We start from the raw sequence: 115,343 nt of genomic DNA on the forward strand, positions 1-115,343 counted from the left end.
TTTTTTCTTTTGAATAGCGACTGGCATACCTTAGAGCATCAATAAGACCTGATTCATAATAAGATTCGGTAAGGCGCTCAGCTAGGACTTCGGATTGTTTTCTTAGAATATTTTCAGATGCTTTGAAAATGCTATCTAGTTGTTGTGCCGTAAAATTCATGTTGTTTTTTCCTATCTATTATTTTAGCTATATTATATCAAATCACAAGATGATTTGTTGTCCGAAACGACAAAAAACTAGTCGCTTAATCTGCCTTTATGACAGATTTTTTTATTTTGCAAAATTAAAAAATTAAAGGAGATTTACTCATGAGTAAATGGAAAAAATTGTTAAATGCCTTAACTTCTGAAAAGAAAGTTACAAATTGGAAAATGCGCAAGGTCAAAAAGGTGTTTGTGTATGGGGCAGCCGTGCTTGGAATGGTGGCTGGTGTAGGCGGTTTAGTCTATGTGAGCACAGCATTAGCGGCAAGTTTACCAACGGATACAACAGTACATTGGGATAATGACAAACCGCTCTATTATGAAATAGACCAAAATGGAGTAGAGCATCCCAAACCACTGTTAACAGTTGGGGGAGATGGTGTTACACCTGCGTGGTGTCTTGGTTTGGGGGTACCACTTCCTAATAATACAACACAGGCTCAGCTTGATTCCACTAATGCTATTTTGAACGCACTAAGTGATGAACAGATAGCAGTGATTAACAATGTTGATTATTTGGCGCAAAAAGATGGTTCACTTTTAGCGTATGCACAAGCTCAACACGCTACTTATTTGTTACTTGATGAAGCAGGGGTTTCAGAAAATCAAACAAAGGACTTGATTGTAAAAGATAATACGCTTTTACAAGATGCGGATGCTATCAAAAACGGTGCGAATACTTTAATCAACGAAGCGAAGAAAATGCGTGAATTACCTAGCTTTAATGGTACTACGATTCAATTGATTCAAGGAGTTGAAAAGACGGTAACCGATACTAAAGGAGTGTTGCCTAATTTTCCTAACTTTAAGAGTAATGCGGATGGACTAACGCAGAGTGTTTTAGGTAATGATGTTAAACTAAAAGCTGATATTACAAGCAAGCATGGGCTAATTTCAAATGCTTTGCAATTTTGGAATACAGGACTTCCTACGCAAGCTTTACCTTATTTTGTGTATTCTACGGATGGAGATAGTACAGGAAAACTTAGTCAATCAGTACTTGCAACAAAAGACCCTTCACAAGCACTTGCAAATCTTAGCGTGAACATCATCGGACTAGGCGAAACCACCCTGTTAAAACATGATGCAGACACAAACAGCACAGAAACCCAAGGCGAAGCACAATTAGTAGGCTCTGTGTGGGGGCTTTATAAGGCGGGCACAGATACGCTCGTGAACTATTCAGAAGGTCAAGATGGCTATCCTGTGACCGTCACATCAGGCGACAAGACAGACGACAAAACCATTCAGCTTAAAATGACTGACCTTACAAAAGGGGTAGGGGTTAAAAATCTTGACAATAGCAAAGATTACGAATGGGGCGAATTGGTTGCACCAGAGGGTTATGAACTATCCACAAAACGTTATCCTGTTACTTTCGATTCAAGCAGCTCATTTGATTCAGGCACAAGTAATTACATTGACAATGTCACCGCAACTGACCGTCCATTAGTTTTTAATTTCATGTTCACAAAAGCCCAAGATGTGAATGGTTCATATACAGGATTAAATGGTGCGGAATTTACAGCTACACCACAAGGCACAACTAAAGGTAACCCAATCAAGGTAAGCTCTGGCACAGGAACAGACACAAATGGTTATACAGTGAATGGATTAACGGTCTTTGATGGTAAAGCCAATAGTGCGGCTGGAAATCCTAATGAAGACGGTTTAGCAGGTGGCGATTATTTGGTTGAGGAAACCAAAGTACCAGATGGAACACAAGCCATCAATCCATTTACGATAACAACGGATAGTGTGAAAGATAAAGATGGTAATGTTACTGGCTATACGATTGTGTTTAAAGATACAGTTACCCATCAAGTCATTACTACTCTTGATGTTTCTGCGGATAAAGTGGTTGGCAATAATTTAATGTTTAAGGTCAATCTCGGAACTTTAGTAGATAAACCAGTAACCCCAGTAGTGCCAACGATTAAGACCAAAGCGCATACAGCTGATGGCGACCAAACCATTGAAAAGGCTGAAATTTCAAAAGAAACTCCTGTCTATGATAAAGTCATGATGACAAATGCTGAAAAAGGCGACCAAATGGTGGCTTCACTTCACCGTATCGTTACGGATAAAGATGGAAAGACAACCGATTCTAAAGTGATTCGGACATTGAATTTTACAATTGATGATGAAACAGTTATCTCACAAGAAAAACAAATTCAGTCAACCATTGATGCAACAAAAGACGGAGATGTTTCTGAAGGTTCAACGGTAACTTATGTTTGGACAGAAGAACTATTTGATGAAGGTACAAATCCTGACACGGACAAGCCCGAAGCAGTTCATGATGACCTCAAAGACCAAGACCAAACCTTGACGGTTGAAAAAGTCAAAGCGCCAACTCCAAAACCAGTTACACCACAGCCAGTAACAAAAGTCGCAAGCGTTCTGCCAACAACAGGAAGCTCCACAGGAGATATGCTTGCTTATGGTGGTATGGTTATTCTTTTGTCAACACTTGGCGGTACAATTTACTACATGAAAAATAAAAAGTCATCTAAAGAAGAATAGGTAAAAGCAGGCTTAAACCTGCTTTTTACTGTTGATTAAATTTGAAAGAAGGAATTAAAAATGAAAGTATTGATTGGTTTTACAATATATAACGCACAAGGATCACTTAAAAAAGTTTCAAACCTTATGGTTCAGTTCCCAGAAGAAGCAGAAAGCGAAGTTTTAGATAATTTCGAACATGAGGAGCTGAAAGGTTATTCTGATTCAGAAATTGAATTTGAAATTATTGATGCGGAAGAATGGGAAGCTAAAAATATTGAATATTATAATCAGTCGGAAAATTATTAAATGATATGAAAAATAAATTAAGTAAACTTTTAAAACACCGTCAAATCAAGGACGTTGTTCAAGATAAGCGAACCATCAATGAGTTAAATCAAGCTTTTATCTTGGACTTTACTTCTTCTTTTAAAGAAGAACTCGAAAAGCAAGGACTTACGGATATTGGGGTCAATGATTTGATTCACTCTATAAGGGCATATCGTTTGTCTAATCATTATCAGGGAGTGGGTGGTGTGCATTTCTGGAATTTTGTGGTTGATGTTGTTTTTGTTGATGGTTCATCATTATTGATTGAGAGCTATCAAAATAACTATGTGACTGTTTTAGAATATTTCCCTGAATTTGCAGAAATCAGCGCTCGAATGGAGCGTTAGAAAAGAGGATAAAATGTTTAAAAAGCACAGCGATTGGGTCGTTTATTCTACAACTAAGGATGATTCAGAAATCCAAATCCCAACCCAAACGGTAATGGCAACACAAGACCCTGTTCTTAAAGCTAGGAATGAAAGTAAATGAAAAGTATAACAAAAGAAGAAATTAAAAATCTTGTTAAAGATTATTTCATTACAATTTATGGTTCAAAACCTGTTCCATTCTTAAAAATGACAGAAGAAGAACAAGCGGTGATTTATGCCATGCGAGATTTAACCTCAAACGAGAATTATCGTTCTCAGAGTGTTGAGGTATTCAGAAATTTCTTCACGCTTTCCCTATTTAAGGTAGAATAAGTTTTTGTTAAGAGAATTATTATATAATATTAATCAAGAAAAAAGAGGGATTTGAGGGAATGTTAAAATTTGGGGAGCGACTAAAAAAGTTAAGGATTGAGAAAGGGCTAAGTCAGACTGCATTAGGAAGAGCGGTTGATAAAGGACATAGCACGGTTTCAATTTGGGAAATGGGGAGTTCTAAACCTAAGATGGAAGTAATCATTAGGCTTGCTAAGATTTTAGGCACTACAACAGACTATCTCTTAGGAGTTGAGGAAGAGCAAAGAGACATTCTTATTTTATACACGAGAAAGTCTTGTAGTTCGTCGTTGATGGCAAAAAGATGGTTAGAAAACAGAGGGATTCTATTTAAAGAGGTTGACCTCGTAAAACAACCACTGACTAAAACAGGGTTTATCCAAATGTTACAATCTTCTGATAGAGGAACAACACAGCTCATTGCGCAGAGAAGCCGAGCGTATCAAAAGTTAAAAAGAAGTATTAACTTTGATGAACTGACAATAAGTGAGCTTTCGGCACTTGTTCAAGAGTATCCCACTTTACTTAAAAGTCCTATCTTATACGATAGAAAACGGTTAGAGGTTGGCTTTAATGAGGTTGAGATTAGAGCCTTTGTACCACGACCACAACGTCAGGCAAAGCTTAAAGCGATTCAAATATCAATACCATAAACATCTAAGTTTAAATCTTAGGTGTTTTTTGTATAAGAAGAGTAAAGCAGGTCAAAAAACGCCTGCTTTTAGTTTTGGTTAGGAGTAGAAATGGTAGAAAAAACAATACTTGGAATAGGAGCTACAAACTGGTTTAGTGTATGCTTTCTAATTGACATTGCAATGGTTTTGATGTTGGGCTCACTCATTTCTCGTTCTGAGAATACGGAGAATAGGAAAGAAAAATATATTCTTTTTGTTATCGGTGCTTTGATTTTAATTGTTACCTTGGTGGGCTTTTTTTCTCCAACGACATTGACAAAAAAAGTAACAGTGACTGAAAACAAGTATCAGGTGGTAAACACCGAAGGAAGCTTATTAAGTAATCAGGATTTTAATGTTCTACTAAAAAATACAGATGGAACATTGATTAGAAAGTCAGTTGATTTTAGGACAGTGAAAATAAAAGAAGGGGAAAATTTTAGCTATTTTGAAAAAATTGAGCAAATCACTTATAAACCTTCCACCATTCTAGGTGCTTTTTTTAAAGAAATTCCAAGAGATGAAAATAATCGAACAGTGAGCTTGACAATTCCACAAGACATCTTAAAAAAACAGTAAAGGGGTTAAAATGTATGTTGTAAAAATGCGTGGGGGCTATCTTTGCGCTAATAAGGACGTGACAAGGCGTTTAAGATATGCCACAAAATTTAAGACGGAAGCGGATGCCGAAGAACTCGCTCAAAAATGGTTAAGAAACGATATTTCGTATGAAATTGTTCCTTTGGAAATGGAGCTAGAGCAAGCATGAAATTTAAAGAAAAATTGCAAAAAGTATGTCTAAGAACTCGTTCGGAAAAGTATAGCAAAAAACTAGACTTTATTTTAAATTTTACTCTTTATTCATTAGCGGTTGTATCAATTTTTATTGTAATTGTAACTGTTGGATTCGTTACAATATCATTTTTAATAGATACCAAAGCGCACTGATTATAAAAGGAAATATAATTAAACGAAATTTCTCTTTGTTTACTTTCGCTTGAAATTCTAAATCCTCATAGTATAACTCACCGATAGTGAAAATTCTAAAACAAGTTCCTATAACATAAGAGGAATAAAAAACCTGTGAAATCATGACAAAAATTGAGTATATTTTAAACAAAGGAGTTAGTGTCTTTAAGAGAGAAGCATCACTGTTTGTTGTAACGAGTGATATTATTGACAGTTTTTCTAGAGAGATACTGTTAAAAATGTAAAATAAATAACTGGTCGCAAGAAGCGACAATAAATAAATGGCAATATTTCTTTTACGATAAAGTACACTTTTATTTAAAATCATTTTGATAATAACAATAATTGAAAAAATAATTTGTGCAAATGCTGTACTGTTAAAAACTCTCTGCAAACTACTCATTAATATGAAGTATAAGTTATGAGTAAGAGAGGTAAATTTGGAGTTATTATTAAACCAGTCATTCAGAGTTACGTTGAACACAGGATTGACAACTTTCCATTGAGTAAACACGTAATAAAGAAATAAAGCTAGTATGATTATAGTAATATATCTCCATATTCTATGATTTCTTATCTCATAATTTTTTTGCTCCACTGGACTCAAACCATAAGAGGTTTTGAGGTTATAGTCGTGATATCCAGGAAATGACATTTGAATGTTTTGATTATAGGTTCCAATATTGGTGGTTTCTACAGAAACATTTGTATTGGACGTAGAAAGGTTATGGTGTTTGGGCGAAGTTTTAGATAATTTAAACTTAACAAACTTATAAATATCAATAGCAGGTGGGATGGCGGCAATTACTGTAGCTGTATTTACCAAAAAAGAGATTAAATCCATAAAATCCTCCAAAAGTAAGGGTTTTGTTGCAATGTTATGATTTTATTATATTCTATAAATCTCATTTAAACAACTGATAAAATAGAAATATTAAAAAAAAATATAAAAATTGAAATACTATCAAATAAAAATATCGAAAGGAAGTTATGAAAAAAGAAAAACAAGGTTTCCGAACGTGGAAACGTGGGAAAACATGGGTAAGTGCGTTAGGGGTAACTCTAATTATTGGAAATACGATACTTCCGGTTGTAGTTAATGCAGACACACCCCAAGTACAAAACATACAAAGTGCAACGGTGAATGATGATGGCAGTCAGATTATTTTTGTGAATGGAACGGAATTACAATTGAAAAAGGGGGATTCATTCACAGCTTCGGCACAACTTGCTCAACTGAAAAATAATGACGGCTCAATCAATGATGGCACAACGCTTAAAGCCACGATTGACAGTAAAACTGTGGCATTAGATGACCCTCAAACGCTTACCGTTGGGGGCATACAGTGCTTTACTCGTTCATAGATAAAGACGGCTCAACCGTTCAAAGAACGTTAACGGTTAATGTGAGCAGTCAATCAGCGCTTAACTTAAAGTCAGATGAAATCACATTGAAAGTCGGTAAAACGTTTGACGGTCAAGCCCAAGTCGCAAGCCTGATTAATTCAGACGGCTCAAGTAATGATGGGGCAACATTAAAAATTGACACCCGTCAGCTTGACCCGACCAAGCAAGGAACGTATGAGGTGACCTACTCTTTTACAGATGATGTCGGTCAAATCATAACAAAAACATTGACGGTCAATGTGGTAAGTGGCGCAGTGATTCATTTAACGACTTCTCATGTGAATTTAACGTGTGGCGATTCTTTTGACCCTAAAAGCTATATTGAAAGCGCCTTTGATTCAGACGGTAAAACACCTTTTGATGTGAATAACATTCAAATTGATTCAACAGTGAATACGACTAAAGCAGGAAATTATAAGGTCACGTATTCATTCACGGACAATCTCGGAAATCTCATCACCAATACGTTACGTGTCTATGTTCAGAATAAAGCAAGTCTAACCCTTACCACAAATGAAATCACCCTAACCTGTGGGGATTCATTCAGTGCTCAATCTTATTTTTCGCAAGCGTTAAATTCAGATGGTAAAACACCCGTAGAGTTTAGCCAAATTGCGATTGATTCAATGGTAAATACCACTAAAGCAGGGGATGTCCAAGTGGTTTATAGCTTTGTGGACAGTTCAGGTCAAACTCAAAGTCAGACGCTCCTTGTTCATATCCTAGATAAGGCAAGTCTAACGTTGCTTGCGGACACCGTGAAAATTCACGCAGGAAATGAGTTTAACCCTTTGGACTTTGTCGTGAGCGCATTAGATTCGGACGGCAAAACCCCTGTTTCGCTCTCGCAATTGACGGTCAATTCTAATGTGAATATGCAACAAGCAGGCACTTATCAAGCCGTGTATAGCTTTGTGAACAGTTCGGGTAACGTTGTCAGTCAAACATTGACGATTGCTGTTTATGGGGAAGTGTTGCCAACACCAGTGATTCCACCCGTGCTACCTACAACACCACCTAAAGATAGTCCAATTGCACCAGTGATTCCAACACAACCAATTCCACCAAAAGCGAAACCTAATGCACCTGTGTCAGTCGGAACGGTCGTTACTCTCCCTTCGTTTGTTGATTCAAATGCGGACGGAACATCAACGGCTGATTTTGAAACGCCATCAAGTTTCTTGCAGAGTTCAAAAAAGGACAAGGACGTCAAAAAGTCAACCAAAGATAAAACGAGTAGTCAACCAACAGATAAAACAAAAACGCTCAAACAAGCCATGATTGAAGCAGATTCACAAAATAAAAAGAACCACAAGAAAAATAATGTGATTCAAACAGTGATTAAAATACTTGGGGCATTAATAACGATTGGGGCATTGTTGATATTCTTGATTTTAAAGCGTAAAAATAAAGCGAGTGAGCAAGAATGAGTGAGTGTATCATGATTCGATTGATTCTGTCAGTGATTCGTCAGTTGTTGAACTTGCTAGCACATTGGATGGGTAAAATCATTATCTTTGTATTAATACTGGTAGTGATTTTTCTTATTTTAAAACATCATGGGGCGAGGGTTTAAAACTAGTCCATTTTTTCATTGAGCAAATGAAACGTTGAGTGAAAGGAGAACATCATCAAACTAACATCATCAAAGGCAGAAAAGCCTGAAAAGAAAAAAATATCAAAAGCAAAATATAAAAAAGAACCACAAGAAAAATGGTCGCCTCAAAAAGCCCTTCATCTTTATCATGTGCTTTTCGGTGGCTTGCTTTTGCTTAATGTCGCCTTGATTGCCCTTGTTGGGTCGGGTTTTCAGCCCACACACACGATTATTAATCGGACGGAAACCACACAAAATACAACGTCAGGAAGTTTAGATTATCGGGCAAAGGCTTATCTTGATTCTTTTGTTCAAACTTATTTTAATGTGCCAAAAGAGGATAATGCGCTTTCTGATTATAACAAGAATATTCAAGCGTATTCAGATGGACAATTGCCTACCTTAGCCCAAGGACAACAACTTAACCCTACCCAACTAAAAAGTGCGACATTGCTAGAGTTGACGAGTAGTAACGCCAGTTATGCGGTGACTTATGTAACCGCAGGAAAAACGCATAATACTATTTTTAATGTGCCTTATCAAAAATCAGGCTTAACCTATGTCGTTAATTCCCAACCTTATTTTACAGCGATTCAGAAATTGCAAGGGGCATTTAAAGATAAGGTACAACTGGGGCAACTGACACCTTGTCACAAGCTCAAAATGAAGCCTTAGACAACTATGTTAAAAGCTTATTCACTGCTTATACCAGTAGTTCAAATACTTTACCCTTGATTTCAAAGGGGTTGAAATTAAACTTAGACCAAACGTTTAAGTCGGTGGACTACACGTACTACACCCAAAATAAAGACGGGTCATTTACTGCAACCACCCAAGCAACATTTGAAAATGCGATGGGAACACACGCAGAGAATTGGACATTTAAGATTGCAGCACAAGGCAATTCCTATTTTGCAAGTGATTTTAAACATACGATTGATAAAAACTATATTCAACAAGGAAGGAAAAAATAATGAATAAATTCATGTTAACATTAAGCCAAAAAGAAAGCATTGAAAATCTTATCTTGCAAGCAAACGTAAAACAGTTGGCGGTCGCAGATGGAGGGCTAAAACCTGTTTTTGATTGGGCTTGGAATGGCTTTATCCAATATATTATTTTAGGGATTATTATTGTAGTCATTGTAAAAGCATTGCATAATCAGAAAATGTTTACAGTCATATTAGCTGTGATAGGTGCAAGCTTTGGTTGGTATTTTGTGACAAACTTTCAAACGGTCTTTAACTTTATTAATCAAGGTTGGAGTAAATTATTTGGAGGGTAAATCATGGCAGAAAATCAAAGAAAAGAGTTAAATCTGTCTTATACTCGCCTCTATCAACAACCGCACCTTGTTCAACATCTTTTTGGTAATCGTTATTTAGAGCGAGCATTGAGAATATCGGTAATTTTTTACGGTGGAGGTGTAGGTATTGTTACTTTTCTTTTTTTGTGGAAGATTTTTCAAGCAAGTTTAGGTTTTGCTCTTGCAAGCGGAGTATTTAGCGCCTATTATGGCGGTATTTTTTTATCAGAGTTAAAACCTGATGGAAAACATTTACCCATTTTTTTAAAAGACTGGTTCGTTTATCGTTTTGAACATTGGAAAAAGGGTTATTTTTATAAGGGTGAATTTTTTGAGGAAAATTTAGCAGAGCTGACCGTTGTAGATTTTGAAAAGAAAGTGAGGGAATGGAATGAAGAACAAGAGCGCAAAGTTGCGTAGCAGAATTGTAGATATTCACGATTCATTGGTACTAAAGGAAGATGGCGCGGTTCATCTTCTTTTGAATGTTCCGTCAACGGTGATTTCATCAAAAGATGAAAAAGGACGGCTCAAATATAAAAGTAGGCAGGTTCAGGCTTTTGGTGAACTTGAAAAGTATGTTAATTTTGAAGTTTTTGAGCTTTCTTTTTCTTTGGATTTAGCCAATGAATTTCGCAAGCTTTCTAAAAATTATTATCCACCGTGTGCGCCCTTAGCCATTTATATTGGGGAACAAATCACAGAAAACTTAAATTTAGAGCTGGGGCGTCCTTATGAATACCGCTCTTTTATCACTGTTCCTTTGAAAACAAGAAAGATTCCGCTGAACTGGAAAAAGGCGAAAAAGTATGCCAAAGAGGAACTTTCTAAACAAGTGGTGAGCTTATTTAATAAAGAGGTGGGTTTTGCTCCCGATTGGTATGAAGAATTTAGTCAAGAAGCTAAGGCGGTACGTTCGAGTTTAATGTCAATCGGCGCAGACTTTATGACCTCCGAACAAACCGCTTTTGTTTTTGCGTCACGTTATTTGAAAGGCTTGAAAGTAGATTCAGTAGAGATTCAAGCACATCTTGATAGTTCCTATGAAGCGATTGACGAGGCAAAGCTTTACTTTTTGGCAGAGGGGGTTGTCGGTCATTATTCAAACCGTCAGTTTGGTTATTCTAAGAGTTTACCCATTATCGCTGACCCTACGGTAATGAACGGTCAAGATATCGAAGCTTTTTTTCACTCCTTTAACTTTGAAATAAGCACTTTTTGCAGGGCAACTTTTGCTAGTTCACATGGGGTAAATGCGCCACTCAAAAGAGGAAATCGGGCAAAAAAACGAGCCAAAAATATAGGTCAGGAAGCGGAACAAGCAGACAGTCGTCAAAGAACTGACGTAATCATGGCGCAAGAATTAGCAGAATATCAAGAGCAAGATATAGAAAAAGGGAAGAAGTTCTTAGACTTTGTTTATTCTATTGAAATCTACGGTGTTTCTCCTGAAGAAATTTGGGAAAAAGAAACCATTTTGATGGCTGCAACGAAAGATACCGAATTAGAAATCTCTAGCGGAAAAGCAGACCAAGAAAAAGAATTTTCAGTGAGCCGTATAACTGAAGGACACAACCGAAAGCTTGATGTCTTTGTGCAATCTCAACCCTTAGAAAGTTTTTGTGAGCATTTGTGGTTTGCAAGTAATAGTGTCGGCTCAAAACGAGGGTTTTACATTGCACGTGTGGTTGACAGAGTAGATTCTTATAATGGAGATACCCAACGAGCGATTGAGGATTCAAACAAGCTTGTCTTTTTTAATATGTATGAAGCGAACAAGAAAATCAAAGGAAAGAAAACCGACAACGGACATATTTTAATTATAGGCGAAACAGGGTCAGGTAAATCTTACCTGACAAAACTTCTTTTCCTTTGCCATTCTTTACTAAGAAGTCAAACGCTCTACATTGACCCTAAAGCTGAAATGCGCAAACAATACATGGAAGTCTTGGAAGAATACGAAAGTCAAGGACTGTATCCTGAATTGTGTGATTACATCAGGCAAATTAACTTTGTCACGTTGAAATCAGAAAACACAGAAAATCATGGGGCGCTTGACCCCTTTGTCTTTGCGCCAAGTACGACTTGTAAAGACCTTGCGGAAACAATGGTCGCAGAGCTGTTGGGTGATGATTATGACAATAGTGTGAAGTTTAAAAATGCTTTTCTTAGGACGGTTGATGAACTATTGTTAAGGAGAGAAACAGGAGAGCAAATCGGATTTTTACACGTTTTTGATGAATTGGAAAAATCAGGGATTGAGGAAGTCGTAGAACGTGCGGAGTTGACCCTTGCAAAAGTCAATAATTCGGTCTTGCAATTGGCTTTTTCACGTGGAGAAAATCGAGGCTTAGACTTAGAGCAACACATGACGGTACTTGAAGTGTGGGGGTTAGACTTACCAAAAAATGGCGGTCAAGCCAAAACTCAAAGTCAAATTAAATCCTTAGTTCTGATGTACGCTCTGGGCTATTTCTGCCGTGCCTTTGGGGAACGTTCCAAAGCGGAAACGAGTGTCTTTGTGGATGAAGCGTGGTTTATGATGAATAGTGAGGTTGGCGACAATATTCTTACTGAAGCAAGACGGACAGGACGGTCGTATAATAATTTCCTTGTCCTTGTGACGCAATCTTTGAAAGATAGTACAGGAGCAAAGCAAGCAGGTGACGCAGAGAACGAAAAAGATGATACAGGCTTTGGTACAGTCTTTGCTTTTAATACAGTGACTAAAACTGACCGTTTATTGAACTATTTGAAAGTGCCAGTCAATGAGGACACGTTAGAGTGGGTGGATAATATGACACAGGGAGAATGTCTGATGAAAGACCCTTACGGACACATTGAGCGAATTGTTATTGATGGAATGTTGCCAGAAATCACTCGACTTTTTGACACGGTAGAAACGGATATGGATTTTGAATATGACGAGGTGGCTTAATGGAAAAATTAAAATGGGGAGTGCTTGCTGTTATTGGGGCAATGCTCTTTTTTTGTGTCAGTCCAACACGAGCTGATACAGCAGGGGATGGACTAATCAAACCACCTTTTCTTACAGGAGAGTCGAGCGATTCATCAACTCACACTCAAAATCCAACGGTTAATAAAAATCCAAGCTCAAAACCAAGTAATAACACGACTTCCTCGAACAATTGGGCAAATAATATTGATAATTTTGACCCTAATGACCCTAACTCTCCGAGCGGTCAAGCGACAAAAGCAAATAGAGATAATTTGTCGCTCTACACTTCTTATATCATAGATGGTAAAAACCCTTTGACGGCAGGCGGTCAAAATATGATTCATACCGTTTTTGTACAAGGGGCTTTTGGAATTGCCAAAGCAGAGTATCAATTGGTGAATACGGTTAAAAATTCTTTAGGAAAGAATAATATTTTAACCGAGCAAGCGAACAATCAATTCAAAACTTCAAAATCGGTCTATGACAAGCTAATGGGCACTGGATTTGGTTATATTGCTGTCTTTGGGATTCTGTTAACGCTGATTCGTGCCCTTGCGAAAGGACGAGTGCCACAGGCTTTCTTATCACTCTTTTTTATTCTCTCCATTAATGCCATCTTTTTCGGCGCAGGGAGTGATTTTGTGACAAAAACAAATACCGCAGTCGGTCAAACCAAAGACGCCATTGTTCAAACCATTGCAGGAGAGAGTAGCACGGATTTAAAAAACATCATGGTAACTCAACCTTTTCTTTATCTTAATTTTGACGAGGTAACCTTAGATGAAAATGGCGTGAGTAATATCACACAAGCTCAAATCGACCAACTTTTAGCGACAAAAGGTGATTCGGATGCAGTCAGCGCAGTGAATAAAACATTAAAATCAGACCACCTCAAATATGCCTCAATTGGCTCAAAAATTGCGACAGCGACATCAGCGGTCATCGCTAATACGGTCTATCTGCTTGTTTTTGGCTTCTTGTCGGTTGTCAGCTTTGTTTTTCAACTCTTAGCTTTATTATTGATTGATTTTGCTTGGGTAGTGGCGATTCTTTCTTTCTATCCCGCTTTTAGTAACGCCATGCTCACCTTTATCAAGAAAATTTTTCAATTTATCCTGATTGGATTATTTTCAACGGCGGGTGGAGCAATCATTATTTTGTTTAATACCATTGTGACGAATATTTTGGTGTCAAGTAACATCAAAACGTATGCCATGCAAAATTGGTTGAAAGTGATTATTATCATTGGTATTTATGTATTCAGAAATCAGTTGGGGGATTGATTCAAAAAGGAGAGCTTCAAGTTGGACGCTTGATTGGTAAGATTCAAAATAGCGCCAGTCGGGCAGGTTCACAAGCCTTTGGGGGTGTAAAATCAGGCTTAGTTGCTGGTGCAACCGTAGGAGCAGTTAATGCAGAATTGCTTAAAAACGGGATGGCAAGGCGTGCGTTTGGTAATGGTGCAGGGGTAAGAAGAAATCTCTCTGCCATGCGTAAAGAGCGACAGATGAAAAAGATAGCGAACAAGTTGAAGCAGGACAAGCTTACGCCTGAACAACGTGAGAAACAATGGAATAAAGGTCAGAAACTTGTCAATAAAAAAGATAAAAAAATGGAACAACTTGACCGCTTAAATCGCCAAGAAAAGTCAATGAATCGGCGAGGTCAACCGCTCACACCTGAACGGCTTGAAAAGAAAAAACTGAAACAGAAACAAGAAGCTTTAGAGAAAAACACTAAAGGTTATGACGCGTTAAGTGATGTGTTAGAGGAAACAAAAGAAAAACAAGCCACTGCAGAGCGCAGACAACTTTACCGAGAAAATCGTGAGGAGCGGCAGAAAGCCATTCAAGAAAAGACGCAAGCAACCCGTCAATTGGCAAAAGAACAGCCTAAACCAGAGCTTGCCCCAAAATATGGGCGGACAAAATCAACGGTGAAGTCTGAAAGAAAGCGTCAGCGTAAAGTCTTAACAGGCGCAAAAGTTGAGCCTCAAAGTGAGGTCATTCGCCGTCAGATGGAAGAACAAAGCGGAATCACGAGATATTAAGAAAGGAAATTTTAATGAAGAAAAAAATAAGTGTGGCGATTATTCTTGCCTTTTTGTTACTTCCGCTTTCAGTAGTGATGATGGGCGGAGCTGGCGGTACAGATGTATCGGCAGGCATGACTGAAATAAATAATGCTCAAATGGACGAGGCGCATAAAATTTGGGTTCAAGGACACAAGGAAGGCGGAACAGATGAAGGTGTAGCGTCTTTAATGGGTGTTTGGCAACAAGAATCAGGATTGAAAGCAGATGCCATTCAATCAGGGGCAACATTCAATGAAGATAAAGCAATGAACGCAAGCCTTGGAGGTTATGCGTTTGGACTGGCACAATGGGATGGTGGACGAAGGGTCAATCTTTTGAATTTTGCTAAAAGCGAAAATGCGGATTGGAAAGACGTTGGACTTCAACTTGATTTTGCGTTTAATCATGATGGCTCTGATTCAACGTTGCTTAAACAATTGATTAAGGGAACAGAGGTTACTCAAACGGTAACGGCATTAACTCAAAAATATGAGCGAGCAGGGGTTGAGGCAATGGCACAACGGATTTCCAATGCGAACTACTGGCTCAATACGATGAGAAATGAGGGATGAGTTCAAATGGTTCAAGTTCTGCCCCAGTGCCGACATTGCCGAGTGGTTGGACGATTGATAAAGCCATGAACATAGGAAACTATGGAACGCAAGCATATGCTTATAAACAGTGTACGTGGTGGGTCTATAATCGGGCGAAAGAATTTGGAATTACCTATGATTCATATATGGGCAATGGCGCAGATTGGCAACACAAAGCAGGCTATCAAGTTACAATGACCCCAACACTTCATAGTGCGGTGAGTTTTAGCGCAGGTCAAATGGTGGGCGGACAATGGCAGGCAGACCCTCAATATGGACACGTGGCTTTTGTAGAAAATATTCACTCGGACGGTTCAATTCTCATTTCACAGTCAGGAACTGGATTTAGTACAGTGTTTACTTATCAAGTGTTAACGAAGGCACAAGCCAGTCAATTGCATTACGTGATAGGAAAATAAGAAATAGGAGAGAGAAAAAATGTGTGAGATTTTTTATGAAATAGATGGAATTAATGGTTATTTGGTGAAAGCTAGTTTCAAATATATTGAAAGTCAGAGGATATATAAACTCTTAGAATTAACTGGTATATCCAAAGATGAAGAATTTTATGATTTTATAAAAGAATTTGATAATAAAAAGGTCGTCGAAAATGTAAAACAAGTCGCCTTTAATTTGGTTAATTGTATGACTGGGGGAGGTGATGTAAATATTTATCTCATTGTTGATTTCTTTAATCAGATTCATTTTAAAAAAGTTGAAAAAGTCAACTCAAAAAAAGTAGACCCTTCAAGCAGATTTAAGATTGTTGAACTAACACAAATAAATTATGCAGAGCTTATGCTTGATGTTGTGAATCAAACAGACCAAGAAAATTGGGATTACTTTAGTGAAGATGATGGACAGCTTGCAAATGAATTTCTTGATTATGGTAAATTTTCTAGGGTTATCACAAAAAATGAATATGGGAAAGAAATTGCGGTCGGATATGTTCAGGTAAGATTACTAAAAGAGCAAGCACCTCAACTCCTTTATAAAGATTTCTACCATTTGGCAGGACTTGGCGGAATTAATTTATGGGAAAAAAGCAAAAATTCAAGTCGAGATTTACCAATATATATTGATGTGATTGCCATAAAAAAGCAATATCAAAATCAATTAGACTTACTAAAATTAGTACCACAAGCACTAAGTGAAATTGTAGAAGATATTGATTTAACTATTCCAGATATTGCCTTTGGTAAGGTATTTGCGGTTGGTGTAACTAAGCAAGGTCGTAAAATGTGTAACTTATTGAAGATGGATAAGTGCTCCGAGGTTGAAAGGGTAGAGAGTGGAATTACTCACATTCGAACACTTTATTGCTCAGAAAGAAGTACATTTAAAAATAATTTAAAATCAATAACAAAAAAATAGTCGATTAATGTTCGGCATTAACCTAGTTTTTACGTTGAAAATTCCAGGATTTTTAAAGTTAATTCCGAACAATAGAAAACAGAAAGAGATAAAATGTTAGAGCTATCAGATTTTAAAGCGCAAGAAAAAGCTTCTGAGCGAAGAATGCAAGAAAAATATTTACGCTTTGACTATCGTTTACGAGAAATTGAACAGGAATTAATGTTACGCCCCTTTGCAAAACTTTCAGAGGTAATGGTTTGGGCTGAAAATCTAAAAAAATATATTGGAAAAATTCATCTCATGCAACAAGAAAGTATTCAATTTTCTAAAGAGGATTGGGGAAAACTCGTACAAAGTATGATGGGATATATCAGAGAGGATAATGATTCAATTTCTATTTTTTCTGAATATGTCCTTTTTCTTGTCTATCTTGAAAAGCGATACAAACAAAGATTATATGTCTTTGGGAACTATTTAGATAATAGTGTGCGCTATATTAAAGGATATGCGGAAGATATGGAAAGTCAAGGTTTTTCATTAACAGGAATTCTTGCGGAAGTTCAATCATTGAATGAGATGAACTGGCTGAGTATCTTAAATTATTAATTAGAAAAGGAAAAGTGAAAAATGGAAACACTAAAAATTTATGTTGTAAATTTGCAAAGTTATAACAACGGAAGAACAAGAGGGCGTTGGTATGAGTTACCAGTGAATTTTAGACAAATTCAACGTGATTTATTGCTTGATGAAGAACATGGCGAGGAATATGCGATCCATGATTTTGAGAACTTTTACGGTTATAGAGTAGGTGAATATTCATCAATCAAAGAACTCAATGAATATGCCGAAAAATTAGAAGAAATTTCTGATATAGACCATTTAAAAGATTTTCTTGAAATTTATGATATTGATGATGTTATTGATAATAAAGATGATTTAGACTTTGTGGAGGCTAGAGATGATGAAGATTTGGCGCAAGAATTAATTGAGCGAACGGGCGGTTTAGAAACATTAAGTGTAGAAACGCTACAAAGATATTTTAACTTTGGTGCTTATGGTCGAGAATTAGCACTTACTGATTATTCACAAACAAGTCATGGATATATTAGAAATATTTAGAAATTTAGTAGTAAGAGCAAGAAAAAATCTTGCTCTTTTTAAGTTAATGAGTGGGGAAAGTTGTGAGGGAAAATTAAATGAGAATTAAAGATGATTATGAACGTAAGCAAGTTAAAGGTGGTTTTGACCGACTTGATAAGCAGTTGTTTGAAGCAAAAAGTGCGAGTTCTGGTGCAGTGTTTAGGATGAACTTTGGAGATAATGGAAGTAAGGAAGTCCAAGAAGTTCACCAGATTTTTAAGAAAGTTGACAAACTTTTGCAACAAGCTTATTCAGAATTAAAAAAGGTAGAAGAATATTTTTAAAAAAGTAGGAGAAGGGCAAGAAAAAATCTTGCTCTTTTTTAGTTTGGTTTGAATAAAAAAAGGGGAAGTATGGAAGGGATTATTATTGAGAGAAAACTGGTAAATGCTGATGATATAGCTAAATTTTATTCAATTAAGAAAAAAACAGCTCAAAATAGAATAGCAGAAATGAAGAAAGACCCTAGATTTATTTCAAGTGATTTTTTTAGAATGAGCGGTAGAGTATGGTTTCCCGCTTTTGATGAGTTTATTAGGCAAAGGGATGAGGTAAAATACAAGTGAAATATGATATAATTTAGGTTGTATTTTAAATTTGTCCTTTGCTGATAATGAAAGGATAAAGATGAAAGTTGAAGAAATAAAAGAAGGTAGTTTATGGTGGGAATTACGAGGAGATAAGTTTCTTTGGAGAATGCGATTTTATAATCCTAATATTAGAGGAGAGGATAAGGTATCTGTTACTCTTAATTCAAAAACGCGTCAAGCTAAAAATAAAGCTCGGATTTTGCTATTAAAAAAGGCAAAATTAAAAATTGATTCAGAGACAAATATGATGAATCCCTATTTAGAAATTACTTCATTTGATTTTGAGAAAGTTTCGAGTGTTTGGTTAGAAGATTGTAAAACAAGGTTGAAACCCTCTACAATTATCCAGCGTAAAAAAATAATTAGAATATTTGCACATAAATTTGGTAAACAAAAAATGTCAGATTTTACAGTTTTTCAAGTACAGAGCTTTTTCAATCAGCTTAAATTGAAGAAATCTACGATAAGTGAGTATTTTCAGATTCTTAAGTTAGTCTTTGATTTTGCAAAAAGAGTGGAAATAGTTGAAAATAATGTGCTTGATAAAGTTAAGATAACATATCCTAAAAAAACATTAGAAGATTTAAAAAGGTCTGAGAGAAAGTTATTTACTTGGGAAGACTTGTCATTGGTGTTTGAAAAAATGAAAGAAAGTTCTAATCCTCAAACTCTTAGAGTTAAATTAATCTTAGAATTTTTGTTTTTAACAGGACTGAGATACTGTGAATTAGCAGCTTTGAAAATTAATAATTATGATGCAGAGGAAAAAGTTATTTCAATAGAGAGTAATTTGGATTATAGCGAAGGGATACTTAAGCGAAATCATGTTTCTCCTAAGACGTTGAGTTCATATAGAAAAGTTCCATTGACAAAACGAGCAATTGAGATTATAGAGCAAATAATGTTAGAAAATGCTCAAAATAAATTTGATAATTATATTGATTATGGATATATTTTTACAAGTAGAACAGGTAATCCTTGGAGTATTTCAGGTATTAATCGTTCTTTTCGTACTTTTGGGAAAAAAACTGATTTAGATAAGCAGTTTTCTTGCCATTGTATGCGGCATTCTCATATCTCTTTATTAGCAGAATTAGAGGTTAATGAGAAAGCTGTTATGCAACGAGTGGGGCATAGTACATCTAAGATTACTCAAGAAATTTATACTCATGTAACTCCGAAAATGGATAGTAAATTATTAGAGAAATTGAATAATTTTAGTGGGCAATTTAGTGGGCAAAATTGAGTGAAAAATAGGGTATTATAGGGAAAATCACAAAGTAAATTAAAGTGATAGAAAAAGAAGAACCTTGATAATAAAGGGTTTAGATATATTTTTGAAAGAGAGATAAACAAATGGCACAATTTTATTTTCGATATGGCACAATGAATTCGGGTAAGAGTATTGAAATTCTGAAAGTTGCGCATAACTATGAAGAGCAGGGGAAACCTGTCCTTTTGATGACTTCAAGTTTGGATACAAGAGCAGGAGTTGGGCAAGTTGCGAGTCGGATTGGGATGAGCGCTTCTGCTGTGGCGATTGATGATGAAATGAATGTGTATGACTATGTTGCGCAGTTGGTTGAGAAACCGTATTGTGTATTGATTGATGAGTCACAGTTTTTGTCTAAGAAAAATGTCTATGATTTTGCGCGTGTTGTTGATGAGTTGAATGTTCCTGTGATGGCCTTTGGTTTAAAAAATGATTTTCGTAATGAACTTTTTGAGGGGTCAAAATATTTGTTATTATTGGCGGATAAAATTGAAGAGATTAAGACGATTTGCTGGTATTGTAGTAAAAAAGCTACGATGGTGATTCGAACAATAGATGGCAAGCCTGTTTATGAGGGAGAGCAGTTGCAGATTGGGGGAATGAAACCTATATCCCAGTTTGCAGGAAGCATTATTTTAAACCTGAGATTTAAAAATAGATTTTGGTAATAAGTGAACTGCGGTATAGATGAAAATTTAAGTATAAATGCTTTGGTTTTCATGAATTAAAATAGTTGAAGGAAAATGGAAAAATGTTTGATCAATTAGAATCAATGATTGGAAGATATGAGGAGTTGGGAGAGTTATTGTCTGACCCTGAGGTAGTCAGTGATACGAAGCGTTTTATGGCGTTGTCACGAGAAGAGGCAGATTTGCGTGATAAGGTCGCGGCTTATAATGAATATAAGAAGACTCTTGAAACGATTTCTGATAGTGAGGAAATGTTGGGTGAGAGCGGTCTTGATGATGAGATGAAAGAGATGCTCAAAGAAGAACTTTCGGATGCTAAAGCCCAAAAAGAAGTGCTTGAAGAACGCATCAAGATTTTACTTTTGCCTAAAGATCCTAATGATGGTAAGAATATTATCTTGGAAATTCGTGGAGCTGCTGGTGGAGATGAAGCCGCGCTTTTTGCGGGTGATTTGCTCAATATGTACCAGAAATATTCAGAAGCACAGGGCTGGAATTTTGAGATTATGGAGGCAAATGTGACGGGAATTGGTGGGTATAAAGAGGTATCTGCCTTAATTTCTGGCAACAGTGTGTATTCCAAGTTGAAATATGAATCTGGTGCGCATCGTGTGCAGCGTGTGCCTGTGACTGAAACGCAAGGGCGTGTGCATACTTCGACAGCGACGGTGCTTGTTATGCCTGAGGTAGAGGAATTTGAGCTGACCATTGACCCTAAAGATTTGCGAGTGGATATTTATCATGCATCGGGCGCTGGTGGACAAAATGTCAATAAGGTAGCGACTGCGGTACGTATGGTTCACTTGCCAACGGGGATAAAAGTTGAGATGCAGGAAGAACGGACACAGCAAAAAAATCGAGATAAGGCGATTAAACTGCTTAACACTAAGGTTTTTGACTACTATCAACAGATTGAGTTGGATAAACAAAATACAGAGCGCAAAGCGACTGTCGGAACGGGTGACCGTTCAGAGCGGATACGGACTTATAATTTCCCTCAAAACCGTGTGACAGATCATCGGATTGGGTTGACTTTACAAAAGCTGGATACGATTTTGTCTGGGAAGATGGATGAGATTATTGATGCTCTGATTGTTTATGACCAAACGAAGAAGTTGGAAGAGTTGAATAAATAAAAGAGCATATCCAACTGCAACATTGGAAGACTTTGAAAGGTTTATTTGACTGGAGGAGTTTATGGATATTTCTCAAGGATACTTGGTGAAATTTAAATGGAAAACCTATGTAATTGTTGGCTTAATTTCTTTAATAATTGGGATTTGGGCGATTTTGATAAATTATTTTACTTTTCATGTGATTCTCCCTAGTCCATACTCAGATATTACGGGTTTGGAAGGAGGAGTGATGGTGGTGATGTTTCTCTCTTTTTTGATTGCTTTTATAGATTGGATACTTTTTATAAGTCTTCTTATTTATCTTCCTTTTCTATATTTTGACCATCAAATTGTTAAAAGTGGTACGGTTTGGAAAAATTTTCATAAAACGGTGTTGACATGGAAGAAATCAGTGGTTTTAGAGTTTTAGTTATTGATAAAAAAGTGAATACTGGACGTGGAATGAATTATACCGCAGGTATGGACACTTTAAGAATTGTTGATAAAGATAAAAAAATTTTAGCGGATATTCTTTTTAAGAATTTACGGAAAGAAAGTGAAAGTTTTATTCCTTTGATGACTGAAGAGTGGAAAAAACATCATCCAAATGAGGAAATGATAGAACTCAAAAATTATTGGGAGAGATGAAATGTGGATTATTCATTGGATTGGTGGGTTGCAGGTTGAGCTGGTTGTGAACGGTTCGGATTCTCTCGCGATTGAGCGGATTTATCGTGAGCGTCATCAGCTTTCTAAGGAAGAATGGTTAAACTTCATGCAGACACCATTAACTGACGAAATTGCATCAGAATTGACAGAGATAAAGGAGCGTGTCAAGCTTCAAGGAAGACCTTATTGTCCAGAAAAAGATGAAGACTATTGGAAGTCTAGAGGCTTTTGATTAATGGCACGGAAAGGAAAACTTAAAAATGTTGTGGATTGAGGCAGTCCGTATGCTGTCAGCAAATTTGGAAGAACCTTTTGCTTTGGAATTTGTTTATAGAAACTTATATGAGCTGACAAAATTGGACTGGCTCAACTTACAGCGGCAAGAAATCACTGACAGCGAGCGGTCAGTGCTGACAGAATTGGCAAAGCGTCTAAAAAATAATGAGCCACCTCAGTATATTGTAGGTTGGGCAGAATTTTGTGATTTGCGTTTTAAAGTTGATGGGCGAGTCCTCATTCCTAGACCAGAAACAGAAGAATTGGTGCAGCTCATTTTGTCAGAAAATGCTGAGGATGAATGTTTGTCAGTAGTAGATATTGGAACAGGTTCGGGGGCAATTGCAGTGGCGCTCGCAAGCAAAAGAAAAAATTGGCTTATTGAGGCATCTGATTTATCTAGTGATGCGTTGAGTGTGGCGGTAGAAAATGCTGACAGAAATGTTGTCAGTGTCCATTTTACGAAATCTGATGTTCTGTCAGCATTTATGGAGGGGAAAAAATTTGATATTATCGTGTCAAATCCGCCGTATATTGCATTTTATGATACAGATGAGGTGGATGATTCTGTCATTAAATATGAACCAGACTCCGCGCTTTTTGCAGAGAATATGGGTCTAGCCATTTATGAAAAAATTGCTAAAGAAGCTCCATCAGTGCTGACAGAAAATGGTAGAATTTATCTAGAAATCGGATATAAACAAGGGCAAGCTGTAAGTCAGATTTTTCAAGAACAATTTGCTGACAAAACGGTGACCGTTCATCAGGATATTTTTGGTAAAGATAGAATGATTAGCGTGAAATGACAGAATGTAAGTAAGACATTGCTGCATACTTTCATGGGATAAATTGAAGCTATGACTTACCAAAGTGCAAAGCGAAACTGATATGAAGTCAGTGGAAAGGGAAATGATGGAACTAAAACTTATCGCAGAACATAAACAAGATTTCTTACCGTTGCTCGCACTTGCTGACAGTCCAAAGTTCATCAAAAATTATCTTGAACGAGGAGAACTGTATGTCTTTGAAGACAAGGCAGTTGCTTTGGTGACTAAGGAGGAGGATGGGAGCTATGAAATTCAAAATTTTGCAGTTGCTGTATCCTTTCAAGGAAGAGGTTTTGGTAAAATTTTCATGCTAGAGCTCTGTCGCAAATATTCTGGGCAGACTTTACTTGTACGCACAGATGAATATACTGCGAAGTTCTATGAAAAATGTGGTTTTACAGCCTTCAAACGTGTAAAAAATTACTTTCCTGAAAAATATGGAGAGCGCATTTTTGACAAAAGTCGAGAATTGATTGATAATATTTACTTGAAAGTGGAATTAACATGACAATAGAAAAAGAATTTCGTGAAGAAGGATTGGCGTTACAACGAGAGTTTGCGATTCTTGAGCGAATGATTAATGAAAACGAGATTGAAATGGCTACCGAGGAATTATCCTTTTCAAAAATGATGCTGACAAGTTATATTGAAAAAATTAAAACTGCTGACGGAGAAAAAATTGGTGTCATAGGTAAAATTTTTCGCCATCCTTACCATGTTCCAGAAGAATTTATGAAAATCGTTATCGCAATGGTTGCGAAAGAAAAACAACTCTCCAAACAGTTGAACAAAAAACAAGAAAAACAGCATAATCAAGCGAATCGAGAAGCAGCGAGAAATCGGAGAGCGGGTAAAAATGCAAACTGAAAAAGCAATAAATGCACTAAAAAGTGGAGAACTTGTAATTCTTCCGACAGAAACTGTCTATGGATTATTTGCTGATGCGACACAGGAGCAAGCGGTCAAAAAACTTTATGCAGTAAAAGGACGTCCGACAGAAAAAGCGCTCAATATGAATGTTTCAAGCTTTGATACTATTTTGAAGTACAGCAAAAATCAGCCGACTTATCTTGAAAAATTGGTTGCAGAATTCTTGCCAGGACCATTAACAATTATTTTAGAAGCTTCGGAAAATGTTCCAGAATGGATTCATATTGGGAAAACTACAGTTGGATTTCGGATGCCAGCTATTTCGATGACTCAGAACATTATAAATGAAGTTGGGGTTTTAGTTGGGCCATCCGCAAATTTGACTGGAGAACTTAGTCCGCGCTTTTTCTCAGATTTAAGTCAAGAGATTTTGAAAAATGCAACAGTGGCGATAAAGGATGACAGTGTTTATGGCTTAGATACAACCATTATTGATTTGACAGGAGAGAATCCTAAAATTTTACGTCAAGGTGCAATCACACGTGAGGAACTTTTATTCGCTATTCCCGAACTTTCTAAAATTATTTAGTGAATTCCGGTTATAAGATTTGGAAATGAATGTTAGACCCGATATAATAGTATTATCAATCAGGGTTTAGCTATCTAAATTTATGATTTATTGACCTGGGTTCAAGGCGTTTGAAGTCGGAAAAAAGATGCTCTGCTGTACACTCATTTTATCTCTATTAAAGTCAGAAGGTGGGATGACAGCTTTCAGAACAGTATTTCGGCGTGAAGTAGCACTTTTCTAATTTACATGACTTTAGAAGTACCCCAGTACACATTTAAAGGAGAAACTATGATTTACGATAAGGAAGATTATAAAGCCTATGACCCAGAACTTTGGGATGCAATACACGCAGAAGAAGTACGTCAGCAACAAAATATTGAACTGATTGCTTCGGAAAATATTGTTTCTAAAGGAGTTCTCGCTGCACAAGGTTCAGTTTTGACAAACAAATATGCAGAAGGTTATCCAGGTAAACGATATTATGGTGGAACAGAAGCGGTTGATGTTGTAGAAAATCTGGCGATTGAGCGTGCTAAGGCACTTTTTGATTGTAAGTTTGCTAATGTTCAACCACACTCAGGTTCTCAGGCAAATGCTGCAGCTTATATGGCGTTGATACAACCAGGGGATACTGTTATGGGAATGGACTTGAACGCTGGTGGACACTTGACACATGGCGCTTCAGTAAATTTCTCTGGTAAAACCTATCATTTTGTTTCTTACGGAGTTAACCCTGAAACAGAACTTTTGGACTATGATGATATTCTTAAAATTGCACAGGAAGTTCAACCAAAGCTTATTGTTGCTGGTGCTTCAGCTTATTCTCGTGTGATTGATTTTTCAAAATTCCGCGAAATTGCGGATAAAGTTGGTGCAAAATTGATGGTGGATATGGCTCATATCGCAGGATTAGTTGCGACTGGTGCGCATCCTAGTCCTGTCCCCTATGCAGATATTGTGACAACAACAACACATAAAACTTTGCGTGGCCCTCGTGGTGGGATGATTTTGACAAATAACGAGGATTTGGCTAAGAAAATTAATTCAGCGATTTTCCCTGGTACACAAGGTGGTCCTTTGGAGCACGTCATTGCAGCTAAAGCAGTAGCATTTAAAGAAGCGCTGGATTCTGAATTTACAACTTATATTGAACAAGTGATAAAAAATACTCAGGTGATGGCTGAAGAATTTGCAACTGTTCCTGGCTTGCGATTAATTGCTGGAGGTTCAGATAATCATTTATTAAACTTGAAAGTTTTAGACCTTGGTATCAATGGTAAAGAAGCGCAAGAACTTCTTGATTCTGTGCATATTACCTTGAATAAGGAAGCGATACCAGCAGAAACATTATCACCCTTTAAAACCTCTGGTGTACGGATTGGCGCTCCTGCGATTACTTCGCGAGGATTCAAGGAAAATGAAGCTAGACAAGTTGCAAAATTGGTTGCGAAAGCTTTAGTCAATCACGATAATGAGGCGATTTTAGACGAAGTACGCGCAGAAGTACTTGACTTGACAAATCAATTCCCTTTGTATTAAAATGAAGCTAAAGTTCTCGCAATAAATGAGTTGCAATGTTGAATTTAGTCGAACGAAATTTGTGATTTTATGCAGAGAAAATAGTAAAAAAGCAAAGTGATGTAGAATGACTTTGCTTCATCTTTTTTTGATTTTAGCTCAAAATCTAAGATGATTTTAAGCTAAAATTGTTATACTAACGAATATAAATTTTAATTGGAAATGACTGCTAGAAAATATTGATATGGGCTAGTAATGTAAAATGACTTTGGTGCTATTGACCAGAGTTAAATGTGAGAGGTTAGCGGTGTTCTAAAGGAACAGTTAACTTAAAGCAGTCAGAAAGACTAGGTAAGTGATAATGTTTAAAAAATTCGTGGGTTTAATGATGCTGGTACTTGTAGTACTCGCCGGTTTTTATGTTTATAGAGCACATGAAAATGTCAAGCATGTGATGAGTTATGAGAGTGCAGTGAGTAAAAGTCTTGCTGCTCAAGGGTTGAGCGGTGATACGAAGTTGGCACTTGCCATTATTTATACTGAAACTAAGGGAAAATCGGCAGATGTGATGCAGTCCAGTGAGAGTCTTGGAGCGAAAGCTAATGATATTTCAAATGAGAATGAAAGTATCCAACAAGGCGTTTCAAATCTTTCCAAGGTTCTAGAATATGCTTCTGAAAAAAAGGTAGATGTTTGGACGGGAGTTCAGGCTTACAACTATGGTAAAGCTTATGTTGATTATATTGCGAATCATGGGGGAAAAAACACAATTGCACTATCTAAAGCTTATTCTCGTGATGTGGTTGCCCCAAGTTTAGGAAATACTACTGGTGAAACTTATTATCATATTACGCCAGATTCTTTGTGGTACAATCAAGGTAAACTTTATACAAATGGTGGAAATATTTTTTATGCTAAAGAAGTCGAGTGGAATATGTTTTTGATTAATTTATTAGACTGGTAAACAATGGTAGTTTGAGTTATCGTTGTTTAAAATTAAAAAAACAAGAAAATAAGTTTTCTTGGTTTTTTGATTTGAGTTGAAGAAATAAACTAATATTTGATATTAAAATCTGTAAAATCTTCAAAGTGAGTTGGGGTAGCATCAACGTAGCTTACTTTTGCAAACATCGGAAGTTTACGTTTACCTGATTTTTCTCCTCGGATAATCGAGATGAACTGGTCAAGATTTTCCCGTTGATTTGACTGTGCATAGATACCTACGGTACCGTCATCATTATTCCACACTCGCCCTAAAATATCTAACTCGCGTGCTATCATGATGACAAAATACCGAAAACCAACACCTTGGACGCGTCCAGAAACAACCACTTTTATTTTGAACATTTGGAAACCTCCTGTAAACGTTATCGTATTAAAATCTTGACTTCATTATATCATACTTGAAGCAATCTCTAAAAGTTCAAATTCTTTCTCTGCTGGCTATCCGAAAAATTCGGAAGTTCAAATCGTGATTCGTACAAAGCTTATTGCGCCGCTGCCAAATTTTCTAGAATTTCAAAAACTCATCTCAAATCTGAAAATAGCGGTACTTCCAGCTTATCTTGAAGTGATAATGAGAGAGGTGAAAAAATGATCAGCACTTTTTATAAAAATTTGTTAAAATGAATGAATGGAAATCATCACGTCAAAAGATAATAAAAAAGTAAAAGAAGCACGTAAGTTGCTGACAAAAAAATATCGAAAAAATTCATACTTAATTGAAGGTTTTCATCTGCTTGAAGAAGCTGTAAAAGCTGGAAGTGAGATTTTACAGGTGTTTGTAGAAGAAGAAAAATTTGATAAACTTCCATCGGCACTGCGATTCGACTTGCGACTTCAGTCGCTTAGCGAGAATGGACAGCGAAACGAAGTGGAGATGACAGAAAAGCTATCAGTAAATATGGTGTCAAGAGAAGTTTTGAAATCACTTGCGGATAGTGACAGTCCACAAGGTATTATTGCCGAAGTTAAAAAATATGAAGCAGAGATTGACTTTTCAGGATCAAAATATTTAGTATTAGAGAATGTTCAGGATCCTGGAAATGTTGGAACGATGATACGAACAGCAGATGCTGCGGGGTTTTCGGGTGTTATCCTTTTAGGAAATACTGCAGACATTTACAGTTCAAAAGTGATGCGCTCGATGCAAGGTTCAAACTTTCATTTGCCTGTGATACAGATGGAGTCTGGCTTACTATTTGGACAGTTAAAAAAAGCAGGTTTGTCAGTACTGACAACGACTTTGTCAGCAAATTCTGTGTCTTATCAGTCTGTCAAAGCTCATCGGTTTGCCTTAGTCATGGGAAATGAAGGGGCAGGTGTGTCAGAGGAGGCAGTGAATCAAGCGGATATTCTTGTGCATATTGATATGCCAGGTCAGGCTGAATCGCTTAATGTCGCTGTTGCCGCAGGAATTTTGATGTTTAGCTTGTAAAAATCATGGAGAAAAAGTGAAACTTTACGCTATGAAAATTGACTGACCAATCAGCTACAATCATCATGGTACGATTTATCCTGTAAATTACGGTTACATGCCTGAACTTATCTCTGGTAACAGTGAGGAGCAAAATGTTTGTATTCTGTCAGCACTGACAGAAAATCAAAAATCAATGACAGAATTTGACTTGCAAGTTGATTGCTGTCATTCATCGAAAAAACGATGCCTGCGATAAATGGGTCATGACGAGTGAATATGAAACATTTACAAAAGAAGAAATTTTCGCTCAAACTTACTTTATGGAGCAATATTTCGACAGCGAAATCGAATTATTGTGAGACAAAAAAATTCTGTCAGTATACTGACAGAATTTTTAAATCAATTTACAAGTCAAAATGTGAACTTAAAGTTTCAGCAAATGCTTCAAGATTGGTTTCATCATCATCCTCAGGTGATAAGTCAACACGGACAAGTTCAGCACCTTTTGTTGCACCAGTTTTTTCAAATTGTGCTTCAAACATGTCAACGCAGATACAAAAATCATCATAAAATGTATCGCCAGAACCAAAGCAGCCATAGATTTTTCCAGATAAATCAACATCTGCTAATTCTTCATAAAAGTCCACGATTTCATCAGGGAGTTCGCCGTCTCCATAAGTATAAGTTCCAACAATACAAAGGTCGGCATCAGCCATATCTTCTGCATCTACAGAAGTACATTCATCAAGCTCAACTTCCCATCCTAACTCTTCGAGTTTATCTGCTACAATATCAGCACAGGCTTCTGTATTTCCTGTCATACTTGCATAAACAATTTTTGCTAAAGGCATTTTATATCTTCTCCTTATAAGTGTGAAATGAATCAAAGCATTTAATGCTGTTCCATCAAATACATCCGAATCTAATTATTTTTTTAATAATCTTCACCACTATTATACCAAGATGTGAGCAACACCGTCAAGAAGCGTAGAGAGATAGGGAAATGTGGTTGCCTTTTGCTCTTGGAGCTTCAGCTCCTAAGCAAACGGACAGCGTAGCGACAAGGTCGCGTAGATCTGCTCAAAGAGCAGGTTCCAGTTGCCACTTCGACTCATCGCTTTGCCTTTTGCTCTTGCTGCTTTAGCAGCTAAGCAAACGGACAGCGGAGCAACGAAGTTGCGTAGATCGTTCGCAGAACGGCGTGCGAAGTACGTAGCGATGTAGCGAGAATGGACAGCGGAGCTATCTTCTCTCATAGCTTCTGGTGTTGTGAACTCAATTATAGCAAAATTTATATAAAATCAATATTGTAAACTATCCTTTAGCTTTTGATTTAGCACTTGATAAGAAGAGAGCAGGGATTGCAATAGCCACAAGGACGATACAACTTACCAAAAATCCCATTTGGTAACCGTTCAGGGTAACGGCTGTTTCAACAGATTTTTTAGCCGTAGCGATGACGCTTGGTGTTAAAGTCGTATGCATAGCGGCCAATTGATGAAGTTTTGTCGTCATATGTCCAGCAATCTCTGAAGTCACGACAGCTGTTACGACAGCTGAAATCACTGCTGAGCCAAAGCTAGAACCCACATTTTGAATAATCCGTTGACCGACAGAAGCACCAGCGATATCTTTTTTATCCAGTCCGATGAAAATATCCGTCATCATTGGCATTTGTAAACCGCCAATCCCAATCCCACGGACAAAGAGAACCACACCAAGCCAAATCAAACTTGTGTTTTCATGAACAAAGATAAAGGGTGCAGTACCGAGTAACGAAATCAAGAGACTGACTAAAACAACAGGACGTGCACCAATTCGGTCGATTAATTTGCCAATCGTAGGACGCGCAATGAACATCCCAACTCCTTGTGGAATGAGCATAAGTGCAGCATCAATTGCTGTAAAGCCTTTTGTATTTTGAAAGAACAGTGGAAGTAGAAGCATAGGGCCATTTGAAGCAATCCCAGCAAGGAAAATGCCGACATTGGCAGCCGTAAAGTTGCGGACTTTGAAGAAACGTAGAGGTAGCACTGTTTCATCATGCCGCAGATAATTGTAAATCGCATAGATAACAAGACAAGCCACACCAATGCTGCAAGAAATCAACATTTGATCGTTAAAGAAATTTTTTGCATTCTCAGAGCCTTTCATAATTCCATAAATCAGACCAATTGAGCCACCAGCAAGAAGAATTGTACCAAACCAATCCAGTTTACTTTCAGGATTCATCGGTTTAAAGTCTTGCAAGAAGAAAATGTTGAGCAACACAGCAATGATACAAACAGGAACATTAACATAGAAAAGCCAGTGCCAATTTGCATCTTGCACGATGAAGCCGCCAAGAACTGGACCGATGATAGGACCAAGAATGATTGGCGTCGAAATAATAGCAACTAACTCACCAAATCGTCCTTTTGGTGCGACACCCATGAGCAAAGTTGTCATGAGCAGTGTGATGAAACCGGCCGAGAGACCTTGCACCGCACGGAAAGCAATGAAGCTCTCAATGTTCCAAGCTTGTCCAGAAAGAAAACTGAAGGCGCCAAAAGCGATGACTGACCATTGTAATACTTTTTTACCATTAAAATGATTGACCATGTAGCCACAGACTGGTACAGCAACGGCAAGCGCGAGGACATAACCTGTAATCGCCCACTGAATCATGTTAAGCGAAGTATTAAGGTCAGTTTGTAGCTTATTGATAGCGATATTAACCATTGTTGAATCAAGCATGGGAGCAAGTGCACCAATCACAAGAACCCATGCAGTACGCGTGACTTCTTTTGGCAATTTATCTTTTTTATCTGCCATTTTTAAAATCTCCATTTATTTTTAGATACAAGATGTATCTTTTGTTTACAAGTGATATTATAAACCTCTAAAATAACTTTGTCAAGATTTAAGTACAAAACGTATCTAATTTTTATTTTGAAAAAAAGATATTTATAAGATATAATATTAAATAAGGTACAAAATGTATGAATAGGAGTAGGATGATGGTTCAAAGAAGAAGAGGTGATGAGCTTAAAAATGCAATTTTTGAAGCAACAGTAGAGATACTTGAAAATAAAGGATTTGAGGAAGTAACTTTTCAAAATGTTGCGCGTAAAGCACATACAACGAGAAGTGTACTTTATCGTTATTTTGAAGACACTTTTCAGTTGATTTATCAAGCGGCGCGTTATCATGTTGAACGAGATGAACGTTATGAAGGTTCAGTTATTGAGCAGGTTTTTAACACGGGTGCTTTGCGTTCGGATCTGCTTGCCATGCTGAGTTTTATGCGAGATAATTCTACCCGCTTTCCTAAAAATTTTTTGCCTTATATCTTCTTTGAACAGGCTCAGGGTAAAAATTTTTTTGAAGGTACAGTCGGAGATATTACAGAAAATAACCTCATCATTATTGAGCGCATATTAGCGCGGGCACAAGAGCGTGGAGAAGCGCGTGAAGATATTAAGCAGGAAGCCAAACTGATTTCCTTTAAGTTATCGCGTTATAATATCATGCTGACGGGAAAAGCGATGAATGATGCACAAATCACGGAACTTGTTGATGATGTTCTCATCCCTCTCTATATGAAAAACTAACGATTAAGTCGCATTTTATGGTAAAATAGAGTGTATTTAGCATTCGAATGATTTTGAAAAGGTTCATGATTGTTAGAGGAAGTTCTTGTAGATAAAGCTGATAAATACTATCTTCACAAGAATTCAAAACCCTAAGTAAATGAAAATTTATCCTCTAATGAAGTATGGATTACTTCAAAACATGAAGTCAAGACTTATTCAGTGGGAGTTTCGTAAAAAATGTTTATCGCGTAGCCCGAAGGGCGGAGATAGCACGCACTTACTTCGATAAAACTTAAACCACTGAGTTCGGTGCACTAAAAGCTGGACAATGAGATAAATTGAAAAAGCATCCAATTTCTTATCTCTGCCTTTTGTGGCTCTGCTGTTGGTGTTAAAGCGCCAAGTTGAGTAGCAAATCATTAAGTTTTTGTAAAAGCACCACTCACATCTTAAATAAAAAGGAAAGTAAAATTGATTACATTAAAATCACAACGTGAAATCGAGCAAATGGCACGCAGTAGCAAAATTTTGGCGGATATCCATATTGGCCTCCGTGAAATCATCAAACCTGGTATTGATATGTGGGAAATAGAAGCCTACGTCCGCAAAGTTTGTAAAGAAAAAAATGTCTTACCCTTACAAATTGGTGTAGATGAAGGAAATTATAATCCCTTTCCTTATGCCACTTGTTGCTGTTTAAATGACGAAGTTGCCCATGCTTTCCCACGCCATATCATCCTCAAAGAAGGAGATTTAATCAAAGTAGATATGGTACTTGGGCTGGTTGAAGATGGTTCCGTTGATGTATCGAAGCTTGATTTTGACGATGCGGAGTCTATGGTTAAATATCAAGAAGAATTCCGCGGTGGGGTAGCAGATTCTTGCTGGGCCTATGCTGTCGGTAATGTTTCTGATGAAGTGAAAAATCTCATGGATGTCACGAGAGAATGTTTGTATTTAGGGATTGAGCAAGCTAAGGTTGGTAACCGTATTGGTGATATTGGTGCAGTGATACAAGAATATGCAGAAAGCCGTGGCTATGGTGTTGTGCGTGATTTAGTTGGTCATGGTGTTGGTCCTACAATGCATGAAGAACCAATGGTGCCACACTATGGCAGAGCTGGACGTGGACTTCGACTGCGTGAAGGTATGGTTTTGACGATTGAACCAATGATTAATACGGGCGGTTGGGAGATTGACCACGACGGAGAACGAGGTTATGTTACCTTCGATGGTAGCTTATCTTGCCAGTATGAACATCAGTTTGTCATTACAAAAGATGGACCAGTGATTCTGACTAGTCAGGGAGAAGAAAGAACATATTGATTTTATTGAGTTGTTTATAAGAAAGTTTATCTAAAAAAGAGAAATAACATCTGCGCAAGCACAGAACTACATTTCCCTATTTTTTACGGCTTTGACTTGAGGGTCACGAACATCTTGAATGAAAGGAAAAAATGAAAAAAATTCTACAAAAAATCGGTGAGTTAACCGGTACTTTTATGACTTTTTTTAAGAGCTCAGAGATGAGTTTGTCCTCCATTGCGGCGGCATATTATCTCCTGCTTGCGATTTTTCCTCTTGTTTTAATTATTGGTAATATCCTACCTTTTTTGCAAATTGACACTGCAGGTTTGCTCCATTTTTTAGGAGATAACCTTCCAGAGCAACTCTATGATGGTGTGGAACCAGTGATTCATAGTTTATTAAGTCAGCGAAATACAGGTTTGCTGTCTGTTTCCGTCATTGCTGGTTTATGGACGTTTTCAAGAGCCTTATCTGCTTTACAGATGTCAATGAATAAAGCTTATGAAGTATTTAATCACAGAGATTTCATTATTAGTCGGATTATTGGGTTAGTAGCAGGGCTTGCGATTTTACTTTTCTTATATTTTGCGATTGCTTTATCTACTTTTGGACAGTTGATTTTGGAACATGTTTATAAACTTGTTCCTTTTGATCGGAACTTATATAATACTTTGCATAATATGACTTTGCCAGCTGTCGCAGTAGCAACGTTCTTATCTCTGATGATGCTTTATTTTATCTTGCCAAATGTTAAAATAAAGAAATTGAGATATACAATGCCAGGAACGATTTTTTCAACTTTTGTTTTAGTTTTCTTGACAAACTGGGTTGCTAAATATGTGAGTTTCGCACTCAATCAGTTGGATGACTTAAAATTAATTGGTTCTCTGGTTGTTTTCGCATTGATGATTTGGTTCATTTTTATCGCGCGAGTTTTGATTATTGGAGCAATATTGAATGCAGTTTATCAAAAAACAAAACTCGGTGAGATTGAAACACGCCGAGGAGAAATTGTTGAATTTATCAAAGAAATTAGGAAATAGACTTACTCAACTTGAAGTGATTACTTCATCAGTGGGAGATTCTTTCTCTCCCACTGATGTTAGTAGAACGAAAGCAAAGCTTAGTGGTGCTTATCCCCCGCCTGAAAGAGGTGGGGGATTTAGCAGACACTTGCTTGGCTAAAATTGGGTAAGTTTTTTGTTATGAATTTTAGAATCCATTCATGGTTTAGTTCGTATGAAAACAATATAATTTCATTCGTAAATAAAATTCTTGCATATTGATGTTTTTATGGTATACTTATCTTATAAAAACAAATGAGATACTCAAGAAGGGAGAATATCATGAAAACACCGACTGCTAAGGCAGAACTACTGCAAACAATCCAAAATGACTTTGATAATCTTATTCATTTGATTGACAGTTTACCAGAAGAAAGCAAAAATGCTGCTTTCCGTTTTAATTATGCTATGACACCGAATTGGCGTCGTGATACAAATGTACGGAGTGTGCTTATGCATTTGTATGAGCGAGCAAATCGTCTTGTAAATTGGCTAGAAAATTCTAATCGGAGTGCGACTCGTCCATTTCGTGCGGATTTCTTCGGTGATATGAGTCCAGAACTTTGGATTAAACAGCAAAATACAGACTTTGAGGTTGCCTATCAGTTAGCAAAAGAAACGCATAAAAAAGCGATGTCCTTGCTTGAAACTCTGTCGGAGGATGAACTTTTCAAAGGTGTTTATTTCACATGGAAAAGCTCGCTTTCTATTGCGGATTATGCTATGTCTGGATTAGCGAACCATTACAAATGGCTTAGGGCACAAATTGAAAATCAAGTAATTGTCAATGAGGTGATTTCCAAATAAAAACATAACGATAAAAAACTCCAGCTTACTCAGCTGGAGTTTTTGTTTTTCTGAAGACAATGAATTTTGAATAGAGATAGTTGATAATGATAATAAAGACTTGAAGGAAAAGATTTAAGTCAGCGACAAGTTGGTTTTTATTGATGCCAAAAGCATCCATGAGAATTTCAGGATGCTGGTCAATGAACCACCAATTGACGGCGATAGACAAGATTAGAAGAGCTAACCGACCAGAAACAAAGCTGATGAAATCTTTGAGTAAGTGCGATGATTTGTGTTGAAAAACAAAGAATTTATTTGTAAAGAAAGCGAAGATAATACTGGCAGATTGAGCAACGGTTTCTGAGCCCCAGCCAGAATGCCAAGCTTGCCAAGTTAACCATTTGACTAAGGCATAGACTGCCGTGGCCAAAACACCAAAAATGAGATATTTTATTGCTTCGGTTTTAAGAAGTGAGATAATCTTTTTCATGAAGATATTATACAAGATGAGAGCAATGCCGTCAAGAATTGTAGAGAAATAGAAAAATGTGGTTCGCTTGTAGAGCAGGTTTCGTTTTGTCTCTTATCTATTTTCCTTGAGTTCTAAGTAGTTGAACTCACTTATATCAAAGGTGAGTAGAGTTGAAACGAAATCTACAAAGCATCAAAAATAATGTTGTTTGATGCTTAAAAATGAAGTTCAAAAGTTTTGTCAGCGTTAATGATTTTTGTCAGCATTTACGAGATGGGTTTTATAAAATTTTTCTGCTATAATAGAGGCATGCCTAAACAACGATTCTATTCTTTTATGATAGGGACAGTGGTTGAAGCTTGGATTTTTAGTTGGACATTTATGACTAGGTCTTGGTTTTTTGCTACGTTCTTTGGTGTGCTGCTCATTCGACGGTTGATGATTGCTTATAAGCTAGATAAAGTTATCCGTGAAATGATGAAATAGCAGTATGACAAGTTCTTTTATGGTGGGACTTGCATTTTATAAAATTTTTGCTGATGAAAATAACAAAAGTACTGACAGACAGACTTGTCAGTTTTGTACGATTGAGTAAGTATCAAAACGGTGAATATAAATTCTGTCAGTACTGACAGAGGTGTTATTGACTGATTTGCCAATATAAAATAACATGAAGTCAAGACTTATTCAGTGGGAGTTTCATAAAACATTTGTCCATTTTCTCTAGTCGCTGAAGCGACTGATAAAAGGGCAACTCACCACTGAATTTAAGGTACAACCTCACATCTTCGATATGAGGTCACCTTGTCCAAGAAGCCTAGGCGCTAAAAGCGCCAACGCCCTAGGGCAGTCGGACGAAATTCAAAGTTGCCACTTCGCCTTATCGCTTTAGCGATTTAGAGCGAATGGACAGCGTAGCGAAGCGGAGATAGTGCTGCTTCATCCCCTGCCTAAAAGGCAGGGGGGGGGCGATTGCGACTAGCCACTTTATAGGATGGCCGTTTGCGCTAAAGCAGCAACGGATATGCTAGTTGTTACATCTAGTGGCGTAGCGAGCATCGACAGCGTAGCCGTAAGGCGGAGATAGCATGCACTTACTTCGATAAATTTTAACTTTTGAGGGAGAACGATAATGACAGTTTCGGTTCAGGATTTGCTTGATAAAATCCATTTTCATGTGATTTATTCAACGGAAACAGCACTGAAAAAAGAGATTACGACTTCGGAAATCATGAGACCTGGTCTTGAGATGGCGGGTTATTTTGACTATTTTACTCCAGAACGTATCCAACTTTTTGGGATGAAAGAATGGTCATATATGATGACTATTGTTGGAGATAATCGTTATGATTTGTTGAAAAAAGTGATGACGGATGTGACTCCTGTGGTCATTATTGCACGTAATCTTGAGATTCCTGATGAGATGGTCGCTGCGGCAAAAAAAGCAGATATTGTACTCTTGCAATCTCGTGAGGCGACAAGTCGTTTGAACTCTATTTTGACTTCATTTTTAGATGAAAAGTTGGCGGAACGTATCACTGTCCATGGTGTACTGATGGATATTTTTGGGGTGGGTGTGCTTATTCAAGGAGCCAGCGGAATTGGTAAGTCTGAAACGGGTCTTGAATTGGTTAAAAGAGGGCATCGACTTGTTGCAGATGACCGCGTAGACGTGTTCCAACGTGATGCTTTCACTTTAGCTGGTGAACCAGCTGAAATCTTGCGAAACATGATTGAGATTCGTGGGGTTGGTATCATTGATGTCATGAGTCTTTTTGGTGCTGGGGCTGTAAAAGATGCGACAGACATTGATATGGCGATTTATCTTGAAAATTATGATACGAGTAAAGAGTTTGATCGTCTTGGTAATGCACCGACAATTGTAACTTTTTCGGAAGTCGAGCTTCCACAAACGAGAATACCAGTAAAAACTGGGCGAAATGTTTCTGTCATTATCGAAGCAGCGGTCATGAATTTCAGAGCCAGACAAATGGGATTTGATGCTACAAAAACCTTTGAAGACCGTTTGACAAATCTGATTACACAAAATAAAGAAGACTGACAGTTTTTCAAATTTACTGACAGCTATAAAATTTACTGACAGATTTTTGTCAGTTCAATAATGAAATAAAAATAAGAAAAAATGAATAAATTATTTCCCTTTTTAGCGCTTGACAAAGTTGCGCTTCAACTTGGTCCTATTGCGATTCACTGGTACGCCATTTTTATTGTGACAGGCGCTGCAATTGCAGTTTGGATGGCTTGTAAAGAAGCACCACGTCGTAAAAATCTTACAGGTCAATCCTTGACTACAGATGATATCATTGATTTTGTTCTCTTTGCTTTTCCACTAGGAATCGTTGGTGCCAGACTCTATTATGTCATTTTTGAGTGGAGCTATTATAGTCAACATCCAAGCCAGATTATTGCGATGTGGGATGGAGGAGGAGCGATATATGGCGGCCTAATCGCGGGTGCCATTGTCCTTTTTGTCTTTTGTTATTATCGAATGATTCATCCGCTTGATTTGCTAGATATCACAGTACCAGGTGTTTTCCTTGCCCAAGCAATGGGAAGGTGGGGAAACTTTGTCAATCAGGAAGCTTACGGCAAAATCGTTTCTAATCTAGATTGGCTACCTTCGTTTGTCCGTAATCAGATGTTTATTGACGGGCATTATCGGATGCCGACTTTCCTTTTTGAAAGTATTGGAACATTGAGTGGTTTTGTCCTCGTTCTTGTTTTCCGTCACCGTTTAAAATGGCTTAAACGTGGAGATATATTCAGCTTTTACTTGGTATGGTACGGTATTGTTCGTTTTACTGTTGAAGGGATGCGGACAGACAGTTTAATGCTAGGACCTGCTCGTGTTTCACAGTGGTTGTCAGCAGTGCTTGTCTTAGTAGGGATTGGACTATTTATTAATCGTCGACTGAAAAAAGTTGAAAAGTAGATTTATGAGTTATTTCTTATGAAATGACTGACAAATTGGAAAATTAAAAGCTGTCAGTATGCTGACAGCTTTTTTACAACTTATTTGTTGTAAAAAGTAATATCATATGCAGAAACAGTGGCCACGATTTTTATTTTTGAAAGTGTAGTTACAACAAATGAATGCATAGTGTATAAATTACTGTCAGGTTTTAAATTAGAATGAGTATATTTATTGACAAAATCTGAGCTGATTATGTTAGTAAATAAATAAATAATTTGTTATAATAAAGTAAAAAATAATCGCTTTCATGAGAATGAAATGTGATTTGATATTGTTTAATTTCTAAGTCATCATTATTTGGGGAGTTTGTATTCAGCATCTGATTGTATGTATGTTGATAAACAAGACGTGCTATCTGCGCTGTTTTGTTGACAAATTCATCATAGGATGGATATTTAGAAGTTAAAACTTACGCATGATTATGAAGCGTTCGCTTTTCTCATTCATGTGCAAGATGAAATATTCGCCGTTCAACCACTCAATTAGAGAAGAACAGGTGTGAGCAAGAGTCCAAAAGCTCTTGGATAAAGGAGGAATTGTGGGAAATATTGCATTATTAATCATTGCGATTGCTTTTGCGGTGTTGGTACTTTTTTTGGTTATCGTACTTCACAAAGTATCAAAGGTTGTAGAAGAAGCAAATCGTACAGTGAAGTTGGTTTCAAGTGATGTGGATGTATTATTACATCAGGCAGATGGAATCATGGCAAAAGCAAATACTTTACTTGAAGATGTCAACGGTAAAGTGGCTACGATAGACCCTTTGTTTACCGCAGTTGCCGATTTATCGGAAAGTATTTCAGATATCAATACATCAAGCCGTAAACTTGTTGCTAGAATAAATCGACCATCTTCAAGAAGAAAAGCAGGCTCGGCTTCAGCGGTTGTGCTTGCAAAAACAGCCAAAAAATTCTTTGTAAAAAAGGATAAAGTTAAAGAAAGCAAAGAAACTGTATAATAAGATGTGAGGGGCACTTGCCCAAAAGCGTAGTGATTTAGAAAGTTGGAAGGTTCGTGCGAAAGCTGTCTAATCGCCTAGCTTTTAGCGCACCGAATTCAGTTAAATAAGATGTGAGGGACACTCGTTCTGAAATTATGAAAATTAGAAAATTTCAGTTTCATGTGAAAGCGTGGTTCTGGAAGTTGCCATTTCGCCTTGCGATTTGAACTTGCCACTTTATAGGATAGCCGTTTGCGCTAAAGCAGCAACGGATATGCTAGTTGTTTCACCTGCTTAGTGAAATCGACAACGTAGCAAAGCGGAGATAGAGCGAATGGACAGCGGAGTGTCTATTTTCACTAAATTTCAAGCACACCGAACTCAATTGTAAGATGTGAGTCCGACTCAAAGAGGATGAACTCAATTAAATAAGATAGCTCAACACAGAAAGGATATTTTATGTCAAAAAAATCAGGATTTTTAGTCGGTGCCTTAGTTGGTGCGGCTGCCGCTCTCTTCCTTGCTCCCAAAAAAGGAAGTGAATTACGCGAAGATGCAGGAAAAATATACGATGATTTCAAAGAGAATCCTCAAGAAACGCTAAATAATCTTAAAGATAGCGCTGTTGATTTTTCCACAGATAAATTCAATGAAATTAAAGAAAAATTTGATACAGGAGAAATTTCTGCTGAAAAGGCCAAAGATTATTTGATTTCAAAGCGCGATTTGATTAAGGAAAAAGTGGACTCAGGAGAACTTTCAAAAGAAAGTGTTGTTTCTTTTTTCAATGATACGAGAGATGCAATCGTAGAAAAATTAAATACGGTAAAATTGAGTAGTGAAGAACTTTTTGATGAAGATGAGTCTCATCTTTCTGATGAAGTTGTAGCAGCAGCTGCAGAATTCAATGATAAAAAAGAGGACGTTGTTGAAGCGACATCTGATAAAGTTGAAGAAGTCAAAGAAGAAATTGATACAGAAAAATTATCAGAAGAAGCAAATAAAATTGCTGAAAAAGCTAAAGAATTAACGTCAGAAGAGTGGTAGTAGTTGAGGAAAGCATATTAGTCTACTATTTTAACCCAGTACATTTGCTTAACAAAAAGTCTGTTTAATTTTCTAAATTCTTATGTTTTTTAGTGAATAAGTTTTAGAAAAGTGTGTGGTTCTATTTGAAATTGTAGAACTTCCTAGGCGGACTTTTTTGTGTAAAAATTTTACATACTTAGTGATAGCATTTGGAAAAAAATTGCGATATAATAAAGCTATAACTCAGTCGTTGTAAAAAATAATAACGATTGATATTGCGCACATCGTGTATCGTTCTTTGAACGGTCTACATTCATTATACACCACAGGTATCCATTCGCTCTAGGCTGCTATGTACTTCGCATACCGTTGCTCCCCGCTGTCCGCTGTCTGCTAAAGAAAGTAGTAAGAGAGAAAAGCCAAGGCAGCAAGGCGAAATAGTTCACTACGCTATCCGTTTGTATAGCTGTCAAAACAGCATCTCCGCTGCGCTACGCTATCCATTCGTTCTATGCCAGCAAAGCTAGCAAGACGAAATGGTAAGAGCAAAAGGTATGCAAATGTAGTGAATGCCAATAAAATCCTGCAGGATTTTAAAGTGGACTAGTATATATAAAAATAAATCCGGAGGATTTTATAATGACACAAGCAAACTTTGGTGTTGTCGGAATGGCTGTTATGGGGAAAAATCTTGCCCTTAATGTTGAGTCTCGCGGCTATACTGTTGCTCTTTTCAATCGGACAACTTCAAAAACAGAAGAAGTCGTTGCCGAACATCCAGACAAAAACTTTGTTCTAACAAAAACAGTTGAAGAATTTGTAGCAGCTATCGAAAAACCTCGTCGTATCATGTTGATGGTGCAAGCAGGTAACGCTACCGATGCGACAATTAAGTCACTTTTGCCTCACTTGGATAAAGGGGATATTTTAATTGACGGTGGAAATACACATTTTCCAGATACAATGCGTCGTAATGCAGAACTGGCAGACTCAGGAATTAACTTTATTGGGACAGGGGTTTCAGGGGTGAAAAAGGTGCTTTAGAAGGACCTTCAATCATGCCTGGAGGTCAAAGAGAAGCTTATGATCTTGTTGCTCCAATTCTTGAAGAAATCTCTGCTAAAGCTCCACAAGATGGCGCACCATGTGTGGCCTATATGGGACCAAACGGAGCAGGTCACTATGTGAAAATGGTCCATAATGGAATTGAATACGGCGATATGCAACTTATTGCAGAGTCATACGACCTTCTGAAACGTGTGATTGGACTTGATAATGCTGAAATTCAGGCTATTTTTGAAGAATGGAATGAAGGAGAGCTTGATAGCTATCTCATTGAAATCACTAAAGAAGTATTGAAACGCAAGGACGATGAAGGCACAGACAATTATATTGTTGATGTTATCCTTGACAAAGCAGGGAACAAAGGAACAGGTAAATGGACATCACAATCTGCACTTGACCTCGGTGTTCCATTGCCACTGATTACCGAATCAGTGTTTGCTCGTTTCATTTCAACTTATAAAGATGAACGTGTGAAAGCAAGTAATATTTTGTCTGGACCTACAGCAAATTTCTCAGGCGATAAGAAAGAAATTGTTGAAAAAATCCGTCAAGCACTATATTTTTCAAAAATCATGAGTTACGCTCAAGGCTTTGCTCAACTTCGTCAAGCCTCTAAAGAGTATGATTGGGACCTTCCATATGCTACCATTGCACAAATTTGGCGTGCTGGATGTATCATTCGTGCAGAATTTTTGCAAAATATTACTGATGCGTTTAACAAGGATAATGCTCTTGAAAATCTTTTGCTTGATGACTATTTCATTGACATCACAAAACGTTATCAAGAATCTGTCCGTGATGTTGTAACACTTGCTGTTCAATCTGGTATTCCTGTACCAACATTTACATCAGCTATCAGCTACTATGATAGCTACCGTTCAGCAAATCTCCCAGCTAATTTGATTCAAGCACAACGTGATTACTTTGGGGCACATACTTATGAACGTACAGATCGTCCTGGAATTTTCCACTATGACTGGTATACAGAAGACTAAAAATAGACTCCTTTTGGAGTCTTTTTTCTTTTATAATTTTGGAAATCTGATGTATGAGAGAAAATATGCTACAATGAATGAGTGAAGTATGAAGTTTTTAAATTACTTCCAAAATAAATAAAATAAGCACAATGGGTACTGACAATGATAAAAAATTCTGTCAGTTGAGAAAGACCATCAGACCTGATCAGGTTAATACTTGCGTAGGGATGTGTATGTATTTCCAAAGGATATTTCTTTTGAATTATTATTTGGAAAATCATTTTTCTCTTTTTAATTATCCCTCCTTGTGCAAACAAAGGAGTTTTTTTATGTCTATTTTGACACAAATTCAAAAAGTACAACCGTTAGTGTTGAATCTTGCAAATCAAGTCACCACGCAAAGAGTGGCTGACATCATAAGTTTTTTGGGTGCCTCACCTTTAATGACAAAGGAAATTCAAGAAATTGAGTCTTTACTCACTATTGCGGATGCTCTAGTAGTCAATATTGGAACAATCAGTGAATCTGACGTGCCAATTTTTCTTAAAGCTTGTCAATTGGCAAATCAAATGCATAAACCGATAGTTTTGGACCCTGTTGCAGTTAATGTTCCTTACCGTGCAAGTGTGGTCAAACAACTGTTAAGTGCTGTAAGTTTTGACATTATCCGCGGTAATGCAGCAGAGATTGCTTGGTTTGCTGACAAAAAAGCTGTCAGTAAAGGAATTGATGCACTAGAGCTGGTGGTAAGTCCAGAAAATGCAAAAATTGCTGCAAAAAAGACGGGCGCAGTTATTGTCCAAACGGGGAAAACTGATGTTGTTACTGACGGAACTGAAGTTTTATTTGTCAGTACTGACAGCCCACTTTTTAAGGTAAATGTTGGGTGTGGTGATATGTTATCAGCAACAATTGGAGCTTTTGTGGCAGTATCAGATAATCTTATCCAATCTGCTTATGAAGCAACGAAATTTTTTGGTGAAGCAGGAGAGCAAGCTACTGAGCAGGTTCAGAATTTACCAGGAGGGTTCATAAATGCATTTCTTGATGAAATTTATCAAAAAGCAAGAGAGGCAAAATGAAAAATGGAAAATTTACAGATTTCACCTGAGAAAAGAACGACAGGAGCATGGGATTCATTTGCAACATGGATTAATGCAAATGCAAATAATGGTACTTGGTTTACAGGCGGTGTAATAGCTGCGGCAGGTGTGTGGACAGCATCGGTTGATTTAGTTATTGTTGGATTGATTTCTTATGCTTTTTTATCTATTGCAGCATATATGGGCTATAAAACAGGTTTACCCGCGATGTATTTGACTCGACCTTCGTTTGGAGTCCGAGGTTCAGTTTTACCTTCAATGATTAACATTATTCAATTTATGGGTTGGGCAGCGGCAAACACATTTATTGCGGCAGTGTCAATGGCTATGATGCTCAATAGCTTATTCAAATTTCCAGCAATCAATTCGAGTAATGCTTATATCAGCATTGGTACAGGAATCTTTATTATGATGATTTTACACCTTTTGTCTGTATCTATGGGAGAAAAATCAATTCGAATGTTGGAGCGTTTTGGGATTTGGTTGATTTATATCTTAGTACTCTGGGAAATGATTGTTGTTTTTCATGATTTTTCTTGGCATCAGTTGATAAATTGGCGGCCAGCAATAAATATCAAAATGTCTTCTGGAAAAGTTATTGATACAATGGCAGTCTTTAATCTTGGCTGGGCAATGGCTGGCTCAGACTTTTCAAGATTTGCTAAAAATAAAAAATCGGCACTTGTAGTACCTTTTATCGGTGTAAATATAGGAACGTGGTGGTTCGCTTCAATCGGTATGTTTTCTACGATTGCGATGGCTTTAAGTTTGCATAACTTTAATCCAGAAAATTCAGATCCATCCGTTGTCGCAACAAAACTTGGCCTAGGCTTGGTGGCATTATTAGTTATTGTTATCACGTCAACTACCTCAAATGCAGTCAGTCTGTTAGCGGCAGGTTCAGCTTATAATAATATCTTTAAGAGAACAAGTTTCAATCGTTCCTTGGTTATTGTAACTATTCTTGCTTCATTAATTTCATTTATCCCACTTATCATCAATAGTTTTTTAGCAAGTTTTACTGCGTTTCTTTCGGTAATCGGGATGACGATGATTCCCGTGATTCCTATTTTTTTGATTGATTTTTATATCTTTAACAATCAAAAATATGATATTTCGGCATTAGATAAAGTAGGTGGAGTCTACTGGTACAGTAAAGGAATTAACTGGATTGCTGTCATTTCTTGGGGAATTGGTGTACTTGCTTATAACCTATTTCAACGATGGACAATGGTGAGTGACGTTATTGGAGCAAGTTTTGAAAGTTTGATTTTAGCAGGTTTCAGTTACTTTTTGTTGACAAGAATACTTAGAAAGTAGGACAATAATGATAGAGGTACCACAAGTAGTGACAATTGCAGGAATTGATTCAAGCGGTGGCGCTGGTATTAATGCAGATACTAAAACATTTCATAATCAAAAAGTTTATGCTGCGACAATTGTCACAGGACTAACAGCACAAAATACCTATGGTGTGCAAGATATTGATCCTAGCCATCCAGAATTTATCCTTTCACAATTTGATTCTGTATTCTCTGATCTAAAGATTTCTGCAGCAAAAACGGGAGCATTGTTCGGTAAAGCTCAAGTTGAAGCAGTTATTGAGGGACTGAAAAAATACAAAGTCAATCATCTCACCGTTGATCCTGTAATGATAGCAAAAGGAGGAGCAAGATTATTATCTAATGATGCAATAGAACTCATCAAAAATGAATTGTTTCCTTTGGCAGAGGTCATCACTCCAAATATAGAAGAAGCTGAAGTAATGGTCGGCTATAAGATTGAAAATCGCCAAGCACTTATTTACGCCTTAAAAGATTTACAGAGGATGGGTGCTAAAAATGTACTAATCAAAGGAGGACACACAGAGAGTGAAGTTGTATCAGATTTTTTACTGACAGGAGATGGGAAAATAAGTCACTATGACTCAAAAAGGATAATGACAAATCGAACGCATGGTACAGGGGATACTTTGTCGTCTTATATTACGGCTCACCTTGCCCAAGGAGAGACATTGATTGAGATAATGCCCAAGGCAAAAGCCTTTATTCTGGCTACGATTAAGGAAACGATTCATGTAGGACATGGGCATGGTCCTCTGAATCATTGGGTGAACACAGATGAATAAAGAATTTTTAAGATGTTATTTCATTGCAGGACCGCAAAATTTTCCAGGATTATCTATCTGGGAAGCACAAGAAAAAATCGTTTTAATCATGAAAAGTGGCGTAACTGCTTATCAATTTAGAGATAAAGGTATAGTTTACCAAAATGATAGACAGCGTCTAGAATTAGCCCAAAGTCTGAGAGATACAGCAAGAAAACTTGGCATTCCTTTCATAGTAAATGATGATGTTGGTTTGGCAATAGCGCTCAAAGCTGATGGAGTTCATTTGGGGCAAAATGATGAGAAATTGAGTGATGCAAGGCAAAAAGTTGGACGTTCAATGATTATTGGACTTTCAGTCAATAATGCTACAGAGCTCGCTAAAGCCCAAGAAAGTCAAGCAGATTACTTAGGAGTTGGACCTGTCTACCCAACATTAACCAAAACGGATGCAACTCACCCTATTGGTGTGCAGGAATTAGGAAAAATGATGCCTCAAAATCATCTTCCAATTGTGGGGATAGGAGGTATTGGGTTATCAGTCTTACCAGAGCTTGTTCACATAGGAATTGATGGTATAGCAGTAATTTCTCTTTTAATAGGTTCAAATCACCCTGATACAGTGGCCAAAACCGTGCTAGACACATTTAAGGCCCACTAATGGGACAACTAAACGTTTTCACAGGATTTTTCAGTCCAATCTGATTATTTTCTGATATAATGTCAATAAGCTAAAATGACTTCAAAATCATTTTAGCTTATTCCTTTTTTACTGAAGAAAGTTGAGGAAACTAAAGTGAATCAAGCACACAATCGGTCGTTTAACAAAGCGACGACAGCTGGCTTTGTTATTGCTCTAGGATTGTTTATGGCGATATTGGGACGAGTCCCTTATACACGATGCAGTCTATTGTCGAAAGTCAAGGTGGACTTGAGAATATTTCAAAATCGTTTATTATCGGTGTAATTTCGCTGATTATTTGGACATTGACACTCATCACAACGATAAAGTATGTACTAGTAGCACTTAGAGCTGATAATAATCATGAAGGTGGAATTTTTTCATTATTTACCTTAGTTCGTAAGTATGCTAAGTGGTTGATTATTCCTGCAATGATTGGTGGGGCAACATTACTTTCTGATGGGGCATTAACGCCGGCAGTGACGGTCACCTCAGCAGTTGAAGGTTTGAGAGCAATTCCAGCTTTTCAAGATGTCTTCAAAGGACAACAAACGCCAATAATTGTCATAACATTGATTATTTTAGCTATCTTGTTTTTAATTCAACGCTTTGGTACAGCGATTGTAGGGCGCGTATTCGGTCCTGTTATGTTTGTATGGTTTAGCTTTCTTGGTGTTACTGGCTTAATCAATTTGTTTAATGATTTCTCCATTTTACAAGCTATTAATCCGTATTGGGCAATTCATCTTCTCCTTAGTCCAGAAAATAAATCGGGAGTGTTTATTCTTGGTTCAGTTTTTCTTGCGACAACTGGTGCAGAGGCACTGTATTCTGATTTAGGTCATGTTGGACGTGGGAATATCTATGTGAGCTGGCCATTTGTTAAAGTTTGTATTATCTTGAGTTACTGTGGTCAGGCAGCCTGGTTATTAAAAAATAGAGGAGAGTCATTAGGAGATGTGAATCCTTTCTTTGCGGTGTTGCCACATCATATTATGATTTTCGCAGTTATATTGGCTACGTTTGCAGCAATTATTGCATCTCAAGCCTTGATTTCTGGCTCATTCACATTAGTTTCAGAAGCAATTCGTTTAAAAATATTGCCAATGCTTAAAATTTATTATCCAGGTCAAACTTTAGGGCAGTTATATATTCCAGCTGTTAATTTGGCTTTGTGGATGGCTTCTAGTTTCATTGTGTTATATTTCCGTACATCAGCCCATATGGAAGCAGCTTACGGACTGGCTATTACAATTACAATGTTAATGACTACAATATTATTGACCTTCTATCTTTCTCACCAGTTAGCAAGACGGTCAATTGCCATATTGTTCTTTGTTTCTTTTGTTCTCATCGAAGGAATGTTCTTTATCGCTTCTGCAGTGAAGTTCTTGCATGGAGGATATGTTGTTGTTATATTTGCAATTATGATTTTATTTGTTATGTCTATCTGGCACAAGGCAAATGAAATTGTGTTTAAGTATATCAAATCACTTAATATTAATGACTATAAACAGCAAATAAAATCGTTGCGGGATGATGAATCATACGATCTCTATCAAACGAATGTAGTTTATTTGACGAATCGGATGGATGGAGAGATGGTTGACCGTTCAATTTTGTACTCAATCTTGGATAAACGTCCTAAGCGAGCAGAGGTTTATTGGTTTGTTCATGTAAATGTGACGGATGAACCTTGGACTGCAGAGTATGAGGTAGATATGCTAGATACTGACTATATTGTTAAAGTCAATCTTTATCTTGGATTTCGACAACGCCAAGAAGTGCCACGATATTTGCGTACAATCGTGACAAATCTGATGAAATCTGGACGTTTGCCCGAACAAAATCAGAAATACTCCATTACTAAAGGACGAAGAGTGGGAGATTTTCGTTTTGTAGTCATTGAGGAAAAGATGACTAATGCACGTCAAATGTCAGGCTTTGACCGCTTTGTACTAAGAACAAAATCTACGATAAAGAATGTTACGGCATCGCCTGTACGCTGGTTTGGGCTGCAATTTTCTGAGGTGTCGATTGAGAAAGTGCCACTGGTTTTATCTGATGTACGTAATTTGGAGATAATTGAACGTATTATTCCCCAAGTACCAGAAAATGATTAATAGAGTTTTTGATGAAGTCTTAAATGATAAAATGAAAGAACTGTGCGGATTTATGCACAGTTCTTTGAAATAAATGATGAGCTTAAGTTTAAACTGCAAAAATAAGAGGCTTTCTGATATAATATGGTTAGCTAAAGGGGATAGATAAATTCACTATTAGTTAGTTACAATTTGTAATGTAAGAAAGTTGAGGAAATTAAGAATTGAGTCATCCACGCAATAAGTCGTTTAATAAAGCGAGTGCAGCTGGCTTTATTATTGCATTAGGTATTGTCTATGGTGATATTGGGACAAGTCCTCTTTATGCCATGCAAGCAATTGTCAGAGGACAAGGGGATTGGAAAATATATCTCAAAACTTTGTTCTAGGTGCAGTTTCACTTGTTATTTGGACATTGACGATGATTACTACGGTTAAATACGTACTTGTGGCTTTGAGAGCAGACAATCATCATGAGGGAGGGATTTTCTCACTTTTTACTCTTGTGCATCGCATGAGAAAATGGTTAGTCATTCCTGCAATGATTGGTGGTGCTACGCTGTTAGCCGATGGAGCATTGACTCCTGCTGTAACAGTTACTTCTGCGATTGAAGGATTACGAGGAGTACCTAGTCTTACTCATATTTATTCAGACCAAACAGCAGTTATCATCACAACGATGATTATCCTTGCTTTTTTGTTCTTGATTCAGAGATTTGGGACAAGTCTTGTAGGGCGTTTGTTTGGACCGATCATGCTTTTGTGGTTTGGTTTTCTTGGTGTGAGTGGGCTTCTTAACTCATTTTTAGATTTATCTATTTTAAAAGCAGTAAATCCTTATTATGCGATTCATTTGTTACTCAGTCCAGAAAATAAAGCTGGTTTCTTTATTCTTGGTTCTATTTTTCTGGTTACTACGGGAGCCGAAGCGCTGTATTCTGATTTAGGGCATGTTGGTCGTGGCAATATCTATTTCAGTTGGCCTTTTGTTAAAATTTGTATTATCTTATCTTATTGTGGACAAGGAGCTTGGCTTCTTGCGCACCGTGGCGAAAGTTATGAACAGTTAAATCCTTTCTTCGCTATTTTGCCACAACCTTTGGTTGTTTATGCTGTTATACTAGCAACACTTGCTGCGATTATTGCCTCTCAAGCTTTGATTTCTGGTTCATTTACATTAGTTTCAGAAGCGATTCGTTTGAAATTGTTGCCTTTACTTAAAATTTATTATCCAGGGCAAACGCTAGGACAGCTCTATATTCCTGCAATTAATCTTGCTTTGTGGGTAACAACGTCATTTTTTGTGTTGTATTTTAGAACTTCTGAACATATGGAAGCGGCTTACAGCCTTGCTATTACAATCACTATGTTGATGACTACAACTCTTTTGACCTATTTCTTAATTCAAAAGGGGATACCTAAAATTGCTGTTGCCTTTGTGGCAGTGGTTCTGTTTGTTATTGAAGGTTCGTTCTTCGCGGCTTCTTTAGTTCAATTTATTCATGGGCATATATTGTCGTGTTGATTGCTCTGCTTATCATTTTTGTGATGTTTATTTGGAGTAAATCCCATAAAATTGTTCTGAAATATATTAAATCACTGAATATCAATGATTATAAAAAGCAACTGAATACGTTACGTCATGATGAGTCTTATGACCTTTATCAGACCAATGTGGTTTATTTGACAAGTCGAATGGACCATGAATGGATTGACCGTTCAATCTTATACTCAATTTTGGATAAACGCCCAAAACGAGCAGAAGTTTATTGGTTTGTTAATGTGAAGGTTACTGATGAGCCTTATACTTCTGAGTATAAAGTTGATATGTTAGGAACGGACTTTATCGTTCGGGTTAATTTGTATCTAGGTTTCCGTATGCGTCAAGAAGTACCACGCTATTTGCGGACTATTGTGACTGATTTGATGGAATCAGGTCGTTTGCCACAGCAACATCAGCATTATAGTATTACGCCAGGTCGAAAAGTTGGAGATTTCCGTTTTGTCGTGGTAGAAGAAAAATTGATGAATGCGCGACAAATGCCTGGTTTTGAAAGATTTGTACTTCAAACTAAAGCACAAATTAAAAAAATTACAGCTTCACCAGTACGTTGGTTTGGTCTTCAGTTTTCTGAGGTAACAGTGGAAACTGTGCCATTGGTTCTATCAGATGTTCGTAATCTAGAAATTCATGAACGCTTAGAGCAAACAGAGACCGATCCGACGCAGTGAGTTTATGAAGTCAAGACTTATTCAGTGGGAGTTTTAACTCCCACTGAATTTAGGGTACAACCTCACATCTTTGATGTGAGGTTGTGCCCTAACATTGGTGGGGGAGAAAGAATCCCCACCAATGAAGTAATCACTTCAAGGAGCAATACGTTTTCTGGCAGCTCTTTTACGTCCATTGTCAATCATTTGTTTTTTCTCTTTGATTGGATTGATGACTTGGGTTTTTATACATAGTGCGCCAGCGGCAAGAGCGATAAGGGTAAATGCTTTTCCTGCGACGAAACCTGTGATGAATGATTTATTGTGCATGATAGTTCCTCCAAATTTTGTTTAACGTGCGAGCCTTTTTCGAATGGCTTTTTTGTGTCTTTCCATATTTGGAATATCGGCTGAAACTTGTGACATTTCTGGAAGATAACCTTTGTGTTTTGCGATGAGAAGAGTGGTTCCTGCGATAGTGATTTCGATGGCTTTTCCAATGAGATAGCCTTTGAGTAACTTATTCATAAAGTTCCTTTCTGTGTGTTTCTTATAATTTATATTTTGTTATATTATAATTATAAGCTAAAGATTTTAAAATGGATAATAATATGATGAAAAAATGAGATTGATGAGTTTTCAATGAAAATTAACTGGTTAAGGTTCAGATGGGCTTGGTGTGATACGATGGAGGGAGTTGGTAAAAAACAAAAAATTCATAAAAAAGAAAGAAGGTAGAAACTACGATGACAATTACTGGTGTAAAGATTGACAAAAAGTTTATGAAGGACTTACTTATTTTGATCATGGGTGTGGGACTTTATGTTTTATCTGTTCAGATGTTCGTTATTCCCAATTTTTTGGCAAGTAATGGTGTAGCTGGAGTCTCTGTATTGATGGACTTTGTTTTTGGCATCAATCCTGCCTTAACTTTTTTTCTTGTTAATATTCCGCTTTTTCTTTTTGGATGGCGTTTGCTTGCGCCGCGAGTATTGTTATTAAGTATTCCTGGGGCTTTGTCAATGAGTTTGTGGCTGCTTTTATATGAAGCTTTAGGTGTTTCTGGAATTGAGTTTTCGCATATTATTTTTGCTGGAATAAGTGATGGAATTCTCTCGGGATTGGTGCAGGATTAGTTATTATTTCTGAAGGGACGTTTGGCGGTTCGATTTTGCTGAGTCGAATTTTGGAAGAGCAATGGAATTTTAAGATTGATAAGGTGTTGTTTATGGTGGATGTTGTTGTACTGGGACTATCACTTTTGACTTATCTTGCACTTCCTAATTTTGCAGTAACTTTATTATCTTGCTATATATTTAGCAAGGTGACCTTGATTGTAGGACGTCCTGAATATCGTAAAGGGCTGGTCTTAAAGGGGAAAAAAGTTTATAAAAAAGTTTTTGCGACTTGAAACTTAATGAGAAAGGAATAAGTTAGTGTTGTATAGTGGAAATAGTGTTACTTTATCCTTTGAATAAGAGGTGGAGACTTATTTTTATAAAAAATGTAGGGTGATTGAACATGGTTCAATTGCTTTTTTGATAGGATATTTGAATTTATTGTCGAAATCTGAAATAATAAAGTCTAGTGGTTGTAAAAGTTGATGAGTTGGTAAAAAATTAGTTTGCTTCATCCCAGTATTTTAATTTGTTGGGTGGTAAATAGGATTAGATATAAAAGTGAGAATTTAATAATAGAGTGATGAAAAATAAAGTTTTAGTTATTGTAGGACCTACGGCGGTAGGAAAAACGTTGCTGGGGATTCAGCTTGCAAAAAAGATGAATGGTGAGATTATTTCTGGAGATTCGCAGCAAGTTTATCGAGGATTAGATATTGGCACTGCAAAAGCAACACGTGAGGAACAGCGATTAGCTAGACATCACTTGATTGATATTCGTGATTTGACTGAAAATTTTTCTGCTCATGATTTTGTTGTTGAGGCCAATAAGAAGATTGCACAGCTTTTGAAAGAAGGGAAAGTTCCTATTATTGTTGGGGAACGGGACTTTATATTCAAGCACTGGTAGAGGGCTATCACCTTGGTGGACAAGAAAATCATGAAGCAATGATGGAACTTCGTGAGCATTTGTCAGTACTGACAGACGAAGAATTGTTTGCCAAAATTAAGAAAAGTGGCTTGCAAATTCCTGAAATGAATCGTAGGCGTGCGATTCGTGCATTAGAATTGGAAAAATGTGGGGGAAGTGAAGAAAAAAATGTAGCACCGATTTATGATTTTTGCTTGATTGGTTTAAGTGCGGAGCGCAGTAGCCTTTATCAACGGATAAATCAACGTGTGGATCGTATGATAGATGCTGGTGTGCTTAATGAAGCACGTTATTTGTTTGAGGATTATCCAGAAGTTCAGGCTGCAAAAGGGATTGGTTATAAAGAATTTTTTCCTTATTTTGCTGGGGAAATAGACTTAGAAGAGGCAGTTGAGCTAGTCAAAAGAAATTCGAGACGTTATGCTAAGCGTCAATTGACATGGTTTAAAAATCGGATGGATGTTGAGTTTTTTGATGTTTTTGAGGAAAATTATCCTGAGAATCTCTTTGAAAAAGTGACTGATTTTTTGAACTGAAGGACTTTTTGAAAAATGTTATAATAAGGAATGATGACAAGGCTGTCAGCGTACGGACAGGAAATTGTCAGTAAGCGAAATTGATAAATTTAGAGGAATATGAGAAATGAATGATAAAAAATGGATAGATTTAGCAATGAAATATGGAGGTTACATGGCTCAAGACCGCATTTTCTTAGAGAATCGTCTGTCAGCACTGACAGAAGTGACTGATAAGCGATTGCTTTCGACACCACCTGCATCAGTATTAAATGCTTATTTTGCCGAACTTTATCAGAAGCGCTCACCTAAGGATGCGACAGATTATTTCTTTGAACTTTCATGTGCGCTGGATATTTTTCAGGACAATCCTGATTTTCGATTGGAAGGAAAAGCGGGAGCTGAAAATTTTCGTTTTGTACGCTTAAATCTTTCTGGTAAGTCTTTTGGATTTTGTTATAAAAATAATCAAGAAGAAGCTGTGGTGTTCAGCGAATTTCCAGTAAAAATTACAACAGAATTAATTTTTGAAATTGCACAGATTTTTCCACATTATCTTTTACAGGAAAGTGATGGAAAAATTTTGATGAAACCTGCCGTTTTTTCTACTGAATTTGAATTTGTCAAAGATGAAACTGTACTGACAGCTCTGTCAGAGAATGATGATTTCATGCGTTTGTCAGGATATAATATTGATGATTTGCTTGAGTCAGCGCAGAAAATTGGTTATTTTAAACCGCTTCTTTTGCAATATGGTCATCAAAAATTTAATCTTTATATTTCTAAAGGTTTCTAAAAAATAGTGAATGAAAAACTGTCAGCATACTGACAGCTTTTCTATTACAAAATTGTCATGAAATTTTGCTTTTTTCTTAGAGAAATGTTATATTTATGGAAACGATTACTGACTATTCTGTCAGTTTAACGCAGTTGGGGTGGGAGTCTGTTAAAGGCTAGTAATTGGGACTTGTAAGAGACTTGATGCGTCGGATTTTGTCATATTTATGATGAAATTACCAGATAAAAAGGAGGAACTTTTATGTTTATTATTCCGCTGATTATTTTAGCAGTTATTTTGTTGATTTTGATTCTAAGTTTGAGCACATTGGTTTTTGTGGTAAAACAACAAACAGTTGCTATTGTGGAACGTTTTGGGAAATATCAATTTACAGCTGGACCTGGTTTTCACTTGAAATTGCCTTGGGGAATTGACCGTATTGCAGCTAGAATTCAGCTCCGTCTCTTGCAAAATGAAATGACTGTTGAAACAAAAACAAGTGATAATGTTTTTGTTACGATGAACATTGCAACGCAGTATCGTGTAAATGAAAATAGCATCAAGGATGCTTACTATAAACTTATGAATCCTGGAGAACAAATCAAGTCTTACATTGAAGATGCTCTCCGTTCTGCTGTGCCAAAGCTGACTTTGGATGAACTTTTTGAGAAAAAAGATGAGATAGCACTTGAAGTACAGCATCAAGTAGCGGAAGAAATGGAAACCTATGGCTATATTATTGTTAAAACATTGATTACGAGAGTTGAGCCTGACCTAGAAGTTAAGCAATCTATGAACGAAATTAATGCGGCCCAACGGAAACGTGATGCAGCTCAAATGCTTGCTAACGCTGATAAAATCAAGATTGTCACGGCAGCCGAAGCGGATGCAGAAAAAGATCGTTTACGTGGGGTAGGTATTGCGGGACAACGTAAAGCAATCATCGATGGCTTGGCACAACAAATTGCTGAATTGAAAAAAACAGGAGTGAATTTGTCAGAAGAACAAATCATGTCTGTTTTGCTAGTCAATCAATATCTTGATACTCTGAATCAATTTGCTGAACATGGCAACTCAAGCATTTTCTTACCTGCTGGTGGTGAAGGAGCTGAGGATTTACGCACACAAATCATGTCTGCATTGAAAGCAAAATAAGAGAAAAAATAAAAGTAATCAATATATACGAGCTTCACTGCGATTTCACTAATCACTGAAAGTAGGTAGTTCAATCGTAATCTGCTGAAGCAACAAATCAAAACCTGTATCAGTGAGCTAGTGGTTTTTACGGCACACCTTGATGTAAACTAGGGTAAGGGTTGTTTTTCGGTATATTTGATTACTTTTTTGCTTGGCAAAATGTTAGGTTTGTTCTTGCATTTTTAGGGTAATTCAGGTAAAATAAAAGGGTTGGGAAACCATGTCCGCGTCCGTAGTGTAATGGATATCACGTAAGATTCCGGTTCTTGAGATGGGGGTTCGATTCCCTCCGGACGCATTGCGGTATTGTTGTGGTTTTTCCTGAAATACGGGGCATACAGGACAAAGCAAATGTAGTTTGTTTCCTTACTACCAACTGAGGTAGTACATATTTATTAAGACTCGTTAGCTCAGTTGGTAGAGCATTTGACTTTTAATCAAAGGGTCGCTGGTTCGAGCCCAGCACGGGTCACTAATTGATTCAGTGAGAAAATTGTGGGGAGACTCACAATTTTTCTTGTTTGTACTTTGGAAAAAAGTGAAATGCTCTATATTAAATTGATGTTGAAGTGATTACTTCATTGGTGGGGGATTCTTTCTCCCTCACCAATGTTAGGGCACAACCTCTAGGTGTAACAACTAAGCGACCTGTACGCAGCTAAAGCTGCAACAGTCTGCTTAACATCAAAGATATGAGGTCACACCGTAGCGAAGCTTCGTTATCCATTCGCTCTATCTCCGCTTTGCTCCGCTGTCGATTTCGCTAAGTTGCTAAAGCAACAAGCTCAAATCGCAATCGCTGAAGCGCTAGGACCCTAGGGCAGTAGAACGAAAGCAGAGCTTGCCATTTCGCCTTATTGCTTTGCCTTTTGCTCTTACTGCTTTAGCAGTTAGCTTCGCATGACCATAGGACATTTGTCCGTTTGCTTAGGGGCTAAAAGCCCAAGAGCAAAAGGCATTGGCTGTAAGGCACTAAGGTGCCGATGAACATTTGTCCTCTATCTCTAAGTCACTAAAGTGACAAGAATAGAGGCAACGCCAAATGGCAATCAAACGGACAGCGGAGCAACGAAGTTGCGGAGACCGTTCGTAGAACGGCGTGCAGAGCATGTAGTGAGTTGCGACTTCGACTAGGCACGTTCGTGCCGTAGCGAGAATCGACAGCCTTTTTATCAGACGCTTCAGCGGCTAGATAAAACGGACAAATGTTTATCGCGTAGCCCAAAGGGCGGAGATAGCACGCATTTGCTAAGTTAAAAAATTCATTCTAGAAAGTTAGATTTAACATTGTTTTTAGGATAAATGAGCTATATTAAGTGGAGGAATCATGGAGATTCAATTTTTAGGAACGGGTGCTGGACAACCTTCAAAATCTCGCAATACGCAGGCAATTGCTTTAAAAATGCTTGATGAACGTAATGAAATATGGTTGTTTGACTGTGGAGAAGCAACACAACATCAGATTTTGAATACAGCAATTCGTCCGCGAAAGATTACCAAAATTTTTATTACACATCTGCATGGTGACCATATTTTTGGTTTGCCAGGATTTTTGTCCAGTCGTAGTTTTCAATCTGCGGAAGAACAAACGAATCTTGATATTTATGGTCCTAGAGGGATTAAGGATTTTGTGTTAACGAGTCTTAAACTTTCTGGCTCAAGACTTGGCTATCAGATTTATTTTCATGAATATGATGAGGCTGGGAAGATTTTTGAAGATGAGAGTTTTGAAGTTTATACTGAACTTTTGGATCATACGATTTTTTGCTTAGGGTACCGAGTGGTTGAGAAAAATCGAATTGGTGAGTTAGATGCGCCAGCTCTGCTTGCTGCAGGACTACCTTTTGGACCACTTTTCGGCAAAATTAAGCAAGGTGAAATTGTTGAATTTGAAGGAAAAATATTTAATCCAGATGACTATATCGGAGCCGAAAAAGCTGGAAAAGTGGTAACAATTTTAGGTGATACGAGAAAATCAAACGCTGCTGTGCGTTTAGCTTGGGGGCTGATTTACTCGTTCATGAAGCGACTTATGGAGCAGCTGAGAGTAAAATGGCGCGAGCGCATGGCCATTCTACATCAAAGCAGGCGGCAGAAGTTGCTAAAGAAGCGGGAGCAAAAAGGCTTCTGTTGACTCATATTAGTGCCCGTTATGTAGGACCAAAAATCGGACAACTTGCAGGCGAAGCTCAGGCAGTACATAAGAATAGTTTTGTTGTTAAAGATTTTTATGAGGAGAAAATTGGCTAGAAACATATTGATTACTGGGGCGACAGGTGATATTGCGCAAGAAATCGTCAAGCTTTTAGCGCAGGAACAGTTGATTCTGGTTTCTAGGAGTCTGTCAGCACTGACAGAACTTTATGGACATTTGGCGAATGTAACTTTGTTGACAAATGAGCAAGTGCTTGCTGACGGAATTTCTGTCAGTGTTGATATCTTGATTAATAATGCAGGATTTGGTGTTTTTAAGCTTCTTTCAGAGCTGACAGATGCAGAGGTTACAGAACAATTTGTAATTAACACATTGTTTCCGATTCAGCTGATTCGGCAAGTGAATCCTAAGCTTCAAATTGTCAATATTGCTTCAAGTGCAGGTAAACTTCCGACTGCCAAATCAAGTATTTATGCAGCTTCAAAAGCAGCGTTGATTGTGGTGTCAGATGTTTTGAGGATGGAAAGACCAGAACTTATTGTGACAACGGTCAATACTGGACCTGTTAAAACAAAATTTCACAAGAATAATAAAGCTTATCTTGAAAAAGTGGGGAAAAATACGATTTCTGCTGAAAAAGTTGCTCACAAGATTGTGAGAAATCTTGGTAAAACTAAGCGAGAAATTAACTTACCTTGGCGATTAACGGCTGTCAGTAAGTTTAGAGCTTTATTTCCCGCACTGACAGATTTTCTGTCAGTAAAATTTTTTGATTTTAAATGAAAAGAGTATTGGTTTGAGCAGTCAAATGAAAGTGAAACAATCAGATTTTCTTTTGTTGGCATTTGTGTTAAAATGAAAGAGTTGTTCGGGAACTCGTTTAAAAGAGAACTGAGGAGTAAGTTTAAACAGAATAGGTGTTTAAATGATTCAATCAAAATATACATGGAAAATCACTGAAACAGTGCTTCCAGAAGAATTTAAAAAATTAACAAAAAAATATAAATTAGATGAGCTAACAAGTAGTATTCTCTACAGTAGGGGCATTCGGAATGCTGATACAATAGAGAATTTTTTGCGTCCAAGTTTGGAAGAACTTCATGACCCATTTTTACTTCATGACATGAAAAAAGCTACTGACAGAATTCTGTCAGCAGTAGAAAATGGTGAAAATATCCTGATTTATGGGGATTACGATGCTGATGGAATGACAGCAAGTTCAGTTATGAAAACAGCGCTCGATGAGCTGGGCGCAGAGGTTCAAGTTTATCTGCCCAATCGTTTTACAGACGGCTATGGTCCCAATCTTGATGTTTATCAATACTTTATCAACAATGAATCTATTGATTTGATTATTACTGTGGATAATGGTGTTGCAGGTTTTGATGCGATTGAATGGGCTCAAAATCACGGTGTTGACGTGATTGTCACAGATCATCATAGCATGCCAGAAGTTTTGCCAAATGCTTGTGCGATTGTCCATCCAGAGCATCCTGATAGTGTCTATCCATTCAAGTATCTAGCAGGGGTTGGGGTTGCTTTCAAAGTTGCCTGTGCTCTTTTGGAATATATTCCAAGCGAAATGTTAGATTTAGTTGCTATTGGTACAATTGCTGATATGGTCAGTTTAACTGATGAAAATCGGATTTTGGTTGCACATGGTCTAAAAGAACTTGCAAGGACTGAACGCGCAGGTTTGCAAGAACTGATGAAGATTGCTGGCTGTGATTTTGGAAAAATTACTGAGGAAACTGTCGGTTTCCAAATTGCACCGCGCCTTAATGCGCTTGGACGCTTAGATGACCCTAATCCCGCTATTGAACTACTCACTGGCTGGGATGAAGAGGCTGTGACATCTATTGCGCAGATGATTGATGAAAAAAATAATGAGCGTAAATCAATTGTGGATAAAATCTATCAGGAAGCATCAGAAATGTTGACTGATGAACCTGTTCAAATTCTCTATCATGAAAATTGGCATAAGGGTGTTCTCGGTATTGTCGCGGGCAGACTTTTGGAGAAAATCCATAAGCCCATCATTATGTTAGCGCAAGAAGAGGGGATTTTACGTGGCTCTGCACGCTCAATTGATGCCTTCAATATTTTTAAAGCACTTGATCCACATCGGGAGTTATTTATCGCTTTTGGTGGACATAAACAAGCGGCTGGCATGACGCTCTCTATCGAAAATGTTGAGAAGCTTAAGCAAGTAATGATTGACTTTATCATGGACAACAACATTGATATGTCTGGAAAAACGGTGCTTGAACTTGCGGGAACTTGTGAATTAGACAGTATTTCATTGAGTACCATAAATAATTTGGAGGCATTTGCTCCATTTGGTATGGATAACCCTAAACCTCGATTCCTTGTGGAAAATTATAAAGTAGCGCAAAGTCGTAGCATGGGTAAAGATAACAGTCATCTTAAACTTAAAATCGAGCAAAATAAAGCACAAATTGATGCAGTTTACTTTGGACATGGTGCAGAAGAATTAGAATTTGAGCAAGCTGAAACAAAACTAGCCGTGACGCTATCAAGTAATAGTTGGAATGGAAATACTACAGTACAACTCATGATCGAAGATGCTCAAGTTGTTGGAATAGAGCTTCTTGACATTCGGAGTAAACAAATTAATTTTCCGGAAAACACAAAAATTTTTGCAAAAAATGAGTTAAAACATGGTATAATGGAAGACGTGCTTGTTGTAGACGAGGTTCCAAGCTCTCACACAGGTCTGTCAGCACTGACGGAAGCCTTGTCAGCAGAAAACAAGTTGATTTATTTCAAAAACAAGATCGATAAAAGTTACTATCTCACTGGGAGTGGAACGCGCGAGCAATTTGCAAAGTTGTATAAAGCAATTTATCAGTTTCCCGAATTCGATGTACGATATAAGCTACGAAACTTAGCTGACTATTTGAAAATTCCAGAGCTTTTACTAGTTAAGATGATTCAAATTTTCGAGGAGCTTGGTTTTGTCAAAATTGACAACGGCTTAATGACTGTGGAAAAGAACGCGCAAAAACGTGAAATTTCCGAAAGTAAGATTTATCAAGAACTTCAGGAAACAGTTAAGTGGCAAGAGCTTTTTGCGCTCGCGCCAGTCAAAGAAATTTATCAAAAACTAACAGAAAAATAAAAACTTTCTTACTTATAGAAAGTTTGAAGAAAAGGAAAACTGACAGAAAACTGTCAGCACTGACAAAAATGGAATTAAAAGATTATATTGCAACAATTGAAAATTATCCAAAAGAAGGCATTGTCTTTCGTGATATCAGTCCACTGATGGCTGACGGAAATGCCTATAATTACGCAGCGACTGAGATTGTTCAGTATGCGCGTGATAAGGAAATTGATATGGTTGTGGGACCAGAAGCACGTGGTTTCATTATTGGTTGCCCAGTTGCGTTTGCGCTTGGTGTTGGTTTTGCACCAGTTCGTAAACCTGGAAAATTACCTCGCGAAGTCGTTTCAGCCACTTATGAAAAAGAGTACGGCACTGACACATTGACCATGCATGCTGACAGTATCAAACCAGGTCAACGTGTTCTGATTGTTGATGACCTGCTTGCGACAGGTGGAACAATCGGTGCAACGATTGAACTCGTTGAAAAAATGGGTGGTGTTGTCGTTGGTTGTGCCTTTCTCATTGAGCTTGATGAACTCAAAGGGCGTGAAAAAATTGGAGATTACGATTATAAAGTGCTGATGCATTACTAGTTTTTTTCTGTCAGTAATCATCATCTCGAAAATTCTGTTAGCAAGATTTTTTCTTAACTTATGGAGAAAGTCGTAAGTACTGACAGAAATTTTTTCGTGTAAAAGAGGGTAAAATATTGACAGCAACTCAAATTTGATATAAACTATAAAAAGAAAATTCAGCCAATAGGGTTTGATTGTTTTGAGATGATAAAATGAGTTCACACCTTGAGGATTTATTTTATCATCCACTAAATTATTAAACTCACATCTTATAACTGAGTTCGAGTCGCTTGTTGAGTTGTAGATATAAATTTTGAACAATTTAGCGTCTTGGACATTTTAAATGAAAAGAGAGCAGAAACTTGAAGATTACAGCCTTAGAAGGACAACAAATATCAGAACTTTCAATGATTGAAGTCGCTCATGCACTTTTGGAGCAGAATGGTAAAGAAATGCCATTTGCCGAGATTGTAAAGACAATTCAAGCCTATTTGGGAAAGTCAGACGACGAAATCAAAGCTAGTATTTCACGTTTTTACACAGAAATTAATACAGATGGAAGCTTCATTCCACTGGGAAATAACATTTGGGCACTTCGTTCTTGGTATGCGATTGATGAAATTGATGAAGAAGTCATTGCTCTTGATGAAATCGAAGATGACGAAGAAGAAAAACCAGTGAAAAAACGCAGCAAAGTCAACGTCTTTGGTATTGAAGATGAGATTGACCCAGAAGATGAAGAAGGCAACAAAGAAACAGACGATGATATGTCTTACGATGCTGAAGCCGAAGATGAAGACAAAGATGATGTCGCTGCTTATGATGCCGAACTTGCTGAAGTTGAACTTGATAATGTAGATGAAGATGTCGAACTCGATGTTGATGATGATGACGACGACTCAGACGATACTGAAGAAGACTAAAATGCATAAAAGTGAGGTGTCTAACCTCACTTTTATGAATATTTGCTTATCATTTGTAAAACAACAAGATAATGGTTACAATTAGAAAAAGTGAATTTTAACCAAGCAAGTGTCTGTTATCTTCGCCCTTTGGGCTACGGTGTCCATCCTCGCTATGGTGCTACGTGCTTCGCACGCCGTTCTGCGAACGGTCTACGCTGCCCGTTTGCTTAGCTGCTAAAGCGGCAAGAGCAAACGGATAAGCGGAGCAAAGTGGAGATAGAGCGAATGGATACCTGTGGTGGATGGACAGCGTAGCAAAGCGGAGATAGTGCTGCTTTATCCCATACCTAAGATAGGATAGCTATTGTTGTTTTAGCAACATGGAGATGCTAGTTGTTTTACCTAGTAGCTTAGCGAGCAACGACAACGTAGCCCAAAGGTCGGAGATAGCACGCACTTACTTTGATAAATAATCCCAAATGAGCAAAGGTAGATTTTCTTTGAATGTACCCTTGGACCTTGTAAGGAGAATGAATTTGGTGGATAAAGACACAACAGAATTTTCTCGAGAGAGTTTTAAAGAAAAAATCTTGCGCCAGCTTGAAGAAAATGCAACACAGCAATCTCGTGAAGAGCTTGGCTCTAATGAGAGTTATTTTGAGCGTCCAAAATCAGATTTTAGAACATTAAATCCAAAAGAATCATCTTCTACATTTGAAAAGAGAAAGGTTGAGTTTGAACCTTATAACTTACCTGCTTTTGATTTCCCTAAGGATGATGACGACTGGGAAGAAGAATCTGGAGAAAAGACAACAGTTTCTCAGGAAACGGGTTCTTTACGTGAGAAATTAGAAGCGCTTGCTTTGGAAGAAACCCAAGAGCAATCAGATTACTCACAGTTTTCTAGAAGTCAAAATCGATATCAAAAGGAATCTGATGAGGAGGAAGTTATTTCAAAACCGAAACAAACAAATCGACCACCGAAGCGCAAACCTTCCAAGAAGAAAAAACGTGGTGTTAAAAAGAAGAAAAAAGTAACCGCAGGGCGAATCATCGCTGTGATTGTTTTACTTTTGATTTTAGCTGCTGCAGGGACGGGTTGGTATGGTTATAACTTTATTAAAGCAGGTGTGCAGCCTCTAGACAGTAAAAATCATGTGGTGAAGGCTGTCAATATTCCAGAAGGCGCAAGTAGTAAACAAATTGGTGATATCTTGCAAAAGCAATCCATCATAAAAAATGGAATGATTTTTCAATACTATACCAAATTTAAAAACTATACAGACTTCAAGAGCGGTTACTACAATCTTTCGCCAGATATGGAGTTATCTGCTATTGCTTCAAAATTAGAAGAGGGAGGCACACCGAAACCGGTTGCCCCAACGCTAGGAAAAGTGACTATTCCAGAGGGATATACCCTAGAGCAGATTTCTAAAGGAATCACAGTTAATGCTGATTCCAAAGATGGTAAGACCCCATTTTCGACAGCTGATTTCATGAAGACCGTACAAGACCCTGCTTTTATTGCAAAAATGGTCAAGGCGTATCCAAAACTCTTTGCCAGCTTGCCAGATAAAAGTTCGGGAGTGAAATATCAACTTGAGGGCTATTTATTCCCTGCAACGTATGAATATACAAAATCTTCAACAGTTGAAACAATGATTGAAAGTATGATTTCGGCGATGAATACGCAGTTGACACCTTATTATGGCACGATTGCTACGCAAGGAATGACGGTCAATGAAACTTTGAGTTTAGCGGCTTTGGTTGAAAAAGAAGCGAACAATGATGATGACCGTAGGCAAGTTGCTGGTACATTCTATAATCGAATGAATCAGGGAATGACTTTAGATTCTAACTCTTCGGTTCTTTATGCTGAGGGACAGCTAGGAGCTAAAACAACATTGAAGCAAGATGCAACGATTGATACCAATCTTGATTCCCCATTTAATTTATATGCGAATCAAGGAACGGGACCTGGTCCAATTGATAGTCCAAGTCTATCCTCAATCAAAGCAGTACTTCAACCTGCTCAAAATGATTATCTTTATTTTGTTGCTGATGTGACAACTGGCAAAGTCTATTTTGCTAAAACATTAGAAGAACAAAATGCAAATGTTCAAACTTATGTTAATGATAAATTGAAATAAAGCAATGATTTTTCTATTTTTCACTTGAATGAGTGAGAAATAGAAAAATTGTTTTAATCGGGAGTTTATCCCTGGATAAAGTTTATAAAAAAGGAAAAATAAAAATGGAAAAAACATTCCCAATGACCCAAGAAGGTCTTGATAAATTAAAAGCTGAACTTGAAAATCTTAAGCTCGTAAAACGCCCAGAAGTGATTGACCGTATCAAGGTAGCACGTAGTTATGGTGACCTTTCTGAAAACTCAGAATATGAAGCTGCAAAAGATGAACAAGCTTTCATAGAAGGACGTATTTCGACAGTTGAAACAATGATTCGTTATGCGGAAATTGTAGACAATGCTAAAATAGCTAAAGACGAAGTGGCACTAGGTAAAAGAGTAACTTTTGTCGAAGAAGGTGAAACCGACGAAGAATCTTATCAAATCGTAGGTACTGCTGAAGCAGACCCATTTACTGGTAAAATTTCAAATGAATCACCTATTGCACGTGTCCTTATTGGTAAAAAAGTGGGAGACACAGTCAATGTTCCTTTACCTGTTGGTGAGATGACCGTAAAAATTGTCAGCGTTGATTGATAGTTAGAAAGGCATTGCTTTTCTCGTTTGCAACTTTGATACATTGCATCAAGTGTGAGAGGTAGTGAAACGCTGTTTTCCTTATTGACAGTCTTGGAAAGTTAATGCATACTTTCGACACTTCAGCGATTTAGAGCGAATGGACAGCGTAGCGAAGCGGAGACAGCGCGCATTTGCTAAGTTAAAAATTATAAATTAATCATTGAAAGCTATCACTGATAGCTTTTTTGTTTGCTGACAGAATTTCTGTCAGTATGTCAGTTCCTTGCAAATTGCTTCTTTTGGTAAAATTCCTAAATTTTAGGTATAATAGTCAGTAATAGTCAAAGATTATATTTTGTATTATGTGACTTTGCTAAAATTTTCACTTAACAAAAGAAATTGTAAGGATAAACGATTTAATATATACTAATACTGTTTGACTTTTAAACCGTAGGTTTAAAAATCATTTCGCTTTGCCAGCTCTGTTGGCTTAGAGCGAATGGATAGCGTAACATAGCGAAGATGACGTACGAATAAGAAAAGCACAGCTTTTCTCAATGTCGCAAGGCACGCACTTTGTGCGCCGTTCTACGAATGGTCTACGTTCGTTTGCTTAGCAAGCGAAGCTAGCAAGAGCAAAAGGCAGTATGTCTGCAGTGCCACTTGGCGTTGATGCTTTAGCACCGTAGCGAGTATTGACAGCGTAGCTCGAAGGGCGGAAATAACACGCACTCGCTCCGATAAAATGATCATTGCACGAATGTGTTAATCCAACTTTGAACTCTGAACAAAGTTAGACGAATATCAAATACGAAAAGAATAGGAAAGGATGGAAAAAATGTCTACTCAAAATACATCGGATATCATTGAAGCCTATCTCAGACGGTTACTTGAAGAAGCACAGGAAATAGAAATAAAGCGCGCTGATTTAGCAAATCAGTTTGATGTTGTTCCTAGCCAGATAAATTATGTCATTAAGACACGATTTACAGCGTCAAAAGGTTTTGATGTTGAGTCAAAACGTGGTGGTGGAGGCTACATCAAAATTGTAAAATATCACTATTCGGCACGACATGAATTTTTGACAGCACTCTATCAGAAGATTCCATCCAATCTGTCAGTAAAGGCGGCTCACGATGTCATTCAGCATCTTTTTGATGAAAAGGTACTGACAGAACGAGAAGGGAACTTACTATTACTTGTCATTACTGACGGAAATATCAGTCCATTCACGCGTGGAACGATGATGAAAAGTATAATAAACAGATTGGACCGTGATGATGAAATTTGAAAATATAGAATACACAACTACAGTAGAGCAAATCCTTGATAAGGCGGCAGAATATGCCTACTATTATCAGTATGGTGCAATTGAAAGTGCTCATATTTTAGCAGCAATGACAACTACTGCTGGCTCAATTGCTTTTAGCGTACTTGCCGGAATGAAAGTTGATTCCTCAGATTTATTGATTGATGTGGAAGATTTATCCAGCCATGTTGTTGTTAAACGTGAAAATCTAAGATTTTCTCCTAGAGCAGAAGAAATCATTCAATTGGCGGGACTTTTAGCGATACACAATGGAGCTAAGGTTGTAGGCACAGAACATCTTCTTTATGCTCTTTTACAAGTTGAAGATGGTTTTGCATTGCAACTGTTGAAATTGCAAAAAGTGAATATCGTTTCTGTCCGAAAAGAGCTAGAAAAACGAACGGGTCTAAAGATACCTGAAGCTAGAAAAACAGTCACACCAATGTCTAAAAGAAACCTTGCTAAACGAGTTTCAGCAACAACCACAACGCCAACTCTGGACTCAGTTTCTTCTGATTTGACAGAATCTGCACGTGAAGGAAAGCTTGATCCAATGATTGGTCGTGAGGCTGAAGTTGAACGTTTGATTCATATATTAAGCCGACGAACGAAAAATAATCCTGTGCTTGTTGGAGAACCTGGTGTAGGTAAATCAGCGATTATTGAAGGTTTGGCTCAACGTATTGTGGCAGGAGATGTTCCTGTTGGTCTGATGAATAGTCGAATCATGGCATTAAATATGGCGACTGTTGTTGCTGGTACAAAATTTCGAGGAGAATTTGAGGACCGCTTGACAGCAATCGTAGAAGAAGTAAGTAGTGACCCAGATGTCATTATTTTCATTGACGAACTTCATACGATTATCGGTGCAGGTGGTGGCATGGATTCGGTCAATGATGCTGCAAATATTTTGAAACCAGCACTTGCGCGAGGTGATTTTCAAATGATAGGAGCAACAACTTATCATGAATATCAAAAATATATTGAAAAAGATGAGGCATTGGAGCGACGCCTTGCTAGGATAAATGTTGAAGAACCAACAGTTGACGAAGCTATTGCCATTCTTCAAGGCTTGAAAGAAAAATTTGAAGATTACCATAAGGTTGCCTTTACTGACGAAGCCATCAAAAGTGCTGTGACTTTGAGCGTTCGTTATATGACAAATCGAAAATTACCTGATAAAGCTATTGACTTACTCGATGAAGCAGCAGCATCAGTAAAAATTTCTGTAAAAAACCAACAAACAAAACGATTAGAACTCGAAAAAGAACTGACAGAAGCCAAAAAAGAATTAGCAGACTCAGTCATTCAACTTGATGTGAAATCATCACGAGAAAAAGAAAAAGTTGTTCAAAAGATTGCTGATAAGATTAATAAATTTTCTGTCAGCACTGACAAAAAACAAGAAGTCACTGACAAAGCTGTCATTGCTGTTGCATCAACGCTGACAGGAGTTCCAATCACTCAAATGACAAAATCTGAAAGTGAACGCCTGATTAAACTTGAGCAAGAACTTCATAAACGAGTTGTTGGACAAGAAGAAGCGATTTCAGCAGTATCACGAGCCATTAGACGAGCGAGATCGGGTGTCTCAGACAGCCGAAGACCAATGGGTTCCTTTATGTTTCTCGGCCCAACAGGTGTTGGTAAGACAGAACTTGCAAAAGCGTTAGCTGACAGTGTCTTTGGAAGTGAGGATAGCATGATTCGCGTGGATATGAGCGAATACATGGAAAAACATTCAACTTCTCGTTTGATTGGAGCACCTCCAGGATATGTTGGATATGATGAAGGTGGGCAACTAACAGAGCGTGTCCGTAATAAACCATACTCTGTGATTTTACTTGATGAGGTTGAAAAAGCCCATCCAGATGTCTTCAATATCATGCTACAAATTCTTGATGATGGATTTGTCACAGATACAAAAGGAAGAAAAGTTGATTTTAGAAATACAATTATCATCATGACTTCAAACCTTGGAGCGACAGCATTACGTGACGATAAAACCGTTGGATTTGGAGCGAAAGATATCTCCGCTGATTATAAAGCAATGAAAGCACGGATTCTTGAAGAATTGAAACGTCACTATCGTCCGGAATTTCTCAATCGAATTGATGAAACAATCGTCTTCCACTCACTTGCTACCCATGAAATTGAACAGATCGTAAAAATTATGAGTAAATCTCTCATCAAACGACTGTCAGAGCAAAAAGTTCACATTAAACTCACATCAGCAGCAGCAAAACTGATTGCAGAAGTTGGCTTTGACCCTGAATATGGGGCTCGTCCGTTGCGTAAAGCGCTCCAACGTGAGGTAGAAGATGTTTTGAGCGAACAACTCCTGACAGGAGAAATTAAGGCTGGTGATAGTATTTCTATCGGTGCAGCTAATAAAAAGATTAAAATCACTCATATTATTTGAGGTGTAAGCAGTTTCATGTTATAATTACATTAGAAATAAAGGAAAGGACGGTTCTGCAAGCAACAGAAAAGTCTTCTCTAAGAGAGTGCTAAATATACTCTAGAAAAAAGCTTGAATGTGCTTGAAGTCCGTTAAAGAGGTACTCTTATGATCAAATTTAATATCCGTGGCGAAAACGTCGAAGTTACCGATGCAATCCGCGCTTATGTTGAAGATAAAATTGGAAAACTCAACAAATACTTCAACGATGGTCATGAAGTGACAGCCTATGTAAATCTGAAAGTTTACACTGAAAAACGCGCTAAAGTTGAAGTGACACTTCCTGCTAAGAATGTAACATTACGTGCAGAAGATACATCACAAGATATGTATGCATCAATTGACCTTGTTGAAGAAAAACTTGAACGTCAAATTCGTAAATACAAGACTCGAATGAATCGCAAACCTCGCAATGCTAAACCAACAGGACAAGTTTTTGCAGATGAGTTTGCTCCACTTGATCAAGCAGATGAGGTAAAAGATGACAGCATCAGCATTGTTCGTACAAAACATGTTGCTTTGAAACCAATGGATGCTGAAGAAGCAGCATTGCAAATGGATATGTTGGGTCATGATTTCTATGTATTTACTGATGCAGACACTAATGGAACTCATGTCGTTTATCGTCGTACTGATGGTCGCTTTGGCTTAATCGAAACAGAATAAGGATAAAAAGGCTAGGATTTCCTAGTCCTTTTGTCATGTTTCTTGATAAATACGATAGGTATTTTTAAGATAGATTGAATTAAAATAAGTAAAAATTTTTAAAAAGAATAGAATGGAAATGTAAGCGTAAAACCTTGTGAAATTTAGCTTTGCTAAGATTTTCACTTGAAAATTTAGAAGAAAAATAGTAAAATCAGAGATGTATTAAGAGTGCTCAGCACTTAAAAATAATAAGGAGACAAAAATGTCAATTATTACTGATATTTATGCTCGCGAAGTCCTTGACTCACGCGGTAACCCAACACTCGAAGTTGAAGTTTACACTGAAGACGGTGCATTCGGTCGTGGTATGGTACCTTCAGGTGCTTCTACTGGTGAACACGAAGCGGTTGAACTTCGTGATGGCGACAAATCTCGCTACAACGGACTTGGTACTCAAAAAGCTGTTGACAATGTAAACAACATCATCGCTGAAGCTATCATCGGTTATGAAGTTACTGATCAACAAGCAATTGACCGTGCAATGATTGCTCTTGACGGTACAGAAAACAAAGGTAAATTGGGAGCTAACGCTATCCTCGGTGTTTCTATCGCTGCTGCTCGCGCTGCTGCTGACGAACTTGGTGTTCCACTTTACAACTATCTTGGTGGATTCAACGCTAAAGTATTGCCAACTCCAATGATGAACATCGTTAATGGTGGTTCTCACTCAGACGCTCCTATCGCTTTCCAAGAATTCATGATTGTACCAGTTGGTGCACCTACATTCAAAGAAGCATTGCGTTGGGGAGCTGAAATCTTCCACACACTTAAGAAAATTCTTAAAGAACGTGGACTTGAAACAGCTGTTGGTGACGAAGGTGGATTCGCTCCTAAATTCGACGGAACTGAAGATGGTGTAGAAACTATCCTTAAAGCAATCGAAGTAGCTGGCTATAAAGCTGGTGAAGATGGTGTTATGATTGGTTTTGACTGTGCATCATCAGAATTCTACGAAAACGGTGTTTACGACTACACTAAATTCGAAGGTGAAGGCGGCAAGAAACTTTCAGCTGCTGAACAAGTTGACTATCTTGAAGAACTCGTTTCTAAATACCCAATCATCACAATCGAAGATGGTATGGACGAAAACGACTGGGATGGATGGAAACTCCTCACAGAACGTCTTGGTAAAAAAGTTCAACTTGTTGGTGACGACTTCTTCGTTACAAACACTAAATATCTTGAACGTGGTATCCGCGAAAATGCTTCAAACGCAATCTTGATTAAAGTAAACCAAATCGGTACTTTGACTGAAACATTTGAAGCTATTGAAATGGCTAAAGAAGCTGGTTTCACAGCAATCGTATCTCACCGTTCTGGTGAAACTGAAGATTCAACAATTTCAGACATCGCTGTTGCAACAAATGCCGGACAAATCAAAACTGGCTCACTTTCACGTACTGACCGTATGGCTAAATACAACCAATTGCTTCGTATCGAAGACCAATTGGCTGAAGTGGCTCAATACAAAGGTCTTAAAGCATTCTACAACCTTAAAAAATAATTTTGTGAAATGTTAAAAACTCTCCTTCGGGAGAGTTTTTTTGTCTAAGATATATTAGATTATTCAACAAGAGTACAGATAGAAATTTCTGCTTTTTATATATTGCGCGTTAAGCTTTTCCCTGGTGCTAAAATTGAACATTCATTGTTGTAATACATAGTAGTTCATCATAATTTATAATTATCAGTTTATTTAAAAAAGGTAAATCAGCTCATTTCTTTTTGATTGCTGAGAGCTGGTACAGATTGTGGGCAATTATAAGAACAACTTCATCAAGAAAGCCAAGTTTGTCTAATAAAAGGATTCAATAATCAGATTAGGCTCGACATCTTTAATTAAAGCGACTTGTCCATCATAAAGGATCCAGTTTTCATCTATAACTCCCCAATCTCCTGTATCTCATCAACCACCATACTGACCATAAAGTTGAAAGTTCGGTTTCAAAATCATAGATTGACCAAAGATTTTCAAGACGCTCAGCCAATATATCTAGGGTCTTAACAGAAAGATGATGAAAAATCATTGCTTGAATTGCACCTAGGTATGATACTGCTACAGCGAGTAAGTAAGTATCAAATGCATTTAATTTGAATTAGGGAGTGTCTCTGATGAGTTTTTAAAATTTAGTTATAAATTTAATGGTTTATGCTTAAATTTCATAAGTTATCCTTCTAATTTTACAAAGTTTATTATATCGTGGAGTATTTAAAAAAATACTCCAAAAATTAGGAAAATCGGGATTGTTAAAAAGTGACATTAGGAGTATAAAAATAGAAAAAATTTGTTACAATTAGTCTATAATTATGAGCATTTCATGCTCGATTATGATAAGAAATAGGAAAGTATGAACTAACATTCAATGATTAAAAACTACGAACTTTCAAGTGCCAAAAAATTGACCTCAACATCTGAGATGAAAAACTTTACTTATGTGTTGAATCCAACACGAGAGGAAATTGGCACTGTCTCGGAGTATTATGATTTTCCGTTTGACTATGTTTCAGGGATTCTTGATGATTATGAAAATGCCCGTTTTGAAACGGATGATAATGATAATAATCTGATTTTGCTCCAGTATCCAGCCCTTTCAAATTATGGTGAAGTTGCTACTTTTCCATATTCTTTAGTTTGGACAAAGAATGAATCGGTCATTCTTGCACTCAATCATGAGATTGACAGCCGTATGATTTTTGATAGAGAGTATGATTATAAACGTTATAAACATCAATTGATTTTTCAGGTGATGTATCAAATGACTCATGCCTATCATGACTATTTGCGAGAGTTTAGGACTCGGCGCAGAAGACTCGAAGTTGGGATTAAAAATTCAACTAAAAACGATCAAATTGTTGATATGATAGCAATTCAAGCAAGTCTGATTTATTTTGAAGATGCTTTACATAATAATATTCAAGTTTTGCGCAAATTTATTGATTATTTACGAGAAGATGATGAAGACGGTTTTGCAGATAAGATTTATGATATTTTTGTTGAAACAGACCAAGCATATACAGAAACAAAGATTCAACTTAAGTTACTTGAAAATTTACGGGATTTGTTCTCAAATATTGTAAGTAATAATTTGAATATTGTGATGAAAATTATGACTTCTGCGACTTTTGTTTTAGGGATTCCTGCGGTGATTGTTGGTTTTTACGGGATGAATGTTCCAATTCCTGGTCAGGCAATTAAATGGATGGTTTGGGCCATTTTAGTGGTGATTGTCGTGGTAAGTGGTTGGGTAACTTGGCTTTTACACCGGAAAGATATGTTATAAAATGGGATAATTTATTTATCCTATTTATTTTTTTGTGAAAAAATTATTTTGATTAGTCAAGAGTTGTATTTATCAATATTAGAAAGAAATAGTTTGTGAAATATTGAAAGAAAGTAGATAAATAATAGCTAAAATATTATAACAGATATTAAAATAATAATAACTGTACTAGTAAAGAATGTGCGATTTATTCAGGATTTTTTTTGATATTCGCAAACTGTATGATATAATTAAAATGTAATCTGAAACAGAAAGAACAAAGGAGATTTTCAAAATGAAAACCGAAGTTACTGAAAACATCTTTGAACAAGCCTGGGAAGGCTTCAAAGGGACTGACTGGCGCGACAAAGCAAGCATCACTCGTTTTGTACAAGAAAACTACAAACCTTATGATGGCGATGAAAGCTTCCTTGCTGGTCCAACAGAACGTACACTTAAAGTTAAAAAAATTATTGAAGATACAAAAGCACACTATGAAAAAGTTGGTTTCCCATTTGACACTGACCGTGTGACTTCTATTGACAAAATCCCTGCTGGATATGTTGATGCTAACGATAAAGAGCTTGAGTTGATTTATGGTATGCAAAACAGCGAACTTTTCCGTTTGAACTTCATGCCTAAGGGTGGTCTTCGTGTTGCTGAAAAAATCTTAACTGAACATGGTCTTAGTGTTGATCCTGGTTTGCATGATGTATTGTCACAAACAATGACTTCTGTAAATGATGGTATCTTCCGCGCTTACACTTCAGCTATTCGTAAAGCCCGTCATGCTCACACTGTTACAGGTTTGCCTGATGCTTACTCTCGTGGTCGTATCATTGGGGTTTATGCTCGTCTTGCTTTGTACGGTGCTGACTACTTGATGAAAGAAAAAGCTAAAGAATGGGATGCAATTACTGAAATTAATGACGACAATATCCGTCTTAAAGAAGAAATTAATATGCAATACCAAGCATTGCAACAAGTTGTAAACTTTGGTGCCCTTTATGGACTCGATGTTTCACGCCCTGCAATGAATACAAAAGAAGCGATTCAATGGGTTAACATTGCTTACATGGCTGTATGTCGTGTGATTAATGGTGCCGCAACTTCACTTGGACGTGTGCCAATCGTACTTGATATCTTTGCTGAACGCGACCTTGCTCGTGGAACTTTCACTGAACAAGAACTTCAAGAATTTGTTGATGATTTCGTATTGAAACTTCGTACAATGAAATTTGCTCGTGCTGCTGCTTATGATGAACTTTACTCTGGTGACCCAACATTCATCACGAAATCTATGGCTGGTATGGGTAACGACGGACGTCACCGTGTAACTAAAATGGACTACCGTTTCCTCAATACACTTGATACAATCGGTAACGCTCCAGAACCAAACTTGACTGTTCTTTGGGATTCTAAACTTCCTTACTCATTCAAACGTTACGCAATGTCTATGAGCCACAAACACTCATCTATCCAATATGAAGGTGTTGAAACAATGGCTAAAGATGGTTACGGTGAAATGTCTTGTATCTCTTGTTGTGTTTCTCCACTTGACCCAGAAAATGAAGAAGGACGTCACAACCTCCAATACTTTGGTGCGCGTGTAAACGTCTTGAAAGCAATGTTGACTGGTCTTAATGGTGGTTATGATGATGTACATAAAGACTATAAAGTGTTTGACATTGAACCTGTTCGTGACGAAGTTCTTGACTACGATACAGTTATGGCAAACTTTGACAAGTCACTCAACTGGTTGACTGATACTTATGTTGATGCCATGAATATCATCCACTACATGACTGATAAATACAACTATGAAGCAGTTCAAATGGCCTTCTTGCCAACTAAAGTTCGTGCTAACATGGGATTTGGTATCTGTGGTTTCGCCAACACTGTTGATTCACTTTCAGCAATCAAATATGCAAAAGTTAAAACAATCCGTGACGAAAATGGCTACATCTACGACTACGAAGTAGAAGGTGATTTCCCACGTTATGGTGAAGATGATGACCGTGCTGATGATATCGCTAAACTTGTAATGAAGATGTACCATGAAAAATTGGCTTCACACAAACTTTACAAGAATGCTGAAGCAACTGTTTCACTTTTGACAATCACATCTAATGTTGCTTACTCTAAGCAAACAGGTAACTCACCAGTCCACAAAGGTGTATTCCTCAACGAAGATGGTACAGTGAACAAATCTAAACTTGAATTCTTCTCACCAGGTGCTAACCCATCTAACAAGGCTAAAGGTGGATGGTTGCAAAACCTCCGTTCATTGGCTAAATTGGAATTCAAAGACGCTAATGATGGTATCTCATTGACAACTCAAGTTTCTCCACGTGCGCTTGGTAAGACTCGTGACGAACAAGTGGACAACTTGGTTCAAATCCTTGATGGTTACTTCACTCCAGGTGCTTTGATTGGTGGTACTGAGTTTGCTGGTCAACACGTTAACTTGAATGTTATGGACCTCAAAGATGTTTATGACAAGATTATGAATGGTGAAGATGTTATCGTTCGTATCTCTGGTTACTGTGTCAATACTAAATACCTCACACCTGAACAAAAACAAGAATTGACTGAACGTGTCTTCCACGAAGTCCTCTCACAAGATGACAACGAAGTAATGCACACAACTAATATCTAATTCTTGAATTGATAATGATAATAAAACTCTGTCAGCACTGACAGAGTTTTTTTAGTTTCTGTCAGCATTGACAGAAGGTGGAGATTGTTTGAGTTGTAGTGAAAAGAGAAATATTAATAAAAATAGCTAATAAACTATGAGTTTTAGTTTCGAAAATAGAAATTTTATGCTAAAATAAGATGATGAAAAAAGTAATTGGATTGACTGGTGGAATTGCGAGTGGAAAATCAACGGTGGTTGATTTTTTGGTTTCTCGAGGTTTTCAAGTCATTGATGCTGATAAAGTTGTCCGTGAATTACAAAAGCCTGATGGAAAACTTTATCAGGCCATTTTGACGGAATTTGGTGTTGAATTTTTTGATGAAAATCGTCAGTTGAATCGTGAAAAATTAGGACGTTTAATTTTTACTGACAGAGTTCAGCGTGAAAAATTGTCAGCACTTCAGGATAAAATTATTCGTGAGGAGCTGTACCATAAGCGAGATGAGCTTCTGTCAGCACTGACAGAGCATTCGGTTATTTTCATGGATATCCCGTTATTGATTGAATATAATTATATTGGATTTGATGAAATTTGGCTCGTTGTAGTACCTGAAAGCGTACAGTTAAAGCGTTTGATGGCGCGCAATCATTTGTCAGAAGAAGAAGCAAGAAACCGCATTTCGACACAAATGTCAATGACAGAAAAGCAGAGATTTGCTGACAGAGTTTTTGATAATAGTGGAACAATTGAGCAACTACAAAGTCAAGTGCAGCAAGCTCTTGAAGAGTTGTGTCCTACTGATTACTCTGAAAAGTAAGTCATAATGTCTTGCAATGAAGTCAAGACTTATTCAGTGGGAGTTTCGTAAAACATTTGTCCATTTTCTCTAGTCGCTATCTTCGCTGCGCTACGCTGTCCGTTTGCTTAGCTGCTAAAGCAGCAAGAGCAAAAGGCAAAGCGACTGATAAAAGGGCAACTCACCACTGAATTTAGGGCACAATCTCACATCTTCGATATGAGGTCACCCTGTCCCAGAAGCCTAAGTGCTATCTCCGCTGTCCACTCTCGCTAAGTGGCTAAAGCCACAAGTCGAGTCGCAAAGCACTAACGCCCTAGGGCAGTCGGACGAAATTCAAAGATTGCCATTTCGTCTTATCGCTTTAGCGATTTAGAGCAAATGGACAGCGGAGGTAGTGCTGCTTTATCTCCGACCTAAGAGGTCGGAGTATTGCGATTAGCCACTTTATAGGATAGCCGTTTGCGCTTCAGCGCTTACGGATATGCTAGTTGTTACATCTAGTGGCGTAGCGAGCATCGACAGCGTAGCCGTAAGGTGGAGATAGCACGCACTTGTTTTGATAAAGAGTGAAAAAAGTTAGCGGTCACTCAAGGGATTGATGTCAGAGTATGGGGAGCTAACTATGCTATAAATGCGAGACCAGTATATTTCGCTTTTTCTTTCGGTCAGTGGTTATTATTGAATTAAAAAAGATTGAGGTGAGTTTAACGAAAACTGTTAATTGGAAAAGAAATTTATTTATTACGTGGATTGGTTGTTTTATCGTCGGTTCGTCATTTTCACTTGTGATGCCATTTCTACCTTTATACATTCAAGGTCTTGGCGTTAGAGGTGGGAATGTTGAACTTTATTCTGGTTTGGCCTTTTCATTGACGGCTTTGGCATCAGGGCTTGTCGCACCTGTTTGGGGCGTTTGGCTGATGAACATGGGCGTAAGCCGATGATGGTTCGGGCATCAATTGCAATGACAATTTGTATGAGTGGAATTGCCTTTGTTGACCATTTTGGAGGTGTCTGGGCTTTACTTGCTCTGCGTTTATTAATGGGATTTTTCTCAGGATATATCCCAAATTCGACAGCAATGATTGCCTCGCAAGCACCAAAGGAAAAATCAGGATATGCGCTTGGTACTCTGGCAACAGCGATGGTTTCCGGAACTTTAATCGGTCCATCATTGGGTGGTTTGATGGCACAATGGTTTGGAATGGCAAATGTATTTTTAATTGTTGGGGTTTTGTTGGCTTTAGCGACGTTACTTACAATCTTTTTTGTCCATGAGAATTTTGAGCCGATTCCTAAAGGAAAAATGCTTTCTAGTAAAGAAATTATCGCGCGTGTAAGCAATAAACAAATACTGTTCGGTTTACTCGTTACAACATTTATTATCCAGATTACTTCTCAATCTATTGAGCCTTTTGTGACACTCTACATCAAAACTTTGACAACAAATACGACAAACTTAATGTTTATTTCAGGTTTGATTGTATCTGCAGTAGGTCTGTCCGCAATGCTATCTTCAAGCTTTTTGGGACGTATCGGAGATAAGTACGGTTCGCACCGTCTGATTTTGATTGGCTTAGTCTTTACATTTGTGATTTATTTGCCAATGTCAATGGTTAATAGTCCATTGCAGTTGGGGATTTTGAGATTTTTACTTGGTTTTGGTACAGGTGCATTGATGCCTTCTGTCAATTCGCTACTCTCTAAGATTACGCCTAAAGAAGGGGTGAGTCGTATTTTTGCTTATGCGCAAATGTGTTCAAATCTTGGAATGGTGACAGGTCCTTTAGTTGGTTCAGCAATTGCGGGATATATTAGTTACCGTGCAGCAATCGTTGGAACAAGTCTTTTTGTTGTCGTCAATATCGTCTGGTCATTCATCAATTTCCGGAAATATTTACATAAACGGAGCATCATGGAATGAGGATAAAAATTACACTTCGCTGCACCTCTTGTGGCAATAAAAATTATATTAGTAGTAAAAATAAGGCAACTCACCCAGAGAAAGTTGAGACAATGAAATTTTGTCCAAAAGAACGTATTGTCACTCTGCATCGGGAGGAATGAAGTCAAGACTTATTCAGTGGGAGTTTCGTAGAACATTTGTCTATTTTCTCTAGTCGCTAAAGCGACTGGTAAAAGGGCAACTCGCCACTGAATTTAGGGCACAACCTCACATCTTCGATATGAGGTCACCCTGTCCCAGAAGCCTAAGTGCTAAAGCACTAACGCCCTAGGGCAGTCGGACGAAATTCAAAGTTAGTGCTGCTTCATCCCCTGCCTAAGAGGTAGGGGCGTTAGCATGCACTTACTTCGATAAAATCACTGACAGTTTTTTGTCAGTGTTTTTTTATATTGTCAGTAATCAAAAAAATAAATATACGGAAATAGAAGAAAAGAATTTCAAAATTGAAGAAATCATGGTCATTTTTCAAAAAATATGTGCAAAAAATGATATAATGAATAAGATAAATTGAAGCACTATTTGTAATCTTATTGATTAAAATGAACAGAAGTATGAAGTCAAGGCTTATTCAGTGGGAGTTTCGTAAAACATTTGTCCATTTAGTCGCTATCTTCGCTGCGCTACGCTGTCCGTTTGCTTAGCAGGCAAAGCCTGCAAGAGCAAAAGGCAAAGCGACTGATAAAAGGGTAACTCACCACTGAATTTAGGGCACAACCTCACATCTTCGATATGAGGTCACCCTATCCCAGAAGCCTAAGTGCTATCTCCGCTTCGCTGCGCTGTCCACTCTCGCTAAGTGGCTAAAGCCACAAGTCGAGTCGCAAAGCACTAATGCCCTAGGGCAGTCGGACGAAATTCAAAGCACGCACTTGTTTTGATAAAAATTATCCGAACTAGCCATTACTAGTGAAGTGATCACTTTGGAGTAAAAGTGGTAGCGGAGTAAGTAAATCCATAAGTTAATAAATATCAAAGACCTCAGCGATTATATGAATATTTAATAGCTGTGGCATAACGATTATAGAGTATTTTTAACCAAGCAAGTATCTGCCAAATCCCCACCTCTTTTAGGTGTAGGGATAAGCAACACTAAGCTTTGCTTTCGTTCTACTAACATCAGTGGGAGAGAAAGAATCCTCCACCAGTGAAGTAATCACTTCAAACCAAATTATAGTATATAAATGAGATGAAATAAAAAATGAGAGACGGACTGAAAAAAACAAACTTTTTGAATTACTCCATCTTAATCCCTTATTTGATGTTATCTGCCATAGGGATTGTCATGGTTTTCTCGGCGACGGTACCTTACCAATTGGCACGTGGACTTTCTCCTTACAGGCTAGTTATCACACAGGCAGCATTCATGATGCTGAGTTTTGTAGCAATTGCAGTCATTTACCGAATGAAATTAAAAGCACTCAAGAGTCAAAGAATGCTAGGGTTTATTATGGTAATGCTGATTTTGGCAATGATTTATGCTCGAATAGGCCCTGGAACAACTGCTAATGGTGCGCATGGATGGATTCCTATTCCAGGAGTTGGAACAATTCAACCTGCGGAATACGCTAAAGTATTTGTCATCTGGTATCTTGCTTCAGTATTCTCTGAAAAGCAAGAGGCTATACAAAGAAAAGATATTCAAGAGGTTTTTAAAGGAAAAGGACTCTTCCAAAAACTTTTTGGAGGTTGGCGTCTTCCAGTTGTGATTTTGCTTGCACTGGATTTAATCATGCCAGATATGGGTAATGCCATAATTCTCGCAGCTCTGGCTCTTATTATGGTTGGAGCAAGTGGGATTTCGTGGCGGTGGTTTAATGGTTATGGAAAAATTGTCCTCACTGTTGCGATAGCCTTTCTTGGAATGCTCTTTGTGACAGGTGGAAATATTATTCCATCATTTTTAAAAATTTCTTACATCAATGCCCGTTTTGAAGCCTTCGTTAATCCGTTTACGGACTTGGCAAATTCGGGACATCAGTTAGCAAATTCCTACTATGCAATTGTCAATGGAGGCTGGCTTGGACGTGGGTTGGGAAATTCTATTGAGAAAAATGGTTATCTCCCGGAAGCACATACAGACTTTATCTTCCCGATTGTTGTGGAAGAATTAGGAGTAATAGGTGGCATTATTGTGTTAAGTATCCTATTTTTCCTGATTATCCGTATCCTTCTAGTAGGTATTCGTGCACGAAGTTCCTTTAATGCTTTAATGGCAATTGGAGTGAGTTCCATGTTGCTTATCCAAGTATTTGTTAACGTTGGTGGGGCAGTTGGATTAATTCCAGAAACAGGTGTAACTTTCCCATTTTTATCTCAGGGAGGTTCATCGTTCCTTGTTTTATCATTAGGAATCGCTTTTGCGCTTAATATTTCAGCAGATGAAAAACGACAAGAAGTTTCCGAACTTTCGAATCAATACAGCTCTGCGGATATTTAATATCAAAAATGTAAAAAAAATAACTCTGTCAGTACTGATAGAAAACTCTATGTTTTCGTCAGTACTGACAGAGTTAAAAAATAAAAAAATTTGACAGAAAATTGCCAAATTAATATTAGTCGTGTTTAGAAACTCTGCTTTTCTCCAAATTACACTTTGGCACTTGGCGTATTCGTCAGGTAAATGAACGCAAAGTTACCATGAAGTTAAGTCGCTTTAACGATTAGACTTCTTACCATTTTTGTCTTGCGACTTTATAGGGTAGCCGTTTGAGCTAAAGCAGCAACAGATGTGCTAATTGTTCCATCTATCTAGTCGTTTGCGATTTGAGCTTGCCACTTTTCCTTTAGCTCTTGAGCAAACGGATAGCGGAGTAACGAAGCTGCTTAGATAGTGAAATCGGTAGCCTAGCAAAGCTGAAATCGAGAAAATGGATAACGTAGCGAAGCGGAAGTGTTGTTTCATCTTGTAGATGTCAAGTAGGCTGTTGTAGCTTTAACCATAATATAGGTTTAGTTCGTCTACAAAAGTAAAGCGAGTTTCTGAATAACCTTAACAAATGGAGATTGTATGAAAAAATTGCTAGTTGCCAATCGTGGCGAAATTGCTATTCGTGTTTTCCGAGCTTGTAATGAGCTTGGTTTATCAACAGTTGCTGTTTATGCAAAAGAAGACGAATATTCAGTGCATCGTTTCAAAGCAGACGAATCTTACATTATCGGTCAAGGGAAAAAACCAATTGATGCTTATCTTGATATAGATGACATTATTCGTGTTGCTCTTGATTGTGGGGCAGATGCTATCCATCCAGGTTATGGTTTGTTGTCTGAAAACCTTGAGTTTGCGACAAAAGTCCGCGCTGCAGGTCTTGTTTTCGTTGGTCCAGAACTTCATCATTTGGATATTTTTGGCGACAAAATTAAGGCTAAAACGGCGGCAGATGAAGCAAAAGTTCCGGGAATTCCAGGAACGCATGGTGCGGTTGATATTGATGGTGCTCTTGCTTTTTCCAAAGAGTATGGCTATCCTGTGATGATCAAAGCTGCACTTGGCGGTGGAGGTCGTGGAATGCGGGTGGCTCGTAACGACGATGAAATGCGTGATGGATATGCCAGAGCAAAGTCTGAGGCTATTGGTGCGTTTGGTTCAGGCGAAATCTATGTTGAAAAATACATTGAAAATCCAAAGCATATTGAAGTTCAAATCTTAGGTGATAGCCACGGAAATATTGTACATCTCTATGAGAGAGATTGCTCTGTGCAACGTCGTAATCAAAAAGTCATTGAAATTGCACCAGCAGTGGGCTTGCCAGAAGATTTTCGTAAAGAAATATGTGAAGCTGCGGTTAAACTTTGTAAAAATGTGGGTTATGTGAATGCCGGAACCGTTGAATTTCTTGTTAAAGATAATCAATTTTACTTTATCGAGGTTAATCCGCGTGTTCAAGTGGAACATACAATTACAGAACTTGTGACAGGAGTTGATATTGTTCAAGCTCAAATCTTGATTGCTCAAGGTAAGTCTCTGCACGAAGAAATTGGAATTCCAGCCCAAGATGAGATTCCTCTTTTAGGCTCTGCGATTCAGTGTCGTATCACAACAGAAAATCCTGAAAATAACTTCTTACCTGATACGGGTAAGATTGATACTTATCGTTCACCAGCAGGTTATGGGGTTCGTTTGGATGGTAATGCTTATGCTGGTTATGAGGTTACCCTCATTTTGATAGTTTGTTAGTCAAGGTTTGTACTTTCTCAAAAGATTTCAAAGATACTGTTCGGAAGATGGAGCGTGTATTACATGAGTTTCGTATTCGTGGAGTAAAAACAAACATTCCTTTCTTAATCAATGTCATTGATAATGAGAATTTCAGAAGTGGTCAGGCAACAACAACTTTTATTGATAACACTCCAAGTTTGTTCATTTTCCCTCGCCTACGTAATCGGGGGACAAAGACCTTACATTATCTTTCAACGATTACAGTAAATGGTTTTCCTGGTATTGAAAAAACAGACAAGCGCCATTATGATGAGCCACGTCAGCCTCAATTAGTCATTGAGAAAAAGAGAACAGCAAAAAATATTTTGGATGATCAAGGCGCGGATGCTGTCGTTGATTTTGTTAAAAATACAAAAGAAGTATTGTTGACCGATACAACTTTTCGCGATGCTCATCAGTCGCTTCTTGCAACACGTCTGCGTTTGCAAGATATGAAGGGAATTGCAGAAGCGGTAGACCAAGGTCTTCCTGAACTTTTCTCAGCGGAGATGTGGGGAGGAGCGACATTTGATGTTGCTTACCGCTTCCTCAATGAAAGTCCGTGGTATCGTTTGCGTAAACTTCGTAAACTTATGCCAAATACCATGTTCCAAATGCTTTTCCGCGGCTCAAATGCAGTGGGTTATCAAAATTATCCTGATAATGTCATTGAAGAATTTATTCGTGTTGCAGCGCGTGAAGGAATTGATGTTTTCCGTATATTTGATTCACTTAACTGGTTACCACAAATGGAGAAATCTATCCAAGCTGTTCGTGATGCAGGGAAAATTGCAGAAGCAACGATTTGTTACACAGGAGATATTTTAGATCCGCTACGACCAAAATATAATCTCAAATATTATAAAGATTTGGCAAAAGAAATGGAAGCAACAGGGGCACATTTGCTTGCAATCAAAGATATGGCTGGCGTACTAAAACCTCAAGCTGCCTATCGCCTCATTTCTGAGCTTAAAGATACTGTGGATTTGCCGATTCATTTACATACACATGATACGTCAGGAAACGGGATTATTACATACTCTGGAGCAACTCAAGCGGGTGTTGATATTATTGATGTGGCAACGGCAAGTCTTGCTGGAGGTACATCACAGCCATCCATGCAATCTATTTATTATGCGCTTGAACATGGACCACGTCATGCGGCAATTAATGTGAAAAATGCTGAACAAATTGACCATTATTGGGAAGATGTGCGTAAATATTATGCACCATTTGAAGCAGGAATCACAAGTCCTCAAACAGAGGTTTATATGCATGAAATGCCAGGAGGACAGTACACTAACTTGAAATCTCAAGCTGCTGCCGTAGGATTAGGGCATAAGTTTGATGAGATTAAACAAATGTATCATACAGTCAATATGATGTTTGGTGATATTATCAAAGTGACACCAAGCTCAAAAGTTGTTGGCGATATGGCGTTATTTATGGTGCAAAATGAATTGACAGAGCAGGATGTCTACGAAAAAGGAAGTAGTTTGAATTTCCCTGAATCAGTTGTTTCATTCTTCCGAGGGGATCTTGGACAACCAGAGGGAGGATTCCCTGAGAAATTACAAAAAATTATTGTTAAAGATAAGTCTGTCATTACTGACAGACCAGGCTTGCACGCTGACAAAGTTGATTTGGAGGCTGTCAGCAAAGAATTAGCTGAAAAAATTGGTTATACACCTGCAGATCATGAAATTATCAGCTATTTGATGTATCCTCAAGTCTTTCTTGAGTATCAAAAAATGCAAAATGAGTTTGGTGCTGTGACTCTTCTTGATACACCGACATTCCTTCACGGTATGCGGCTTAATGAAAAAATAGAAGTTCAAATCGAAAAAGGAAAAACATTGAGTATTCGTCTTGACGAGATTGGAGAGCCAGATCTTGCAGGAAATCGTGTCTTGTTCTTTAACTTAAACGGACAACGCCGAGAAGTTGTAGTCAATGACCAATCTGTTCAGACACAGGTTGTTGCGAAACGTAAAGCTGAAACTGGAAATCCTCACCAAATCGGTGCAACAATGCCAGGTTCAGTTCTTGAAGTTTTAGTCAAATCGGGTGATAAAGTTAAAAAAGGTCAAGCGCTGATGGTCACTGAAGCGATGAAAATGGAAACGACGATTGAAGCACCTTTTGATGGCGAAATTGTAGACATCCATGTTCTCAAAGGAGAAGCAATCCAAACCCAAGATTTACTTATTGAAATTGATTAATAGTGCTTTTGAAAACCTGTCAGTATGCTGACAGGTTTTTTTGGTGTTTCCAAAAAATACGGTTATTTAATTTTCAGAAAATATATAATTTTCTTAATAAATAGTGTATAATAATTAAATAGATGGAGGTATTTATGAATTTATTAAACAAACACCAAGAAAAGATGATTAAAAATTCACAAATTCCCAGTGAATTTTACAAGGAGTACAATGTCAAAAAGGGACTACGAGATCTTGAAGGAAAAGGAGTATTAGCAGGATTAACGAATATTTCGGCGATTCATTCTTTTGATGAGGACGGAAAACAAATTCCAGGAATCTTAGAATATCGCGCTTACAATATCAAAGATATTGTTGATGATCTTCGTAAAGAAGGGCGATTTGGATTTGAGGAAGTTACCTATCTTCTGCTGTTTGGAGAATTACCAACAGCAGGTGATTTGAAGGAATTTCAAGATATTTTAGCACATAAAAGGATACTTCCTGAATTTTTTGTACGTGAAACGATTTTGACAAATCCATCAAGTGATGTAATGAATTCTATGAGTCGTTGTTTACTTGCTCTTGCTAGTTATGATGAAAAAGCAGAGGATATTTCAATTGAAAATGTTTTAGAGCAATCGCTCAATTTGATTGCGAATTTTCCCTTGCTTGCGATTTATACTTTTCAGGCCTACAGTCACTATCGCAAAGAAGAAAGTCTTTACATTCACTATCCAGATTTAACCTTGAGTACTGCTGAAAATATTTTGCGTATGTTGCGTCCTGACTGTCAGTATACTGATACTGAAGCAAAAGTATTGGATATTGCTCTTATTCTTCATATGGAGCATGGTGGAGGAAACAACTCTACTTTTACAACTCATGTTGTGACTTCGAGTGGGACGGACACTTATGCTACAATCGCTGCGGCATTGTCAAGTTTGAAAGGACCAAAACATGGTGGAGCCAATATCAAAGCGGCAAAAATGTTAGAAAATATCAAACAAAATATTTCAGACTATCATGATGAAGCAGAGATTGAAGACTATTTATACAAAATCTTGAATAAAGAGGTTTTTGACCATCAAGGACTAATTTATGGAATTGGCCATGCCATCTATACAATTAGTGACCCACGTTTTGAAGTGTTTAAAAGTTATGTGGCCAGTTTGGTAAAAGAAAAAGGGATGGAAGAAGAATTTGAACTCTACGAAAAAGTTGCAAGACTTGCTCCAAAAGTTATCTCAGACCATCGTAAAACTTACAAAACAATCTCTCCCAATATTGATTTCTATTCTGGGTTTGTATATAAAATATTGGGAATTCCACAGGAACTATTCACACCATTATTTGCTGTTGCTCGCGTTGTAGGATGGTTGACGCATAGAATCGAAGAATTAATCAATATGAATAAAATTATTCGTCCAGCGTATGAGAGTATATTAGAATCAAAAAATTATGTAAAGTTGGAGGACAGATGAAAGACTTAACAATCTCTGATAAAATTTATCAATATTATGATATCTCTGAAATTGAAGGAATTGACAAACTTCCTTATAGTTTGAGGTTATTGTTGGAAAGCCTCTTACGTCAAAAAAATGATACAAGTATCACACAAGAGCATATCCAGGCAGTATTAGATTACTTAAAAGGTGATACAGGAAAGGAAACTGTTTTCTTACCTAGTCGTGTCGTTCTACAAGACTTTACAGGCGTACCAGCCATTGTTGACCTTGCAGCTATGCGTGATGCAATGGTTAAATTGGGTAAAAACCCTAAATTAATTAATCCTGAGATTCCAGTAGATTTGGTCATTGACCACTCAGTACAGGTTGATGTGCAAGGAAATGAACGTGCGCTGTTGCTAAACTCAAAGAGAGAGTTTGAGCGAAATCATGAACGCTATGAGTTTTTAAAATGGGCGGAACAATCGTTTGATAATTTTCGTGTTGTACCACCAGCAACAGGGATTATTCATCAGGTTAATATCGAATATTTGAGTGAAGTTGTCTGTGAAAAAAATGGCTTACTCTATCCTGATAGTGTCTTTGGTACAGATAGTCATACAACGATGATTAATGGGTTAGGAGTATTAGGTTGGGGTGTTGGTGGCATTGAAGCAGAGGCAGTGATGCTAGGTGAACCAAGTTCCTTAACAACTCCAGAAGTCGTTGGTGTCCGATTGAGTGGAAAACTTGGCATATTTGCAACAGCAACCGATTTAGCACTGACAATCACGAAAATACTGCGTGATGAAAAAGTTGTTGGAAAATTTGTTGAGTTTTTTGGTACTGGTTTAGAAAATCTCAGTCTGGCAGACCGTGCGACTATTGCAAATATGGCACCTGAATATGGGGCAACCTGCGGTTATTTCCCGATTGATGATGAAACGCTGAAATATTTGCACGCGACCAATCGCTCTGATGAAGTGGTCTCAAGAGTGGAACATTATACAAAAGCAAATAAACTTTTTTATGATAATTCTTATGAGCCACAATATAGCAAAGTCATTGATGTAGATTTAAGTAAGATTGCAACACGTTTATCTGGTCCGTCACGCCCACAAGATATGCTCGAATTAGCAGATTTATTGACGAATTTTGAAACTTTTGCTGAAAAACAGAGACCACTAAAAGAAGAGGATGGGAAAGTTGCAGTTGCAGCGATTACAAGTTGTACTAACACGAGTAATCCTCATGTGATGATGATGGCAGGACTACTTGCTAAAAATGCGGTAGAAAAGGGGTTAAAAGTTCCAAGTTGGGTAAAAACGTCATTAGCACCTGGGTCTAAAGTTGTGACCTCTTATCTCGAAAAGGCTGGACTTCTTCCTTATCTAGAAGACCTTGGTTTTAATGTAGTCGGTTATGGGTGTACGACGTGTATCGGTAATTCTGGTCCTCTTTTGACTGAAATGGAAACAAGGGTGACTACTGATGATTTAATCGTAGCAAGTGTCCTAAGCGGAAATCGAAACTTTGAGGGACGTATTCATCCACTTGTGAAAGCAAATTATTTAGCTAGTCCACCTTTAGTGGTAGCTTATGCATTAGCAGGTTCTGTAAGGAGAAATCTGACGGAAACAGCACTTGGGATTACCGAGAATGGTGAAAAAGTCTATTTGAGAGACATCTTACCAACATCAGAAGAAGTCGAAGCATTAGTGAATAAATATGTTACTCGAGAGTTATATGCAGAGAGTTATGCTAAAATATTTGATGAAAATGAAGCGTGGAATGAGATTGAAACGAATAAGAGTGAAGTTTATGATTGGAAAGAAGATTCGACTTATATTTCTAATCCGCCCTATTTTACTCACTTAACGGCAGAGCTTCCTTCTTTTTCTCAACTTTCGGGACTTCACGTGTTAGCAAAATTTGGTGATTCTATCACGACTGACCACATTAGCCCGGCGGGAAATATTCCTCTAAAATCATCTGCAGGAACCTATTTGACATCCGCGGGCTTGGCTTATAAGGATTTCAACAGTTTTGGATCAAGACGAGGCAATGATAAAGTTATGACACGTGGTACTTTTGCCAATATTCGTATTAAAAACCAGCTTGTCGATGGTGTTGAAGGGGTTACTCTAAGTTTGATGGTGAAATCCTATCAATGTACGATGTAGCGCAAAAGTACAAAGAAGAAGGTACAGGACTAATTGTACTTGCAGGAAAAGATTACGGTATGGGTTCTAGTCGTGACTGGGCAGCAAAAGGAACGAAATTACTTGGTGTCAAAGCGATTATTGCAGAAAGCTTTGAGCGTATTCATCGAAGTAATCTTGTAATGATGGGAGTGTTACCTCTTCAGTATCTAGAAAATGAAAATGCAGAAAGTCTTGGTTTGACAGGGGATGAAGTGTATAGTATTGAATTGCCTAAACATCCTAAAATTCATGAACGAATTACAGTCCATGCTGATGATAAAACTTTTGAAGTAGTGTTACGTTTTGATTCTCAAGTTGATTCAGATTATTATGCACATGATGGGATTATGCCCTATGTTATTCGTAAAAAGTGATGATAAGTATTGAAAGAAGTCTTAATTGGGTGAGAAAATGAAAATTGAAGTAAAAAATGGTAAGCTGTCTGTCCCTAATATACCAACGATTGGTTATATTAGAGGAGATGGAGTTGGTGAGGATATTTTTCCAGAGGCAAGACGAGTGTTTGATGCAGCTGTGGAAAAAGTTTTTGTTGGAGAGAAAAAAATTGATTGGCAGAAATTACTGGCGGGGGTGAAGCATTTGAGTTGACTGGAGAGTATCTTCCTGAGAAAACGCTTGAACAGATTTCAAAAAATCTGATTGCCATCAAAGGCCTTTGATGACCCCTGTGGGAGAAAGTTTTCGCTCAATAAATGTGACTTTACGGCAGAAGCTAGATTTGTATGCTTGTGTGCGTCCTGTTGAATATTTTTCTGGAATTATTGCTCCTGTGAAGGAACCAGAAAAAGTTAATATGACAATTTTTCGCGAGAATACAGAGGATATTTACGCAGGAATCGAGTTTGCATCTGACACATCAGAAGCAGAAAAGTTGATTTCGTTTTTGTCAGAAATATTAGGGGTTCGGGGAATTCGTTTTCCACAGACATCAGCGATTGGTGTAAAACCAGTCAGCCCTGACGGGACAAAACGCTTGGTACGCTCTGCCTTTGACTATGCCTTACAACATGGTAAAAAGCGCGTGACAATTGTGCATAAAGGAAATATCATGAAGTTTACAGAGGGAGGATTTAGAAAATGGGCTTATGAAGTTGCTTCCGAATATCCAACTTTTACAAAACTGGAATATGATAAAATAAAAAAAGAGCAGGGAGTTCAAAACGCTGAAAAAGAAAAGTCCACTGCTCTTAAAGAGGGCAAAATTTATGTTGATGATGTGATTGCTGATAATTTTCTCCAACAGATTATTCTTAATCCTCAAAATTTTGATGTTATTGCGACACTTAACTTGAATGGAGATTATATCTCTGATGCGCTTGCTGCTCAAGTTGGAGGAATTGGGATTGCTCCTGGTGCCAATATTAACTATAAAACAGGATACGCCATTTTTGAAGCAACGCATGGAACTGCCCCTGATATTGCAGGGTTAAATAAAGCAAATCCATCAAGTCTGATTTTATCAGGGGTAATGATGTTTGAATATATCGGTTGGCAAGAAGTTGCGGATTTGATAAAGTTAGCACTTTCAAAGGTTTTTCAATCTGGGGCAGTTACTTCGGACTTGGGAGGAGAACTTTCGACGACGGAATTTGCTGATCAATTAATTGACTTCATTGGGAATACTGAGTATAAAAAACTTCTGTCAGTTTACTGACAGAAGTTTTAATTTTATCAAAGCAAGTGCGTGCTAAGCCTTGAATTTAGTCTTGACTTCATTTGAGTGAATTATTTTCCATAATTTCATCAATGAAACCATAGTCTAAAGTTTCTTTGGCATCCATCCAGTGGTCACGTTCTGTATCTTTATGAATTTGCTCAATAGGTTTTCCTGAGTTTTCAGAGAGAATACGTTCTAGGCGGTCACGTGTTTTTTTGATGCTATCGGCAATAATTTGAATATCTGTTTGTTGAGTGCCTTGGCCTGCACCACCCATTGGTTGGTGAATCAAATATTCTGCATTTGGTAACATGAAGCGTTTGCCTTTTGTACCACTTGATGCAATGATTGTCCCCATTGAAGCAGCCATACCCATGACGATGGTTTGAACATCAGATTTAATGAAGTTCATTGTATCAACAATAGCAAGACCAGCTGATACAGAGCCACCGGGACTGTTAACATAAAGATAAATGTCTTTTGTATTATCCTGTGCATCAAGAAAGAGGAGCTGTGCAATAATACTGTTTGCCATTCCATCTTCAACAGGACCTGTCAGCATAATGATACGGTCTTTCAGAAGTCTTGAGTAGATATCATAAGCGCGTTCGCCACGACTAGATTGTTCAATAACAGTAGGTACTAAATAACCCATAAATTGAATCTCCTTTTGTAAGATATGAGTTTAACTCTCTTAAAATCATGAGGATACTAGTTTTTCTCGGACTTTGCGGAGATCTTACTTTAGATTTTTATGATTTCAAAGAGAGTAAACTCTATTAATATTTTTCTTTATTATAACTCATTGGTCAAAAAAGGTCAAAGAAAATAGTTTTTTTTGAATGAAGTCAAGACTTATTCAGTGGGAGTTTCGCCTCACCACTGAGTTTAGTCGGACGAAATTCAAAGATTGCCATTTCGCCTTATCGCTTTAGCGATTTAGAGCGAATGGACAGCGGAGCGAAGCGGAGATAGTGCTGCTTTATTTCCGACCTAAGAGGTCGGAGTATTGCGATTGCGACTAGGTGCTTTAGCACCGTAGCGAGCATCGACAGCGGAGCCCGAAAGGGCGGAGATAGCACGCACTTGCTTTGATAAAAAATTTTCTGCCATCTTCGCACCTTTGGTGCTCGAATATCAATTCTCGCTAAACGACTGAAGTCGCAAGTCGAATCGTAGTACTGACAGAATTTTTGTCAGTAAAGAGTTTAAACTTTCAGAACGCTTTCAAATTTGTTATAATTAAATTTATGAATACTGAACTTGTTATTGCCATGATTTTTGGAATGTTTATCGGTGCTTGGCTTTTGATTGCGGGCATTTATATTTATAAAATCTATGATGAAAATCGTTATAAAAAACGATTAACGATTGAAAAATTGCTTCGTGAAATTGAAGTCAGAAATACGTTAAATCAAAAAGTGATTGAGATTCTTAATCGCCCGATTACAGGCGATGACAAGGAATTGATTAATCCTCAAAGTGATGTTAAAGTTCCTTTTTATGATTATAACTTTTTGAAAAATTATACATCAATGTATAATTTATACATTCCGACTTATTTTTTGAACACTTTCTTTAAAAAATTATCACACCATTTGGCTGTTTTTGATGATGAGCAAGATTTAAAAAATGGAGGTTACATTTTTAAAGAATCGCGCACAATTTTTGAAAATTTTTCTGTCGAAATTACTGATGATATTGAAGCGAAAAAGCGGGAATTGCAAAAAGCAAAAAATGTTTATCCTGCAATGCTGAAGAAGCAGCACTATAATATCTGATGCTGTGATTCACAACTTACTTTTTGTTTGCATAAAAGTAAGCCCTGTTAGTAAAATATTATGTAATCATTAGATGGAAAATGTCTAAAATTTTGATTAAAATACTGTCACAATGTACTCTTATATCAGAGATATGGAGTCATGATTTCCTAGAATTTTAAAGTATCCTCATGCTGAAATTCTAGGAAAGTGCTGACAGTTTTTTTGTCAGTAAAATATAGTGAATTTTTATGAAAAAACTTTGAAAAAGGTCTTTTTTTAACCCTTCAAATGTGTTATAATTGAACAATCATTGATGTTTAATATTATTAGTTAAATAAATATACACGAAGGAGAGACGATGATTACAATCTATACAGCCCCCTCTTGTACAAGCTGTAAAAAAGCTAAAAATTGGCTTTCATATCACCAAATTCCATTCAACGAGCGAAATCTCATTGCTGACCCATTATCAGTTGATGAAATCAGTCGTATTTTGGAAAAATGTGATGATGGTGTGGAAGGATTGATTTCAAGCCGAAACCGTTTTGTGAAGACTTTGGGTGTTGATTTTGAAGATTTATCACTGTCAGCAGCGATTAAAATCATTTCAGAGAATCCACAAATTATGCGTCGTCCAATCATCATGGATGAAAAACGTTTGCACGTTGGCTACAATGAAGAAGAAATTCGAGCTTTCCTACCACGTACGGTGCGCATTTTAGAAAATGGCGGTGCACGTTTGCGTAGCGCAATCTAATTATTTATTTAAAAAAGGAATTTTTCGAGACGTTAATTGCGTCTTTTTTTTGTCATTTATAAAAGATACTGACCGTAAGTAAGTGATTTACTGACAAAATTTCTGTCAGTAAATTTTTTATATCACTTGATATTTATAAGGTTTGATAACCAGAATATTTGAGTTTTTATACTTAAACTTTCTAGAAAAAAGATCTGAAAAGGAGAGGCAAATGAGCTATAATGGAGACATGGAAATTTTTGATACACATACACATCTCAACTCTGAGGAGTTTGATGGACGGATACCAGATGAGCTAAAAAAAGCTGAGCAACTTGGTGTGACAAGAATCAACAACGTTGGAAGTAACTATAAGTTGAATAAAAAAGCCGTTTTGCTAGCAGAAAAATTTGCTGCGTGCTATGCCACAATTGGCTGGCACCCTGATGACGCAGCAGAGTTTGACGCTGATGCAGAGCAATATTTGCTTGAGGAACTTGCAAAAGAGAAAGTCATTGCACTTGGCGAGATTGGTTTAGATTATCATTGGATGGTGCGTCCAAAAGAAGAGCAGGAGCGCGTGTTTAGACAGCAGATTCAGATTGCGAAGTGCGCAAATGTTCCATTTCAAGTGCATACAAGAGATGCGCTTGACGATACTTATGCAATCATCAAGGATGAAGGTGTGGGCAGTTCAGGGGCAATCATGCATTCTTTTTCGGGAACCTATGAAGAAGCAAAACGTTTTGTTGAACTTGGGATGATGATTTCCTTTTCAGGAGTTGTCACTTTTAAAAAAGCTGTTGCAGAACAAGAAGCGGCACAGTTTTTGCCTCTTGACAAAATTTTGGTAGAAACAGATGCACCATATTTGACACCTGTTCCTTATCGAGGTAGAGAAAATACACCTGGCTACACACGGTATGTCATTGATAAAATCGCAGAATTACGCGGAATTTCGGCTGAAGAGGTCGCACGCATAACAACCCAAAATGCTTTAAAGATTTTTAAATTATAATTTTGTTGACAAGCAACTAAAAACGGTGTATAATGTTGCTTGTCAACAAAAAGTTGATTCTTCTCAAATTTGGAAAATTCAATGTAAATCCATTTTTTTGTAGAATGAACGCTATCTTGACGAAATGAGTACGGAGCTTTTCTTAACTACAACCTTGACGTATTGTATCAAGCATAAAGCGCAATTAGAGTTGATGAAAATAGACGCACCGTACATCTTAATCGAAAGAAGATTTAAAAAATGAGTACTTTACTAGCAATTTTGGCCCACCCTCACACGGATGATTTTAGCTGGTCTTTAGCAACTTTTGATGAATTTATCAAGAGTTATAAAGCGGCACATCCTGATGAACACATCATTATTCGTGATTTATTTGACGAAAAAGTGCCGGCGCTTGACAATGACACTTTTGCCGCTTGGAAACGGAACAAATATGCTCCAGATACTTTGACTGAGGCAGACCAATCACTTTTAGCGCGTCATAATGCTTATGTTGATGAATTTATAGCTGCTGATAAGTATGTCTTTGTCAATCCGATGTATAATGGCTTCACAACAGCGGAGCTGAAACAATACATTGATGTGATTGCTGTACCACGCAAACTTTTTCGTTATACAGAAAATGGTCCTGTTGGTCTTTTGAAAGGGAAAAAGAGCTTGCATATCCAGTCAGCCGGAGGTTTATACCATAATGAAGAAGATGCATCGCATATGGCAGAGGATTTGGGGGCGGCATATATTGAACAAACCATGAAAATGATTGGGATTGAAGCACGTGAACAACTCTTTGTTGAGGGATATGCTCATTATCCAGAACGTGCCGAAGAATTGAAGAAAAAAGCATTCGACGAAGCACAGGAATTAGGAAAAAACTTTTGAAGTGATTACTTCATTGGTGGGACACAACCTCTGGGTGTAACAACTAAGCGACCTGTACGCAGCTAAAGTTGCAACAGTCTGCTTAACATCAAAGCTATGAGGTCACACCTCTGTTTCACTTCGTTATCCATTTGCTCTATCTTCGCTTTGCTGCGCTGTCGATTTCACCTAGTGGCGTAGCGAGCATCGACAGCCTTTTTATCGCGTAGCCCAAAGGGCGGGGATAGCACGCACTTGCTAAGTTAAAATCTTGAAGCAAATAAAATGGTGTGGGTACTATAAGCACACCATTTTTTGCTACAATTGAATTCGTGGTGCTGGAATTGTAGAGAAAAAAGATAGAAGATACTCTTGCTTTACGAGCAACAATATATTTATCTCTCCATGTTTTTTGATGGTGTTCCTCTTAGTATATAATTAAGCTCGTACTATCAAAATGAGTAGAAGAGGATAAATTTCTCCAAGAAATTTCGCATCTTTCCGAAACTTTTCTATCTCCGTGCTTCTAGCACTCCGCTGTCCGTTTGATTGCCATTTGGCGTTGCTTATATTCTTGTCACTTTAGTGGCTTACAGCCAATGCCTTCAGCTCCTAGCTTCGCATGACCACAGGACATTTGTCCGTTTGCTTAGCTGCTAAAGCAACAAGAGCAAAAGGCAATTTTCATGAGTTCTGGACAATCAGCCTCACATCTTGTTATAATGAAACAATGAGAAATGGAAAAGAAGTGGATAAAGCAATCGGTCAGGCTTTGCATGATTTGCGCAGTCAGAAAGGAAATCGAACGCTTGAATCACAATGGATTTTGCGGCAATTAGGTGATGAAGAGTTGACAAAGGAAGTGACAAGCTTATCGGTTGTGGCACTTCATATCTTGTCTAGCTTGAAAGAAAAAGATTTGACTGGCGTTGAGTTGGCGAGTCGTTTGGAGGTTACACGTGGAGCGATTACGCGAGCTGCTGGCAATTTGACAGCATATCATTTTGTTAAAGTTTATCAGCTTGATGTGGATAAAAAGAAAATTTTTTATCAATTGACAGATAAGGGGCGAAAAGTCGCTGCTGTTCATGATAAAATGCATGAGAAAATTGATGAGATTTTCAATGAACAAATTTTTTTGAAGTATACGGAAAATGAAAAGCGAGTGATTTTAGGGTTTTTGACGGATGTTAATGCAGTAGATGACTTGTTGAATGAGATGTTATGAGATGAAAAGTTCAACAGATGATGAGTTTGATAGGATTGGAGAAAAGATGAAATTAGATACGTATGGACTTTTTGTCAAGGACTTGACAGTGATGGTTCCTTTTTACTGTGAAAATCTTGGTTTTACAACAGAATGGGATGGGAACCCTGACCACGCAGACTTATTTGATAAAGTGACAGGTTTTCGCTTGATGCTTTCTCATCGGAAATTCATTGAGGAGTTATTGGGGAAGGAAACAGATGAACTTGATTTAAATATGAGAATGGAACAAGCATTTTTGGTTGGTTCTCATGCTGAAGTCGATGAAAAATTTGCAGCATTTAAATTGGCGGGCATCAAAATAATTTCGGAACCGGTCACTTATCCGTGGGGACAACGTGCCTTTTATTTCGCTGATCCAGAGGGAAATTTGAGTGAGATTTTTGCAGAATAGAAGCGAGCAAAATGAAAATTATACTTATTGGAAGTTCGGGTAGCGGAAAATCCACACTGACAAGGGAACTGTCAGTACTGACAGAAAGTTCAGTCTTACATTTGGATAGAGTTTTTCACGCCGCAGAGCATCATCAGCGTGAAGTTTTGCGCCAAACGACACGAGAGTTTATTGCAACTCATGAGTGTTGGATTATTGATGGAAACTATGGTTCTACTCTAGATGAGCGGATTCCTTTTGCCGATGTTATCATCTGGTTAAAAGTGCCTAGGCTGACGACTTTGATGCGTGTTATTAAGCGCTCGATAAAAGTTCGATGTCTGGGTCAAAAACGTCTTGATATGGCTTCAGAATTTGTTGAAAAATGGGATAAGGAATATCTCGAATTTTTAAAATTTGTTTGGAATTTTCCTAAAACAGAGTTTCCACAAATTGAAGAAAATTTGACAAAATTTGATGCATGGGATAAAGTGGTTATTTTGAAAAATCGAAAAGACAAGGCAAAATATTTGAATACGTTGCAAAAAATTCAAAAGATAAAATGAAGTGAAAAATGTGATTGAAAAACAAAGAATAAATAAGGTCATCGTCGTTGAAGGACGTGATGATACAGCAAATCTTAAACGATATTTTGATTGTGATACGTATGAAACGGGCGGAAGTTCGATTGATGAAAAAGATATTGAACGTCTCAAAAAACTGCACGAAAAACGAGGAATTGTTGTCTTTACCGACCCAGATTTTCAGGGAGAGAGAATTCGTAAAATAATCATGCAGGCGATTCCAACTGCAGAACACGCTTTTTTAAATCGTGCCGAAGCGCGTCCTAAAGGAAAAGGTTCGCTTGGTGTCGAACATGCCAAGTTTGACGATCTTCAAAAGGCGCTGACAGGAGTGTTAGGCGGTAAAAATTTACTGACAGAAAATCTGTCAGCACTGACGCAAATGGATTTGATGAAATTTGGCTTGGTGATGGGTGTTGCTAGCCGTCGTCGGCGTGAATTTCTTTGTGAACAACTACGGATTGGCTATGCTAATGGTAAGCAATTGCTTAAACGTTTGAATATGTTTGGCATTAGCTTTGAAGAAGTAGAAAAAGTGATGAACGGATTTGACGAAATTGCCAAATAAAAAATACTGTGAAAGATATTTTTCACAGTATTTTTTAATTTAACTTAGCAAGTACGTGCTATCTCGTCCCTTGGGTTACGCGATAAAAAGGCTGTCGATGCTCGCTACGTCACTAGGTGTAACAATTAGCATATCCGTTGCTGCTTTAGCGCAAACGGCTATTCTATAAAGTGGCTAGTCACAATCACAATTCTCCCACCAAATGATGTAATCACTTCAAAATCAGGGCAACAATAATACCTAAAATAGCACCACCTCCAACTTGAATAGGAGTGTGTCCAAGTAATTCTTTTAAGTTCTTGTCAATAGTGACACCGAGATTTTCCAAAATTATATTGATGAAATGAGCTTGGTGACCGGCTTGCCTGCGGATTCCTTGAGCATCATACATGACGACAAAAGCGAAAACTGTTGCAATCGCAAAGAGTGCAGAGTTAAAGCCGTAGTCCAATCCGACAGATGTCGCTAAAGCAGTAACTAGGCTACTATGAGAGCTAGGCATTCCGCCAGTTGCAAAAAGAAGCTGCCAATCTAACTTATGAAAACGAATTAAGTCAATCAAAATTTTTATGATTTGAGCCAAAGCCCAACTCGCGATTGCTGTCCATAAAATGTGATTCTCTGCGATTTGCGTGAAAAATTGCATCAGTTTCTCCATGAATTTCTTTTTATCAAAACAAGTGCGTGCTATCTCCGCCTTACGGCTACGCTGTCGATGCTCGCTACGCCACTAAAGTGGCTAGTCGCAATCGCAATACTCCGACCTCTTAGGTCGGAGATAAAGCAGCACTATCTCCGCTGCGCTACGCTGTCCATCCTCGCTACGGTGCAGAAGCACCTAGTCGGAATGGCAATCTTTGAATTTCGTCCGACTGCCATAGGGCGTTGGCGCTTTTAGCGCCTAGGCTTCTTGGACAAGGTGACCTCATATCGAAGATGTGAGGTTGTACCTTAAATTCAGTGGCGAGTTGAAACTCCCACTGAATAAGTCTTGACTTCATATAAGTTTACCATGTTCAATAGACAATTTGATAATGATTTCGTGAAAATTTGATTGAGATTGCTGACAAATTATCAGAAGTGAAAAATCTTGTCGATTTTTGGTATAATACTTTTATGACAAATACTGATATTGACCGCATCTCAAACATCATTCGCACGCAAGACATTTTACGGCGTCATGATTTCAATTTTAAGAAAAAGTTTGGACAAAATTTCCTGACAGACCATAATATTTTATCGAAAATCACGCAAACAGCAGAACTTTCAAAAGAAGTTAATGTCATCGAAATTGGTCCTGGTATTGGTTCTTTGACACAGTATTTGCTTGAAGAAGCTGCAGAGGTTATGGCGTTTGAAATTGATAAGACATTGATTCCAATTCTCACAGAGACCCTTGCGCCTTATGATAATTTCACTTTAGTTAATGCGGATATTTTAAAGATTGATTTGATGGCAGCTATCCAGAATTTCAAAAATCCTAATCTGCCCATTAAAGTTGTCGCAAACCTGCCTTATTATATTACAACGCCTATTTTGATGCACTTGATTGAGAGCAAAATTCCTTTTGCTGAATTTGTCGTGATGATGCAAAAAGAGGTAGCAGATAGGATTGCGGCGAAGCCGAATAGTAAGGCTTATGGCTCCTTATCTATTGCGGTGCAATATTATATGGAGGCAAGCGTTGCTTTTGTTGTGCCACGTACTGTTTTCATTCCTGCGCCAAATGTGGATTCTGCGATTTTAAAAATGGTAAGAAGAAGCTCGCCACTTGTTGAGGTCAAAGATGAAGCGTGGTTTTTCAAGACGATGCATAGCAGCTTTGTCCATCGCCGTAAAACTTTGATGAATAATCTTCAGGCTGCTTTTGGCAAAGAAAACAAAGCTGAAATTGAGCAATATTTGCAAAAAGCTGAAATTTCACCATCTATTCGAGCAGAGGCGCTCTCAATTGCTGATTTTGCGAAATTGGCAGACGCTCTATTACCCTTAAAGTAATCACTTCAATTTCTAAAAGTTCTTTTCATAAATTAAACAGTATTAAAAGAAAACGCTAGTCAAATCTAGTGTTTTTTGCTAGAATGAACTTGGATGAAAGAGAGTATGAGCATGAGAATTGAAAATCTAAAAGCAAAAATGGCACGTGAAAATCTGGATAGTTTGCTTATCACAGATATGAAAAATATTTACTATTTGACAGGCTTTTCAGGAACAGCTGGAACAATTTTTTTAACTAAAACAAGAAATATCTTTATGACTGATAGCCGTTATAGTGAGATGGCGCGTGGTATTATCAGTGGCTTTGAAATTATTGAAACCAGAGATGCTATCAGTATGCTGACAGAATTGTCAATCGCTGACAATGTCAAAAATGTGGGCTTTGAAGATACAGTGGACTATGCTTTTTTCAAAAGATTATCAGGAGCAACTCCTCAAATGGAACTTTTTGCTACGACAAATTATCTGCTTGAATTGCGTCAAATTAAAGATAGTTCAGAGATTAGAACCATTCAAAAAGCGTGTGAAATCGCTGATGAAGCATTTAGTGAAGCACTTAAATTTATTGAACCAGGTCGCACAGAAATTGAAGTTGCCAATTTCCTTGACTTCAAGATGCGCGATATGGGAGCAAGTGGTATTTCATTTGATACTATTGTTGCCAGCGGTAAAAGAAGCAGCTTGCCGCACGGCGTTGCTACTCATAAAATGATTGAATTTGGCGATGTGGTAACCATTGATTTTGGCTGTTATTATGAGCATTACGCAAGTGACATGACACGGACTATTTTTGTAGGGTCAGTTGATGACAAGATGGCAGAAATTTATCATACGGTGCAAAAAGCGAATCAATTGTTGATTGAGCAAGCGAGATCTGGGATGACTTATGCAGACTACGATCGTGTTCCACGAGAAGTGATTGAAACAGCAGGTTTCGGAAAATATTTCACACATGGTATTGGGCATGGATTAGGATTAGATGTTCATGAAATCCCTTATTTTAGCCAAGCGATGCTAGAGCCAGTTTTGCAAAGTGGAATGGTTGTCACAGATGAACCAGGGATTTATTTACCAGAATTTGGAGGTGTCCGGATTGAAGATGACCTGCTAATTACTGACAACGGCTGTGAAGTGCTGACAAAAGCACCCAAAGAGCTTATCGTTATTTGAAAAAACGCCCATCTTGTGATAGAATAAGATGTTAAATCCTGTCATTTCCCTTTTTTCGTGTGTAAAAATTCTGTCAGTATACTGACAGAAAAAGATAGAGCTGACAACTTTGGAAGTGGCTTAAAAATGACAGAATATCTAAATTTAAAATATTAGGAGATACATAAACAATGGTTTTAGCAAAAGATCTTAAATCAGGTATGACATTTTTGAACGGAGATAAACTTCTTCGTGTTATGGAAGCAAGCCACCACAAACCAGGTAAAGGTAATACAATCATGCGTATGAAACTTAAAGATGTACGCTCAGGTTCAACATTTGATGACACTTATCGTCCTGAAGATAAATTTGAACAAGCAGTTATCGAAACAGTAAATGCTCAATATCTCTACCAAATGGATGATACAGCGTTTTTCATGAACAATGAAACTTATGACCAATATGAAATTCCAGTTGAACAAGTCAAAGATGAATTGCTTTATGTCCTCGAAAATACTGACGTAAAAATCCAATTTTACGGTACAGAAGTAATTGGGATTCAACTTCCAACAACTGTTATTCTCGAAGTTACTGAAACACAACCATCAATCAAAGGCGCAACTGTTACAGGTTCAGGTAAACCAGCAACAATGGAAACAGGTCTTGTGGTTAACGTTCCAGACTTCGTTGAAGTAGGTACAAAACTTGAAATCAACACAATGACAGGCGAATATTTGAAACGTGCATAATGATTAGGTTCTGTCAGTACTGACAGAACTTTGTCAGTTCATCAAAACAAGTGCGTGCTAATACTCCGACCTAGGTGTAACAACTAGCATATCCGTAAGTTGCTAAAGCAACAACGGCTACCCTATCTTAGGTAGGAGATAAAGCAGCACTAAGCTTTGAATTTCGTCCGACTAAATTAAGTGGTGAGTTGCCCTTTTATCAGTCGCTTCAGCGACTAGAGAAAATGGACAAATGTTTTACGAAACTCCCAGTGAATAAGTCTTGACTTCATTTTGTAAACGAAATTCTATAAAACCCACTGATTTGTTCTAGTAAAGTGGGGCAGGATTTAATAAGAGGAAATCAATATGGCAGAAAAAACTGTACATTCTGAAGAACTTGGTGATATCGTCATTGCTCCCGAAGTTCTTGAAGTTATTATTGGCATTACAACAGCCAAAATCGAAGGTGTTTATGCGCTCCGTAACAAACGTTTTTCAGACCGACTTGGTAAGAAAAATGAAGGACGAGGGGTTTACATTGACTCAAAAGATGATAAAGTTACTGTTGACATCTATGTTTACCTCACATATGGCGTGAGTGTACCAGCAGTTGCTGCAAAAATTCAAAAAGAAGTGAAAGAAGCAGTCGCTCAAGCCACTGAAATTATAGTTGATGAAGTAAATATCCATATTGTGGGTGTTGTAACAGAGAAACTTCCAAAACCAGCGCTTGAAGATTTGTTTGACGAGGGATTTTTTGATGCCTAAGACGCTCAATCAACATCAAATTCGTAGACGTGCTGTGCAAGCGTTGTTTAGCTATAAAGTCCAAAATGATATGGCAACAACTGTTGTCAGCGAGTTTCGTAAAAATGTGGAAAGTCTTGAAGCAGCTTTATCGCAACCCATTCGTTTTGAAGTCGAATATAGAGATGAACGCATTACAGTTCGCAAATTCCCAAAGCAACTTTCTAAACCATTAGAAGCTATTGCAGGAATTTATGACATTCTTGGTGTGGAAAATGTTGAAAAAACAGCAGTGACTAAAGCAATGACTTTCATGCGTGATTTTGGTGGTCTCACGAAAAAAATGAATGAATACGAAGCTAACGATTTGTTCAAAGGTATCATGGCAAATTTGAAACTTGTGAAATTGTTCCAAATTGACCTTGATGATGAAGCACCAGTAGCACCAAAAGTTCTAGAATTTTTGCGTGCTTTACCGCAAGATTCAACGAGTGAACAAGCACTTGCTACTTTCCAAAAAATATTCTCAATGCTTCATGAAAATATTTTGGAGAAATATACCCTTGACTTATTTACCCCTGTTCAACTACAAAATGAGTTGGATGAAAAATTAAGTCAGGCTGAGCTTAAAGCTCAAGCTCAAACGGATGAATTGTTGAGAAAAACAAAAGTTTTTGTGCTCAACTATGATAATGATGCCCCAGAAGCTATTGAAGCGCCTGAATACTTCACCACTTTGGTTGATGGTATCCTTGCAAACTCAACCACGCTTGAGGCAGAGCTTTCAAAATATTTAGCAAAAAATTGGTCCTTTGCGCGCTTAACCTTAGTTGAGCAAAGTCTCCTTTTAGTTGCCGCTTACGAAATCATGTTTACAGACACCCCAGATGTTGTCGCAGTCAATGAAGCGATTGAACTTTCAAAAGATTTCAGTGATGAAAAGTCAAGTCGATTTGTCAATGGCGTGCTGACTAATTTGGTTAAATGATATTTAACTTTCCTCTGTGGTGGTAATATATCAATATAAAATTCCAATCAGTTTTTTCTGGTTGGTTTTTTTAATACAAAATATGTAAGAAAAGTAATAGAAAGACATAAAAATGTTCCAATGTGAATAAAGGATTATTTTTTCTGAAAACTCACAATAAATATTGGCATATTTTTCCTAAATAATATATAATGAAATTGTTAGAAAACGTTTTCTTTTCATGAATTTCACATCATTTTTACACTAGTTTATCCTTGATTTTTGTAAAAAATTATCAGATGAACTACAGACAAACTGTTTTGCAGCGAGTGGGAAAAGCGAACCTTTTCTTATTTGCAGTCTTGATGCGTTGCATCCAACGTTAAACAGTGTCAGGAAATAAACGGAGTAAGGAGTACAAGATGGCGGAAAAATTTTCAATAAAACCGCATGGTTCTGTGCCATATCATACAGGAGTAGCCATTCCTGTCTTTTCTCTCAGGACTGAGCACTCAAGTGGAGTGGGACAGTTTTCTGACCTCAGGCATTTAGCAGATTTTACAAAAAAGTCAGGTATGGATGTCATCCAGCTCTTACCGATTAATGATACAACAACATTTATGGACTGGAGGGATTCCTACCCCTATCGTGCGATTTCTGTGTTCGCTCTTCACCCTATTTACTTAGATATTCATGCTTTCCTAGCACAATACACTCAAGCTCAAAAAGATGAATTATTAGAAGCAGAAGCTGAACTCAATCAAAAAGAAGAGATTGATTATGAGAAAAGTTTAGCTTTAAAATGGAAATATGCAAAGATTATTTACCATAAAACGGCAGAAAAAGTAAAATTAACGGCAGATTATCAGACTTTTTACAACTCAAGAAAATCATGGTTAGAACCTTATGCAGCATTTTCATATTTGCGAGATAAGAATAAAACTGCTGATTTCACAAGATGGAGAGGTTATTCTCGTTATACGACAAAGATATTTGGAGCACTAAGTCGTGATGAAAAAGTCGCTCAGGAATTAGATATTTACATCTTTGTCCAATATCTTTTGCATACTCAGTTATTAGATGCGGTGAACTATTGTCACGAGCTAGGAATTGCTATCAAAGGTGACATCGCAATTGGTATTGCTCATGATTCGGTAGATGCTTGGACAAATCCAGAGCTATTTAATCTAGAAATGCAAGCAGGCGCACCGCCAGATGTTTTTGCAGTAAATGGACAGAACTGGGATTTCCAACTTATAACTGGGATAAAATGGCACAGGATGAGTATGCTTGGTGGAAAGATCGAATGATTGCAATGGCAGAGTATTTCGATGCCTATCGTTTAGACCATATTTTAGGTTTCTTTCGTATTTGGGAAATGCCTAAAGGGAGCGTTCGGGTTTATTAGGGAAGTTTTCGCCTGCTCTAGCGTTGACTATAGAAGAAATAGAAAACACTTATGGGATTCCACTTCGTGCATGGGGTATAGAACGATTCACTCAACCTTTTATCAAGGATTGGGTGATTGATGAGATTTTTGGACGGGATAATAGAGATTTTATTATTCAACAGTTTCTTCAATATAACAAATATGGAAATTATATATTAAAGACTGAATTTGATACTCAAAAGAAAGTTGAAGCAGCAGGACTTGAAGATTGGGTAAGAGATGGTTTATTTACCTTGCACGAAAATGTCATTTTTCTCCCCGACCATAAAGATGAAGAACTTTATCATCCTAGGATAACATTGACGTCCACCATTAGTTTTAGGGAATTTGGTCAAGAGTATCAACAACGTTTAGAACATTTGTATAATGATTATTTCTACGGAAGAAATTATGATTTTTGGAAAGAGCGCGCCTATGAAAAGCTTCCAGCAATCAAAAATTCTACTTCAATGTTAGCCTGTGGGGAAGACCTTGGCATGGTACCAGACAATGTACCAGATGTCATGTATCATTTAGAAATCTTGCGATTAATTATTGAACGTATGCCAGCCGATGACAGTTTTGTCAATGGTTTACAGTATGCACCGTATTTATCAGTAGTCACTACTTCAAGTCATGATACCAGTCCTTTACGCGCTTGGTGGGAAGAAAATCGTGAAGTGACACAACGTTACTACAACGAAATCATGGGTTGGTGGGGAGAAGCTCCCTATGAAGCTACACCAGAGATTATTCAAGAAATTATCAAACGTAATCTTAATTCAGATGCAATGATGGTCATTTTGCCATTACAAGATTGGCTTGCGACAGATGGAAATATAAGGAATAAAAATGCTCATGCAGAGCAAATCAATATTCCTTCAAATCCGTTCCATTACTGGCGTTATCGTTTGCATCTCTCACTTGAAACACTGGCAAAAAATAATGAATTCACAGAATTTTTATCAGAGTTTATCGCTGATTCTAAGCGAAAAACTTGGTAGAATCATCAATTAATACTTAAGGTAAATCTAAGAAAATCCAAATTACCTCATTTTCTTACCTATTCCGATTAAGCAAAATTAACTCAAATTTATATCATTTGTATTTAGAAGTGTTAAATTATAAAATAATAAGAAGTTAGTAAAAAAATTATTAAAAAGCTTATCAAAAAATGGAGGTTCCATTATGGGAATTGAAATGCTCGGTCTTATTCTTGCTGGCGGTCAAGGGACTCGCTTGGGTAAGTTGACTAAAGATGTCGCAAAGCCTGCTGTACCGTTTGGTGGACGTTATCGTATTATTGATTTTGCTCTTTCAAATTGTGCAAATTCAAATGTGAAAAATGTAGGTGTTATCACACAGTACCAACCTCTTGCATTAAATGCACATATCGGAAATGGAGCACCGTGGGGATTAAATGGTGTAAATAGTGGAGTTACAATTCTTCAACCTTATTCTTCACAAGAAGGTTCCAAATGGTTTGAAGGAACTTCGCACGCAGTTTATCAAAACATTGCATACATTGACCAACAAAATCCTGAATATGTTCTCATTCTTTCTGGGGACCATATTTATAAAATGGATTATGAAGCAATGCTTGAAAGCCATAAGGAACGTGGAGCGAGTTTGACAGTGTCAGTCATGGAGGTGCCAATCGAGGAAGCGAGTCGTTTTGGTATTATGAATACAGACGAAAATGACCGTATTATTGAGTTTGAGGAAAAGCCAAAGGAACCAAAATCAAATCTAGCCTCAATGGGGATTTATATTTTCAACTGGCAACGTCTTCGTGAAGTTTTGGTTAATGGGTATGCAAAAGGAAATCCGATGGAAGATTTTGGTGGTGATGTCATTCCAGCTTATATTGAAGCTGGAGAAAATGTGTTTGCCTATCGGTTTAAAGGTTACTGGAAAGACGTTGGTACGATTGATTCACTCCATCAATCCAATATGGAATTTCTTGATATTCTCAATAATGAACTGGATATTACAGACAAATCGTGGCGGATTTACTCACGAAATGATATTTCGGCACCGCAGTTTATAACAGATAAAGCAGATGTTAAGGATGCATTAGTAGGGGATGGTTGTTACGTCAATGGTGCGGTTCATCACTCTATCTTATCTCAAAATGTGCATGTTCAAGAAGGGACAACGATTGAAGATAGTTTTATCATGTCAGGGACATTTATCGGTGAAAATGTAGTGATTAAAAATGCAATTATCGGCGAAAATGCAAAAATTGGTGATAATGTGGAAATCATTGGGGAAAACGAAGTTGCGGTGATTGGTCACGGAGAAGTGAAAGGGGAAAATAAAAATGAACAATAGTAACAAAATGTGTGCGCTGTTATCTAACGTATCATCAAGTCAAGCGCTACGCCCATTAACAGATGTACGTCCTATTGCAACTTTGCCCTTTGATTGTAAATATCGTTTGATTGACTTCCCACTTTCTTCATTGTCAAATGCCCATGTGGATAATGTGTTTATGACGTTCAATGAAGGAGAAACACAATCCGTTTTTGACCATCTTGGTTCTGGATCTGAATGGGGACTTGATGGGTTTAATAGTCGTTATTTTGTCTACATTCAACAGGACTTTGACCGTCTAAAAGAGCAAGGTAAGGCTTATTTTGCACAACATCTTAACTTTTTGAAGAAGTCTAAAGCCCCTTATACAGTACTTTTGGGAAGTAAATTTATTTGCAATGTTGATTTGAATGCTGTTCTCAAAATTCATAAACTTGCAGGTAAGGAAATCACAACTGTTTATAAAAAAGTTTCTCCGACTTTAGCGGCTGAATATGATACGATTCTCCGATTTGATGAAGAAGGGAAAATGAGTAATTGTTACATGAATCAGTTGGAAAATCCGCAAGAAAAGGAAGCGCTCTGTCTCAACCTTTTCATTGTAAATACGGACTGGTTGATTGATTTTATCCAAGAAATGCAAAATGCGGGTGAGATTGCTTCTATTGCTCATTTGCTTAGAGCTCGTATGAAGGACTACGATGTGAATAGTTATGAATATACAGGTTATATGAGTAACATTACAGATATAAAATCTTTTTACGATGCAAATATGGTGATGTTAGAACCCCAAAACTTCACATCACTGTTGTATAGCAGCCAACCTGTTCATACAAAGATTAAAAATGAAGTACCGACTTATTTTTCAAAAGATAGTAATGTCGTTAATAGTCAGCTTGGCTCAGGGTGTATCATTGAAGGAGAAGTCAAGGATTCTTTGATTTCGCGTGGTTCAAAGGTTCTCAAAGGCGCACAAGTTGAGTCAGCACTGATTTTCACAAGTAGTAAAGTTAAAAATGATGCTGTCGTGAAATATGCAATCATTGATAAAAATGCTGTCATTGAAAATGGAGTACAAATCATTGGTACTGCTGAAAAACCAGTAGTGATTCCTAAGGGTTCAGTAGTGACAGAAGACGTTATTGAGCTGTAATAATATAAATCAGCGCTGACAAAATTCTGTCAGCGCTGACGAACTATATTTTTGCTAAAATGATATTGAAGGTGTTCATAAACTTATTTTATCTTGACCCAAAATTATTATCTGATGACTAGATAAAATGAAGTCAAGACTAAATTCAAGGATTGCTATTCTGAGCAGGTGCTTTGCCTTTTGCTCTTACCATTTCGTCTTGCCAGCTTTGCTGGATTGCGATTTGAACTTCCGACTTTAGTCGGTTGCCACTGCGACTAGGTGCTTCAGCACCATAGCGAGCATGGACAGCGAAGCAACGAGGTTGCGGAGATAGTGAAATCGACAGCGTAGCAAAGCGGAGATAGTGTTGCTTTGCTAAAGTTTTAAACACATTTACTGACAGATTAATAGATTTTCTGTCAGTTTATATGATTGAATAATCGTCATTACAAAAGCTTTGTCAGTATGCTGACAAAGTTGTCAATGAAAAAAGTGGGGAAACAAATGAAAATTTTATTTGCCGCAAGTGAGTGTGCACCGTTTTTTAAAACGGGAGGACTTGGTGATGTATTAGGTGCTCTTCCAAAAGAGCTGGCCAAAAAGAATGAAACCTTGGCTGTTGCTGTCATTTTACCTTATTTTAAAAATGCGATGAAAGACGAGCATAAAGCGCTCCTAAAAGATGAATTTTACGATTTTGTAGATGTGGGGTGGCGTCGTGAATATGTTGGTGTTAAGAGTTTGATGAAAAATGGTGTAAAATATTATTTTCTTGATAATGAACACTATTTTGGACGTGAAGAGTTATATGGCTATGATGATGACGGAGAGCGTTACGCCTTCTTTGATTTAGCCGTTTGTCATTTGCTTGAAAAATTAGACTTTATTCCTGATTTCCTTCATGTTAACGACTGGCAAACTGCCATGATTCCATTTTTGCTTAAAGAAAAATACAATTGGCGGAATGCTTACAGAAATATCAAAACTGTACTTACGATTCACAATATTGAATTTCAAGGTGTAATGCAAGGAACAGCTTTGACAGAACTTTTTGGAATGGGAATGGAGCGTTATTTTGAAGGTGTTGTCCGTCATAATGATATGATGAATATGTTGAAAACGGGAATTCTTTATGCCGACCGTGTAAATACAGTATCACCAAGTTATGCACAAGAAATACAAACACCAGAATTTGGCTGTGGTCTTGAGTCTGTCTTGAACTTTGTCCAAGGAAAAGTGTCAGGCATCTTGAATGGCATTGATTATGATGTCTATGATCCAGAAAAAGACACTCAAATTGCTTATCATTTTAATGCAGAAGATTTATCAGGTAAGGCGAAAATGAAAGCCGCTCTTCAAGAGCGAGTGGGACTTCCAGTAAAAGCAAATGTACCATTGATTGGGATGGTGTCGCGCTTGACTAATCAAAAGGGATTTGACCTTGCACTCACAAAGCTAGAGGAGATTCTTCAAGGAGAGGTTCAAGTGGTATTGCTGGGACGGGTTACCCTGAGATTGAAGAGGGATTCCGATATTTTGCTTCGAAATATCCAGAAAAAATGTCTACAAATATTGCCTTTAATCTCCAGTTTGCTCAAGAGATATATGCAGGTTCAGATTTCTTCTTAATGCCTTCTGCGTTTGAGCCCTGCGGTCTTTCTCAAATGATTGCAATGAGATATGGTACTTTGCCTATTGTGCATGAGATTGGTGGATTGAAAGATACTGTAAAACCTTACAACCCACATGAAAAGACAGGTACAGGATTTGGCTTTATTCATTTTGATGGACAAGTTTTATTGGATACTGTCAATCGTGCGATTGCCCTTTATCATAAAGAACCAGATACAATGAAAAAAATAATTACAGCAGCAATGACAGAAGATTTTTCATGGGAAAGCAAATCTCAACAATATATCGAACTTTATCAATCAATTGATTGATAACTTGTGCGCAAGCGTTTGCATTTATTTGAGAAATTTGATAGAATTTTCATGTAACATTGAAAAATAAAATTGCTGAAAACAAATTTTAATAAAGAGGTGACATTTGAAACTTTCTAAAAAACAATTTAAGCAAGATTTTGAAGAAAGATTGACTTCAAAGTTTGCGACTGACATTACAAAAGCTGGAAGTCAGGAAAAGTACGCAGCGCTTGCATCTGTTGTAAAGCATTACTATACAAAGATTTGGGCAGATGATAACGAATATAAAGATGAAACGGGCAAGAAACAAGCTTATTATTTCTCTATCGAATTTTTACCAGGGAAAATGTTGAAATCAAACTTGCTCAATCTTGGTATTTTGAATACGGTGAGAGAAGCTCTTGCTGAACTTGGAATCAATCTTGATGAAGTTGCAGAATCAGAACCAGATATGGCGATTGGTAATGGAGGACTTGGACGATTAGCAAGTTGTTTCATGGATTCACTCGCATCTACAGGATTACCTGCTAATGGAAATGGAATTCGCTATCGTTATGGTCTTTTCAAACAAAAGATTATTGATGGTTATCAAGTAGAGCTGCCAGATTCATGGTTGAATAATGGGAATCCTTGGGAAGTTCGCAGAGCTGATAAAGCTGTTGAGGTAAGATTTGGTGGAGAAGTATGGCTTGAAGATGATGGTAAGGGAAATTTGTTGCCTCATTATAAAAATCAAGAGCGCGTGCTTGCTGTACCTTATGATACACCAATGGTTGGTTTTGAGAATACAACGGTTAACAATATGTGTTTGTGGCGTTCTGAAGTTCCGCAAGATTTGGACCCTAAATTTCAAAATCTGGAATATATGCGACAAACTTCAATGTTATCTGCTGAATTATATCCTGACGACTCGAATTATGATGGACGTCTGCTGCGCTTAAAACAGGAATATTTCTTTGTTTCAGCAGGCTTGCAAAGAATTATGCGCCATTATAAATCAACGCACAAAAAAGACGTACGCAATATTGCAGATTATATCGCAGTTCATATCAACGATACACATCCAGCACTTTGTGTGCCTGAATTCATGCGTATTTTGGTAGATGAATATGGAGTGGGTTGGAATCGTGCTTGGGATACTACAGTGAAGGTAATGTCTTATACCAATCACACGATTTTGTCTGAAGCATTGGAAAAATGGCCTGAAGATATGGTAAAACATCTTTTGCCACGTATTTATCAAATTATTGTGGAAATTGACCGTCGTCGTACGGCTGAGCTTCTTCCTAAAATCGGTGCCACTTTGGTTCATAATACACGTATTATCAGGGATGGACAAATTCACATGGCTCATCTCTCCATCATTGGTTCTCATTCGACAAATGGAGTGGCAAAACTCCACTCAGACTTGTTAAAAGATGTGGAATTGCATGATTTCTATGAAATTTACCCAGAACGTTTCAATAATAAAACAAACGGTATAGCAGACCGCCGTTGGATTCAGATTTCTAATGAGCGCTTGTCTGGTGTACTTGATGAAACAATCGGTACGTCTTGGCGTCATGATTTGAATGATTTGGTTAAACTTGAAGTTTACAAAGATGATGAATCAGTTTTGGAATGTTTGCAAGCGGCAAAATATGATGACAAGTTACGTTTGGCAGCTTTGATTAAGGAGCGCAATGGAATTGTTGTGAACCCTGATGCGATTTTTGATGTGCAAGTTAAACGACTTCACGCTTATAAGCGACAATTATTGAATGTTTTACATATTCTTAAATTATATTTTGATCTTAAAGATGAACCTGAGCTGGATGTTGTGCCACGTGTATTCATTTTTGGTGCAAAAGCTGCACCTGGATATCATTATGCAAAATCAATAATTAAGGCCATTAATGAGATTGCCAATATGATTAATAATGATAAAACGATTGCTGATAAGATTAAAGTTGTTTTTATGGAAAACTACAATGTTAGCCTTGCTGAGTTGATTATTCCTGCTGCAAATGTAGGGGAACAGATTTCTCTTGCTTCAAAAGAAGCCTCTGGAACATCAAATATGAAGTTCATGCTGAATGGGGCATTGACAATGGGGACATTGGATGGTGCAAATATTGAGATTTTTGAGGCTGCAGGTGAAGGAAATAACTTTGTGTTTGGATTGACCAAGGACGAGGTTTATGAATATTATCGCAATGGAAATTATAATGCGCGAGATATTTATGAACAAAATCCGATTGTTCATCGTATTTTGGATGCGTTCATTGATGGTACCATCCCAAATATCAGTATGGAAGGTCCTGAGATTTTTGACTCACTTACAACATACAATGATGAATATTTTGTTTTGCGTGACTTTAATGATTATGTTCGTGCCCAAAAGGAGCTTGAAACACTTTATCGTGATAAAAAAGCTTGGACTCAAGCAAGTCTGATGAACATTGCAAATGTTGGACGTTTCAGCTCTGACCGTACAGTAAAAGAATACGCAGATGACATCTGGCATATTAAAGCTAAAAAGTAAACTTATATTTTAGACTCGTTCATCTTTAATTTTCTTCAAAAGATTAAGAATAAGCAGTAGATACACCATATGATATTATCTTGCAATAGTTGAGAAAAATATTGCTTCATGTAGTGTATCAGGCACAAAAAAGATTTGTGTGAAATGGAAACTTTAACAATATTAAGATGATTGGCTCAAAATATACTTTATAAGTAGGTCTTGATTTCGTTGATATACCCGTTCCACCTTAAAATTCAATAATATGTTATATCATAGATGTCCGTTCGCTTTATCTCCGTTTTCACTAAGCCGCTAGGTAAAACAACGCGCATATCTATTGCTGCTTTAGCGACAAGGCGAAGTGTCAATCCATTGTTGGTTTTACCATGGATTAGATACAGCAGCTGAAGATTAGCGTATTTGTAGCGACTTTGAGCTATGAAGTTGGGGGATACTGCGTTGACGTATTTTATGAGAAATGAGTTATAATCATGGGAAAGCTCCTGTCAGAGTTTGACAGGGCTTTTCCTTAGTATTTTTATCAAAACAAGTGCGTGCTATCTCCGCCTTACGACTCCGCTGTCGATGCTCGCTATGCCACTAAAGTGGCTAGTCGCAATCGCAATACTCCGACCTCTTAGGTCGGAGATAAAGCAGCACTATCTCCGCTGCGCTACGCTGTCCATCCTCGCTACGGTGCAGAAGCACCTAGTCGGAATGGCAATCTTTGAATTTCGTTCGACTGCCATAGGGCGTTGGCGCTTTTAGCGCCTAGGCTTCTTGGACAAGGTGACCTCATATCGAAGATGTGAGGTTGTACCTTAAATTCAGTGGTGAGTCGAAACTCCCACTGAATAAGTCTTGACTTCATTTCTGTCAGCGCTGACAGAAGATTTGGTCAGCAAGTGATGTGCTTTGTAAGTTGGTAGGAAGTTTTTTCATTACGGACTATTGTGTTAAAATAAAAGTAAATTGTAGAAAAATAATTTAGCAAAAATGAAATGAGAATAAACAATGTATTATTTTAATTCTTGGAATGATGATTATAAACAGCCTTTTGGTGCAATCAAAGTTGGACAAATCATGAAAGTTAATTTCAAGACAGATAAGGCAGGAGTGCAGGTTAAATTTGTTATAAGACGCGATTTTGGAACGCGATATGAATTTGAGATGCAGTTACTTGAAGAAGGGCATTTTAGTATTGCTGTGCCTTTTGATGTGGGTAAGGGGCTTTATTTTTACTATTTTGAGATTGAGGAGCCATCTGACTGGGGAACAATTCGTCATTTTTATGGTTGTTCTGGTCTTGGTGGCGAAGGGGTGCTTTATTCTAATGAAAACGATGTAAAACCTTATCAGCTTACTGTTTTTGACAAAGAAGACCCAGCGCCCGCTTGGTATCGTGACGCGGTATTCTATCAGATTTTTCCTGATCGTTTTTATAACGGTAATGAAGAGGGGAAGATTAGTCATCCAAAACCTAACTCTTTTATCTATGGTTCAACTTCGGATACGCCTTTTTATGTTAAGGAAGAAAATGGAGACATTGCGCGCTGGGACTTCTTTGGTGGGAATATTCGTGGAATCATTAAGAAAATTCCGTATTTGAAAGAACTTGGTGTTAACGCGATTTATCTTAACCCTATTTTTTCAGGCACGAGCAATCATCGTTATGATACGAATGATTATCTTGAGATTGATACAATGCTTGGGGATGAAGCTGAGTTTAAGGAGTTGATTGATTTACTTCATGATGAGGGAATGCATTTGATTTTAGATGGTGTGTTTTCTCATGTGGGAAAAAATTCACGTTATTTCAATATTGCTGGAAATTATGGAGATGATGAAGGGGCAGCAAAAAATCCAGATTCTCCATATTTTAGCTGGTTTAAGTTTAATAATTATCCTTTCGATTATAAATCTTGGTGGGGAATCAAGGATTTGCCAGAGATTGATAAGGATAATGAGTCTTTCCGTGAGTTTATCTATGGTGAAAAAGATTCAGTATTGACGAAATGGAATCAACTGGGAATTGATGGCTGGCGGCTAGATGTCGCTGACGAACTACCAGATACGTTTATCAGGGGATTAGAAAAAATCTGAATCGTTATTCTGATATGGTTTTGATTGGCGAAGTTTGGGAAGACGCTTCTAATAAGATTTCTTATGGCGCAAGACGTGACTATATTCTTGGTGACAGTTTGCAAGGTTGTATGAACTATCCATTTCGTGATTTAATCATCAGTTTTTTAAATGGTCAAAGGACAGCGGCTGATACAGCTCATCATCTGATGAGTTTGCGTGAGAATTATCCAAAAGATATTTTTTATAATAATCTGAACAATCTTGGCACACATGATACAGAGCGGATTTTGACGATGGTAGGCGAGGAAAACAATGCGCTTGCGATTAGTATGATGTTCAGTTTGCCTGGAGTTCCTTGTATTTATTATGGTGATGAAGCTGCACTGACAGGCGGAAAAGACCCAGAAAATCGGAAATATTTTCCTTGGAATGATATTCCAGCCAACACTTACAGCGTTTATCAAACTTGGGCAAAAAAACGTTTGAATGAAAAGAGTCTGCGTCATGGTGAGTTTTCAAGCTTTTTCACTGATAAACTACTCGGAATTTTGCGTTATACTGAGTCAGAAGTTTTTATCTACATTATGAATCCAACGCTGGATGAAGTAACGGTCAATCCAGATGAAATCACATTTTTACAAGAGTTTGATTTTCTGTCAGTACTGACAGAATCATTGGCAGGTTTGGTTATTTCCAGAAAATCTTTTACTGATTTAAAAATAAAACGATAGACTTATATGAGTTATTAGTTAATCTTTAATTTTATGAAATAAAATTATTAGATAAACTGCAGATATACTGCCTTTTCCTCTTACCATTTCGTCTTGCCAGCTTTGCTGGCTTGCGATTTGAACTTCCGACTTTAGTCGGTTAGTGAAATCGACAGCGGAGCAAAGCGGAGATAGAACGAATGGATAGCGGAGCGAAGCGAAGATGTAAGCTTTGCTTACTGGCACGCCTGTCCATAGGACATTTGTCCGTTTGCTTAGGGGCTAAAGCTTCCAGAGCAAAAGGCATTGGCTGTAAGGTACTAAAGCGCCGATGAACATTTGTCTCCCATCTCTAAGTCACTAAAGTGACAAGAATAAAGGCAACGCCAAATGGCAATCAAACGGACAGCGTAGTGAGCAAAACGAACGTAGACCGTTCGCAGAACGGTGCACAAAGTGTGTACCTTGCGGCGAAAGAAATAGTTTACGTGAGATGCAAAAGTTGCGACTTTGCCTTTTGCTCT

The 115,343-nt window shown here is 37.5% G+C and carries 98 protein-coding genes, 2 tRNA genes, 14 pseudogenes and 1 riboswitch (1 of these 115 running past the window's edge); of the genes and pseudogenes, 103 read left to right on the forward strand and 11 right to left on the reverse strand.

The annotated features are described in order from the left end of the window. On the reverse strand, positions 1-160 hold the beginning of the coding sequence (locus tag FLP15_RS05750) for a hypothetical protein (RefSeq protein ID WP_142766334.1). 251 nt of this gene lie to the left of the window's left edge; 160 of the gene's 411 nt are visible here — the first part of the coding sequence; the start codon lies at positions 158-160; its stop codon lies off the left edge, out of view. Positions 161-309: 149 nt separating this feature from the next. Here FLP15_RS05750 and FLP15_RS05755 point away from each other — a divergent pair, with 149 nt between their 5' ends. From FLP15_RS05755 to FLP15_RS05785, 8 genes are all read left to right on the forward strand, one after another. After that, positions 310-2,730, forward strand: a complete 2,421-nt coding sequence (locus FLP15_RS05755) for an LPXTG cell wall anchor domain-containing protein (RefSeq protein ID WP_142766335.1) — start codon at positions 310-312, stop codon at positions 2,728-2,730. A 60-nt stretch (positions 2,731-2,790) separates the two neighbouring features. Further along, on the forward strand, positions 2,791-3,018 hold the full coding sequence (locus FLP15_RS05760) for a class I SAM-dependent methyltransferase (RefSeq protein ID WP_120772684.1): 228 nt from the start codon (positions 2,791-2,793) through the stop codon (positions 3,016-3,018). A 5-nt stretch (positions 3,019-3,023) separates the two neighbouring features. Then, the gene (locus FLP15_RS05765; protein WP_120772683.1) at positions 3,024-3,386 is read left to right on the forward strand and encodes a hypothetical protein; all 363 of its coding nucleotides are present in this window, start codon (positions 3,024-3,026) and stop codon (positions 3,384-3,386) included. Between the two features lie 13 nt (positions 3,387-3,399). Further along, the gene (locus tag FLP15_RS13580) at positions 3,400-3,528 is read left to right on the forward strand and encodes a hypothetical protein (protein WP_276116917.1); all 129 of its coding nucleotides are present in this window, start codon (positions 3,400-3,402) and stop codon (positions 3,526-3,528) included. Continuing rightward, a complete protein-coding gene (locus FLP15_RS05770) occupies positions 3,525-3,740 on the forward strand; it encodes a hypothetical protein (protein WP_142766336.1) in 216 nt (71 codons plus the stop codon). Before FLP15_RS13580 ends, FLP15_RS05770 begins: the two co-directional genes overlap by 4 nt. A 59-nt stretch (positions 3,741-3,799) precedes the next feature. Beyond that, a complete protein-coding gene (locus FLP15_RS05775; protein ID WP_142766337.1) occupies positions 3,800-4,414 on the forward strand; it encodes a Spx/MgsR family RNA polymerase-binding regulatory protein in 615 nt (204 codons plus the stop codon). A gap of 90 nt (positions 4,415-4,504) precedes the next feature. Beyond that, the gene (locus FLP15_RS05780; RefSeq protein WP_142766338.1) at positions 4,505-5,014 is read left to right on the forward strand and encodes a hypothetical protein; all 510 of its coding nucleotides are present in this window, start codon (positions 4,505-4,507) and stop codon (positions 5,012-5,014) included. A 10-nt stretch (positions 5,015-5,024) separates the two neighbouring features. Then, the gene (locus FLP15_RS05785; RefSeq protein WP_142766339.1) at positions 5,025-5,204 is read left to right on the forward strand and encodes a hypothetical protein; all 180 of its coding nucleotides are present in this window, start codon (positions 5,025-5,027) and stop codon (positions 5,202-5,204) included. A gap of 141 nt (positions 5,205-5,345) precedes the next feature. On the opposite strand, the gene FLP15_RS05790 is transcribed toward FLP15_RS05785, so the two are convergent. Further along, positions 5,346-6,248 carry a hypothetical protein gene (locus FLP15_RS05790; protein WP_142766340.1) on the reverse strand — a complete coding sequence of 301 codons (903 nt, stop codon included), beginning with the start codon at positions 6,246-6,248 and terminating at the stop codon, positions 5,346-5,348. A 146-nt stretch (positions 6,249-6,394) separates the two neighbouring features. On the opposite strand from FLP15_RS05790, the gene FLP15_RS05795 reads away from it, so the two are divergent. The 29 genes and pseudogenes from FLP15_RS05795 (at position 6,395) to FLP15_RS05925 (ending at position 27,198) form a co-directional block, all read left to right on the forward strand. Next, positions 6,395-6,769, forward strand: a complete 375-nt coding sequence (locus FLP15_RS05795) for a KxYKxGKxW signal peptide domain-containing protein (RefSeq protein ID WP_142766341.1) — start codon at positions 6,395-6,397, stop codon at positions 6,767-6,769. Then, complete coding sequence (locus FLP15_RS05800) at positions 6,751-8,241, forward strand: immunoglobulin-like domain-containing protein (RefSeq protein WP_142766342.1); 1,491 nt, start codon at positions 6,751-6,753, stop codon at positions 8,239-8,241. The genes FLP15_RS05795 and FLP15_RS05800 overlap by 19 nt, the downstream gene beginning before the upstream one ends. Then, positions 8,238-8,387 (forward strand): hypothetical protein, encoded by a 150-nt coding sequence (locus FLP15_RS12715; protein WP_190288356.1) that lies wholly within the window; start codon positions 8,238-8,240, stop codon positions 8,385-8,387. Before FLP15_RS05800 ends, FLP15_RS12715 begins: the two co-directional genes overlap by 4 nt. A gap of 192 nt (positions 8,388-8,579) precedes the next feature. Continuing rightward, positions 8,580-9,083 (forward strand): conjugal transfer protein, encoded by a 504-nt coding sequence (locus FLP15_RS05805; RefSeq protein WP_190288357.1) that lies wholly within the window; start codon positions 8,580-8,582, stop codon positions 9,081-9,083. A gap of 71 nt (positions 9,084-9,154) precedes the next feature. After that, entirely contained in the window at positions 9,155-9,382 is a 228-nt protein-coding gene (locus tag FLP15_RS05810) for a hypothetical protein (RefSeq protein ID WP_142766344.1), read from the forward strand. Then, on the forward strand, positions 9,382-9,693 hold the full coding sequence (locus FLP15_RS05815; protein ID WP_142766345.1) for a TcpD family membrane protein: 312 nt from the start codon (positions 9,382-9,384) through the stop codon (positions 9,691-9,693). Before FLP15_RS05810 ends, FLP15_RS05815 begins: the two co-directional genes overlap by 1 nt. 3 nt (positions 9,694-9,696) lie before the next feature. After that, on the forward strand, positions 9,697-10,134 hold the full coding sequence (locus FLP15_RS05820; protein WP_142766346.1) for a TcpE family conjugal transfer membrane protein: 438 nt from the start codon (positions 9,697-9,699) through the stop codon (positions 10,132-10,134). Continuing rightward, positions 10,106-12,652 carry an ATP-binding protein gene (locus tag FLP15_RS05825; RefSeq protein WP_142766347.1) on the forward strand — a complete coding sequence of 849 codons (2,547 nt, stop codon included), beginning with the start codon at positions 10,106-10,108 and terminating at the stop codon, positions 12,650-12,652. Before FLP15_RS05820 ends, FLP15_RS05825 begins: the two co-directional genes overlap by 29 nt. Further along, entirely contained in the window at positions 12,652-13,956 is a 1,305-nt protein-coding gene (locus FLP15_RS05830) for a hypothetical protein (protein WP_142766348.1), read from the forward strand. Before FLP15_RS05825 ends, FLP15_RS05830 begins: the two co-directional genes overlap by 1 nt. Continuing rightward, positions 13,953-14,723 (forward strand): hypothetical protein, encoded by a 771-nt coding sequence (locus tag FLP15_RS05835; RefSeq protein WP_142766349.1) that lies wholly within the window; start codon positions 13,953-13,955, stop codon positions 14,721-14,723. The genes FLP15_RS05830 and FLP15_RS05835 overlap by 4 nt, the downstream gene beginning before the upstream one ends. Before the next feature lie 14 nt (positions 14,724-14,737). Continuing rightward, on the forward strand, positions 14,738-15,319 hold the full coding sequence (locus FLP15_RS13040; protein ID WP_223804740.1) for a phage tail tip lysozyme: 582 nt from the start codon (positions 14,738-14,740) through the stop codon (positions 15,317-15,319). Continuing rightward, positions 15,316-15,759: a CHAP domain-containing protein gene (locus FLP15_RS13045; RefSeq protein WP_223804741.1), complete on the forward strand. Its 444-nt coding sequence runs from the start codon at positions 15,316-15,318 to the stop codon at positions 15,757-15,759. The genes FLP15_RS13040 and FLP15_RS13045 overlap by 4 nt, the downstream gene beginning before the upstream one ends. Positions 15,760-15,778: 19 nt before the next feature. Next, on the forward strand, positions 15,779-16,714 hold the full coding sequence (locus FLP15_RS05845) for a hypothetical protein (protein WP_142766350.1): 936 nt from the start codon (positions 15,779-15,781) through the stop codon (positions 16,712-16,714). 93 nt (positions 16,715-16,807) lie between these two features. Continuing rightward, a complete protein-coding gene (locus tag FLP15_RS05850) occupies positions 16,808-17,302 on the forward strand; it encodes a hypothetical protein (protein WP_142766351.1) in 495 nt (164 codons plus the stop codon). A 21-nt stretch (positions 17,303-17,323) separates the two neighbouring features. Further along, positions 17,324-17,815, forward strand: coding sequence for an antirestriction protein ArdA (locus tag FLP15_RS05855; protein ID WP_142766352.1), 492 nt, complete (start codon positions 17,324-17,326; stop codon positions 17,813-17,815). 77 nt (positions 17,816-17,892) lie between these two features. Then, positions 17,893-18,120 (forward strand): hypothetical protein, encoded by a 228-nt coding sequence (locus FLP15_RS05860; protein WP_142766353.1) that lies wholly within the window; start codon positions 17,893-17,895, stop codon positions 18,118-18,120. 69 nt (positions 18,121-18,189) lie between these two features. Next, positions 18,190-18,402 (forward strand): hypothetical protein, encoded by a 213-nt coding sequence (locus tag FLP15_RS05865; protein ID WP_142766354.1) that lies wholly within the window; start codon positions 18,190-18,192, stop codon positions 18,400-18,402. Positions 18,403-18,463: 61 nt separating this feature from the next. After that, entirely contained in the window at positions 18,464-19,672 is a 1,209-nt protein-coding gene (locus tag FLP15_RS05870; RefSeq protein ID WP_142766355.1) for a tyrosine-type recombinase/integrase, read from the forward strand. A gap of 110 nt (positions 19,673-19,782) precedes the next feature. Further along, positions 19,783-20,351 (forward strand): annotated as a pseudogene (locus FLP15_RS05875) (thymidine kinase). A 99-nt stretch (positions 20,352-20,450) separates the two neighbouring features. After that, positions 20,451-21,524: a peptide chain release factor 1 gene (gene prfA / locus FLP15_RS05880; protein WP_142766356.1), complete on the forward strand. Its 1,074-nt coding sequence runs from the start codon at positions 20,451-20,453 to the stop codon at positions 21,522-21,524. Between the two features lie 61 nt (positions 21,525-21,585). Next, positions 21,586-21,933, forward strand: a complete 348-nt coding sequence (locus FLP15_RS05885; RefSeq protein ID WP_142766357.1) for a hypothetical protein — start codon at positions 21,586-21,588, stop codon at positions 21,931-21,933. Next, on the forward strand, positions 21,903-22,151 hold the full coding sequence (locus FLP15_RS05890; protein WP_142766358.1) for a hypothetical protein: 249 nt from the start codon (positions 21,903-21,905) through the stop codon (positions 22,149-22,151). The genes FLP15_RS05885 and FLP15_RS05890 overlap by 31 nt, the downstream gene beginning before the upstream one ends. Position 22,152: 1 nt before the next feature. After that, the gene (locus tag FLP15_RS05895) at positions 22,153-22,404 is read left to right on the forward strand and encodes a hypothetical protein (protein ID WP_142766359.1); all 252 of its coding nucleotides are present in this window, start codon (positions 22,153-22,155) and stop codon (positions 22,402-22,404) included. Positions 22,405-22,432: 28 nt separating this feature from the next. Then, complete coding sequence (prmC, locus tag FLP15_RS05900) at positions 22,433-23,254, forward strand: peptide chain release factor N(5)-glutamine methyltransferase (protein WP_142766360.1); 822 nt, start codon at positions 22,433-22,435, stop codon at positions 23,252-23,254. 103 nt (positions 23,255-23,357) lie between these two features. Then, positions 23,358-23,783 (forward strand): GNAT family N-acetyltransferase, encoded by a 426-nt coding sequence (locus tag FLP15_RS05905; protein WP_190288358.1) that lies wholly within the window; start codon positions 23,358-23,360, stop codon positions 23,781-23,783. Beyond that, positions 23,780-24,142, forward strand: a complete 363-nt coding sequence (locus tag FLP15_RS05910) for a hypothetical protein (protein WP_142766362.1) — start codon at positions 23,780-23,782, stop codon at positions 24,140-24,142. Before FLP15_RS05905 ends, FLP15_RS05910 begins: the two co-directional genes overlap by 4 nt. Next, entirely contained in the window at positions 24,132-24,734 is a 603-nt protein-coding gene (locus FLP15_RS05915) for an L-threonylcarbamoyladenylate synthase (protein ID WP_142766363.1), read from the forward strand. The genes FLP15_RS05910 and FLP15_RS05915 overlap by 11 nt, the downstream gene beginning before the upstream one ends. 270 nt (positions 24,735-25,004) lie before the next feature. Further along, a complete protein-coding gene (gene glyA / locus FLP15_RS05920; RefSeq protein ID WP_142766364.1) occupies positions 25,005-26,255 on the forward strand; it encodes a serine hydroxymethyltransferase in 1,251 nt (416 codons plus the stop codon). Positions 26,256-26,595: 340 nt separating this feature from the next. Next, the gene (locus FLP15_RS05925; protein WP_142766365.1) at positions 26,596-27,198 is read left to right on the forward strand and encodes a lysozyme family protein; all 603 of its coding nucleotides are present in this window, start codon (positions 26,596-26,598) and stop codon (positions 27,196-27,198) included. An 89-nt stretch (positions 27,199-27,287) separates the two neighbouring features. Here FLP15_RS05925 and FLP15_RS05930 read toward each other — a convergent pair whose 3' ends face one another. After that, on the reverse strand, positions 27,288-27,581 hold the full coding sequence (locus tag FLP15_RS05930; protein ID WP_142766366.1) for an acylphosphatase: 294 nt from the start codon (positions 27,579-27,581) through the stop codon (positions 27,288-27,290). Positions 27,582-27,867: 286 nt separating this feature from the next. Here FLP15_RS05930 and FLP15_RS05935 point away from each other — a divergent pair, with 286 nt between their 5' ends. Then, positions 27,868-28,671: a TrmH family RNA methyltransferase gene (locus tag FLP15_RS05935; RefSeq protein WP_142766367.1), complete on the forward strand. Its 804-nt coding sequence runs from the start codon at positions 27,868-27,870 to the stop codon at positions 28,669-28,671. 97 nt (positions 28,672-28,768) lie between these two features. Then, positions 28,769-28,909 (forward strand): hypothetical protein, encoded by a 141-nt coding sequence (locus tag FLP15_RS13050; RefSeq protein WP_223804742.1) that lies wholly within the window; start codon positions 28,769-28,771, stop codon positions 28,907-28,909. Positions 28,910-29,057: 148 nt separating this feature from the next. Here the strand turns inward: FLP15_RS13050 and FLP15_RS05945 are convergent, their stop codons facing one another. Both FLP15_RS05945 and FLP15_RS05950 read right to left on the reverse strand, forming a co-directional pair. Further along, a complete protein-coding gene (locus tag FLP15_RS05945) occupies positions 29,058-29,504 on the reverse strand; it encodes a flavodoxin (protein ID WP_142766368.1) in 447 nt (148 codons plus the stop codon). A gap of 463 nt (positions 29,505-29,967) precedes the next feature. Further along, a complete protein-coding gene (locus tag FLP15_RS05950; RefSeq protein WP_142766369.1) occupies positions 29,968-31,467 on the reverse strand; it encodes an MDR family MFS transporter in 1,500 nt (499 codons plus the stop codon). A gap of 182 nt (positions 31,468-31,649) precedes the next feature. Between FLP15_RS05950 and FLP15_RS05955 the strand changes: the two genes are divergently transcribed. The 4 genes from FLP15_RS05955 (at position 31,650) to FLP15_RS05970 (ending at position 35,407) form a co-directional block, all read left to right on the forward strand. After that, positions 31,650-32,246: a TetR/AcrR family transcriptional regulator gene (locus FLP15_RS05955; protein ID WP_223804743.1), complete on the forward strand. Its 597-nt coding sequence runs from the start codon at positions 31,650-31,652 to the stop codon at positions 32,244-32,246. 453 nt (positions 32,247-32,699) lie between these two features. After that, the gene (locus FLP15_RS05960) at positions 32,700-33,554 is read left to right on the forward strand and encodes a methionyl aminopeptidase (protein ID WP_142766371.1); all 855 of its coding nucleotides are present in this window, start codon (positions 32,700-32,702) and stop codon (positions 33,552-33,554) included. Positions 33,555-33,685: 131 nt separating this feature from the next. Continuing rightward, the gene (locus FLP15_RS05965; protein ID WP_142766372.1) at positions 33,686-34,579 is read left to right on the forward strand and encodes a YihY/virulence factor BrkB family protein; all 894 of its coding nucleotides are present in this window, start codon (positions 33,686-33,688) and stop codon (positions 34,577-34,579) included. 303 nt (positions 34,580-34,882) lie between these two features. Then, positions 34,883-35,407: a ClbS/DfsB family four-helix bundle protein gene (locus FLP15_RS05970; RefSeq protein ID WP_190288359.1), complete on the forward strand. Its 525-nt coding sequence runs from the start codon at positions 34,883-34,885 to the stop codon at positions 35,405-35,407. Positions 35,408-35,432: 25 nt separating this feature from the next. Here the strand turns inward: FLP15_RS05970 and FLP15_RS05975 are convergent, their stop codons facing one another. Next, positions 35,433-35,879, reverse strand: a complete 447-nt coding sequence (locus FLP15_RS05975; RefSeq protein WP_142766374.1) for a GtrA family protein — start codon at positions 35,877-35,879, stop codon at positions 35,433-35,435. A gap of 291 nt (positions 35,880-36,170) precedes the next feature. Here FLP15_RS05975 and FLP15_RS05980 point away from each other — a divergent pair, with 291 nt between their 5' ends. The 12 genes and pseudogenes from FLP15_RS05980 to FLP15_RS06035 all read left to right on the forward strand — a co-directional run bounded on the left by FLP15_RS05980 (position 36,171) and on the right by FLP15_RS06035 (position 51,093). After that, positions 36,171-36,347, forward strand: coding sequence for a DUF3272 family protein (locus tag FLP15_RS05980; protein ID WP_142766375.1), 177 nt, complete (start codon positions 36,171-36,173; stop codon positions 36,345-36,347). A 646-nt stretch (positions 36,348-36,993) separates the two neighbouring features. Then, entirely contained in the window at positions 36,994-37,923 is a 930-nt protein-coding gene (gene hprK, locus FLP15_RS05985) for an HPr(Ser) kinase/phosphatase (RefSeq protein WP_142766376.1), read from the forward strand. A gap of 81 nt (positions 37,924-38,004) precedes the next feature. Further along, the gene (gene lgt, locus FLP15_RS05990) at positions 38,005-38,814 is read left to right on the forward strand and encodes a prolipoprotein diacylglyceryl transferase (RefSeq protein WP_142766377.1); all 810 of its coding nucleotides are present in this window, start codon (positions 38,005-38,007) and stop codon (positions 38,812-38,814) included. Positions 38,815-39,394: 580 nt separating this feature from the next. Beyond that, positions 39,395-39,814 (forward strand): DUF948 domain-containing protein, encoded by a 420-nt coding sequence (locus FLP15_RS05995; RefSeq protein WP_142766378.1) that lies wholly within the window; start codon positions 39,395-39,397, stop codon positions 39,812-39,814. A 441-nt stretch (positions 39,815-40,255) separates the two neighbouring features. Next, complete coding sequence (locus tag FLP15_RS06000) at positions 40,256-40,843, forward strand: YtxH domain-containing protein (protein WP_142766379.1); 588 nt, start codon at positions 40,256-40,258, stop codon at positions 40,841-40,843. 621 nt (positions 40,844-41,464) lie between these two features. Beyond that, positions 41,465-42,885 (forward strand): annotated as a pseudogene (gene gndA / locus FLP15_RS06005) (NADP-dependent phosphogluconate dehydrogenase). A gap of 121 nt (positions 42,886-43,006) precedes the next feature. Continuing rightward, a riboswitch (TPP riboswitch) is annotated at positions 43,007-43,112 on the forward strand. An 84-nt stretch (positions 43,113-43,196) separates the two neighbouring features. Further along, positions 43,197-43,949, forward strand: a complete 753-nt coding sequence (gene thiM / locus FLP15_RS06010) for a hydroxyethylthiazole kinase (RefSeq protein ID WP_142766380.1) — start codon at positions 43,197-43,199, stop codon at positions 43,947-43,949. A gap of 3 nt (positions 43,950-43,952) precedes the next feature. Next, positions 43,953-45,290, forward strand: a complete 1,338-nt coding sequence (locus tag FLP15_RS06015; RefSeq protein ID WP_142766381.1) for a cytosine permease — start codon at positions 43,953-43,955, stop codon at positions 45,288-45,290. 7 nt (positions 45,291-45,297) lie between these two features. Then, positions 45,298-46,098, forward strand: a complete 801-nt coding sequence (gene thiD / locus FLP15_RS06020) for a bifunctional hydroxymethylpyrimidine kinase/phosphomethylpyrimidine kinase (protein ID WP_142766382.1) — start codon at positions 45,298-45,300, stop codon at positions 46,096-46,098. Then, positions 46,091-46,738, forward strand: a complete 648-nt coding sequence (thiE, locus tag FLP15_RS06025) for a thiamine phosphate synthase (protein ID WP_142766383.1) — start codon at positions 46,091-46,093, stop codon at positions 46,736-46,738. The genes thiD and thiE overlap by 8 nt, the downstream gene beginning before the upstream one ends. Before the next feature lie 135 nt (positions 46,739-46,873). Then, a pseudogene (locus tag FLP15_RS06030) lies at positions 46,874-48,882 on the forward strand (KUP/HAK/KT family potassium transporter). A gap of 203 nt (positions 48,883-49,085) precedes the next feature. Beyond that, positions 49,086-51,093 (forward strand): annotated as a pseudogene (locus tag FLP15_RS06035) (KUP/HAK/KT family potassium transporter). Positions 51,094-51,228: 135 nt separating this feature from the next. Here FLP15_RS06035 and FLP15_RS06040 read toward each other — a convergent pair. Together FLP15_RS06040 and FLP15_RS06045 are read right to left on the reverse strand one after the other, a co-directional pair. Next, positions 51,229-51,402, reverse strand: coding sequence for a DUF3042 family protein (locus tag FLP15_RS06040; RefSeq protein WP_142766385.1), 174 nt, complete (start codon positions 51,400-51,402; stop codon positions 51,229-51,231). Positions 51,403-51,423: 21 nt separating this feature from the next. Next, positions 51,424-51,600 (reverse strand): DUF3042 family protein, encoded by a 177-nt coding sequence (locus tag FLP15_RS06045; protein WP_142766386.1) that lies wholly within the window; start codon positions 51,598-51,600, stop codon positions 51,424-51,426. A gap of 218 nt (positions 51,601-51,818) precedes the next feature. On the opposite strand from FLP15_RS06045, the pseudogene FLP15_RS06050 reads away from it, so the two are divergent. From FLP15_RS06050 to eno, 17 genes and pseudogenes are all read left to right on the forward strand, one after another. Continuing rightward, positions 51,819-52,483 (forward strand): annotated as a pseudogene (locus tag FLP15_RS06050) (YitT family protein). 287 nt (positions 52,484-52,770) lie between these two features. Continuing rightward, positions 52,771-53,657: pseudogene (miaA, locus tag FLP15_RS06055) on the forward strand (tRNA (adenosine(37)-N6)-dimethylallyltransferase MiaA). 106 nt (positions 53,658-53,763) lie between these two features. Beyond that, positions 53,764-54,432, forward strand: coding sequence for a hypothetical protein (locus tag FLP15_RS06060; protein WP_142766387.1), 669 nt, complete (start codon positions 53,764-53,766; stop codon positions 54,430-54,432). Positions 54,433-54,675: 243 nt separating this feature from the next. Beyond that, positions 54,676-55,569 (forward strand): SPFH domain-containing protein, encoded by an 894-nt coding sequence (locus FLP15_RS06065; RefSeq protein ID WP_142766388.1) that lies wholly within the window; start codon positions 54,676-54,678, stop codon positions 55,567-55,569. Between the two features lie 268 nt (positions 55,570-55,837). Next, positions 55,838-55,909: transfer RNA gene (locus FLP15_RS06070), tRNA-Arg, on the forward strand. Positions 55,910-56,010: 101 nt separating this feature from the next. Next, a tRNA-Lys gene (locus FLP15_RS06075) sits at positions 56,011-56,083 on the forward strand. 855 nt (positions 56,084-56,938) lie between these two features. Beyond that, a pseudogene (gene rnz / locus FLP15_RS06080) lies at positions 56,939-57,861 on the forward strand (ribonuclease Z). Further along, a complete protein-coding gene (locus FLP15_RS06085; RefSeq protein ID WP_142766389.1) occupies positions 57,854-58,549 on the forward strand; it encodes an SDR family NAD(P)-dependent oxidoreductase in 696 nt (231 codons plus the stop codon). Before rnz ends, FLP15_RS06085 begins: the two are co-directional and overlap by 8 nt. Before the next feature lie 142 nt (positions 58,550-58,691). After that, positions 58,692-60,908, forward strand: a complete 2,217-nt coding sequence (gene recJ / locus FLP15_RS06090; protein ID WP_142766390.1) for a single-stranded-DNA-specific exonuclease RecJ — start codon at positions 58,692-58,694, stop codon at positions 60,906-60,908. Positions 60,909-60,976: 68 nt separating this feature from the next. After that, the gene (locus tag FLP15_RS06095; RefSeq protein ID WP_142767444.1) at positions 60,977-61,489 is read left to right on the forward strand and encodes an adenine phosphoribosyltransferase; all 513 of its coding nucleotides are present in this window, start codon (positions 60,977-60,979) and stop codon (positions 61,487-61,489) included. 344 nt (positions 61,490-61,833) lie between these two features. Beyond that, a complete protein-coding gene (gene rpoE, locus FLP15_RS06100) occupies positions 61,834-62,394 on the forward strand; it encodes a DNA-directed RNA polymerase subunit delta (RefSeq protein WP_142766391.1) in 561 nt (186 codons plus the stop codon). A 518-nt stretch (positions 62,395-62,912) separates the two neighbouring features. Next, on the forward strand, positions 62,913-64,526 hold the full coding sequence (mltG, locus tag FLP15_RS06105) for an endolytic transglycosylase MltG (protein ID WP_142766392.1): 1,614 nt from the start codon (positions 62,913-62,915) through the stop codon (positions 64,524-64,526). A gap of 104 nt (positions 64,527-64,630) precedes the next feature. Next, the gene (greA, locus tag FLP15_RS06110) at positions 64,631-65,101 is read left to right on the forward strand and encodes a transcription elongation factor GreA (RefSeq protein WP_120771105.1); all 471 of its coding nucleotides are present in this window, start codon (positions 64,631-64,633) and stop codon (positions 65,099-65,101) included. A gap of 820 nt (positions 65,102-65,921) precedes the next feature. After that, a complete protein-coding gene (locus tag FLP15_RS06115; RefSeq protein ID WP_120773240.1) occupies positions 65,922-66,374 on the forward strand; it encodes a CtsR family transcriptional regulator in 453 nt (150 codons plus the stop codon). Next, positions 66,364-68,814, forward strand: a complete 2,451-nt coding sequence (locus FLP15_RS06120) for an ATP-dependent Clp protease ATP-binding subunit (protein WP_142767445.1) — start codon at positions 66,364-66,366, stop codon at positions 68,812-68,814. The genes FLP15_RS06115 and FLP15_RS06120 overlap by 11 nt, the downstream gene beginning before the upstream one ends. A 147-nt stretch (positions 68,815-68,961) precedes the next feature. Further along, positions 68,962-69,519 (forward strand): ribosome hibernation-promoting factor, HPF/YfiA family, encoded by a 558-nt coding sequence (gene hpf, locus FLP15_RS06125; RefSeq protein WP_142766393.1) that lies wholly within the window; start codon positions 68,962-68,964, stop codon positions 69,517-69,519. Positions 69,520-69,763: 244 nt separating this feature from the next. Next, complete coding sequence (eno, locus tag FLP15_RS06130) at positions 69,764-71,065, forward strand: phosphopyruvate hydratase (RefSeq protein WP_142766394.1); 1,302 nt, start codon at positions 69,764-69,766, stop codon at positions 71,063-71,065. Between the two features lie 436 nt (positions 71,066-71,501). On the opposite strand, the pseudogene FLP15_RS13715 reads toward eno, so the two are convergent. After that, a pseudogene (locus tag FLP15_RS13715) lies at positions 71,502-71,657 on the reverse strand (acetate--CoA ligase); the annotation flags it as partial. Between the two features lie 267 nt (positions 71,658-71,924). Here FLP15_RS13715 and FLP15_RS06135 point away from each other — a divergent pair. The 10 genes and pseudogenes from FLP15_RS06135 (at position 71,925) to icd (ending at position 89,951) form a co-directional block, all read left to right on the forward strand. Beyond that, on the forward strand, positions 71,925-72,842 hold the full coding sequence (locus FLP15_RS06135) for a magnesium transporter CorA family protein (protein WP_190288361.1): 918 nt from the start codon (positions 71,925-71,927) through the stop codon (positions 72,840-72,842). A 274-nt stretch (positions 72,843-73,116) separates the two neighbouring features. Further along, positions 73,117-75,480, forward strand: a complete 2,364-nt coding sequence (gene pflB / locus FLP15_RS06140; protein WP_142766395.1) for a formate C-acetyltransferase — start codon at positions 73,117-73,119, stop codon at positions 75,478-75,480. A gap of 182 nt (positions 75,481-75,662) precedes the next feature. After that, a complete protein-coding gene (gene coaE / locus FLP15_RS06145) occupies positions 75,663-76,280 on the forward strand; it encodes a dephospho-CoA kinase (RefSeq protein ID WP_142767446.1) in 618 nt (205 codons plus the stop codon). A gap of 680 nt (positions 76,281-76,960) precedes the next feature. Continuing rightward, positions 76,961-78,186, forward strand: a pseudogene (locus FLP15_RS06150) (multidrug efflux MFS transporter). Further along, on the forward strand, positions 78,183-78,329 hold the full coding sequence (rpmG, locus tag FLP15_RS06155; RefSeq protein ID WP_120771110.1) for a 50S ribosomal protein L33: 147 nt from the start codon (positions 78,183-78,185) through the stop codon (positions 78,327-78,329). Before FLP15_RS06150 ends, rpmG begins: the two are co-directional and overlap by 4 nt. A 1,097-nt stretch (positions 78,330-79,426) precedes the next feature. Then, complete coding sequence (locus FLP15_RS06160; protein ID WP_142766396.1) at positions 79,427-80,665, forward strand: FtsW/RodA/SpoVE family cell cycle protein; 1,239 nt, start codon at positions 79,427-79,429, stop codon at positions 80,663-80,665. Between the two features lie 570 nt (positions 80,666-81,235). Then, positions 81,236-84,645: pseudogene (locus FLP15_RS06165) on the forward strand (pyruvate carboxylase). A gap of 134 nt (positions 84,646-84,779) precedes the next feature. Next, the gene (locus FLP15_RS06170) at positions 84,780-86,108 is read left to right on the forward strand and encodes a citrate/2-methylcitrate synthase (protein WP_142766397.1); all 1,329 of its coding nucleotides are present in this window, start codon (positions 84,780-84,782) and stop codon (positions 86,106-86,108) included. Beyond that, positions 86,105-88,650 (forward strand): annotated as a pseudogene (acnA, locus tag FLP15_RS06175) (aconitate hydratase AcnA). Before FLP15_RS06170 ends, acnA begins: the two are co-directional and overlap by 4 nt. Before the next feature lie 37 nt (positions 88,651-88,687). Further along, a pseudogene (icd, locus tag FLP15_RS06180) lies at positions 88,688-89,951 on the forward strand (NADP-dependent isocitrate dehydrogenase). A 58-nt stretch (positions 89,952-90,009) separates the two neighbouring features. Here icd and FLP15_RS06185 read toward each other — a convergent pair. Further along, positions 90,010-90,609, reverse strand: coding sequence for an ATP-dependent Clp protease proteolytic subunit (locus FLP15_RS06185; RefSeq protein WP_120771114.1), 600 nt, complete (start codon positions 90,607-90,609; stop codon positions 90,010-90,012). Positions 90,610-91,204: 595 nt separating this feature from the next. On the opposite strand from FLP15_RS06185, the gene FLP15_RS06190 reads away from it, so the two are divergent. The 8 genes from FLP15_RS06190 to rnmV all read left to right on the forward strand — a co-directional run bounded on the left by FLP15_RS06190 (position 91,205) and on the right by rnmV (position 97,121). Next, on the forward strand, positions 91,205-91,735 hold the full coding sequence (locus FLP15_RS06190; RefSeq protein WP_190288362.1) for a hypothetical protein: 531 nt from the start codon (positions 91,205-91,207) through the stop codon (positions 91,733-91,735). A gap of 340 nt (positions 91,736-92,075) precedes the next feature. After that, entirely contained in the window at positions 92,076-92,474 is a 399-nt protein-coding gene (gene spx, locus FLP15_RS06195) for a transcriptional regulator Spx (RefSeq protein ID WP_120771115.1), read from the forward strand. Positions 92,475-92,703: 229 nt separating this feature from the next. Next, the gene (locus FLP15_RS06200; protein WP_142767448.1) at positions 92,704-93,471 is read left to right on the forward strand and encodes a TatD family hydrolase; all 768 of its coding nucleotides are present in this window, start codon (positions 92,704-92,706) and stop codon (positions 93,469-93,471) included. Between the two features lie 240 nt (positions 93,472-93,711). Further along, complete coding sequence (locus tag FLP15_RS06205; protein WP_142766398.1) at positions 93,712-94,350, forward strand: FMN-dependent NADH-azoreductase; 639 nt, start codon at positions 93,712-93,714, stop codon at positions 94,348-94,350. 709 nt (positions 94,351-95,059) lie between these two features. Beyond that, positions 95,060-95,557: a helix-turn-helix domain-containing protein gene (locus FLP15_RS06210; protein WP_142766399.1), complete on the forward strand. Its 498-nt coding sequence runs from the start codon at positions 95,060-95,062 to the stop codon at positions 95,555-95,557. 1 nt (position 95,558) lies between these two features. Further along, on the forward strand, positions 95,559-95,990 hold the full coding sequence (locus tag FLP15_RS06215) for a VOC family protein (RefSeq protein ID WP_190288363.1): 432 nt from the start codon (positions 95,559-95,561) through the stop codon (positions 95,988-95,990). Between the two features lie 11 nt (positions 95,991-96,001). Then, positions 96,002-96,535: a P-loop NTPase family protein gene (locus tag FLP15_RS06220; RefSeq protein ID WP_142766401.1), complete on the forward strand. Its 534-nt coding sequence runs from the start codon at positions 96,002-96,004 to the stop codon at positions 96,533-96,535. Between the two features lie 10 nt (positions 96,536-96,545). Continuing rightward, a complete protein-coding gene (gene rnmV, locus FLP15_RS06225) occupies positions 96,546-97,121 on the forward strand; it encodes a ribonuclease M5 (RefSeq protein ID WP_142766402.1) in 576 nt (191 codons plus the stop codon). 211 nt (positions 97,122-97,332) lie between these two features. Here the strand turns inward: rnmV and FLP15_RS06230 are convergent, their stop codons facing one another. Next, entirely contained in the window at positions 97,333-97,767 is a 435-nt protein-coding gene (locus FLP15_RS06230; protein ID WP_142767449.1) for a divergent PAP2 family protein, read from the reverse strand. Between the two features lie 470 nt (positions 97,768-98,237). Between FLP15_RS06230 and rsmA the strand changes: the two genes are divergently transcribed. The 13 genes and pseudogenes from rsmA to FLP15_RS13720 all read left to right on the forward strand — a co-directional run bounded on the left by rsmA (position 98,238) and on the right by FLP15_RS13720 (position 114,840). After that, positions 98,238-99,119, forward strand: coding sequence for a 16S rRNA (adenine(1518)-N(6)/adenine(1519)-N(6))-dimethyltransferase RsmA (rsmA, locus tag FLP15_RS06235; RefSeq protein WP_142767450.1), 882 nt, complete (start codon positions 98,238-98,240; stop codon positions 99,117-99,119). A 111-nt stretch (positions 99,120-99,230) separates the two neighbouring features. After that, on the forward strand, positions 99,231-100,289 hold the full coding sequence (locus FLP15_RS06240) for an aminopeptidase P family protein (RefSeq protein ID WP_142767451.1): 1,059 nt from the start codon (positions 99,231-99,233) through the stop codon (positions 100,287-100,289). Between the two features lie 170 nt (positions 100,290-100,459). Next, complete coding sequence (gene efp, locus FLP15_RS06245; RefSeq protein WP_120771124.1) at positions 100,460-101,017, forward strand: elongation factor P; 558 nt, start codon at positions 100,460-100,462, stop codon at positions 101,015-101,017. Between the two features lie 348 nt (positions 101,018-101,365). Next, positions 101,366-101,767, forward strand: a complete 402-nt coding sequence (locus FLP15_RS06250; protein WP_120771125.1) for an Asp23/Gls24 family envelope stress response protein — start codon at positions 101,366-101,368, stop codon at positions 101,765-101,767. After that, on the forward strand, positions 101,760-102,734 hold the full coding sequence (gene nusB, locus FLP15_RS06255) for a transcription antitermination factor NusB (RefSeq protein ID WP_142766403.1): 975 nt from the start codon (positions 101,760-101,762) through the stop codon (positions 102,732-102,734). Before FLP15_RS06250 ends, nusB begins: the two co-directional genes overlap by 8 nt. Positions 102,735-103,135: 401 nt before the next feature. Beyond that, positions 103,136-104,023 carry a 4-alpha-glucanotransferase gene (locus FLP15_RS13055; RefSeq protein ID WP_245392066.1) on the forward strand — a complete coding sequence of 296 codons (888 nt, stop codon included), beginning with the start codon at positions 103,136-103,138 and terminating at the stop codon, positions 104,021-104,023. Next, the gene (locus FLP15_RS13435) at positions 103,984-104,121 is read left to right on the forward strand and encodes a 4-alpha-glucanotransferase (RefSeq protein WP_245392067.1); all 138 of its coding nucleotides are present in this window, start codon (positions 103,984-103,986) and stop codon (positions 104,119-104,121) included. The genes FLP15_RS13055 and FLP15_RS13435 overlap by 40 nt, the downstream gene beginning before the upstream one ends. A 23-nt stretch (positions 104,122-104,144) precedes the next feature. Next, entirely contained in the window at positions 104,145-105,146 is a 1,002-nt protein-coding gene (locus tag FLP15_RS13060) for a 4-alpha-glucanotransferase (RefSeq protein WP_223804745.1), read from the forward strand. Between the two features lie 184 nt (positions 105,147-105,330). Further along, positions 105,331-106,476, forward strand: a complete 1,146-nt coding sequence (locus FLP15_RS06265) for a glucose-1-phosphate adenylyltransferase (protein ID WP_142766404.1) — start codon at positions 105,331-105,333, stop codon at positions 106,474-106,476. After that, positions 106,466-107,611 (forward strand): glucose-1-phosphate adenylyltransferase subunit GlgD, encoded by a 1,146-nt coding sequence (gene glgD, locus FLP15_RS06270; protein WP_142766405.1) that lies wholly within the window; start codon positions 106,466-106,468, stop codon positions 107,609-107,611. The genes FLP15_RS06265 and glgD overlap by 11 nt, the downstream gene beginning before the upstream one ends. Positions 107,612-108,097: 486 nt before the next feature. Then, positions 108,098-109,536 (forward strand): annotated as a pseudogene (glgA, locus tag FLP15_RS06275) (glycogen synthase GlgA). A 106-nt stretch (positions 109,537-109,642) separates the two neighbouring features. Next, positions 109,643-112,042 carry a glycogen/starch/alpha-glucan phosphorylase gene (locus tag FLP15_RS06280; protein ID WP_142766406.1) on the forward strand — a complete coding sequence of 800 codons (2,400 nt, stop codon included), beginning with the start codon at positions 109,643-109,645 and terminating at the stop codon, positions 112,040-112,042. Between the two features lie 996 nt (positions 112,043-113,038). Beyond that, positions 113,039-114,840 (forward strand): annotated as a pseudogene (locus FLP15_RS13720) (glycoside hydrolase family 13 protein). Positions 114,841-115,343 lie beyond the last annotated feature (503 nt).

Origin of the sequence: Lactococcus protaetiae, assembly GCF_006965445.1 — a bacterium.
GTDB lineage: Bacteria > Bacillota > Bacilli > Lactobacillales > Streptococcaceae > Lactococcus > Lactococcus protaetiae.

Bases quoted from the DNA above. Each gene is read 5' to 3' on its own strand.
- FLP15_RS05760 (WP_120772684.1), top strand. From the start codon at position 2,791: ATGAAAGTATTGATTGGTTTTACAATATATAACGCACAAGGATCACTT.
- FLP15_RS13580 (WP_276116917.1), top strand. From the start codon at position 3,400: ATGTTTAAAAAGCACAGCGATTGGGTCGTTTATTCTACAACTAAGGAT.
- FLP15_RS05850 (WP_142766351.1), top strand. From the start codon at position 16,808: ATGTTAGAGCTATCAGATTTTAAAGCGCAAGAAAAAGCTTCTGAGCGA.
- FLP15_RS13050 (WP_223804742.1), top strand. From the start codon at position 28,769: ATGCCTGAACTTATCTCTGGTAACAGTGAGGAGCAAAATGTTTGTATT.
- FLP15_RS06250 (WP_120771125.1), top strand. From the start codon at position 101,366: ATGGCAGAAAAAACTGTACATTCTGAAGAACTTGGTGATATCGTCATT.
- FLP15_RS05925 (WP_142766365.1), top strand. From the start codon at position 26,596: ATGTTTAAAAAATTCGTGGGTTTAATGATGCTGGTACTTGTAGTACTC.
- FLP15_RS05785 (WP_142766339.1), top strand. From the start codon at position 5,025: ATGTATGTTGTAAAAATGCGTGGGGGCTATCTTTGCGCTAATAAGGAC.
- FLP15_RS06190 (WP_190288362.1), top strand. From the start codon at position 91,205: ATGAATACTGAACTTGTTATTGCCATGATTTTTGGAATGTTTATCGGT.
- FLP15_RS06210 (WP_142766399.1), top strand. From the start codon at position 95,060: ATGAGAAATGGAAAAGAAGTGGATAAAGCAATCGGTCAGGCTTTGCAT.
- FLP15_RS05970 (WP_190288359.1), top strand. From the start codon at position 34,883: ATGAAAACACCGACTGCTAAGGCAGAACTACTGCAAACAATCCAAAAT.
- FLP15_RS05795 (WP_142766341.1), top strand. From the start codon at position 6,395: ATGAAAAAAGAAAAACAAGGTTTCCGAACGTGGAAACGTGGGAAAACA.
- FLP15_RS06240 (WP_142767451.1), top strand. From the start codon at position 99,231: ATGAGAATTGAAAATCTAAAAGCAAAAATGGCACGTGAAAATCTGGAT.
- rsmA (WP_142767450.1), top strand. From the start codon at position 98,238: ATGACAAATACTGATATTGACCGCATCTCAAACATCATTCGCACGCAA.
- FLP15_RS05980 (WP_142766375.1), top strand. From the start codon at position 36,171: ATGCCTAAACAACGATTCTATTCTTTTATGATAGGGACAGTGGTTGAA.
- FLP15_RS06040 (WP_142766385.1), bottom strand. From the start codon at position 51,402: ATGCACAATAAATCATTCATCACAGGTTTCGTCGCAGGAAAAGCATTT.
- FLP15_RS13045 (WP_223804741.1), top strand. From the start codon at position 15,316: ATGAGTTCAAATGGTTCAAGTTCTGCCCCAGTGCCGACATTGCCGAGT.
- FLP15_RS06065 (WP_142766388.1), top strand. From the start codon at position 54,676: ATGTTTATTATTCCGCTGATTATTTTAGCAGTTATTTTGTTGATTTTG.
- FLP15_RS05950 (WP_142766369.1), bottom strand. From the start codon at position 31,467: ATGGCAGATAAAAAAGATAAATTGCCAAAAGAAGTCACGCGTACTGCA.
- lgt (WP_142766377.1), top strand. From the start codon at position 38,005: ATGAATAAATTATTTCCCTTTTTAGCGCTTGACAAAGTTGCGCTTCAA.
- FLP15_RS06120 (WP_142767445.1), top strand. From the start codon at position 66,364: ATGAAATTTGAAAATATAGAATACACAACTACAGTAGAGCAAATCCTT.
- FLP15_RS05825 (WP_142766347.1), top strand. From the start codon at position 10,106: ATGAAGAACAAGAGCGCAAAGTTGCGTAGCAGAATTGTAGATATTCAC.
- FLP15_RS13055 (WP_245392066.1), top strand. From the start codon at position 103,136: ATGGCGGAAAAATTTTCAATAAAACCGCATGGTTCTGTGCCATATCAT.
- FLP15_RS05910 (WP_142766362.1), top strand. From the start codon at position 23,780: ATGACAATAGAAAAAGAATTTCGTGAAGAAGGATTGGCGTTACAACGA.
- prfA (WP_142766356.1), top strand. From the start codon at position 20,451: ATGTTTGATCAATTAGAATCAATGATTGGAAGATATGAGGAGTTGGGA.
- FLP15_RS06015 (WP_142766381.1), top strand. From the start codon at position 43,953: ATGGAAAATTTACAGATTTCACCTGAGAAAAGAACGACAGGAGCATGG.
- FLP15_RS06045 (WP_142766386.1), bottom strand. From the start codon at position 51,600: ATGAATAAGTTACTCAAAGGCTATCTCATTGGAAAAGCCATCGAAATC.
- recJ (WP_142766390.1), top strand. From the start codon at position 58,692: ATGATTCAATCAAAATATACATGGAAAATCACTGAAACAGTGCTTCCA.
- thiE (WP_142766383.1), top strand. From the start codon at position 46,091: ATGAATAAAGAATTTTTAAGATGTTATTTCATTGCAGGACCGCAAAAT.
- FLP15_RS05895 (WP_142766359.1), top strand. From the start codon at position 22,153: ATGTGGATTATTCATTGGATTGGTGGGTTGCAGGTTGAGCTGGTTGTG.
- FLP15_RS06215 (WP_190288363.1), top strand. From the start codon at position 95,559: ATGAAAAGTTCAACAGATGATGAGTTTGATAGGATTGGAGAAAAGATG.
- FLP15_RS05855 (WP_142766352.1), top strand. From the start codon at position 17,324: ATGGAAACACTAAAAATTTATGTTGTAAATTTGCAAAGTTATAACAAC.
- glgD (WP_142766405.1), top strand. From the start codon at position 106,466: ATGAACAATAGTAACAAAATGTGTGCGCTGTTATCTAACGTATCATCA.
- FLP15_RS05815 (WP_142766345.1), top strand. From the start codon at position 9,382: ATGAATAAATTCATGTTAACATTAAGCCAAAAAGAAAGCATTGAAAAT.
- eno (WP_142766394.1), top strand. From the start codon at position 69,764: ATGTCAATTATTACTGATATTTATGCTCGCGAAGTCCTTGACTCACGC.
- FLP15_RS05930 (WP_142766366.1), bottom strand. From the start codon at position 27,581: ATGTTCAAAATAAAAGTGGTTGTTTCTGGACGCGTCCAAGGTGTTGGT.
- hprK (WP_142766376.1), top strand. From the start codon at position 36,994: ATGACAGTTTCGGTTCAGGATTTGCTTGATAAAATCCATTTTCATGTG.
- FLP15_RS05845 (WP_142766350.1), top strand. From the start codon at position 15,779: ATGTGTGAGATTTTTTATGAAATAGATGGAATTAATGGTTATTTGGTG.
- FLP15_RS06170 (WP_142766397.1), top strand. From the start codon at position 84,780: ATGAATTTATTAAACAAACACCAAGAAAAGATGATTAAAAATTCACAA.
- FLP15_RS06095 (WP_142767444.1), top strand. From the start codon at position 60,977: ATGGAATTAAAAGATTATATTGCAACAATTGAAAATTATCCAAAAGAA.
- spx (WP_120771115.1), top strand. From the start codon at position 92,076: ATGATTACAATCTATACAGCCCCCTCTTGTACAAGCTGTAAAAAAGCT.
- FLP15_RS06230 (WP_142767449.1), bottom strand. From the start codon at position 97,767: ATGCAATTTTTCACGCAAATCGCAGAGAATCACATTTTATGGACAGCA.
- greA (WP_120771105.1), top strand. From the start codon at position 64,631: ATGGAAAAAACATTCCCAATGACCCAAGAAGGTCTTGATAAATTAAAA.
- FLP15_RS05820 (WP_142766346.1), top strand. From the start codon at position 9,697: ATGGCAGAAAATCAAAGAAAAGAGTTAAATCTGTCTTATACTCGCCTC.
- FLP15_RS05965 (WP_142766372.1), top strand. From the start codon at position 33,686: ATGAAAAAAATTCTACAAAAAATCGGTGAGTTAACCGGTACTTTTATG.
- FLP15_RS06185 (WP_120771114.1), bottom strand. From the start codon at position 90,609: ATGGGTTATTTAGTACCTACTGTTATTGAACAATCTAGTCGTGGCGAA.
- FLP15_RS06160 (WP_142766396.1), top strand. From the start codon at position 79,427: ATGAGAGACGGACTGAAAAAAACAAACTTTTTGAATTACTCCATCTTA.
- FLP15_RS05870 (WP_142766355.1), top strand. From the start codon at position 18,464: ATGAAAGTTGAAGAAATAAAAGAAGGTAGTTTATGGTGGGAATTACGA.
- FLP15_RS06060 (WP_142766387.1), top strand. From the start codon at position 53,764: ATGAATGATAAAAAATGGATAGATTTAGCAATGAAATATGGAGGTTAC.
- FLP15_RS13040 (WP_223804740.1), top strand. From the start codon at position 14,738: ATGAAGAAAAAAATAAGTGTGGCGATTATTCTTGCCTTTTTGTTACTT.
- FLP15_RS05770 (WP_142766336.1), top strand. From the start codon at position 3,525: ATGAAAAGTATAACAAAAGAAGAAATTAAAAATCTTGTTAAAGATTAT.
- FLP15_RS05945 (WP_142766368.1), bottom strand. From the start codon at position 29,504: ATGCCTTTAGCAAAAATTGTTTATGCAAGTATGACAGGAAATACAGAA.
- FLP15_RS12715 (WP_190288356.1), top strand. From the start codon at position 8,238: ATGAGTGAGTGTATCATGATTCGATTGATTCTGTCAGTGATTCGTCAG.
- FLP15_RS06220 (WP_142766401.1), top strand. From the start codon at position 96,002: ATGAAAATTATACTTATTGGAAGTTCGGGTAGCGGAAAATCCACACTG.
- FLP15_RS05860 (WP_142766353.1), top strand. From the start codon at position 17,893: ATGAGAATTAAAGATGATTATGAACGTAAGCAAGTTAAAGGTGGTTTT.
- FLP15_RS06265 (WP_142766404.1), top strand. From the start codon at position 105,331: ATGGGAATTGAAATGCTCGGTCTTATTCTTGCTGGCGGTCAAGGGACT.
- FLP15_RS05790 (WP_142766340.1), bottom strand. From the start codon at position 6,248: ATGGATTTAATCTCTTTTTTGGTAAATACAGCTACAGTAATTGCCGCC.
- FLP15_RS06135 (WP_190288361.1), top strand. From the start codon at position 71,925: ATGATTAAAAACTACGAACTTTCAAGTGCCAAAAAATTGACCTCAACA.
- FLP15_RS05885 (WP_142766357.1), top strand. From the start codon at position 21,586: ATGGATATTTCTCAAGGATACTTGGTGAAATTTAAATGGAAAACCTAT.
- FLP15_RS06205 (WP_142766398.1), top strand. From the start codon at position 93,712: ATGAGTACTTTACTAGCAATTTTGGCCCACCCTCACACGGATGATTTT.
- FLP15_RS06000 (WP_142766379.1), top strand. From the start codon at position 40,256: ATGTCAAAAAAATCAGGATTTTTAGTCGGTGCCTTAGTTGGTGCGGCT.
- FLP15_RS05915 (WP_142766363.1), top strand. From the start codon at position 24,132: ATGCAAACTGAAAAAGCAATAAATGCACTAAAAAGTGGAGAACTTGTA.
- rpmG (WP_120771110.1), top strand. From the start codon at position 78,183: ATGAGGATAAAAATTACACTTCGCTGCACCTCTTGTGGCAATAAAAAT.
- FLP15_RS05935 (WP_142766367.1), top strand. From the start codon at position 27,868: ATGGAAATCATCACGTCAAAAGATAATAAAAAAGTAAAAGAAGCACGT.
- FLP15_RS05905 (WP_190288358.1), top strand. From the start codon at position 23,358: ATGATGGAACTAAAACTTATCGCAGAACATAAACAAGATTTCTTACCG.
- FLP15_RS06200 (WP_142767448.1), top strand. From the start codon at position 92,704: ATGGAAATTTTTGATACACATACACATCTCAACTCTGAGGAGTTTGAT.
- FLP15_RS05830 (WP_142766348.1), top strand. From the start codon at position 12,652: ATGGAAAAATTAAAATGGGGAGTGCTTGCTGTTATTGGGGCAATGCTC.
- FLP15_RS05975 (WP_142766374.1), bottom strand. From the start codon at position 35,879: ATGAAAAAGATTATCTCACTTCTTAAAACCGAAGCAATAAAATATCTC.
- coaE (WP_142767446.1), top strand. From the start codon at position 75,663: ATGAAAAAAGTAATTGGATTGACTGGTGGAATTGCGAGTGGAAAATCA.
- FLP15_RS05865 (WP_142766354.1), top strand. From the start codon at position 18,190: ATGGAAGGGATTATTATTGAGAGAAAACTGGTAAATGCTGATGATATA.
- prmC (WP_142766360.1), top strand. From the start codon at position 22,433: ATGTTGTGGATTGAGGCAGTCCGTATGCTGTCAGCAAATTTGGAAGAA.
- FLP15_RS13435 (WP_245392067.1), top strand. From the start codon at position 103,984: ATGGCACAGGATGAGTATGCTTGGTGGAAAGATCGAATGATTGCAATG.
- FLP15_RS05890 (WP_142766358.1), top strand. From the start codon at position 21,903: ATGGAAGAAATCAGTGGTTTTAGAGTTTTAGTTATTGATAAAAAAGTG.
- nusB (WP_142766403.1), top strand. From the start codon at position 101,760: ATGCCTAAGACGCTCAATCAACATCAAATTCGTAGACGTGCTGTGCAA.
- efp (WP_120771124.1), top strand. From the start codon at position 100,460: ATGGTTTTAGCAAAAGATCTTAAATCAGGTATGACATTTTTGAACGGA.
- FLP15_RS05765 (WP_120772683.1), top strand. From the start codon at position 3,024: ATGAAAAATAAATTAAGTAAACTTTTAAAACACCGTCAAATCAAGGAC.
- hpf (WP_142766393.1), top strand. From the start codon at position 68,962: ATGATCAAATTTAATATCCGTGGCGAAAACGTCGAAGTTACCGATGCA.
- FLP15_RS06115 (WP_120773240.1), top strand. From the start codon at position 65,922: ATGTCTACTCAAAATACATCGGATATCATTGAAGCCTATCTCAGACGG.
- FLP15_RS05755 (WP_142766335.1), top strand. From the start codon at position 310: ATGAGTAAATGGAAAAAATTGTTAAATGCCTTAACTTCTGAAAAGAAA.
- FLP15_RS05775 (WP_142766337.1), top strand. From the start codon at position 3,800: ATGTTAAAATTTGGGGAGCGACTAAAAAAGTTAAGGATTGAGAAAGGG.
- thiM (WP_142766380.1), top strand. From the start codon at position 43,197: ATGTCTATTTTGACACAAATTCAAAAAGTACAACCGTTAGTGTTGAAT.
- pflB (WP_142766395.1), top strand. From the start codon at position 73,117: ATGAAAACCGAAGTTACTGAAAACATCTTTGAACAAGCCTGGGAAGGC.
- glyA (WP_142766364.1), top strand. From the start codon at position 25,005: ATGATTTACGATAAGGAAGATTATAAAGCCTATGACCCAGAACTTTGG.
- FLP15_RS05780 (WP_142766338.1), top strand. From the start codon at position 4,505: ATGGTAGAAAAAACAATACTTGGAATAGGAGCTACAAACTGGTTTAGT.
- FLP15_RS05955 (WP_223804743.1), top strand. From the start codon at position 31,650: ATGATGGTTCAAAGAAGAAGAGGTGATGAGCTTAAAAATGCAATTTTT.
- thiD (WP_142766382.1), top strand. From the start codon at position 45,298: ATGATAGAGGTACCACAAGTAGTGACAATTGCAGGAATTGATTCAAGC.